This is a genomic window from Antarctobacter aquimaris (assembly GCF_900184945.1).
GTDB classification, from domain to species: Bacteria; Pseudomonadota; Alphaproteobacteria; order Rhodobacterales; family Rhodobacteraceae; genus Maliponia; species Maliponia aquimaris.
In genome coordinates this window covers 1-112,234 of record NZ_FXYF01000003.1, presented here as the reverse complement: position 1 = coordinate 112,234, position 112,234 = coordinate 1, and the positions used below count along the sequence as shown (strand labels likewise).

112 protein-coding genes and 1 tRNA gene (1 of these 113 cut by a window edge) are annotated in these 112,234 nt (G+C 65.7%); 69 read left to right on the top strand and 44 right to left on the bottom strand.

Translation table 11 applies throughout. The features are described from left to right. From MAA8898_RS06155 to MAA8898_RS06140, 4 genes are all read right to left on the bottom strand, one after another. A protein-coding gene (locus MAA8898_RS06155) for an efflux RND transporter periplasmic adaptor subunit (RefSeq protein WP_094020122.1) crosses the window boundary here: on the bottom strand, positions 1-790 show its 5' portion. Its footprint begins 674 nt before the window's first position; the window shows 790 of its 1,464 coding nt (coding positions 1-790); it begins with the start codon at positions 788-790; its stop codon lies off the left edge, out of view. 82 nt (positions 791-872) lie between these two features. Then, positions 873-1,415, bottom strand: a complete 543-nt coding sequence (moaB, locus tag MAA8898_RS06150; protein WP_094020121.1) for a molybdenum cofactor biosynthesis protein B — start codon at positions 1,413-1,415, stop codon at positions 873-875. A gap of 69 nt (positions 1,416-1,484) precedes the next feature. Beyond that, a complete protein-coding gene (locus tag MAA8898_RS06145) occupies positions 1,485-2,093 on the bottom strand; it encodes a LysE family translocator (protein WP_094020120.1) in 609 nt (202 codons plus the stop codon). Next, a complete protein-coding gene (locus MAA8898_RS06140; RefSeq protein WP_094020119.1) occupies positions 2,090-2,872 on the bottom strand; it encodes a uracil-DNA glycosylase in 783 nt (260 codons plus the stop codon). The genes MAA8898_RS06145 and MAA8898_RS06140 overlap by 4 nt, the downstream gene beginning before the upstream one ends. Before the next feature lie 157 nt (positions 2,873-3,029). Here MAA8898_RS06140 and MAA8898_RS06135 point away from each other — a divergent pair, with 157 nt between their 5' ends. From MAA8898_RS06135 to plsY, 6 genes are all read left to right on the top strand, one after another. Beyond that, positions 3,030-3,980, top strand: a complete 951-nt coding sequence (locus MAA8898_RS06135; RefSeq protein ID WP_094020118.1) for an aspartate carbamoyltransferase catalytic subunit — start codon at positions 3,030-3,032, stop codon at positions 3,978-3,980. Beyond that, positions 3,977-4,519 (top strand): aspartate carbamoyltransferase catalytic subunit, encoded by a 543-nt coding sequence (locus MAA8898_RS06130; RefSeq protein ID WP_094020117.1) that lies wholly within the window; start codon positions 3,977-3,979, stop codon positions 4,517-4,519. The genes MAA8898_RS06135 and MAA8898_RS06130 overlap by 4 nt, the downstream gene beginning before the upstream one ends. Beyond that, positions 4,516-5,061 carry a hypothetical protein gene (locus MAA8898_RS06125; protein WP_094020116.1) on the top strand — a complete coding sequence of 182 codons (546 nt, stop codon included), beginning with the start codon at positions 4,516-4,518 and terminating at the stop codon, positions 5,059-5,061. The genes MAA8898_RS06130 and MAA8898_RS06125 overlap by 4 nt, the downstream gene beginning before the upstream one ends. Continuing rightward, positions 5,058-5,438, top strand: coding sequence for a hypothetical protein (locus MAA8898_RS06120; protein WP_094020115.1), 381 nt, complete (start codon positions 5,058-5,060; stop codon positions 5,436-5,438). The genes MAA8898_RS06125 and MAA8898_RS06120 overlap by 4 nt, the downstream gene beginning before the upstream one ends. Before the next feature lie 81 nt (positions 5,439-5,519). Then, on the top strand, positions 5,520-6,830 hold the full coding sequence (pyrC, locus tag MAA8898_RS06115) for a dihydroorotase (protein ID WP_094020114.1): 1,311 nt from the start codon (positions 5,520-5,522) through the stop codon (positions 6,828-6,830). A 4-nt stretch (positions 6,831-6,834) separates the two neighbouring features. Continuing rightward, positions 6,835-7,419, top strand: coding sequence for a glycerol-3-phosphate 1-O-acyltransferase PlsY (plsY, locus tag MAA8898_RS06110; RefSeq protein WP_094020113.1), 585 nt, complete (start codon positions 6,835-6,837; stop codon positions 7,417-7,419). Positions 7,420-7,446: 27 nt separating this feature from the next. Here plsY and panC read toward each other — a convergent pair whose 3' ends face one another. Together panC and panB are read right to left on the bottom strand one after the other, a co-directional pair. After that, positions 7,447-8,289 (bottom strand): pantoate--beta-alanine ligase, encoded by an 843-nt coding sequence (gene panC, locus MAA8898_RS06105; protein ID WP_094020112.1) that lies wholly within the window; start codon positions 8,287-8,289, stop codon positions 7,447-7,449. Continuing rightward, complete coding sequence (gene panB, locus MAA8898_RS06100; RefSeq protein WP_094020111.1) at positions 8,286-9,131, bottom strand: 3-methyl-2-oxobutanoate hydroxymethyltransferase; 846 nt, start codon at positions 9,129-9,131, stop codon at positions 8,286-8,288. Before panB ends, panC begins: the two co-directional genes overlap by 4 nt. A gap of 226 nt (positions 9,132-9,357) precedes the next feature. On the opposite strand from panB, the gene MAA8898_RS06095 reads away from it, so the two are divergent. The 10 genes from MAA8898_RS06095 to MAA8898_RS06050 all read left to right on the top strand — a co-directional run bounded on the left by MAA8898_RS06095 (position 9,358) and on the right by MAA8898_RS06050 (position 20,702). Then, the gene (locus MAA8898_RS06095; RefSeq protein ID WP_094020110.1) at positions 9,358-10,827 is read left to right on the top strand and encodes an ABC transporter substrate-binding protein; all 1,470 of its coding nucleotides are present in this window, start codon (positions 9,358-9,360) and stop codon (positions 10,825-10,827) included. A 134-nt stretch (positions 10,828-10,961) separates the two neighbouring features. Then, entirely contained in the window at positions 10,962-12,368 is a 1,407-nt protein-coding gene (locus tag MAA8898_RS06090) for a hypothetical protein (RefSeq protein ID WP_094020109.1), read from the top strand. Continuing rightward, positions 12,365-13,249, top strand: coding sequence for an alpha/beta fold hydrolase (locus MAA8898_RS06085; protein WP_094020108.1), 885 nt, complete (start codon positions 12,365-12,367; stop codon positions 13,247-13,249). The genes MAA8898_RS06090 and MAA8898_RS06085 overlap by 4 nt, the downstream gene beginning before the upstream one ends. Before the next feature lie 40 nt (positions 13,250-13,289). Next, positions 13,290-14,231, top strand: a complete 942-nt coding sequence (locus MAA8898_RS06080; RefSeq protein WP_094020107.1) for an ABC transporter permease — start codon at positions 13,290-13,292, stop codon at positions 14,229-14,231. Beyond that, a complete protein-coding gene (locus MAA8898_RS06075; protein ID WP_094020106.1) occupies positions 14,228-15,043 on the top strand; it encodes an ABC transporter permease in 816 nt (271 codons plus the stop codon). The genes MAA8898_RS06080 and MAA8898_RS06075 overlap by 4 nt, the downstream gene beginning before the upstream one ends. Next, positions 15,040-16,755, top strand: a complete 1,716-nt coding sequence (locus tag MAA8898_RS06070; protein WP_094020105.1) for an ABC transporter ATP-binding protein — start codon at positions 15,040-15,042, stop codon at positions 16,753-16,755. Before MAA8898_RS06075 ends, MAA8898_RS06070 begins: the two co-directional genes overlap by 4 nt. 225 nt (positions 16,756-16,980) lie before the next feature. Continuing rightward, on the top strand, positions 16,981-17,907 hold the full coding sequence (locus MAA8898_RS06065) for an SH3 domain-containing protein (protein WP_176445081.1): 927 nt from the start codon (positions 16,981-16,983) through the stop codon (positions 17,905-17,907). A 125-nt stretch (positions 17,908-18,032) separates the two neighbouring features. After that, positions 18,033-18,764 carry an SDR family NAD(P)-dependent oxidoreductase gene (locus tag MAA8898_RS06060; RefSeq protein ID WP_094020103.1) on the top strand — a complete coding sequence of 244 codons (732 nt, stop codon included), beginning with the start codon at positions 18,033-18,035 and terminating at the stop codon, positions 18,762-18,764. A gap of 11 nt (positions 18,765-18,775) precedes the next feature. After that, a complete protein-coding gene (locus MAA8898_RS06055) occupies positions 18,776-19,516 on the top strand; it encodes a glucose 1-dehydrogenase (RefSeq protein ID WP_094020102.1) in 741 nt (246 codons plus the stop codon). Positions 19,517-19,700: 184 nt separating this feature from the next. Further along, positions 19,701-20,702 carry a P1 family peptidase gene (locus MAA8898_RS06050; RefSeq protein ID WP_094020101.1) on the top strand — a complete coding sequence of 334 codons (1,002 nt, stop codon included), beginning with the start codon at positions 19,701-19,703 and terminating at the stop codon, positions 20,700-20,702. A gap of 99 nt (positions 20,703-20,801) precedes the next feature. Here the strand turns inward: MAA8898_RS06050 and MAA8898_RS06045 are convergent, their stop codons facing one another. Then, positions 20,802-21,596, bottom strand: a complete 795-nt coding sequence (locus tag MAA8898_RS06045; RefSeq protein WP_094020100.1) for an SseB family protein — start codon at positions 21,594-21,596, stop codon at positions 20,802-20,804. Beyond that, complete coding sequence (locus MAA8898_RS06040; RefSeq protein ID WP_094020099.1) at positions 21,593-22,174, bottom strand: uracil-DNA glycosylase family protein; 582 nt, start codon at positions 22,172-22,174, stop codon at positions 21,593-21,595. Before MAA8898_RS06040 ends, MAA8898_RS06045 begins: the two co-directional genes overlap by 4 nt. 188 nt (positions 22,175-22,362) lie before the next feature. On the opposite strand from MAA8898_RS06040, the gene MAA8898_RS06035 reads away from it, so the two are divergent. The 4 genes from MAA8898_RS06035 (at position 22,363) to MAA8898_RS06020 (ending at position 26,292) form a co-directional block, all read left to right on the top strand. After that, positions 22,363-22,707, top strand: coding sequence for an ArsR/SmtB family transcription factor (locus MAA8898_RS06035; protein ID WP_094020098.1), 345 nt, complete (start codon positions 22,363-22,365; stop codon positions 22,705-22,707). Further along, positions 22,700-23,728: a permease gene (locus MAA8898_RS06030; RefSeq protein ID WP_094020097.1), complete on the top strand. Its 1,029-nt coding sequence runs from the start codon at positions 22,700-22,702 to the stop codon at positions 23,726-23,728. The genes MAA8898_RS06035 and MAA8898_RS06030 overlap by 8 nt, the downstream gene beginning before the upstream one ends. Before the next feature lie 148 nt (positions 23,729-23,876). After that, positions 23,877-24,536, top strand: a complete 660-nt coding sequence (locus MAA8898_RS06025) for an ABC transporter ATP-binding protein (RefSeq protein ID WP_094020096.1) — start codon at positions 23,877-23,879, stop codon at positions 24,534-24,536. Beyond that, positions 24,514-26,292 (top strand): KpsE/RkpR family capsule polysaccharide export protein, encoded by a 1,779-nt coding sequence (locus MAA8898_RS06020; protein ID WP_094020095.1) that lies wholly within the window; start codon positions 24,514-24,516, stop codon positions 26,290-26,292. Before MAA8898_RS06025 ends, MAA8898_RS06020 begins: the two co-directional genes overlap by 23 nt. Positions 26,293-26,361: 69 nt before the next feature. On the opposite strand, the gene MAA8898_RS06015 is transcribed toward MAA8898_RS06020, so the two are convergent. Further along, on the bottom strand, positions 26,362-27,054 hold the full coding sequence (locus MAA8898_RS06015) for a nitroreductase family protein (protein WP_094020094.1): 693 nt from the start codon (positions 27,052-27,054) through the stop codon (positions 26,362-26,364). A gap of 143 nt (positions 27,055-27,197) precedes the next feature. Here MAA8898_RS06015 and MAA8898_RS06010 point away from each other — a divergent pair. Further along, positions 27,198-27,287 (top strand) — tRNA-Ser (locus tag MAA8898_RS06010). Between the two features lie 457 nt (positions 27,288-27,744). Beyond that, complete coding sequence (locus tag MAA8898_RS06005; protein WP_094020093.1) at positions 27,745-28,683, top strand: metallophosphoesterase; 939 nt, start codon at positions 27,745-27,747, stop codon at positions 28,681-28,683. A 9-nt stretch (positions 28,684-28,692) separates the two neighbouring features. Here the strand turns inward: MAA8898_RS06005 and MAA8898_RS06000 are convergent, their stop codons facing one another. From MAA8898_RS06000 to MAA8898_RS05970, 7 genes are all read right to left on the bottom strand, one after another. Continuing rightward, complete coding sequence (locus tag MAA8898_RS06000) at positions 28,693-29,073, bottom strand: ParB/RepB/Spo0J family partition protein (protein WP_094020092.1); 381 nt, start codon at positions 29,071-29,073, stop codon at positions 28,693-28,695. Then, positions 29,073-30,395 carry a recombinase family protein gene (locus MAA8898_RS05995; RefSeq protein WP_094020091.1) on the bottom strand — a complete coding sequence of 441 codons (1,323 nt, stop codon included), beginning with the start codon at positions 30,393-30,395 and terminating at the stop codon, positions 29,073-29,075. Before MAA8898_RS05995 ends, MAA8898_RS06000 begins: the two co-directional genes overlap by 1 nt. Next, complete coding sequence (locus MAA8898_RS05990) at positions 30,392-30,892, bottom strand: DUF2924 domain-containing protein (RefSeq protein ID WP_094020090.1); 501 nt, start codon at positions 30,890-30,892, stop codon at positions 30,392-30,394. The genes MAA8898_RS05995 and MAA8898_RS05990 overlap by 4 nt, the downstream gene beginning before the upstream one ends. Beyond that, the gene (locus MAA8898_RS05985; RefSeq protein WP_094020089.1) at positions 30,889-31,107 is read right to left on the bottom strand and encodes a hypothetical protein; all 219 of its coding nucleotides are present in this window, start codon (positions 31,105-31,107) and stop codon (positions 30,889-30,891) included. The genes MAA8898_RS05990 and MAA8898_RS05985 overlap by 4 nt, the downstream gene beginning before the upstream one ends. A gap of 805 nt (positions 31,108-31,912) precedes the next feature. After that, positions 31,913-32,989 (bottom strand): DUF262 domain-containing protein, encoded by a 1,077-nt coding sequence (locus MAA8898_RS05980; protein ID WP_094020088.1) that lies wholly within the window; start codon positions 32,987-32,989, stop codon positions 31,913-31,915. 142 nt (positions 32,990-33,131) lie between these two features. Then, entirely contained in the window at positions 33,132-33,863 is a 732-nt protein-coding gene (locus MAA8898_RS05975; RefSeq protein ID WP_094020087.1) for a hypothetical protein, read from the bottom strand. A 1-nt stretch (position 33,864) separates the two neighbouring features. After that, positions 33,865-34,542: an XRE family transcriptional regulator gene (locus MAA8898_RS05970; protein WP_094020086.1), complete on the bottom strand. Its 678-nt coding sequence runs from the start codon at positions 34,540-34,542 to the stop codon at positions 33,865-33,867. Positions 34,543-34,652: 110 nt separating this feature from the next. Between MAA8898_RS05970 and MAA8898_RS05965 the strand changes: the two genes are divergently transcribed. From MAA8898_RS05965 to MAA8898_RS05895, 14 genes are all read left to right on the top strand, one after another. Next, positions 34,653-35,336 (top strand): hypothetical protein, encoded by a 684-nt coding sequence (locus tag MAA8898_RS05965; RefSeq protein WP_094020085.1) that lies wholly within the window; start codon positions 34,653-34,655, stop codon positions 35,334-35,336. 212 nt (positions 35,337-35,548) lie between these two features. Further along, positions 35,549-35,755, top strand: a complete 207-nt coding sequence (locus MAA8898_RS05960) for a helix-turn-helix transcriptional regulator (protein ID WP_007425318.1) — start codon at positions 35,549-35,551, stop codon at positions 35,753-35,755. Then, positions 35,755-36,117 carry a hypothetical protein gene (locus tag MAA8898_RS05955; protein ID WP_245853253.1) on the top strand — a complete coding sequence of 121 codons (363 nt, stop codon included), beginning with the start codon at positions 35,755-35,757 and terminating at the stop codon, positions 36,115-36,117. The genes MAA8898_RS05960 and MAA8898_RS05955 overlap by 1 nt, the downstream gene beginning before the upstream one ends. Before the next feature lie 26 nt (positions 36,118-36,143). Further along, a complete protein-coding gene (locus tag MAA8898_RS05950; protein ID WP_094020084.1) occupies positions 36,144-36,632 on the top strand; it encodes a hypothetical protein in 489 nt (162 codons plus the stop codon). Then, positions 36,629-37,519 carry an ATP-binding protein gene (locus MAA8898_RS05945; RefSeq protein ID WP_094020083.1) on the top strand — a complete coding sequence of 297 codons (891 nt, stop codon included), beginning with the start codon at positions 36,629-36,631 and terminating at the stop codon, positions 37,517-37,519. The genes MAA8898_RS05950 and MAA8898_RS05945 overlap by 4 nt, the downstream gene beginning before the upstream one ends. A gap of 14 nt (positions 37,520-37,533) precedes the next feature. Further along, a complete protein-coding gene (locus tag MAA8898_RS05940; RefSeq protein WP_094020082.1) occupies positions 37,534-38,139 on the top strand; it encodes a hypothetical protein in 606 nt (201 codons plus the stop codon). Between the two features lie 9 nt (positions 38,140-38,148). Beyond that, complete coding sequence (locus tag MAA8898_RS05935) at positions 38,149-39,816, top strand: DEAD/DEAH box helicase (RefSeq protein ID WP_094020081.1); 1,668 nt, start codon at positions 38,149-38,151, stop codon at positions 39,814-39,816. 224 nt (positions 39,817-40,040) lie between these two features. After that, positions 40,041-40,241, top strand: a complete 201-nt coding sequence (locus MAA8898_RS05930; protein WP_094020080.1) for a DUF6511 domain-containing protein — start codon at positions 40,041-40,043, stop codon at positions 40,239-40,241. Further along, positions 40,241-40,999 carry a PD-(D/E)XK nuclease family protein gene (locus tag MAA8898_RS05925; RefSeq protein ID WP_094020079.1) on the top strand — a complete coding sequence of 253 codons (759 nt, stop codon included), beginning with the start codon at positions 40,241-40,243 and terminating at the stop codon, positions 40,997-40,999. The genes MAA8898_RS05930 and MAA8898_RS05925 overlap by 1 nt, the downstream gene beginning before the upstream one ends. Further along, a complete protein-coding gene (locus tag MAA8898_RS05920) occupies positions 40,996-43,287 on the top strand; it encodes an AAA family ATPase (protein ID WP_094020436.1) in 2,292 nt (763 codons plus the stop codon). The genes MAA8898_RS05925 and MAA8898_RS05920 overlap by 4 nt, the downstream gene beginning before the upstream one ends. A gap of 465 nt (positions 43,288-43,752) precedes the next feature. Next, positions 43,753-44,289 carry a crossover junction endodeoxyribonuclease RuvC gene (locus MAA8898_RS05915; protein ID WP_094020078.1) on the top strand — a complete coding sequence of 179 codons (537 nt, stop codon included), beginning with the start codon at positions 43,753-43,755 and terminating at the stop codon, positions 44,287-44,289. 190 nt (positions 44,290-44,479) lie between these two features. After that, the gene (locus MAA8898_RS05905; RefSeq protein ID WP_036719356.1) at positions 44,480-44,908 is read left to right on the top strand and encodes a DUF6362 family protein; all 429 of its coding nucleotides are present in this window, start codon (positions 44,480-44,482) and stop codon (positions 44,906-44,908) included. 444 nt (positions 44,909-45,352) lie between these two features. Further along, positions 45,353-46,729, top strand: a complete 1,377-nt coding sequence (locus MAA8898_RS05900; RefSeq protein WP_094020435.1) for a site-specific DNA-methyltransferase — start codon at positions 45,353-45,355, stop codon at positions 46,727-46,729. Next, positions 46,726-46,950: a DUF7220 family protein gene (locus MAA8898_RS05895; protein ID WP_094020076.1), complete on the top strand. Its 225-nt coding sequence runs from the start codon at positions 46,726-46,728 to the stop codon at positions 46,948-46,950. The genes MAA8898_RS05900 and MAA8898_RS05895 overlap by 4 nt, the downstream gene beginning before the upstream one ends. 78 nt (positions 46,951-47,028) lie before the next feature. Here the strand turns inward: MAA8898_RS05895 and MAA8898_RS25740 are convergent, their stop codons facing one another. The 3 genes from MAA8898_RS25740 to MAA8898_RS05885 form a co-directional block, all read right to left on the bottom strand. Next, positions 47,029-47,703, bottom strand: a complete 675-nt coding sequence (locus tag MAA8898_RS25740) for a hypothetical protein (RefSeq protein ID WP_141194805.1) — start codon at positions 47,701-47,703, stop codon at positions 47,029-47,031. Between the two features lie 200 nt (positions 47,704-47,903). Beyond that, positions 47,904-48,476: a DUF3489 domain-containing protein gene (locus tag MAA8898_RS05890; protein ID WP_094020075.1), complete on the bottom strand. Its 573-nt coding sequence runs from the start codon at positions 48,474-48,476 to the stop codon at positions 47,904-47,906. A 90-nt stretch (positions 48,477-48,566) separates the two neighbouring features. After that, positions 48,567-48,791, bottom strand: coding sequence for a hypothetical protein (locus tag MAA8898_RS05885; protein ID WP_094020074.1), 225 nt, complete (start codon positions 48,789-48,791; stop codon positions 48,567-48,569). Between the two features lie 111 nt (positions 48,792-48,902). Between MAA8898_RS05885 and MAA8898_RS05880 the strand changes: the two genes are divergently transcribed. From MAA8898_RS05880 to MAA8898_RS27395, 13 genes are all read left to right on the top strand, one after another. Beyond that, positions 48,903-49,499: a hypothetical protein gene (locus tag MAA8898_RS05880; protein WP_094020073.1), complete on the top strand. Its 597-nt coding sequence runs from the start codon at positions 48,903-48,905 to the stop codon at positions 49,497-49,499. After that, on the top strand, positions 49,447-51,462 hold the full coding sequence (locus tag MAA8898_RS05875) for a phage terminase large subunit family protein (protein ID WP_094020072.1): 2,016 nt from the start codon (positions 49,447-49,449) through the stop codon (positions 51,460-51,462). The genes MAA8898_RS05880 and MAA8898_RS05875 overlap by 53 nt, the downstream gene beginning before the upstream one ends. 2 nt (positions 51,463-51,464) lie before the next feature. Then, positions 51,465-51,674, top strand: coding sequence for a phage head-tail joining protein (locus MAA8898_RS05870; protein ID WP_094020071.1), 210 nt, complete (start codon positions 51,465-51,467; stop codon positions 51,672-51,674). After that, on the top strand, positions 51,674-53,203 hold the full coding sequence (locus MAA8898_RS05865) for a phage portal protein (protein ID WP_094020070.1): 1,530 nt from the start codon (positions 51,674-51,676) through the stop codon (positions 53,201-53,203). Before MAA8898_RS05870 ends, MAA8898_RS05865 begins: the two co-directional genes overlap by 1 nt. Positions 53,204-53,208: 5 nt before the next feature. Then, positions 53,209-55,263, top strand: a complete 2,055-nt coding sequence (locus tag MAA8898_RS05860; RefSeq protein WP_094020069.1) for a prohead protease/major capsid protein fusion protein — start codon at positions 53,209-53,211, stop codon at positions 55,261-55,263. Between the two features lie 77 nt (positions 55,264-55,340). Next, a complete protein-coding gene (locus tag MAA8898_RS05855; RefSeq protein WP_094020068.1) occupies positions 55,341-55,676 on the top strand; it encodes a DUF2190 family protein in 336 nt (111 codons plus the stop codon). Continuing rightward, a complete protein-coding gene (locus MAA8898_RS05850) occupies positions 55,676-55,987 on the top strand; it encodes a head-tail joining protein (RefSeq protein ID WP_094020067.1) in 312 nt (103 codons plus the stop codon). The genes MAA8898_RS05855 and MAA8898_RS05850 overlap by 1 nt, the downstream gene beginning before the upstream one ends. Continuing rightward, positions 55,984-56,610, top strand: a complete 627-nt coding sequence (locus tag MAA8898_RS05845) for a DUF6441 family protein (protein WP_094020066.1) — start codon at positions 55,984-55,986, stop codon at positions 56,608-56,610. The genes MAA8898_RS05850 and MAA8898_RS05845 overlap by 4 nt, the downstream gene beginning before the upstream one ends. Positions 56,611-56,759: 149 nt before the next feature. Further along, complete coding sequence (locus MAA8898_RS25735; RefSeq protein ID WP_141194804.1) at positions 56,760-57,287, top strand: hypothetical protein; 528 nt, start codon at positions 56,760-56,762, stop codon at positions 57,285-57,287. Between the two features lie 11 nt (positions 57,288-57,298). After that, complete coding sequence (locus MAA8898_RS05840) at positions 57,299-57,718, top strand: acyl-CoA transferase (RefSeq protein ID WP_094020065.1); 420 nt, start codon at positions 57,299-57,301, stop codon at positions 57,716-57,718. Positions 57,719-57,742: 24 nt separating this feature from the next. Next, a complete protein-coding gene (locus tag MAA8898_RS05835; protein ID WP_094020064.1) occupies positions 57,743-58,684 on the top strand; it encodes a phage tail tube protein in 942 nt (313 codons plus the stop codon). A 2-nt stretch (positions 58,685-58,686) separates the two neighbouring features. Beyond that, on the top strand, positions 58,687-59,124 hold the full coding sequence (locus tag MAA8898_RS05830) for a phage-derived protein YdaY family protein (protein ID WP_094020063.1): 438 nt from the start codon (positions 58,687-58,689) through the stop codon (positions 59,122-59,124). Further along, entirely contained in the window at positions 59,121-59,366 is a 246-nt protein-coding gene (locus MAA8898_RS27395) for a DUF7697 family protein (protein WP_094020062.1), read from the top strand. The genes MAA8898_RS05830 and MAA8898_RS27395 overlap by 4 nt, the downstream gene beginning before the upstream one ends. Here the strand turns inward: MAA8898_RS27395 and MAA8898_RS05820 are convergent. Further along, on the bottom strand, positions 59,356-59,736 hold the full coding sequence (locus tag MAA8898_RS05820) for a type II toxin-antitoxin system VapC family toxin (protein WP_094020061.1): 381 nt from the start codon (positions 59,734-59,736) through the stop codon (positions 59,356-59,358). The two genes, MAA8898_RS27395 and MAA8898_RS05820, sit on opposite strands and share 11 nt — an antisense overlap. After that, positions 59,736-59,948 (bottom strand): AbrB/MazE/SpoVT family DNA-binding domain-containing protein, encoded by a 213-nt coding sequence (locus tag MAA8898_RS05815; protein ID WP_036179405.1) that lies wholly within the window; start codon positions 59,946-59,948, stop codon positions 59,736-59,738. The genes MAA8898_RS05820 and MAA8898_RS05815 overlap by 1 nt, the downstream gene beginning before the upstream one ends. Before the next feature lie 70 nt (positions 59,949-60,018). On the opposite strand from MAA8898_RS05815, the gene MAA8898_RS05810 reads away from it, so the two are divergent. From MAA8898_RS05810 to MAA8898_RS05765, 11 genes are all read left to right on the top strand, one after another. Further along, a complete protein-coding gene (locus MAA8898_RS05810) occupies positions 60,019-62,436 on the top strand; it encodes a phage tail tape measure C-terminal domain-containing protein (RefSeq protein ID WP_094020060.1) in 2,418 nt (805 codons plus the stop codon). Then, positions 62,436-63,062 carry a DUF2460 domain-containing protein gene (locus MAA8898_RS05805; protein WP_094020059.1) on the top strand — a complete coding sequence of 209 codons (627 nt, stop codon included), beginning with the start codon at positions 62,436-62,438 and terminating at the stop codon, positions 63,060-63,062. Before MAA8898_RS05810 ends, MAA8898_RS05805 begins: the two co-directional genes overlap by 1 nt. After that, positions 63,059-63,409, top strand: a complete 351-nt coding sequence (locus MAA8898_RS05800; RefSeq protein WP_028031152.1) for a hypothetical protein — start codon at positions 63,059-63,061, stop codon at positions 63,407-63,409. Before MAA8898_RS05805 ends, MAA8898_RS05800 begins: the two co-directional genes overlap by 4 nt. Before the next feature lie 128 nt (positions 63,410-63,537). Continuing rightward, positions 63,538-64,194, top strand: a complete 657-nt coding sequence (locus tag MAA8898_RS05795; RefSeq protein ID WP_094020058.1) for a lysozyme — start codon at positions 63,538-63,540, stop codon at positions 64,192-64,194. 3 nt (positions 64,195-64,197) lie between these two features. Beyond that, positions 64,198-64,428 carry a hypothetical protein gene (locus MAA8898_RS05790; RefSeq protein WP_021098626.1) on the top strand — a complete coding sequence of 77 codons (231 nt, stop codon included), beginning with the start codon at positions 64,198-64,200 and terminating at the stop codon, positions 64,426-64,428. An 86-nt stretch (positions 64,429-64,514) separates the two neighbouring features. Beyond that, positions 64,515-64,745 (top strand): hypothetical protein, encoded by a 231-nt coding sequence (locus MAA8898_RS05785; protein WP_094020057.1) that lies wholly within the window; start codon positions 64,515-64,517, stop codon positions 64,743-64,745. After that, the gene (locus tag MAA8898_RS26170; RefSeq protein WP_176445079.1) at positions 64,732-64,875 is read left to right on the top strand and encodes a hypothetical protein; all 144 of its coding nucleotides are present in this window, start codon (positions 64,732-64,734) and stop codon (positions 64,873-64,875) included. Before MAA8898_RS05785 ends, MAA8898_RS26170 begins: the two co-directional genes overlap by 14 nt. Beyond that, positions 64,872-65,756: a phage/gene transfer agent baseplate hub protein gene (locus MAA8898_RS05780; protein ID WP_094020056.1), complete on the top strand. Its 885-nt coding sequence runs from the start codon at positions 64,872-64,874 to the stop codon at positions 65,754-65,756. The genes MAA8898_RS26170 and MAA8898_RS05780 overlap by 4 nt, the downstream gene beginning before the upstream one ends. Beyond that, positions 65,753-66,199: an NlpC/P60 family protein gene (locus MAA8898_RS05775; RefSeq protein WP_094020055.1), complete on the top strand. Its 447-nt coding sequence runs from the start codon at positions 65,753-65,755 to the stop codon at positions 66,197-66,199. The genes MAA8898_RS05780 and MAA8898_RS05775 overlap by 4 nt, the downstream gene beginning before the upstream one ends. A gap of 9 nt (positions 66,200-66,208) precedes the next feature. Next, a complete protein-coding gene (locus tag MAA8898_RS05770) occupies positions 66,209-70,174 on the top strand; it encodes a baseplate multidomain protein megatron (RefSeq protein ID WP_094020054.1) in 3,966 nt (1,321 codons plus the stop codon). A gap of 10 nt (positions 70,175-70,184) precedes the next feature. Continuing rightward, on the top strand, positions 70,185-71,261 hold the full coding sequence (locus MAA8898_RS05765) for a DUF2793 domain-containing protein (RefSeq protein ID WP_094020053.1): 1,077 nt from the start codon (positions 70,185-70,187) through the stop codon (positions 71,259-71,261). Positions 71,262-71,304: 43 nt separating this feature from the next. Here MAA8898_RS05765 and MAA8898_RS05760 read toward each other — a convergent pair whose 3' ends face one another. The 10 genes from MAA8898_RS05760 to MAA8898_RS05715 all read right to left on the bottom strand — a co-directional run bounded on the left by MAA8898_RS05760 (position 71,305) and on the right by MAA8898_RS05715 (position 88,804). Further along, complete coding sequence (locus MAA8898_RS05760; RefSeq protein WP_094020052.1) at positions 71,305-74,601, bottom strand: DUF499 family protein; 3,297 nt, start codon at positions 74,599-74,601, stop codon at positions 71,305-71,307. An 11-nt stretch (positions 74,602-74,612) separates the two neighbouring features. Beyond that, positions 74,613-77,543: a DUF1156 domain-containing protein gene (locus tag MAA8898_RS05755; protein WP_094020051.1), complete on the bottom strand. Its 2,931-nt coding sequence runs from the start codon at positions 77,541-77,543 to the stop codon at positions 74,613-74,615. Positions 77,544-77,604: 61 nt separating this feature from the next. Beyond that, positions 77,605-77,928, bottom strand: a complete 324-nt coding sequence (locus MAA8898_RS05750; protein ID WP_094020050.1) for a hypothetical protein — start codon at positions 77,926-77,928, stop codon at positions 77,605-77,607. 16 nt (positions 77,929-77,944) lie between these two features. Continuing rightward, positions 77,945-81,457, bottom strand: a complete 3,513-nt coding sequence (locus MAA8898_RS05745; protein ID WP_094020049.1) for a DUF8742 domain-containing protein — start codon at positions 81,455-81,457, stop codon at positions 77,945-77,947. Between the two features lie 83 nt (positions 81,458-81,540). Then, entirely contained in the window at positions 81,541-83,469 is a 1,929-nt protein-coding gene (locus tag MAA8898_RS05740) for a GmrSD restriction endonuclease domain-containing protein (RefSeq protein ID WP_245853284.1), read from the bottom strand. A gap of 60 nt (positions 83,470-83,529) precedes the next feature. Then, positions 83,530-84,417 carry a WYL domain-containing transcriptional regulator gene (locus MAA8898_RS05735; protein ID WP_094020047.1) on the bottom strand — a complete coding sequence of 296 codons (888 nt, stop codon included), beginning with the start codon at positions 84,415-84,417 and terminating at the stop codon, positions 83,530-83,532. A 157-nt stretch (positions 84,418-84,574) separates the two neighbouring features. Continuing rightward, positions 84,575-84,790 (bottom strand): helix-turn-helix transcriptional regulator, encoded by a 216-nt coding sequence (locus MAA8898_RS05730; protein WP_245853250.1) that lies wholly within the window; start codon positions 84,788-84,790, stop codon positions 84,575-84,577. Between the two features lie 683 nt (positions 84,791-85,473). Continuing rightward, positions 85,474-86,382 (bottom strand): plasmid partitioning protein RepB C-terminal domain-containing protein, encoded by a 909-nt coding sequence (locus MAA8898_RS05725; protein WP_094020046.1) that lies wholly within the window; start codon positions 86,380-86,382, stop codon positions 85,474-85,476. Further along, positions 86,379-87,287 carry a plasmid partitioning protein RepB C-terminal domain-containing protein gene (locus MAA8898_RS05720; RefSeq protein ID WP_094020045.1) on the bottom strand — a complete coding sequence of 303 codons (909 nt, stop codon included), beginning with the start codon at positions 87,285-87,287 and terminating at the stop codon, positions 86,379-86,381. Before MAA8898_RS05720 ends, MAA8898_RS05725 begins: the two co-directional genes overlap by 4 nt. Next, the gene (locus MAA8898_RS05715) at positions 87,287-88,804 is read right to left on the bottom strand and encodes a recombinase family protein (RefSeq protein ID WP_164615048.1); all 1,518 of its coding nucleotides are present in this window, start codon (positions 88,802-88,804) and stop codon (positions 87,287-87,289) included. The genes MAA8898_RS05720 and MAA8898_RS05715 overlap by 1 nt, the downstream gene beginning before the upstream one ends. Positions 88,805-88,955: 151 nt before the next feature. Here MAA8898_RS05715 and MAA8898_RS05710 point away from each other — a divergent pair, with 151 nt between their 5' ends. Together MAA8898_RS05710 and MAA8898_RS05705 are read left to right on the top strand one after the other, a co-directional pair. Next, positions 88,956-89,342 (top strand): hypothetical protein, encoded by a 387-nt coding sequence (locus tag MAA8898_RS05710; RefSeq protein ID WP_094020043.1) that lies wholly within the window; start codon positions 88,956-88,958, stop codon positions 89,340-89,342. A gap of 784 nt (positions 89,343-90,126) precedes the next feature. Beyond that, on the top strand, positions 90,127-91,284 hold the full coding sequence (locus tag MAA8898_RS05705; protein ID WP_176445078.1) for an acyl-CoA dehydrogenase family protein: 1,158 nt from the start codon (positions 90,127-90,129) through the stop codon (positions 91,282-91,284). Positions 91,285-91,542: 258 nt separating this feature from the next. Here MAA8898_RS05705 and MAA8898_RS26555 read toward each other — a convergent pair whose 3' ends face one another. The 4 genes from MAA8898_RS26555 to MAA8898_RS05685 all read right to left on the bottom strand — a co-directional run bounded on the left by MAA8898_RS26555 (position 91,543) and on the right by MAA8898_RS05685 (position 97,076). Beyond that, positions 91,543-91,764 (bottom strand): EscU/YscU/HrcU family type III secretion system export apparatus switch protein, encoded by a 222-nt coding sequence (locus MAA8898_RS26555; protein ID WP_141194802.1) that lies wholly within the window; start codon positions 91,762-91,764, stop codon positions 91,543-91,545. Positions 91,765-91,947: 183 nt separating this feature from the next. Further along, on the bottom strand, positions 91,948-92,580 hold the full coding sequence (locus tag MAA8898_RS05695) for a tyrosine-type recombinase/integrase (RefSeq protein WP_094020041.1): 633 nt from the start codon (positions 92,578-92,580) through the stop codon (positions 91,948-91,950). A 594-nt stretch (positions 92,581-93,174) separates the two neighbouring features. Further along, entirely contained in the window at positions 93,175-95,790 is a 2,616-nt protein-coding gene (locus MAA8898_RS05690) for an MAC/perforin domain-containing protein (RefSeq protein WP_094020040.1), read from the bottom strand. Positions 95,791-95,822: 32 nt separating this feature from the next. Further along, positions 95,823-97,076 (bottom strand): hypothetical protein, encoded by a 1,254-nt coding sequence (locus tag MAA8898_RS05685; protein ID WP_094020039.1) that lies wholly within the window; start codon positions 97,074-97,076, stop codon positions 95,823-95,825. A 109-nt stretch (positions 97,077-97,185) separates the two neighbouring features. On the opposite strand from MAA8898_RS05685, the gene MAA8898_RS05680 reads away from it, so the two are divergent. The 3 genes from MAA8898_RS05680 (at position 97,186) to MAA8898_RS25720 (ending at position 100,844) form a co-directional block, all read left to right on the top strand. Then, complete coding sequence (locus tag MAA8898_RS05680) at positions 97,186-98,001, top strand: hypothetical protein (RefSeq protein WP_094020038.1); 816 nt, start codon at positions 97,186-97,188, stop codon at positions 97,999-98,001. 308 nt (positions 98,002-98,309) lie between these two features. Continuing rightward, a protein-coding gene (locus MAA8898_RS05675) for an IS3 family transposase (RefSeq protein ID WP_094020037.1) occupies positions 98,310-99,535 on the top strand; the annotation gives its coding sequence in 2 pieces (ribosomal slippage) (positions 98,310-98,652 and positions 98,652-99,535; 1,227 coding nt in all). Positions 99,536-99,791: 256 nt separating this feature from the next. After that, complete coding sequence (locus MAA8898_RS25720) at positions 99,792-100,844, top strand: GIY-YIG nuclease family protein (protein WP_141194800.1); 1,053 nt, start codon at positions 99,792-99,794, stop codon at positions 100,842-100,844. A gap of 184 nt (positions 100,845-101,028) precedes the next feature. On the opposite strand, the gene MAA8898_RS05670 is transcribed toward MAA8898_RS25720, so the two are convergent. The 8 genes from MAA8898_RS05670 to MAA8898_RS25715 all read right to left on the bottom strand — a co-directional run bounded on the left by MAA8898_RS05670 (position 101,029) and on the right by MAA8898_RS25715 (position 108,704). Beyond that, on the bottom strand, positions 101,029-101,421 hold the full coding sequence (locus MAA8898_RS05670) for a hypothetical protein (protein ID WP_094020036.1): 393 nt from the start codon (positions 101,419-101,421) through the stop codon (positions 101,029-101,031). Beyond that, a complete protein-coding gene (locus MAA8898_RS05665; protein WP_094020035.1) occupies positions 101,418-102,743 on the bottom strand; it encodes a recombinase family protein in 1,326 nt (441 codons plus the stop codon). The genes MAA8898_RS05670 and MAA8898_RS05665 overlap by 4 nt, the downstream gene beginning before the upstream one ends. Further along, positions 102,740-103,192, bottom strand: a complete 453-nt coding sequence (locus MAA8898_RS05660) for a DUF2924 domain-containing protein (RefSeq protein WP_094020034.1) — start codon at positions 103,190-103,192, stop codon at positions 102,740-102,742. The genes MAA8898_RS05665 and MAA8898_RS05660 overlap by 4 nt, the downstream gene beginning before the upstream one ends. Further along, complete coding sequence (locus MAA8898_RS05655) at positions 103,189-103,392, bottom strand: hypothetical protein (RefSeq protein WP_094020033.1); 204 nt, start codon at positions 103,390-103,392, stop codon at positions 103,189-103,191. Before MAA8898_RS05655 ends, MAA8898_RS05660 begins: the two co-directional genes overlap by 4 nt. Then, the gene (locus tag MAA8898_RS05650; RefSeq protein WP_094020032.1) at positions 103,389-105,746 is read right to left on the bottom strand and encodes a phage/plasmid primase, P4 family; all 2,358 of its coding nucleotides are present in this window, start codon (positions 105,744-105,746) and stop codon (positions 103,389-103,391) included. The genes MAA8898_RS05655 and MAA8898_RS05650 overlap by 4 nt, the downstream gene beginning before the upstream one ends. Then, positions 105,743-105,955: a helix-turn-helix transcriptional regulator gene (locus MAA8898_RS05645; RefSeq protein ID WP_094020031.1), complete on the bottom strand. Its 213-nt coding sequence runs from the start codon at positions 105,953-105,955 to the stop codon at positions 105,743-105,745. The genes MAA8898_RS05650 and MAA8898_RS05645 overlap by 4 nt, the downstream gene beginning before the upstream one ends. Before the next feature lie 189 nt (positions 105,956-106,144). Then, positions 106,145-107,866, bottom strand: a complete 1,722-nt coding sequence (locus tag MAA8898_RS05640; RefSeq protein ID WP_176445077.1) for a 7-cyano-7-deazaguanine synthase — start codon at positions 107,864-107,866, stop codon at positions 106,145-106,147. 109 nt (positions 107,867-107,975) lie between these two features. Then, on the bottom strand, positions 107,976-108,704 hold the full coding sequence (locus MAA8898_RS25715) for a hypothetical protein (protein WP_176445076.1): 729 nt from the start codon (positions 108,702-108,704) through the stop codon (positions 107,976-107,978). Positions 108,705-109,133: 429 nt separating this feature from the next. Between MAA8898_RS25715 and MAA8898_RS05630 the strand changes: the two genes are divergently transcribed. The 4 genes from MAA8898_RS05630 (at position 109,134) to MAA8898_RS05615 (ending at position 111,884) form a co-directional block, all read left to right on the top strand. Further along, the gene (locus tag MAA8898_RS05630; RefSeq protein WP_245853249.1) at positions 109,134-110,408 is read left to right on the top strand and encodes a site-specific DNA-methyltransferase; all 1,275 of its coding nucleotides are present in this window, start codon (positions 109,134-109,136) and stop codon (positions 110,406-110,408) included. Beyond that, on the top strand, positions 110,405-110,614 hold the full coding sequence (locus MAA8898_RS05625) for a DUF7220 family protein (RefSeq protein ID WP_094020027.1): 210 nt from the start codon (positions 110,405-110,407) through the stop codon (positions 110,612-110,614). The genes MAA8898_RS05630 and MAA8898_RS05625 overlap by 4 nt, the downstream gene beginning before the upstream one ends. Continuing rightward, complete coding sequence (locus tag MAA8898_RS05620; RefSeq protein ID WP_094020026.1) at positions 110,614-111,108, top strand: phage terminase small subunit P27 family; 495 nt, start codon at positions 110,614-110,616, stop codon at positions 111,106-111,108. The genes MAA8898_RS05625 and MAA8898_RS05620 overlap by 1 nt, the downstream gene beginning before the upstream one ends. Positions 111,109-111,185: 77 nt before the next feature. Beyond that, positions 111,186-111,884: a recombinase family protein gene (locus tag MAA8898_RS05615; protein WP_094020025.1), complete on the top strand. Its 699-nt coding sequence runs from the start codon at positions 111,186-111,188 to the stop codon at positions 111,882-111,884. A 68-nt stretch (positions 111,885-111,952) separates the two neighbouring features. Here MAA8898_RS05615 and MAA8898_RS26165 read toward each other — a convergent pair. Further along, positions 111,953-112,234, bottom strand: a 282-nt coding sequence (locus MAA8898_RS26165) for a hypothetical protein (RefSeq protein WP_370738613.1), incomplete at its 5' end; no start/stop codon positions are given.

The window sequence follows — 112,234 nt, the reverse complement described above, 5'->3', positions numbered from 1 at the left end:
GCGGATCGACCAGCTGCGCCAGCCGTTCGTTGGTGGACACCAGCCGCCCGGACAGCGCCGTCACGTCCGACAGCGTGCCGGCGAACTCGGCGCGGATCTCGGTATCGGCCAGCCGGCGCCTTGCCTCGTCGCGGGCGATCTCGGCCCGCCGCAGCCGCGTCGCGGCCTGGTCGATGCGCGACTCGGCGCTGGCCAGCGCCTGCCTCCGGGTCAGCACCGACTGCCGCTCCGAGGCCAGCGCCAGTTCCGCCTGCTCGACCGCCGCCGCCGTGCCCGCGTTGCGCTCCAGCAGGTCGCGCTGGCGGCGCAGCGCGGTCTCGCGCAGCGCCACCTGGGCCCCCGCGGCCGACAACTCGTCCTGTGCGATGACCAGCGCGCGGTCCGCCTCGCGGCTTTCGGCCTGCGCGTCCAGCAGGTCACTCTCGGCCAGGTCCAGCGCCGACTGCGCGTCCGCCGGGTCGATCCGCGCCAGCAATTGCCCCGCCGCCACCTGTCCGCCCTCGACAAACTGCGGCGCCACGTCCACCAGCGTCCCCGAGGCCGCCGCGCGCAGCTCCAGCGACCGGCGGCTCTGCACCTCGCCGTACGACGTCAGCACCGGCGTCACCGTCTCGAAGGCAACCGGCACCACGTTCACCGCGAACACCCGCTCGCGCGCCTGCGGGACAAAGGCCTCCTTGGCCATCCGCGCCTGCACGGCATCGTTGATCATGATCCCGGCATAAGCCAGCAGGCCCAGGGTGAGCGACATGAGGAAGAGGCCGGTCAGGCTCTTGCGTAGAAAGCGCATGTTTCAATACTCCGCGGGGCCCCTTTTCAACTAGCGGGACCGGGGGTGTTTCCAACCCTACGCGGTTATACGCAAGAGCGGATCACTTCCGTCGCAGATGTTCGTCCAGACGGGGGAAAATTTCGACGAAATTGCACGGCCGGTGGCGGAAATCGAACTGCCAGCGCAGGATCTCGTCCCAGGCGTCCTTGCAGGCCCCGGGGCTGCCCGGCAGGGCGAACAGGTAAGTGCCCCCGGAGACCCCCCCGGTGGCCCGGCTCTGCACCGCCGAGGTGCCGATTTTCTGAAAGGAAATCATGGTAAAGACCGTGCCAAAGGCCTCGATCTCCTTTTCATAGACGTCGCGGTGCGCCTCGACGGTCACGTCGCGCCCCGTGAGGCCGGTGCCGCCGGTCGAGATCACCACGTCGACTTCCGGATCGGCGACCCAGGCGCGCAGCTGCGCGGCGATGTCGGCGCGTTCGTCCTTCACGATCTTGCGATCCGCCAGGATGTGCCCCGCCTCGGTCAGCCGCTGCACCAGCGCATCGCCGGATCGGTCCTCGGCCAGGCCGCGGGTGTCTGACACGGTCAGCACGGCGATTCGCACCGGGATGAATTCCTTGGACTCGTCGATGCGGGACATTCTGACCTCCTGCGCTGCGTCTCACGCGCACTCTCGGCACCGGGCGCGGGTTGTCAAGCGGCGCCCGCCTCAGACCGCCAGCCGCAGCGCCAGGCCGCCGAACAGCGCCGCGCAGACATAGCGCAACCCGCGCTCTGTCCGGGTGCCGCCCTTGAGGTGCCGCCGCAGCCGGCCGGCAAACTGGCCGACCAGCCCGTTCACCACCAGCCCGCCGCCACCCATGATGGCGCCGAAGACCAGGAACTGCGCCAGAACGTGGCCCGCCGGGTTCACGAACTGCGGCACGAAGGCCAGCACGAAGAGGATGAATTTCGGGTTCGTCATGTTCACGACAAAGCCCTGCCGCGCCGCCCGCGCCAATGACAGCGGCGCCGCCTCCACCCCCGCCAGCGGCGTGCGCAGGGTCTTCCAGGCGATCCAGGCAAGGTAGGCCGCCCCGCCCCAGCGGATCACGTCAAAGGCCCCCGGCAGCGCCGCCACCAGCGCGCCCAGCCCCAGGCCGGCCAGCAGCACGTGCACCATGCCGCTGACGGTCACCCCGGCCGAGGCCGCCCAGCCGCAGCGCGGCCCGCCGCGCAAGCCTTGCGCCAGGCAGAACATCATGTCCGGCCCCGGCGTCACGTTCAGCGCCAGGCTCGCCGGGACAAAGGCCAGCAGCATCACCGGATCGACGATCATCCCAGCGCCCTCAGGCGTGCCTGAAGCGACAGCAGGTCGGCCCAGGCCTCGCGCTTGGCCGCCGGGGTGCGCAACAGATAGGCCGGGTGCAGCATCGGCAGCGCCGGGCGCCCGGCGGCCTCGGCCCAGGTGCCGCGCAGCCGGGTGATGCCGCGCTTGCCCAGCAGCGCCTGCGCCGAGGTGTTGCCCATGATCACCAGCAGGTCCGGATCGGCCAGCGCGATGTGGCGACGCAGAAAGGGCAGCAGCATGGCGATCTCCTCCGGCGTCGGCTCGCGGTTCTGCGGCGGCCGCCAGGGCAGCACGTTGGTGATGTAGACCGACTCGGTCCGCGACAGCCCCACGGCCCCCAGCATCCGGTCCAGCAACTGCCCGGCGCGGCCGACAAAGGGCTTGCCCTGCATGTCCTCCTCGCGCCCCGGCGCCTCGCCCACCAGCATGACCCGCGCGCCCGGCACCCCGTCGGCAAAGACCAGGCTGCGGGCGCCGCGCTTCAGTGCGCAATGCTCGAACCCCGCCAGCGCCGCCCGCAGCGCCTCCAGGTCCGCCGCCGCCTCTGCCAGCGCCTGCGCCTCGGCCACCGGGTCGGCCTCGGCCTTCACCGGCGCGGCCGCGGCACGCGCCACCGGCGCCGCGGCCCGCGCGACATGTGCCTCCTTCAGCGCCGCCTCGGCGGCAAAGCGGTCAACCGGCGCGTCGAGGATCGCCTCGTCCACGCCCATTTCCAGCTGCCACTCCAGCGCCGCCCGCGCGGCATGCCAATCGAGTCCCTGATCCATGCCCGCCACCCTACGCCCCGCCCGCGACAAAGAAAATCGCCCCGGGCTTCTTCTCTGTCAAAATACCCCAACAAGCGCGCCAATCCGCGCAACGCCCGAAGGCTTGCCCCGACGGCCCCCCGAACCTAAGAAGAACCGACGCCGCACAGGACATGACATGCGTTTCGACCACCGCCACCTCCTGGGGATCGAACCCCTGCGCCCGGACGAGATAACCACGATCCTCGATCTCTCCGACCGCTACGCCGATTTCAATCGGCGCCGCGAGAAGCCCAGCCCCGCGCTGGCCGGTCTCACCCAGATCAACATGTTCTTCGAGAACTCGACCCGCACCCAGGCCAGCTTCGAGCTGGCGGGCAAGCGGCTGGGTGCGGACGTGATGAACATGTCGATGCAGGCCTCTTCCATCAAGAAGGGCGAGACGCTGATCGACACCGCGCTGACGCTGAACGCCATGCGCCCCGACCTGCTGGTGGTCCGTCACCCGCAGTCCGGCGCGGTGGACCTGTTGTCGCAAAAGGTGAACTGCGCCGTGCTGAACGCCGGCGACGGACGGCACGAACACCCCACCCAGGCGCTGCTGGATGCGCTGACGATCCGCCGCAAGATGGGCCGCCTGCACCGGCTGAGCATCGCGATCTGCGGCGACATCGCCCACAGCCGCGTCGCGCGCAGCAACATCCTGCTGTTGCAGAAGATGGAAAACCGCATCCGCCTGATCGGCCCGCCGACCCTGATGCCCGCCGGCATCGAAGCATTCGGTGTCGAGGTCTTCGACGACATGCGCGCGGGGCTGAAGGACGTCGACGTGGTCATGATGCTGCGCCTGCAAAAGGAACGCATGGACGGCGGCTTCATCCCCTCCGAGCGCGAATATTACCACCGCTACGGGCTGGACGCGGAAAAGCTGTCGCACGCCAAGCCCGACGCCATCGTCATGCACCCCGGCCCGATGAACCGCGGCGTCGAGATCGACGGCACGCTGGCCGACGACATCAACCGCAGCGTCATCCAGGACCAGGTCGAGATGGGCGTCGCGGTGCGCATGGCGGCGATGGACCTGCTGGCGCGCAACCTGCGCGCGCGGATCGCGGAGGTCGCGACATGAGCCGGGTCGAGATCAACGGATCGGACACCACCACCCTGCGCCTGCTGCACCTCGATCTGCCGCCCGAGGCGGTGGACCGCTTCACGCAGATGGCCGGCACCGGGGAATGGCCGCTGAAATCCGCGCTGGGCGCCAGCAAGCTGCGCGAAAGCCTGGTCGATGTGGTCGCGATCAAGGACCTGGGACCGATGCGCCTGTCGCAGTACCTGGCGCAGGCGCACGAGGTCTCGGCCCGCGCGATGGGCAAGGACGCGGCGCGCATCGACGCGCTGGAGGGGCATGTGGTGATCCTGCCGCCGCGCGCCTTCGACGGTACCAGCCAGACGCTGACGATCTCTGCCCCGCTGGCACTGATCGGCAGCTATGCCGAGCTTGCCCCGGCCGGACGCGGCGCCCCGATCACCGCGCGCAGCGCCCAGGGGTCCAGCGGCGGCGGCGCCCCGGCGCAACCGGGCAAGGCCGGATCCACCGCGCTCAAGCTGATCCTGACCGCCGTGGCGCTGGTGCTGGGCGGCGTGCTCTGGGTGGCGCTGCGATGAACGTCCACGCCATCGACACCCCGCCCGGCTGGGACGGGCTGCTGGACCCGGGTGAGCGCATCCTGTGGCAGGGGCGGCCCGGCACCGCCGTCCGGCTGGGCGGCAGCGACATCTTCATCATGGCCTTCGGCACCTTCTTTGCCGGCTTTGCGTTGTTCTGGATGGTCATGGCGTCGATGGCGGGCGGGCTGTTCTGGCTGTTCGGCGCAATCCACTTCGCCGTGGGTCTGGGCATCCTCCTGTGGCCGGTGCTGGGCCGGCCCTTCGTGCGCCGTCGCACCTGGTACACGCTGACCGACCGCCGCGCCTTTATCGCGCGCGATCTGCCGCTGAAGGGCAAGAGCCTGAAAAGCTACCCGATCACCGCCGAAAACACCCTGACCTTCGAGGACCGCGAACCGGGATCGGTGATCTTCGCGTCGGAATGGCGGCGCGGCAAGAATGGCCATTACGAGACCAGGATCGGCTTTCACGACATCGCCGAGGCGCGCGCCGTCTACAGCCTGATGCGCGGCATCCAGCGCAAAGGCGGCGATACGTGACCGAGTTCCGCCCCGACCGCGCCGCCTACCTGCGCACCCATGCGATCATGGCGGCGGTGGCCATGGCGGCGGGCATGGGCCTGCTCTGGGCCATCGGCAACCCGCACGTCTGGACCGGCGCTGTCGGCGGGCTGGCCGCCGTGGCGCTGCGCGGCTGGTACCTGCTGGACGAGGAGATGGGCCATGTCTGGCGCCTGACGCCCGATGCGCTGGAGGGTCCGGGCGGCCGCCATGTCCCGCTGAGCCAGCTGGCGCAGGTGCGCAGCATCGGTTCGGCCGTGCAATTGATCACCAAGAGCGGCGACAAGCACCTGGTCAGGTTCCAATCCGACCCGCAGGCCACCATCGCCCGGATCGAGGCGGCGCGGCGTGGCTGACACGCCCATCCCGCGCCGCAGGTTCCCCCCGGGCGCGAAATACCCTAAAGCTGCCCGAAACGCAGTTCTGCCCGAGTGCCGATGACCGCCCCCATCCTGATCCACAACGCCCGCCTGATCGACCCCGAAGCCGCCGCCGTCAGCCCCGGCGCGCTGCTGATCGAGGCCGGGAAGATTACCGAAGTCCTAACGCAAACTGTTGATCTTGAAGCGATGTTTCGCGCGCGAAACATCTCGCCATCGCGCGTGGACGCCGGTGGTGCCTTTGTCGCGCCGGGGATCGTCGACATCGGCGTCAAGGTGGGCGAGCCAGGCGAGCGGCACAAGGAAAGCTACGGCACCGCCGGGCAGGCGGCAGCGGCGGGTGGCGTCACCACCATGGTCACGCGCCCCGACACCCAGCCTTGCATCGACACACCCGAGGCGCTGGAGTTCATCCGCCGCCGCGCGCAGGAGGCAGCGCCCGTCAACGTGCTGTCGATGGCCGCGCTGACCAAGGGCCGCGAAGGCCGCGAGATGACCGAGATCGGCTTTCTGATGGATGCCGGGGCCGTCGCCTTCACCGATTGCGACCGCGTGGTGACAGACACCAAGGTGCTGAGCCGCGCCATGACCTATGCCCGGTCCTTGGGCGCGCTGGTGATCGGCCACCCGCAGGAGCCGGGCCTGTCCAGGGGCGCCGTCGCAACCTCGGGCAAGTTCGCCTCGCTGCGCGGGTTGCCCGCCGTTTCCCCGATGGCCGAGCGTATGGGGCTGGACCGCGACATCGCGCTCGTCGAGATGACCGGCGCGCGCTACCATGCCGACCAGCTGACCACCGCGCGCGCCCTGCCCGCGCTGGAGCGGGCCAAGGCCAACGGCTTTGACGTGACGGCGGGCATCTCCATGCACCACCTCACGCTGAACGCGATGGACCTGGCCGACTACCGCACCTTCTTCAAGGTCAAGCCGCCGCTGCGCTCCGAGGACGACCGGCAGGCGGTGGTCGCGGCGGTGCGCGACGGGCTGATCGACATTGTCGGCAGCTTTCACACCCCGCAGGACGAAGAGTCGAAACGCCTGCCCTTCGAAGAGGCCGCCAGCGGCGCGGTGGGACTGGAAACCATGCTGCCGGTGCTCCTGCGGCTCTACCATGCCGGCGAGATGGACCTGCCGACGCTGTTCCGCGCGCTGTCGCTGAACCCGGCGCGGCGGCTGGGGCTGGACTGCGGCCGGCTGGCCAGGGGCGCGCCGGCGGACCTGGTGCTGTTCGACGCGGACAAGCCGCTGATCCTCGACCGGTTCAAGCTGCGCTCGAAATCCAAGAACACGCCCTTTGACGGCGCGCGCCTGCAAGGCCGGGTGCTGGGCACCTGGGTCGGCGGGCGGCGGGTCTACACCTACGGAGGCTGAGACGATGACGGTGATCCTCTGGGCGGTTCTGGGCTACCTGCTGGGGTCGGTGCCTTTCGGCGTGCTGATCACCAAGGCGCTGGGGCTGGGCGACCTGCGCCAGATCGGCTCGGGCAACATCGGCGCGACCAACGTGCTGCGCACCGGCAACAAGGGAGCGGCGCTGGCCACCCTGGTCCTGGACGGCGGCAAGGGCGCGGCGGCGGCGTTGCTGGCGCGGGCCTTCGGCGCGGACGACCTGGCGGTGCAGGTGGCGGGCCTCGCGGCCTTTGCCGGGCACTGCTTCCCGGTCTGGCTGAAGTTCAAGGGCGGCAAGGGGGTGGCGACCTTCCTCGGCCTGATGCTTGCGCTGTCCTGGCCGATCGGGCTGCTTTGCTGCCTGACCTGGCTGGCGGCAGCCGCTCTGTCGCGGATCTCGTCGGTCGGCGCCTTGGCGGCGGCGGCGGGGGGGCCGATCTGGATGATCCTGCTGGGGCGCACGGACATGGTGGTGACCGGCGTCCTGCTGGCGGCGCTGATCTGGTGGCGCCACTCGGCCAACCTCGCCCGGTTGCGCGCGGGGACCGAACCCAGGATCGGCAAGAAATAGGCGCTTTGGCGCAGGCGTCAGCCCGGATCACACCGCGAGGTTGTCGATCAGCCGCACGCCACCCAGTTCCGCCGCGCCAAAGACCCTTGCGGGGCGTTCCGGCCGGTCAAGCAAGGCCAGGTCGTCCTCGGCCCGCATTTCCAGATAATCGACCGTGTCGAAGCCCGCCGCCAGCAGGCCCTCGATCAGCGGTGCTTGCAGAGCGGAGGCCGCAGCACCGCCGCGCACCCCCTCGGCCATCTGGGTCAAGGCGCGAAACAGCGCCGGGGCCACCGCCCGCGCCCGCGCATCCAGCCGCGCATTGCGCGAGGACATGGCCAGCCCGTCCGCCTCGCGCAGCGTGGGACAGCCGCGGATCTCGACCGGCAGGTCCAGGTCCGAAGCCATATGCCGCACGATCTGCAACTGCTGGAAATCCTTTTCGCCGAAAAACGCCACATCGCCTCCGGTCTGGGTCAGCAGCTTGGTCACCACGGTGGCGACGCCGTCGAAATGCCCGGGCCGATGCGCGCCGCACAGCACCTCGGGCAGCCCCTGAACGGAGACCCTGGTGGCGAAGCCTTCGGGGTACATCTCGTCGACCCCCGGCGCCCAGAGCACGTCCACGTCATGGGGCGCCAGTTTTGCCACGTCCGAACCTTCGGTCCGCGGATAGGCGGCGAGGTCGGCGGGGTTGTTGAACTGGCGCGGGTTGACGAACAGCGTGACGATGACGCGGTCACAGTCCGCCTTGGCCGCGCGGACAAGGCTGAGGTGGCCGTCGTGCAGCGCGCCCATGGTCGGCACCACGCCGACCCGCGCGCCCGCCGCGCGCCAGCCCGCCACCCGTGCCCGCAGCGCCGCCTTGTGGCGCACAATCTCGATGGTCACTTGCCGGGCTCGTCGTCCGGAAACAGGTGCTCCGCCGCCGGAAAGGCGCGACTGCGCACCTCCTCGGCATAGGTCGCGATGGCGGCGCGGCCCTGCTCGCCCAAGGTCGCGTAGCGCTTGACGAACTTCGGCTTGAAAGCGGTGAACAGGCCCAGCATGTCGTCGACGACAAGGATCTGGCCGTCACAGCCCGCCGATGCGCCGATGCCGATGGTCGGTACGGCAACCTCCGCCGTGATCTTGTCGGCCAAAGTCGCCGGGATCTTTTCCAGCACCACGGCAAAGGCCCCCGCCTCGGCCACCGCGCGGGCGTCGGCGCGCAGCGCCTCGGCGGCGGCCCCCCGGCCCTGCACCTTGTAGCCGCCCAGCGTGTTGATCGCCTGCGGGGTCAGGCCGACATGCGCCATGACCGGCACGCCGCGCCGGGTGAGAAAGCGGATCGTCTCGGCCATCTCGACGCCGCCTTCCAGCTTGACAGCACCGGCCCCGGTTTCGGCCATCAGGCGGGCGGCGTTGCGGAACGCCTGGCCTGGGCCTTCCTCGTAGCTGCCGAATGGCATGTCGATCACCATCAGCGACCGCGACAGCCCGCGCGCCACAGCCTGGCCGTGCAGGATCATCATCTCCATCGTGACGCCCAGCGTCGAGGGCAGCCCGTGCAGCACCATCCCGACCGAGTCGCCCACCAGCACGAAATCGCACTGGCCGTCCATCATCTGGGCCATCGGCGTGGTGTAGGCGGTCAGGCTGACGATGGGGGTCTGGCCCTTGCGGGCGCGGATGTCTTCGGCGGTCAACTGCCGCGCACTCACCTTGGTCACGATCCGTTCCTGGGCGCTCATGAGCCGCCTCCTTGTCCTCGGGTCGCGCGGGATGCGTTCGCGGGACGCCTGCGCGACAGGCAGTGCCACGCGATTCTGCGCGCTGGCTGTGCGAAATAATATTTCCCAGACCTTCCGTAAAGGGGACGCTGCGCCGCAGCACGGCAAAGTCCGGCCCTCACTCCCCTTGAATGCCAAGGCCAAGGTGCGTCACAACGGGGGCAGGACATCGCAGAGGAGACCGCGCATGCCTTTCCGCCTCACCCTGACCGCCGCGCTGCTGTGCGGGACGGCCGCGCTGGCGCAGCAGACCGACCTGACCATCGCGCTGCAGCTGGAACCGCCGCACCTCGACCCGACCTCGGCCGCCGCAGGGGCGATCGACAGCGTGCTCTATTCCAACGTGTTCGAGGGGCTGACCAGGTTCACCGAAACCGGCGCCATCGTGCCCGGCCTCGCGCAGTCCTGGGACATCTCGGAGGACGGGCTGAGCTATACCTTCACGCTGGCCCCGGGCGTCACCTTTCACGACGGCACCAGCTTCGACGCCGAGGATGTGAAATTCTCGCTGGACCGCGCGCGGGCCGAGGACAGCACAAACGCGCAGAAGGCGCTGTACGAGGGCATCACGGAGGTCACCGTGGTCGACCCGCTGACCGTGCGGCTGACCCTGGACCTGCCGGACGGCAACCTGCTGTTCAACCTCGCCTGGGGCGACGCGGTGATCGTCTCGCCGGAAAGCATCGAGGCGATCAAGTCCGCCCCCGTCGGCACCGGGCCGTTCCGGTTCTCCGAGTGGAAGCAGGGCGACAGCATCACCCTGGTGCGCAACGAAAGCTACTGGGGCGCGGCGCCCTCCCTGACCGAGGCGACGTTCAAGTTCATCTCGGACCCGACCGCCGCCTTTGCCGCGATGATGGCGCAGGACATCGACGCCTTTGCCGGTTTTCCGGCGCCGGAAAACCTGCCGCTGTTCGACGCCGACCCGCGCTTTCAGGTGCTGCGCGGCACCTCCGAAGGCGAGACGATCCTGGCGATGAACAACAAGCAGCCGCCGTTCGACAACCCGATGGTGCGCGAGGCGGTGGGCCATGCCATCAACCGGCAGGCAATCATCGACGGCGCGATGTACGGGCTGGGCACGCCGATCGGCACGCATTTCGCACCGCACAACCCCGACTACGTCGACCTTACCGGCCTCACCCCCTATGACCCGGACCGCGCGCGGATGCTGCTGGTGGACGCGGGCTATGCCGAGGGGTTCACCACCACGCTGAAGCTGCCGCCGCCCAGCTATGCCCGCCGCGGCGGCGAAATCATCGCGGCACAACTGCGCGACGTCGGGATCCAGACCGAGATCACCAACCTGGAATGGGCGCAGTGGCTGGAAGAGGTGTTCAAGGGCAAGGATTTCGGCCTGACCATCGTCAGCCACACTGAACCCTTCGACATCGGCATCTATGCCCGGCCGGATTACTACTTTCAGTACGACAATCCGGTGTTCCAGCAGAAATGGGCGACGCTGTCCGCCACCAGCGACCCGGTCCAGCGCTCTGCCCTGCTGGCCGAGTTGCAGACGATCATCGCCAGGGACCGCGTGAACGGCTTCCTGTTCCAGCTGGCCTTCCCCACCGTGGCGGATGCCCGGCTGGAGGGGCTGTGGGTCAACGCGCCGACCCAGGCGACGGATCTGTCGGGCGTGCGCTGGACGCAGTGACCCGCCGCTCAGGCATGCGAACGGCCCCTTCCCGCGCGGGAGGGGCCGTTTTCCTTGGGCTGCTGGCTGGCTATCCCGGATGCGGAAGGGCGTGCTAGCCTGCCCCCATTGGACAACAAAGGGATCATTGCGCCATGGCCTGGACGGTTTTCACCTTTCCCCTGCCCCGGCTTCTGTCGGGCCTGCTTTACTCCTGTCTTCTCTGCGCAGGACTGGCGCTGCCCGCCACGGCCGCCAACGTCACGGCGGGAGCAGAGCCCTGCGACTTTGCCCTGGACGGCCCCATCGAGGCGGGCGATGTCGACAAACTGGCGGCGTTTCGCTCCGATCCCGACCTCTGGCGCAAGGACGGCCGCTACTGGGAGCCGACGCTCTGCCTGAACAGCCCCGGCGGCAACCTGGCCGAAGGCGGCAAGATCGCGCGGTTCGTCTACGACACCGGCCTCCAGACCCGCATCGGCGACGGCGCCATCTGCCATTCGGTCTGTGCCATCGTCTTCATGATGGGCAACCGGCATTCCGGCCCGACCACGGTCGAGCAGACCCGCACCCTGCATGTCGGCGGCGACCTGGCCTTTCAGAGCCCCTCCTTCAGCACCGACGATACGCGCCACGCCGAGGCGCCCGAACTTCGGCAGGCCTACCAGCAGGGTGTGAACGGCATCCTGACGTTTCTCCGGCTGGCCAATGCCCAGAGACCCTTCGAAACCGGCGGCATGATCCATCCCGGCCTGTTCGAGGCGATGCTGGACACGCCGCCGGACGCGCTGTTCCACATCACCACCATCGAACAGGCGCTGAGCTGGGAGATCGGACTGGAGGGTGTGCCTCAGCACCTGCCCCCCGTCGCCACGCAGCGCCAGATGGTCTGCGAAAACGGCTTGATGCGCGGGTTCCGCCGCCCGTCCGAGATTTTCGACCGGAGCGACAACAACTTCATGACGCAGGCGGTGTTCCGGCTGCGCCCGCTCAGCACGACGGCGCAGTACCGGCTGCTGCCCGAGTACGACCCCGAGGAACTGGCGCAGGGCGTGGTCTACGGCTTTCGCTACTGGGACCTGCCGGTGGAGTGCCGAGTCAGGATCGACAGCGGCGCGGTGGCGGTCTGCGGACGCGACGCCTACCACAACCATTCGGTCGGCGACTGCGAGGACGATACCCTTGTGCCCCTACCCGACCATGCCCGCTATCACCCGCTGACCGAGTTCCGCGCCCTGGAACGCAGCGGCATCGCGGCGGATGTGCTGCGCGAGGCGCGCTGCACGCTGCACGACGGATCGGGCAAGGTGCTGCGCAGCGACAGCTGCATGCAGGCGATCGACATCTTCCAGCGGGGCGACCGCAAGTTCGCGCGGCACAGCCTGCACTGGCCGGACGGCGCGCCCGGCACGATCGAGATTTCGACCCGCCCCACCTTTGGCGTCGACGAGGCGCCGGACATCTACCGCGTGGACGGGGCCGAGGCCGCGCCGAAGGGCGAGGACGGCACCTGCCTGCGGATCGCGGCGCAGGACCAGGTGATCTGCGTGACCGCCCCATGAGCATCCCCCGCAACGACATCCCCGGCTTCACCCCCGCCCGCGCCGCGCCGGACGGCATCGGCATTGCCTATGAGCACGGCGGCTCCGGTCCACCGCTGCTACTGCTGCACGGCTTTCCCCAGACCCGCGCCATGTGGGCCGAGGTCGCGCCCGAGCTTGCGCGCTATTTCACCGTGATCTGCCCGGACCTGCGCGGCTACGGCGAAAGCGCCAAGCCGAGCGGCGTTGAGAACTACAGCTTTCGCGCCATGGCGCGGGACATGCTTGCGCTGATGCAGGGCCTCGGCTTTGACCGGTTTCACCTGGCGGGGCATGACCGCGGCGCACGCACCGCGCACCGGCTGGCGCTGGACGCGCCCGAGGCGGTGCTCAGCCTGACGGTGATGGACATCGTGCCCACCCACCTCTTGCTGACCCAACTCACCTACTCGGTGGCCAGGGCCTATTACCACTGGTTCTACATGGCCCAGCCCGAGCCGTTCCCCGAACGCATGATCGCCGCCGACCCGGAGGCCTATTACACGTCCTGCCTGCTGGGCTTTGGCAAGGCCACACTGGACGATTTCAAACCCGCACAACTGGCCGCCTACCGCGCCGCCTGGGGCGACCCCGACTGTCGCCGCGCCATGTGCGACGACTACCGCGCCGCGATCGAGATCGACGTCCACCACGACGCGGAGGACCTCGCCCGCCGCGTCACCTGCCCGGCGCTGGTGCTCTACGGCGCGGTCGGCGCGATGGCGCGCGCCTACGACGTGCCCGCCACCTGGGCCGACCGGCTGTCGGACATGCGCGCCGAGGCGATCCCCGGCGGGCATTTCTTCATCGACCAGTCGCCCGGGGCCACGGTGCGCGCGCTGCGCGGCTTCCTCTCCGTCTGAGCACTGGACGCCCCCCTTCGCCCCCCATAGGCTGCGCGCCATGCTGGCCTATCTCACCCGTCGCCTGATCTCGCTGGTCGTCAGCCTCGCCGTCGCCTCGGCGGTGATCTTTGCCGTGGTCGAGATCGCCCCCGGCGACCCGGCCAGCTACATGCTGGGGATCAACGCGCAGCCCGAAACGCTGGCCGCGTTGCGCAGCGAACTGGGCCTCGACCAGCCGAAAGCGCAGCGCTACCTGTCCTGGGTCGGCGGCATGCTGACCGGCGATTTCGGCCTGTCCTACACCTACCGCACCCCGGTGGCCGGGATGGTGGCGGACCGGCTCTGGATCTCGCTGCCGCTGGCGCTCTACGCGCTGACGCTGGCCGTGCTGCTGGCACTGCCTGCGGGCATCCTCGGCGCGGCCTACCGCGGCCGCGCGCCGGACCTGGCGGTGATGAGCTTTTCGCAGCTGGGCGTGGCGATCCCGAACTTCTGGTTCGCCATGCTGCTGGTGCTGCTCTTCGCGATCACCTGGCGGGTCTTCCCCTCGGGCGGCTTTCCCGGCTGGGACGACCCCGTGCAGGCGATGCGTGCGCTGACCCTGCCCGCCATAGCCCTGGCGCTGCCGCAGGGGGCGATCCTGGCGCGCGTGCTGCGCTCCACCCTGACCGACGCCCTGACCGAGGATTACATCCGCACCGCCCGCGCCAAGGGGCTGAGCCGGGCGCAGACACTCTGGCGGCACGGGCTGCGCAACGCGCTGATCCCGGTGCTGACGATCCTCGGGCTGCAATTCTCCTTCCTGCTGGCGGGCGGCATCATCATCGAGCAGGTGTTTTACCTGCCCGGCCTCGGGCGACTGATCTTTCAGGCCATCTCGCAGCGCGACCTGATCGTGGTGGAAAGCGTGGTCATGCTGCTGGTCTTCGCGGTGATCCTGGTCAACTTCCTTACCGACCTCGCCTACGCGCTGGCCGATCCCAGGCTGCGGCACGGATGAAGCGGACACTGATCCTGGGCGGCGCGCTCACCACGCTGTTCCTGGCCGCCGCTTTGCTGTCCTTCGTCTGGACACCCGGCGAGGTGACCACGCTGAACATCCCGGCAAAGCTCCAGCCGCCCAGTGCTGCGCACCTGCTGGGCACCGACCACCTCGGCCGCGACATCCTGTCGATGCTGATGGTGGGCGCGCGCACCTCCATCGCGGTGGCGCTGATCGCCGTGGGCATCGGCCTGTGCCTCGGCGTGCCGCTGGGCCTCGCCGCCGCCGCCACCCGCGGCAGCTGGCTGGACGAGGTCATCTCGCGCAGCGCCGACCTCGTGTTCGCCTTTCCCAGCCTGGTGATCGCCATCCTGATCACCGCCGTTTTCGGCCCCGGCGCGGTCAACGCCATCCTCGCCATCGGCATCTTCAACGTGCCGGTCTTCGCCCGCCTGACGCGCGGCGCCGCCCTCAGTCTCTGGACGCGCGACTTCATCCTCGCCGCCCGCACCGCCGGCAAGACCCGCGCCCGCATCAGCGCCGAACACGTGCTGCCCAACATCGCCAACCTGCTGATCGTGCAGGGCACCATCCAGTTCTCGCTCGGTATCCTGGCCGAGGCGGGCCTCAGCTACGTCGGCCTCGGCGCGCAGCCGCCCACGCCCTCCTGGGGCCGGATGCTGGCCGATGCGCAGACCCTGGTCGGCATTGCCCCCCACGTCGCCCTCATCCCCGGCCTCACCATCGTGCTGATGGTGCTGGGCCTGAACCTGCTGGGCGACGGGCTGCGCGACCATTTCGACCCGCGCCTCAAGGTGCTGCGCGCATGACCGCCCCGCCGGGACCACCCGCAGTTTCTTCTGGCCACAAATATCCCGGGGGTCCGGGGGCAGAGCCCCCGGCCGGTCGGATCGCCGCAGGCGATCCGAAACCGCTGCTCCGGATCGACGACCTGACCGTCGAGATCTTCGGCAAGCGCCTGCTCGACGCGGTCTCGCTGAATCTCCAGCCCGGCGAGATCCTCGCCCTGACCGGCGAATCCGGCTCCGGCAAGTCGATGACCGCGCTGGCCACCATGGGCCTCCTGCCACAAGGCGCCCACGCCACCGGGCGCATCGCCCTGAACGGCACCGACCTGCTGTCCCTGTCCGAACGCCAGCTCTGCGAGATCCGCGGCCAGGACATCGGCATGGTCTTCCAGGAGCCGATGACCGCGCTCAACCCGGTGCAGACCATCGGCCGGCAGGTGATGGAAACGCTGCGCCAGCACCGCCGCCTGCCCCGCACCGAGGCCACCGCGCTTGCCCGCGCCGCGCTGCACCGTTGCGGCTACGACCTGCCGCTGACCCGCTACCCGCACGAACTGTCGGGCGGCCAGCGCCAGCGCGTCGGCATCGCCATGGCCATCGCCCTGCGCCCCCGCCTGCTGATCGCGGACGAGCCGACCACCGCGCTGGACGTCACCACGCAGGCGCGCATCCTCGACCTGCTGCGCGACCTCGCGCGGACCGAAGGCATGGCGCTGATGATGATCACCCACGACCTGGCCGTGGTGGCGGGCATGGCCGACTGCATCGCCGTCATGCAATCCGGCAAGGTCGTGGAAAGCGCCCCCACCGCCGAACTCTTGCGCACCCGCCACCACCCCTACACCCGGGCGCTGTTCGACGCCTCGCGCCACCGCCCGCACCTGCCGCCGCGCCGCGACACCGGCGCCCTGCTCGAGGCGCGCGGCGTCACCTGCACCTACCGGCTGCCGCGCCCGCACCCCTTTGCCGCCGCGCCCCGCTTTACCGCCGTCGAGGATGTCAGCCTGAGCATCGCGCGCGGCGAACGGGTCGGGCTCGTCGGCGAATCCGGCTGCGGCAAGTCCACGCTGACCCGCGCGATCCTCGGCCTGTCACCGCTCGCCGCCGGCACCATCACCGTCGGCGATGCCCCGGTCTGGACCGCCACCCACCCCAACCCGCAGGTCCGCCGCCGCATCCAGGTGGTGTTCCAGGACCCCTACGGCAGCTTCAACCCGCGCCACCGCGTCGCCCGGCTGATCACCGAGCCGTTTCACCTGCTGGCCGACCCGCCGCAGGGCCCCGCGCGCGAGGCCGCCATCGCCGAGGCGCTGACCGCCGTCGGGCTGAAGCCCGAGGACGCGCAGCGCCACATCCACGCCTTTTCCGGCGGTCAGCGGCAGCGGCTGGCCATCGCCCGCGCGCTGATCATCCGGCCGGACCTGATCGTCTTCGACGAGGCGGTCTCGGCGCTGGACGTGCGGGTGCGGGCGCAGATCCTCGACCTGATCGCCGACCTCAGCGCCGCCTATGGCCTGGCCTACCTGTTCATCAGCCATGACCTGTCGGTCGTGCGCGGGGTGACCGACCGCGTGCTGGTCATGCGCAGGGGCCGCATCGTCGAACAGGGCCCGACCGAGACGCTGTTCACCGCGCCGCAAGACCCCTACACCCGCGCGCTGCTGGAGGCCGTGCCGCGCTTGCCGGACCTTGGGCCGCCCGGTCAGGCCACACCCGACCCAGCCAACCCCTGAGCTCCGCGCCGCGTCGCGGCCCGCGACAGGCACGCGCGGCACCTTGCGCTTTGCCACAAGGATCGTACGATTACTGACAACGGGTGCGGCTCCCGGTCCTGCCGATCGGGCCACGGCCGATCCCGGTGCATCCGGGCGCCGCAGGACGTGGCAGGACAACAGACACCGCGGAGCCGGCCGATGACGGGACCGCCAGCACCGCGGGCCAATGGCGGAAGGGACACCATGCAACTGACCAAACTGCTGCTCTGCCTGGTCGCGGGCGCTCTGGCCTTCGCCACGGCCGCCTCGGCGCAATCGGCCAGCTTCATGCGCAACGATTGCGCCGACGCGGGCCGGGCCTATTTCCGCGACTTCAACGCCTCGACCGACACCAAGTACGAAGGTCAGCGCAGCGACGGAACCCACCTGGTCATCGGCCGCATCCACCTGCGCAGCCGCACCGAGGATTTCTCCTGCTCCTACGCCCGCGATGGCAAGCGGATGTCGGGCTTCTTTGCCGAGGGCCGCTGGCGGGACAATCCGCTGCCGGGCGCGGGCACGCCGCCGCCCGCGCCTGGCAAACCCTCCGGCTCCGTGCTGCAACTGGTGACCGGCGTTCCGGCAAACGATGTGCTGAACATGCGCAGCGCGCCCGGGACCCAAGCCAAGGTTGTCGGCACCCTGAAGAACGGCGACATCGTCCTCCGGTTGAAGTGCAAGACCGCCGAGGCCGCGACCTGGTGCGAGGTCCGCAACGTGTCGGACGTGCGCTCGATCGGCTGGGTCAACGCGCGCTACCTGGGCAAGATCGACGGCTCCTCCGCCGACAAGCCCAAGCCGCCAACCCCCGGCACCGGCCAGATCACGACCACCTTTGTCCGCTTTCCGCACGGGGTGAAGACCGTCGAACTCAAGGAAGAGCTGCCGTCCAGGGCGGTCCGCCGCTACGTCCTGCGGGTGCGCTCCGGGCAGGAGCTGCGGTTCCGCGTCGAGACCAAGGCGCAGCAGTTCTCGTGGCGCATCGTCAGCCCGAACGGCGGTCTCGTCGACCAGAACTCCGCCTCGCGCGAGTTTCGCGGCAAGCTGCGGCAATCCGGGGAATACGTGATCGAGGTGTCCAACGGCGGCTCCCGGTCGCATGGCTACAACGTGATGTTCCGGCTGGACTGATATGCGCGGGGGCAGACGGGCGGCCGCCCGATCTCGCTGTGCCGGATTATCGCTGACCAGCACTCTGGGCACTGGACCTTCGCGGTGCGGCGGCCCAACATGGCGCCGAAAACGGGAGGTCTTTCATGAGATTTGCGAACCGCAAGGCGGTGGTCACCGGCGGTGCCTCGGGCATCGGCGCGGCGATCACCCAACGGCTTGCCGCCGAAGGCGCCAGCGTCACCATCTGGGACCTGTCGGAGGCCAATCTTGCCGCCTTCGAGGGCGAGGAGAGCATCCGCCTGCGCCAGATCGACGTGACCGATGCCGATGCGGTCACCGCCGCCATGGCAGAGGACCAGCGCGCGATGCGGGGGCTGGACACGCTGGTCTGCTCGGCCGGGATCACCGGCCCGAACTCCACGGTGATCGACTACCCGACCGAGGCCTGGCAAAAGGTGTTCGAGTTGAACGTGCACGGGCTGTTCTACTGCAACCGGGCGGCGGCGGCGCTGATGCGACCCGCGGGCTTTGGCCGGATCGTCAACATGGCCTCTGTCGCCGGCAAGGAGGGCAACCCCAACGCCTCGGCCTATTCCGCCTCCAAGGCGGCGGTGATCGGCCTCACCAAGTCGCTGGGCAAGGAACTGGCCGACACCCGGATCACCGTCAACGCCATCGCCCCGGCGGCCGTGCACACGGCGATCTTTGACCAGATGACGCCCGAGTTCATCGCCTTCATGAAGTCCAAGATCCCGATGGGCCGTTTCGGCACGGTGGACGAGATCGCGGCGCTGGCCTGCTGGCTGGCCTCCGAGGAGGCCAGTTTCAGCACCGGATCGGTGTTCGACGCCTCCGGCGGCCGCGCCACCTACTGAGGGAGATCGCCATGAGACTGGACGGCAAACGCGCCATCGTCACCGGCGGCGGATCGGGTTTCGGCGCCGGGATCGCCGCCCGCTTTGCCGCCGAGGGCGCGCAGGTCATCGTCGCCGACATCCACATGGAAAACGCGCGCAAGGTCGCGGGCGAGATCGGCGGCCATGCGATCCATGCCGATGTCGCCGATGGCGCCAGCGTCAAGGCGCTGATCGCGCTGGCGTCCGAGCACATGGGCGGCATCGACATCCTGGTGAACAACGCCGGCATCACCCACCTGCCCGCCTTCATGGAGGAGGTCAGCGAGGACGACTTCGACCGGGTGTTCGCGGTGAACTGCAAGTCGGTCTATTTGACCGCCCGCAGCCTTGTCCCGGCGCTGAAGGCGCAGGGGACGGGGGCGATCCTCAACATCGCCTCCACCGCCGGTATCTCGCCCCGGCCGCGGTTGAACTGGTACAATGCGTCGAAGGGCTGGATGAACACGGCGACCAAGGCGATGGCGGTGGAACTCGCCCCTTTCGGCATCCGCGTCAACGCGCTCAACCCGGTGGCGGGGGAAACGCCCCTGCTGGCCAGCTTCATGGGCGAGGACACGCCCGAAATGCGCGCCAGGTTCCTGTCGACCATCCCGCTGGGCCGCTTCTCCACCCCGCGCGACCTGGCCAACGCGGCGCTGTTCCTGTGCTCGGACGAGGCCGACATGATCACCGGCGCCTGCCTCGAAGTCGATGGAGGGCGGTGTATCTAGGTTGCCCGAGCGCAGGCGAGGGCAACCGGTGGGCGAGGGTGTCTTTCGCGAAGCGAAAGATCACCAGCCCACACCGTGCCATTCCAGGTGCATCAACAGCCTGAGCGAAGGCGCAGGCGCCCGGCTTGCCTCTCCCCTTCGACAAGGCGACAGTGCGACCAACCCGACCTCACCAGAGTCCCCCATGCGCCCCGGCCCCAGAAACCTCATCACCGACGTCCCCGGCCTGCGCGTCGGCAACGCCGAGGATCACCAGATCCGCACCGGCACCACGGTGCTCACCGCCGACCGCCCGCTGACCGCCTCCGTCGCGGTCCAGGGTGGCGCGCCCGGCACGCGTGAAACAGACCTGCTCGCCCCGGACAAGAGCGTGCAGGCCGTCCACGCCCTTACTCTTTCCGGCGGCAGCGCCTTCGGTCTCGCCGCGGCGCAGGGGGTGATGGACGCGCTGCATGAACAGGGTGTCGGCTATCCGGTCTTCTCCGCCCGCGTGCCCATCGTCCCGGCGGCCATCCTCTTCGACCTGCTGAACGGCGGCGACAAGGCTTGGCGCACCAACCCCTACCCTGAACTCGGGCGGCGGGCGCTGGCCAATGCCGCCGAGACCTTCGCCATCGGCAGCCACGGCGCGGGCACCGGCGCGCAGACCGCCCGTCACAAGGGCGGGCTGGGGTCCGCCAGCCTCGTGCTCGATGACGGCACCACGGTCGGCGCGCTGGTGGCGGTCAACCCGATGGGCAGCGTGACAACCCCATCTGGCCGTCACTTCTGGGCTGCGCCGTTTGAACTCGACGCTGAATTCGGCGGCCTCGGGCCTGACCCGACCCCCTCGATCACCCTGCCGCCCAGCCGCAAGGTCGCCGCCATGGCCCAGCAGGGCAACACCACCATCGCCATCGTCGCCACCGACGCGGCGTTGACCAAGGCGCAATGCCACCGGATGGCCGTCGCCGCGCATGACGGCATCGCCCGCGCGGTGGTGCCAGCGCACAGCCCGATGGACGGCGACCTTGTCTTTGCCGCCGCCACCGGCGCGCGGCCACTCGATACCCCCGAGATTCAGGCCGCCCTGATCGGCCATGCTGCCAGCCTCTGCCTCGCCCGCGCAATCGCCCGCGCCGTCTGGGAGGCGACCGCGGCGTCCGGCGACACCCTGCCAACGGTCAGGCAGGACCTCGGCCTGTAACCGGCCGCACCCGCAGGCTTCTTCTTGGTCCAAGTACCTCCGGGGGGGTCGACCGCAGGGAGACGGGGGCAGAGCCCCCTGCAACGGCCGCCAAGCAGGTCAACGCAGGATCGGCGGCTTGTCCGGATCAGATCCCGGCGCCAGACGCTCGACCCGCGGCGCGGCCTCCGGCTCTGGCAGGTCAAAGCGCAGCGCCACCCGCGCCAGCTCGGCCGCCAGCGGATCGCTGTCGGCCAGAAAGGTCACGTCCAGCGCCCCCGCCTCCAGCCCGGAGAACACCAGCGCCTCGTTGATGGTGCCGGCCAGGGCGCGCTCGGCTCCGGCCACGGCGCCGGTCAGCGCCAGAAGGTGGCCGCGCGTGCCGTCGTCATACGTCACCTCGGCCAGCCAGGCCCGCCGCGCCAGGCCCGCCGCCCCGGCCAGCCGGGCGTCCAGTGCTGCGACCAGCGCCTCGGGCACGCGCGGCGCGCGGACGGCGACGGGCCGCGCCTCGGCCTCCTGCGGGCCGGTGCCCAGCGTTTCGACCAGCCAGCCCAGCGCCTCGGGCGGCAGCAGCGTCTGCGACGGCGCCACCTCGAGGTTCAGCGCAAGACCGATGCCCTGCCCCGCCAGCATCGTCGCCAGCGCCCGCCCGGACATCGCGGCATAGGGCACCACCCGGCCGGCGAACCCGGCCAGCCGGTCCTCGCGGTCGAAGGCCAGGACAAAGCGCGCATCGCCCAGGTCGAACAACTCGGGCGAGATCGCCTCGCCCTGCGCCTCTTCGGTCAGCATCAGGAACAGCTCGGACACCGCCAGCCGGTCATAGTAGCGCAGGCGCGCGGTGTCGTCCTCGGGCGCGGTTTCCATCGCGGCAAAGGCGCGGTCGAGCGGGGTCAGGTCCGGTTGGGTCATGCCAGCACCTCGGCGACAAGGGTTCTGAGAACGGGCAGAAGCTCGGCCTCGAACCAGGGGTTGCGGTTCAGCCACGCGGTATTGCGCCACGAGGGATGCGGCAAGGGCAACACGGCAGGCGAAAAGTCGCGCCAGCGGGCAACGGTCTCGGTCACGCCGGTTTTCACCCCCAGGTGCCAGCGCTGCGCGTGGCCGCCGACCAGCACGGTCAGACGGATCTCGGGCAGTTCGGCCATCACCCGCGCGCGCCAGGTCGCGGCGCAGAGCGCCGGCGGCGGCAGGTCCGAGCCCTTGCGATAGCCGGGAAAGCAGAAGGCCATGGGCACGATGGCGACGCGAGTTTCGTCGTAAAAGGTGTCCGGGCCGATCCCCAGCCAGTCGCGCAGCCGGTCGCCCGAGGGATCGGTGAAGGGCATCCCCGAGAGATGCACCTTCATTCCCGGGGCCTGCCCGGCGATCAGCAGGCGCGCGGTGGGCGCGGCGCGCAGCACCGGGCGCGGTTCGTGCGCCGTCTCGGTCGCGGCGAAACTGTCGGCGCAGAGGCGGCAGGCGCGGATGTCTTCGAGCAGCGTGTGCATGTGTCATATCTAGCGGGTGCAGGCGGCCAGGTCACGCCGGAGGGGGCGCTGCCCCCTTACCCCCGGGATATTTGACGCCAGAAGAATCACGGACCGCGCGCCATGGGATGCGGCCGGTGCACCGCATCATTTCGAGAAGTGTCGAAATAAAGCTTGCGGATCGAGTTCATTTCGACAACCCTAGAAACATGAAAATGAATGATTCCCCCTCCCTCACGGTCGAGACCGCCGCCTCCAAGTTTGCCGCGCTGGGCTCTGAACAACGTCTCCAGGTGCTGCACACGCTGGTGCGCGCGGGCCGCGAAGGTCTCAGCATCGGCACGCTGGGCGAGCGGAGCGGCATCACCGGGTCGACCCTGACCCACCATCTCAAGATCCTCTCTGCCGCCGGGCTTGTCACCCAGGCACGGCAGGGTCGGTCGATCATCTGCGCCGCCGCCGACTACCAGGAGGTGGAGGCGCTGTCGGATTACCTGCTGCGCCAATGCTGCGCCGATTCCCCCGTCTGCCACAAGGACCACGCCCATGGCTGAGACCACCTCTCCCCCCTCCCCCCGGCGGCTGCCGCGGATTCCGCGCGCCTGGGCGGCCAGCGCGATCCTGCTGGCGCTGACCGCGCTGCTGGACTGGCCGCAGGCGGTGCCGACCGTGGTCTTTGCCGCCGGGGCGCTGGCGCATACCGCGCCGTTCATCCTGTTCGCGGTGCTGGCGGTGGCCTACCTGAAGGCGACCGGGGCCGAGACACTGCTGGCCAAGGCCTTCGAGGGGCGCGAGACGCGGATGATCCTGTTCGCCGCGGCGCTGGGCGGGCTGGCGCCCTTCTGTTCCTGCGAGGTCATCCCCTTCATCGCCGCATTGCTGGCAGTGGGCGCGCCGCTGTCGGCGGTCATGGCCTTCTGGCTGGCCTCGCCGCTGATGGATCCGGCGATGTTCGCCATCACCGCCGGGACGCTGGGTTTCGATTTTGCGCTGGCCAAGACGGTGGCCGCCGTGGGGCTGGGCCTGCTGGGCGGTTTCGGCACCATGGTCTTTGCGCAGACCCCGGTCTTTCGCGATCCCTTGCGCGCGAAACCGCAGGTCGGCGGCTGCTGCGGCGTCAAGAAACCCTTTCGTGGCACGCCGGTCTGGCGCTTCTGGCAGGAGCCCGCGCGCATCGAGGCGTTTCGCGACACCGGGCTGGACAACCTGCTGTTCCTGCTCAAGTGGCTGACGCTGGCCTACATCATCGAGACGCTGATGATCCACTACGTGCCGGCCGAAACCATCGCCTCGGTGCTGGGCGGCACGGGGCTCATGCCGATCCTGATGGGGGCGCTGGTGGGCGCGCCGGCCTACCTCAACGGCTATGCCGCGGTGCCGCTGGTCGATGCGTTGCTGCAACAGGGCATGGCGCCCGGCGCGGCGATGAGCTTTGTTCTGGCGGGCGGTGTCAGCTGCATCCCGGCGGCGATCGCCGTCTGGGCGCTGGTCAAGCCGCGGATCTTTGCCGCCTACCTGGGCTTTGCCCTGGTGGGTTCGCTGCTGGCCGGGCTGGCCTGGGGGGCGCTGGCCTGAGGCGCATGGAAAACCTGATCACGCTCGGGCCCCAATGCGGGGCCCGAATTGTGTTTGTTTCCGTACACCGTCATAATGTGAACAAATTATCTACCTAGTTGTCCCATATACCGATTGCACGGGAACCATCCGACACCGGGGCACCCAGATGTTAGAGTTCGACATGGTCAGCAAGTCCTTCTGGACCGGGACCCAGCGCAAGGTGATCCTTGACCGGGTGTCGTTTCGCGTCGACCTGGGGGAATCGCTGGGTATCCTGGCGCCCAACGGCACCGGAAAGACCACCGTGATCAAGATGATGGCCGGCCTGGAAAAACCTGACGAGGGCGAGATCCGGCGCGGCTGCCGGGTGTCCTTTCCGCTGGGGTTCATGGGCGGCGTGGTCAGCAAGATCTCGGCCAAGGAAAACGCCCGCTTCATCGCCAAGCTCTACGGGCTGGACCCGGACTACGTCGAATCCTTCTGCCGCTGGCTGTGCGACCTGAAGGAATATTTCGACCAGCCGATCGGCACCTATTCGTCGGGGATGCGCGCGCGGTTCACCTTTGCGTTGATGCTGGCGCTGGATTTCGACATTTACCTGATCGACGAAGGCATGCCCAACTCCACCGATGCCGAGTTCAACCGCAAGGCGGGCGACATCCTGGCCGAGCGTCTGCGCACCACGACGATCATCATCGTCAGCCACCAGCCCAAGGTGCTGGAGAAATTCGCCCGCAAGGCGGCCGTCCTGGTGGATGGCAAGATGCACATGTTCGACACACTGGAAGAAGCGAAACGCCTCTATGACTACGAAACCGAAGGCTAGGAAATTCCGCATCCGGCGGTCCCCGGCCGCCGAGGCCGTGCCCGCCCCAGGTGCGGACCCCAAGAGCGTCGCAGCCCCGGCGGCCGCCGCCGCCGCCGCGCCGGACACTCCCCTGGCCGCTGCCACCCCGTCGGCAGCGCAGCGGATGCTGGCGCCGCCGCCCGAGACCGCCGCGCGCCCCGAGGCGCCGGTGTCCGGCCGGCCGCAGTTTTCCCGCCCGGCCGCACCATCGGCCCCCGCCCCCGCTCCGGCAACGGACGCGCCCGATGCCGAGACGCTCCGCAGCGGCGAGGTCGCCTCGCCCCGGCAGGTCGCCGGTGAGATCGACATGGACGCCATCCGCGAAGAGGGGCTGACCGGGCGGCAGTTGCGCATGGCCCGCCGCGTGGCGCAGAAACACGGGCTGAACCCGACCTCGGATTTCGACGCCGTGCGCCTGCTGCGCGCCCGCGGGATCGACCCTTTCCAGCGCACCAACATGCTGGAGCTCGTGCAGGGCGAACCCCGCGCCGCGCCCGCCGGCGCGCCCGAGGCGCGGGTGCAGCTGCCGCAGACCGTGCCCGTCGAGAAAAAGCAGCTGCCCTCGACCGAGACCGCCAGCCCGGCCCAGCGCCGGGCCGCCGAGATGATGCAGATCCAGCGCGACCTGGCCGCCCGCCGACGCAAGAAGATGATGCTGCTCATGGTGCGGCTCGCGGCCTTTGTGCTGCTGCCGACCCTTGTCGCGGGCTACTATTTCTACGCGGTGGCGACGCCGATGTATTCGACCAAGTCCGAATTCCTGATCCTCAAGGCCGAAAACTCGGCCGGGGCCATGGGGTCGCTGTTCTCGGGCACGCAATTCGCCACCAACCAGGATGCCATCGCCGTGCAGTCCTACCTGACCTCCAAGGACGCGATGCTGCGCCTCGACCAGGACGAGGGATTCAAGGCGCATTTCACCCAGCCCTTCATCGACCCGATCCAGCGGCTGGCCGACAACCCGTCCAACGAAGAGGCCTACAGCCTGTACAAACGCCACATCCAGATCGGCTATGACCCGACCGAGGGCGTCATCAAGATGGAGATCATGGCCGCCGACCCCGAGACCGCGGCCGAATTCTCGCGCGCGCTGATCGGCTACGCCGAGGAGCGGGTCGACAACCTCTCGCTGCGCAAGCGGTCGAACGCCGTCACAGACGCCGAGACGGGCCTGGCCGAAGCCGAAGTCGGCCGCCGCGAGGCGCAGGAGCGGCTGGTGCGCATGCAGCAGGAGGGCAACATCGTCGACCCCGAGGGCCGCATTGCCGCGCTGCGTGCCCAGATCAACACCTACGAGCTGCAATTGCAGGAAAGGCAGCTGCAACTTCAGGCGCTGCTGGACAACACGCGCCCGAACCAGGCCAAGGTCGACGGCGCGCGCGGCGATGTCCGCCGGCTTCAGGACCTGCTCGGGCGGCTCAACGCCGAGATGACCACCGCCACCACGGGCGAGGAATCGCTGGCCGAGAAGGCCGTGCAGATCAAGCTGGCCGAGGCCGATCTCGCCACCCGCGACCTGATGCTGCAAACCGCGCTGGAACGGCTGGAACAGGCGCGCCGCGACGCCGACAGCCAGGCGCGCTACCTGACCACCTCGGTGGTGCCGGTGCCCTCGGAGGATCCCAGCTATCCGCGCAAGTTCGAGAACACCATGCTGGCGTTCCTGATCTTCGGCGGCATCTACCTGATGATCTCGCTCACCGCCTCCATCCTGCGGGAACAGGTGTCCAGCTGAACGCTGGCCGCATGGCAGGTGAGCAAGGCGCGCGTCCCTGAATGGCGGCGCGCCCGCCTGCCGGGCCGGTCAGTCGAAAACCGACAGGATCTCGTCCAGCGGCTTCTTGATCTTGGCCACCGCCGGCACCGTGGCGTCCTTCGACGGGTGCCCGGTCGCGATGATCATGGTCGGCTTCTCGGCTTCGGGGCGACCCAGCAGTTCGTTCAAGAATTTCATCGGGTTCGGCGTGTGGACGAGGCAGGCCAGCCCGGCATGGTGCAGCGCGGTCAGCAGGAGGCCCGTCGCGATGCCCACGCTTTCCGGCACGTAGTAGTTCTTGAACCGGGTCCCGTCGTCGAACCGCCCGTAGCGCTGGGCAAAGACGACGATCAGCCAGGGCGCGATCTCGAGGTGCGGCTTGCTGGCGGTGGTGCCGATCGGCTCCAGCGCCTTGATCCATTCGTCCCCCGCCGCACCCGCGTAGAAACGGCGCTCCTCCTCCTCTGCGGCGGCACGGATCCGCGCCTTGATCGCCGGGCTGGAAACCGCCGCGAAATGCCAGGGCTGGTGGTTCGCCCCCGAGGGCGCCGTGCCCGCGGCAGCCACGCAGGCCTCGATCACGCCGCGTGGCACCGAACGGTCGCTGAAATCCCGTACCGTGTGCCGCCGCCGCATCCGGTCACGGAAAGCCTCGGCCTCGACCTGCATCGCCTCGTCGGCAAGGTCCGACCTGTCCGGCAGCGCCACCGGGGTGTAGACCATCTGATCACGCGAGACCATGTCATCCCTCCTCTGAGCTCCGGGAAAGTGACCCGCATTCCCCGCCCCGATGCAACCGATTTCGCCGATAGCCCCCGGAGAAGGCGTGCAAACAACCAAATCCCCCTTGCAGCCCGTCCCCTGTCCTTGCTAAACGCGTCGGCGGAGAGGTGGCCGAGTGGTCGAAGGCGCACGCCTGGAAAGTGTGTAGGCGGGGAACCGTCTCGAGGGTTCGAATCCCTTCCTCTCCGCCATCATCCCTGTTTCGAACACGAACAGGCGCCTATCGCGGCGCGGAAATATTCGTGTTTTCAAAGGGCTTTGCCTCCCCCATGCGAACCTCTGAGACAGCGCGCCAGGCCCGTTCCGGGCTCTGAACGGCGCTCCGTCTCTGTTTGGGCGAACCTCGCCAAATTCGGTTCGGTTGGAATTTTCCACGCTTTTCCAATGACCTGACTTTCAACACCGCCAAAACTTCGGGCCTTGTGTCAATCGCCTTCGAGGGGAACAGAGCCGCAACACGCGAGAGGCGCAGCCGCTGGGTGCGCTGGCCGAATGGCGCGTAGCGGTGGCGGTGTCCGCCCGTGACGAGAACCAGAAAACCCCGACGACAAAAGGACTTGAACTCGTTAGCGTTACAAGGCGCAGGGCGGTGACCAACGGCACTTGCGAACCAGCCATCACCATATGGAACGATTTTCAGGAGAGTGCATGGGAACAGTCGATATCATCCCCGACATCCACGGGCAGATCGCGAAACTACGGGGAGCGCTCGATGCCCTCGGATGGCGGCGGAACGCGGCGGGCTGGATCCATCCCGACCCGGAGCGGACCATCGTCTTTCTGGGCGACTTCATCGACCGTGGGCCGGAGAACCGGGCCGTCATTCACCTGGTGCGCGACCTGTTCGACAGCGGCAAGGCCCGCGCGATCATGGGCAACCACGAGCTCAATGCCCTTCACTTCCACACGGCCCACCCCGAGACCGGCCAGCCCCTCCGCGCTCATTCGGAGAAGAACCTCCGCCAGCACGCAAGCTTCCTGGCGGAGTTCGCCGTCGGTGCCGGCGAGACCCGCGAGGCGCTGGCGTGGATGCGCAGCCTCCCGCTGTTTCTGGAAGCTGAGGGATTCCGCGCCGTGCATGCCTGCTGGGTCGACCCTACGATCGACCGCGTGCGGGCGCTCACCGACGACGGCGTTCTGTCCGAAGAGCAGTTGATCCGCGCGGCTGATCCTGCCGACGAGCTTTTCCACCTTGCCGAGGAAATCACGAAGGGGCCCGAACACCAGCTTCCCGATGGGTTTGCATTCCGCGACAAGGACGGCACCCACCGCGATCACGTCCGACTGCAATGGTGGAATGCAGGGGCCCGGACCTGGCGTGACATCTCTATCTCGGTTCCTGTTCCGGATGATCTGCCCGATGCACCACTACCGGGAACCCTGATGTCGCAGACCTATCCCGTCCACGAACGCCCCGTCTTCTTCGGTCACTACTGGCTCAGCGGCGATCCGGTCCTGCAGGCTCCGAACGCGCTGTGCCTCGACTATTCCGCCGGCAAGGATGGGCCGCTGGTCACATACGAACTGCACCCGGGTGAGACGTTGCTCTCCCCCGACCGGGTTTGGCTTCACGCAATCCCTTACTGACCCTTCGTCTCAGTCGAACACCCGCCCCGGCTGCTCGTCCCACTGAAGGGATGCGACGAAGCACAGATCGTAGATGCTGATCGTCGAAGGCTCGCGTTGGACGACCAGCCGCTCGAGCACCTCGGGCGCCAGCCAAGCGAGGCGCATCAGGCGGCTGACGTAGCGGTCGGACAGGCCCTCGTCGGCTGCGAGGTCGGCGAGCGTGGCGACGTCGCCGCGTTCCAACCGCTGCCGCCAGCCCCATGCCCGGCCGATGGCGCGCAGCAGGTGCGGATCCTGCCCACGACCCATGGCGGCCTCGACATGCTTCGGCGGAAGGATCCGCGGGCGACCGCCGCGACGGCGGAGTTCGAGCGGGATATGGACGCGCAGGGTCTCGGGCTCGGGCATCAGGCGACCTCCTTCTTCGGCGGGGCCATCAGTGCGGCGATGGCGCCGAGGCCGTCGTGGCGCAGGTCAATGGCGAGGCCGGCCTCGCTCACCGTGATCCGCGCGACCAGAAGCTGGACGATACGCGCCTGCTCGGCTGGGATCAGCGCCTTCCAGAGATCGTCGAACTGCGCCAGAGCGGCGACGACGGTGGTCTCGTCGAGATCGGGCCGGTCCTTCCGGACCGCCCGCGCGGTGCGCGCCGCGACCTTGGGCGTGCGCAGCATCCGGCGGATTTCGCCGATGACGGCCTCCTCGACCATGGCACCCGGCAGCCGCTGCGGCCCGCGCAACTCGGCTGCAGGACGTTTCCGGATCACGTCCATCGAGGTGTAGTAGCAGTAACGCTTGCCCTTCCGCTTGGTGTGGTGCGGCGTCATGGCGGCACCGGTCTCGGTGAAAATCAGCCCGCGCAGGAGCGCAGGCTGCGCCGTGCGCGCCACCGCCGCCCGAGCCACACGGTTGTTGGCGATTACCTCGTGCACCTCGTCCCATAGCTTCTGGTCGACGATCGCCTGGTGCTCGCCCGGATAGACCTCGTCCCTGTGCACGGCGAGCCCGAGATAGACCTTGTTATGCAGGAACTTCAGCAGGTAGCCCCGGTCGAACACCGCGCCGCGCTTGGTGCGGATCCCGCGCGCATGCAGTTCCTTCAGCACCTGCGCGGTGGAACTGGAGCGGGCATAGAGGCGGAAGATCGTCCGAACCTGTTCGGCTTCGGCGGGCTCGATCACCAGCTTGCGGTCCTTGACTACATAGCCGAGCGGCACCGGACCCCCCATCCACATGCCCTTCCGGCGGGAGGCTGCGAACTTGTCGCGGATGCGCTCGCCGATCACCTCGCGTTCGAACTGGGCGAAGCTGAGCAGGATGTTCAGCGTCAGGCGGCCCATGGATGTGGTGGTGTTGAAAGACTGCGTGACCGAGACGAAGGTCACGCCGTGGCGGTCGAAGATCTCCACCAGCTTCGAGAAATCCATCAGTGCGCGGCTCAGGCGGTCGATCTTGTAGACCACGACCACGTCGATCAGCCCGGCCTCGATGTCGGCGATCAGTCGCGCCAACGCGGGCCGGTCCAGCGTCCCGCCTGAGAAACCGCCGTCGTCATAACGGTCGCGCAGCGCCACCCAGCCCTCGGCGCGCTGCGAAGCGATGTAGGCCTCGCAGGCCTCGCGCTGCGCGTCGAGGCTGTTGAACTCCATGTCGAGTCCTTCCTCGCTCGACTTCCGGGTGTAGATGGCGCAGCGCAGGCGGCGGACGGGTTCGGGCTTTGCGCGGCTCATGGGCGGGCCTCCGCGCCATGGGCCAGCCCGAAGAACTTCCACCCGTTCCAGTGACTGCCGGTGATCGCGCGCACCGCGGCCGAGAGCGACTTGAAGCGCCGCCCCTGCCATTCAAAGCCATCGGTCAGGACGGTAACGACCTGCTCCTCACCCTCCCATTCGCGCACCAGCTTGGTGCCGGGGATCGGGCGGCGGGGATCAGCGATCAGCGGGCCCGGCGCGCCCGAGGCGACCTCGGCCGCCAGCGCGGCCAGCGTTCGCCGCGTCGCGGGCTTGATCCCGCCATGGGCCAGTTCCTGGATGCGGTAGCCGATCCGCAGCTCCAGGTTCCCCCGGCTGGCGTTCGGCGCGGGCTCGCCGAACATGACCCGCCATTTGCCCTGCAGCTCGGGCACCGTCATGGCCTTCAGGGCGGCCAACTCTACCAGGACGTCGATCCCCTCCGCCTGGCGCGCGAGCGCGACCTTCGCGGTTGATTTCCTTGTATTTTTCCTCATGCGTCGTCTCCAACTCGGTTTTGCACCTGTCTCCGACGACGGCGTCTGAGGGCGAGAATGTCCAGCGAACTGTCTCCGCTGAGCGGAGAATTCTCGTTCGTTGCCCGTGGGTTGGTCCGCGCGATGGCGCTGGCGAGGATGGCGGCCAGTTCCGCCAGCCGCTCATCTGTGGAAAGCTTCTCGGCGGGCGGCGCGAAGGCGATGTCGTCTTGCATGGGGAGCGAACCTCCTGAGGCGGTTTGCTCCGTGTTCGCCGGTCGCGCCGATGGATTTCAAGTTGAAACAAGGGGTTGTCGCAGTGGCTCGAAGGTCTGAGTAGTCAGTAGTGTCCGTTACATCAAGATAACCCAATCCATATTCCCATTGCAGAAGGAGAGGTGTTCGGGAAATTATTGTGTGGCAAATGCTGCAATAATCTCCATTTCATCAATCCAACTCCGCCACACGAAGTCTTGCGTCAAAGGATCCTCCCAGAAAATGAAGTCAGATGGATGCTGCATTCTTGTTGAGTTATACCTGACTTTGGCGCGCTGCATGATTGTAATATTCTCTCCATTCAAGTGTGCGCAAGTATTCCTACACATTTGCAGGTCTTGGATCCGAGTGGATACGCCAAAGGCTGACAACAGAGCAGGCGAATTCGAGCTGCCAAGTCCCGTGATAATTGAATTCAGCTTAGCTGGATCGCCCCATGTTGGCTCAAGATAGGATCCGGAGATCTCTCTTATTGATGTCACACGCTCGCCGCGCGCAACTTTTCGTGCGACGTATGCCACCTCCTTCTCGTTGTTTCCAGAGTATGGAGAAGACGTGATGGCTCCAGAATCTGTCAGGGCGCTTCTGGCAGAAGCAATAACAACGTCACGGCAGAACGTGCACCAGGTCTGCCACAACAGAGATACAAGGCCTTCTTGGAGGGCAAACCGATGAGTGCGAAACTTGGTTGATGGTTCGACTAGATGACGATGGAATGCACCGTCAGCCGTAGAGACTCTCAATAGAAACCTGTTCTTTATCGATTTAAGTGAGGTTGCCATCTACTGCATCCGGAACGTCCAATGCCAACGCTCTCATGATCGCAGCGACCCTCGCTGTTCGCCTTGGCCTTCTGTCAGTTGTGCTTGAGCATCCCCAAACATACCTTGCGTGAGGCCCATCCGTCTCTTTACCCTCGTGCGCCGCGGCCATTTCTAGTAGCGACCTGAGACTCTCGCCAGCATCATGGCAAAAGGTTCCGCTTGGCGTGACATGCCATTCATCTGATATGGGCCTGATCCCGAAACGGTTATGAGCTAGAGCTGTGAAAAGGGAGTGCAAAGCGTAAGGCTTCATCATGTGGCTGCCGCGCAGTTCGCCAAAGTTCTCCGAGATAAAGCGTACCGTCTCTACGATAACACGATGATAGTCGGCCGACTGAACGAAGTTTTGATCGTATCGCTCGTAAAGGCTTTTCAGGTCTGAGGCATTGGTAGAAATGACACCGCGCTCATAGGCCAGAACCCAGTCAGAAATTAGAGCAGCATCACTCATTCTGGTGATTTGTTTGGTTGTAAAAACGTTGAACTCGACAAAGAATTCGTTGAGCTCGTCCGCAAGTTCATTCACGAACCACTTAAAGTCTCCGTGAAAGCTAGAATGCCTCTTTTCCGCGTCATTGAGAGGCATCGTATAAGCATTCATCCGGCGGAACATCTGGAGGATGTCAGCCTTTGTGGCATTGCGGATCACATCCACGGAAGCGCTGTATGAAAGAAACTTTTCCTGTTCCTCTTCATCAAGGTCTTGAAAGCGCTTGCCTTTGTTTGCGCCCTCCGCCTGAAGCGGAAATTCATTATTGTAGAAACCAACGATCGAACTTATTCTCTGCTGACCGTCCACAATCTCTTTCTTCATACCCCTGGCAGGGCGATCCAAATACTCATACATATAGATCTTCGGAAAAGGAAATCCTTGGAGAATGGTATCAATAAAGAAAGCGCGCGCGGATATGGGCCAGAGGCCTGATCCTCGCTGATAGTCCTTATTGACGATAAGTTCCTTCCGCTCGAGCATCTGGATGAGTTCAAGTACGCTGTAGTTATTGTTATTGATCTGCATTGTGCGCTCTTGCTCCCTTGATGGCCCTCTCTTGTGTCGGCGAGCCACATCTAAATCCGCGCCATGATGGCGCCGTGACCTTCATACTACAAGGCATCATGATTTGATTTGCGTCGTGTGTTCCCACACAAGCACCTTACAATCAGTGCCGCGTCGCCCCACGCACCACCCGATCCGTGTCCAGCCGCAACGCCGCCCGCCACAACGGCGTTTTCATGAACACCGCGTCCTCGAACCGATAGCTGGGGTGTCCGCGTTCCTGCTGCAGAAGTCCCGCCCAGCAGAGCGGGCGCAGCACTTGGATGTAGAGCTGGCCCATCACCTCGTCGTACCGCGGGAGAGGTCCCGTCTCGGGCTCGCCGAAGAACACGCGGCGGAGGTGCGCGCCGGTGGCGCCGTCCTCGGTCTCGACGTTCAGCACGTTCAGGAACACGTCCCAGTTGCCGAGGATCGGCGCATCGTCAAAGCGCGACATGCTGGCGTGGTTGATCCGGAACAGGAAGAACGGGACGACCGTGCCGAAGATCCGGCCGGGATGGCCGGCCAGCGCCTCGCCTGCCTTGGTCAGGCGGAACTCGCCCTTGTAGTGCCGGCCGAGCTTCATCGCGATCATCAGGTCGTGCAGCACCATCAGCGGCGCGAAGTCCGGCTCGTTCAGGACCTTGTTTACGGCGAAGAGGTCCGCCTCGGTGTGGCCGGGCCAGTCGAACTCGGCCGCGGCCCAGTGCACGAACACCCGCTTGAACGCCTTGGACGGCGTCAGGGGAATGCCGCCATGCGCGCCGATCCAGGCAAAGGTCTTCTCGACCCCGCGCACCATGGGCGAGAATGCCAGCGCCGGATCGGCATCGTCGATCTCACTGAACGCGATCACCTCAGATCTCCCGCGCGAACCAACGGATGCGGCCGACGATGTGGATCTCGTCGGCCGTTCGCTCGTATTCGGGGTAGTGCTTGTTGTCGGAGATGACGCGCACCGCAGGCGGGTCGCTGTTCGGGATGTGCTCGAGCCGCTTGGCGACCAGCCCCATCCCGTCATCCAGCACAAAGATTCCGGGCGGGTTGGGGGCGCGGCGGGTCATGTCGACCAGCACCGCGTCGCCGCTCAGCAGCGTCGGCGCCATGCTGTCGCCCTCCACATGCATGATGCGCAGTTGAGACGGGCTGGCCTTAAGCTTGTGGCGGATCCAAGACTGGCGGAAGTGATAGACACGGCCGGGCGTGTCGCCATCTTCGGTCACCACCGCGCCGCCGCCCATCGCGGGGCGCGGGGTGGCGTGCGCGATGGCCACGAAGGCATCGTCGGGATTGTCCACGAAGGGGGGCGTTCCCTCGACCTCGCCGATACCGTGGATCAGCCAGTCGCGGTCCACCTTCAGCACGCGGGCGACCTCCGCCAGCCGGTCGATGCCGGGGCGGGCGGAGCGGCCGCGCAGGATGTCGTAGACGAAGGAGCGGTTCACGCCGGCCATCTCGGCGACATGGGCAGGCGTCAGGCCGAGCTGATGGGCGCGGGCCCGCAGGCGGTCGGCCAGGGTATGCTGCTCGGTCATGTTTTCCCCCAGGGGTATGTGGATGAAATAGGATAAAACAGGATTGATGCGGACCCGTCAAGCGATTAGAACAAAACCTAAACAATCGCACATGGGAATCGGGGGTCCGGATGGAGATCGAGAAGTCGTATTTCACCCTGCCGGAGATCCTCGAGCGCTGGTCCATGTCCGAGGCGGACCTCGTCTACCTCGCCGAGAACGACCAGCTGCGGCTGTCGATCCGGGTGTTCAACCTCGCGGTCGAACTCGGCGACTACGAGGAGACACCGGAGGGGGAGCGATTCTCCGTGCCCTTCGAGCGGGGCCTGTTCAACGGGCTTCTGGATCTCCACGCCCATGACGTCTTCCAGCTGTTCCGGCATGGCGAGGTGAAGCTCAGCCGCTTCCGCTCGCACAAGGCCGACTATGCCTGCCTGACCGGGGAGCGAGAGCTGATCACCGTGCGGCAGCGCGATCTTTTCCTCAGGCGGGACGAGCGTGACCGCTTCGAGGCCGAGACGAGATTTGCCGGAGCGGCTGCCGGACCACGACCCGGCGCGTTCCATGCCTCAGCCGACTACCAGGATGTCCGCTGCAACGGTCAGCACTTCCGGCTGGGTGCGATCCAGGCACAGGTCGTGCGCGCGCTGCGCGAGGCTGCCGGGCGCGGCGAGCCTTGGCAGAGCGGGAAGGCGATCCTCGCCGCCGCGGGCTCGCGCAGCCTCAAGATGTCCGATGTATTCAAGTCGAAGAAGAACTGGCGCCTCCTGATCGAGTCGGATGGCCGCGGCGCCTATCGCCTGCTCGGGCTCTGATCTCGCGCCATCCCTCCCATCCGCGCGCCCTCTCGATCCCTGCGGTGGGATGTGCCGGGGGATGAGAGGGGGATGGCGATCCCCCACAAAGCCGTTCTCCCTTGGATTGAAAGGCTCCTGACAATCCCCCTCCACATCCCACTCCGATCCTGACGACATCCCCTCGCGGGATTTCGCATCGTGCTCCCGACAAACGACACCGGGAGACGACGATGCAGCAGAAGACCTGCCTCACACAGAAGGAGCTCGCGCGGCGCTGGACGATCTCGCACCGCACGCTCGAGCGCTGGCGATGGGCTGGGGAAGGCCCCGCCTACATGAAACTCGGCGGCCGGGTGGTCTACCGGCTCGAGGACATCCTGGCCTTCGAGAAGGACCAGCTCACGCATACCGCTGACAGCGCGCGGGGGGCGGCATGATGGAACGCCGTTCCGCCATCCACGGCAGCCGGGTCGTGTCGATCTTTGGCGCCGCCGGTCCCGCGCTCGACGAGGTCGGGCTTTCCGCCTGGATCGCGCAGGCCGCCCCGGGCGAGGCGCTGGTCTACCACCGCGGCTTCCTCGCTGTCGACGCCACCGGGGCCGTCTCGAACCTCACGCCCGAGCGCCAGCGCACCCTGCGCGGTGTCGCCGCCGCTGCGCTGCGCGCCGCCGAGCAGCGGCTCGTCCACCTCGTGCAGGCCCGGCTCGGCCCCGACCACTTCGCCTACATCGCCGTCGCTCGGCCCAAGCCCGGTCCCGCCAGCGCCGCCCTTTCGATGCGCCTCCTCGAGGCCGCCTGACCCTATCCCCCATCACGGAGATCCTCATGCCGTTCCCTGAGAACACCCCCTCTATCGACGAGCTGATCAACCTGCCGGCGGGCGAGATCGCCCAGCTTCCGGTCGAGCTTCTGGCCGCAATGCAGTGCGAGATCGACGCTGCCGCGAAGCAGATGAAGGCCGTCACCGCGCGCTTCTCGACTGCGCTTGAGGTCCGCTACGCCACCCGCGCCGCCGAAGCCCGCCGCGCCTCCGGCAAGGACACCGGCACGGTGCGCCTTGCCGATGGCGATTTCACCGTGGTCGCCGATCTGCCGAAGCGCGTCGAATGGGACCAGTCCCAGCTCGCCGCCATGGTCGAGCGAATCCGCGCCGCGGGCGACGACCCGTCCGAATACGTCGAGATCAGCTTCAAGGTGCCCGAGCGCGCCTATGTCGCCTGGCCCGAGGCGATCCGCCGGGGCTTCGAGCCCGCCCGCACGGTGAAGACCGGCGCGCTGAAGATCGCGATCCTGCCGTCGGAGGACCACGCGTGAGCCTCCCCATCATCACCTCCGATCAGCGACTTGCAGAGACGCGCGGCGTCAAGGGCGTGATCTTCGGCCCCTCCGGGATCGGCAAGACCAGCCTGCTTTGGACGCTGGAAGCCTCGACCACGCTGTTCTTTGACCTCGAGGCGGGCGACCTCGCCATCGAGGGAATGCTCATCGACGTGGTCCGGCCGCGGACCTGGAAGGAGTGTCGGGACTTCGCGGTCTTCATCGGCGGCCCGAACCCGGCGCTCCGACCCGAACAGCCCTACAGTCAGGCGCACTTCGACGAGGTGTGCGGCCGGTTCGGCGATCCGCGCGTCCTCGCCAAATACGACACCGTCTTCATCGACTCGATCACTGTGGCCGGGCGGCTCTGCTTCCAGTGGTGCCGCGGTCAGCCGGAGGCGCATTCGGAGAAGACCGGCAAGCCGGACATGCGCGGCGCCTACGGGCTGCACGGGCGCGAGATGATCGGCTGGCTGACCCACCTCCAGCACACGCGCGGCAAGAATGTCTGGTTCGTCGGGATCCTCGACGAGAAGCTCGACGACTTCAATCGCAAGGTCTTCGTCCCGCAGATCGACGGCTCGAAGACCGGGCTCGAGCTGCCCGGCATCGTCGATCAGGTCATCACCATGGCCAGCCTGCAGGACGAGCAGAACCGGCCTCAGCGGGCTTTCGTCTGCCAGACGCTGAACCCGTGGGGCTACCCGGCCAAGGACCGCTCCGGCCGCCTCGACCTGGTCGAAGAGCCCCATCTCGGCCGGCTGATGGAGAAGATCCGCGGCCCGCTGATACCTGCGGAACGGCGGCTGACCTATTCGCCGCCACAGCTGCCCCCGCCGCCCGGTCCGACGGCGACCGACTCCCATTCCCATCCCACCAACTGAAAGGACCCCGAGCCATGTCCGGTCTCTGGAACGACTTCAACGATGCGCAGTCCAACACGAACCTCATCCCCAAGGGCACGCTCGCCAAGGTGCGGCTGACGATCCGCCCCGGCGGTTTCGACGACCCGTCGCAGGGCTGGACCGGGGGCTATGCCACCCGCGGCTCGACCGGGGCTGTCTACCTCAATGGCGAGTTCACGGTCACCGAGGGCCAGTACGCCCGGCGCAAGATCTTCACGCTGATCGGGCTCTACAGCCCCAAGGGCCCGGACTGGGCCAACATGGGCCGCAGCCTCGTGCGCGGCATGTTGAACTCGGCGCGCGGGATTTCGGACAAGGACCAGTCCCCGCAGGCGCAGGCGGCGCGGAGGATCGGCGGTTTTGCCGATCTCGACGGGATCGAGTTCGTCGCCCGGATCGACGTCGGCAGCGACGCCATGGGCGAGGAGAAGAACGAGATCCGCGCTGCGGTCACGCCCGACCACCGCGACTATGCGCAGGTGATGGGGCTGGCGGCGCAGCACGGCTACCAGCCGCCCGCTCAGCCCGTACCGCAGCCGGCGCCGGTCCAGCAGCCCGCAGCGTCACCGATGCCGGGTCGCCCCGCCTGGGCGCAGTAAGGGCGCGCTATGCTCCTCCGTCCCCGCCAGAAACTCTTCGTGGAGCGCAGCCTCGCTGCGCTCTCGACCCGCGACAACACGCTGGGCGTGGCGCCCACCGGCGCGGGCAAGACGATCATGCTTTCGGCCGTCACCGGCAGGATGACCGGTGACGGCGCCAAGGCTTGCGTGCTCGCCCATCGCGACGAGCTGACCAGCCAGAACCGGGCGAAGTTCGCCCGGGTCAATCCCGACACGGAGACATCCGTCGTCGATGCCACGACCAAGTCCTGGAACGGACAGGTCACCTTCGCAATGGCGCCGACGCTGTCGCGGGCGTCCAATCTCGCCGCGATGCCGAAGCTCGACCTGCTGGTGATCGACGAGGCGCATCACGCGGTGGCCGAGAGTTATCGCCGCATCATCGACCGGGTGCGGGATGCCAATCCGGAGGCACGAGTCTTCGGCGTCACGGCGACGCCGAACCGGGGCGACAGGAAGGGCCTGCGCGAGGTCTTTGACAACGTCGCCGACCAGGTCCGGCTGGGCGAGCTGATCGCGTCCGGACACCTCGTGCCGCCGCGGACCTTCGTGATTGATGTCGGCGTGCAGGACCAGCTGCGCGCCGTCCGCAAGACCGCGGACGATTATGACATGGGCGCTGTTGCGGCGATCATGAACCGCGCGCCCATTACCGAGGACGTGGTCCGGCACTGGGAGGAGAAGGCCGGGAACCGTCAGACCGTCGTGTTCTGCTCGACGGTCGCGCACGCCATGAACGTGGCGACCGCCTTCAACGAGGCTGGAAACCCGGCCGCCGTCGTCCTTGGCGACATGGGCTCCACTGAGCGGAAGATGGTGCTCGAAGCCTATGCGTCCGGGGAAGTACAGGTCATCGTCAATGTCGCGGTTCTGACCGAAGGTTGGGACCACCCGCCGACCTCATGCGTCGTCCTGCTGCGCCCCAGCTCCTACAAGTCCACGATGATCCAGATGGTCGGGCGCGGCCTGCGCACCGTCGATCCGGCCGAACATCCCGGCGTGGTGAAGACCGACTGCATCGTTCTGGATTTCGGGACCTCAAGCCTGACGCACGGAACGCTGGAGCAGGACGTCGATCTAGACGGTCGCGATTCTACACCGGGCGAAGCCCCGACGAAGACCTGTCCGGACTGCGAGGCGGAGATCCCGCTCGCGTCCCGGCAGTGCCCGATCTGCGGCCACGAATTCCAAGGCGGATCCGTGACGACGCCGCTCGAGAACGTCGTCATGTCCGAGATCGACCTTCTGAAGCGGTCGAGTTTCGTATGGGAGGATCTGTTCGGCGACGATGCCGCGCTGATGGCCAGCGGCTTCAGCGCCTGGGGCGGCGTGTTCCTCCTCGAAGGCCGCTGGCATGCCGTGGGCGGCGCCAAAGGGCAGCCGACCTGCCTTCTCGGCGTGGGGGATCGGACGGTCTGCCTCGCGCAGGCCGACGATTGGCTGAACACCCACGAGAGCGACGAGAGCGCCTTCAAGTCGAAGCGCTGGCTGACGCAGACGCCGACCGAGAAGCAGCTGCAATACCTCTCGCCCGAACAGCAGCAGGATTACGGGCTCACCCGCTACCGCGCCTCGGCGCTGATCACCTTCCAGTTCAACCGGCGTGACATTCGCCGGCTTGTCATGTCGGCCGCGCCCGAGCGGAGGGCGGCGTGAACCATGTCGCGGAAATCCCATCCCCGCCCGCAGCGGCTGCGGATCGACCGTGCCGTGATCGCCTCTGGCATCCGCGCCCGGCGCTCTGCGCCGTCTGCACCGCGCGCACCCGCGGCTTCGGCTGGTTCGATCCCCATCGGCCGCGGCCTCACCGAACCCACCGCTGGTTCTGCTCCATGGGCTGCCAGTCGGCCTTCACCCGCAAAGCGAAGAAAGGATTGAGCATGGTCGATTTCACCGAAGAGGAAACTCAGGCGCTGCCCGCCGTCATGCACGCGCTCGCCCCCGAGATGGAGCGGATCGGCTGGGACCGGCCGCTGGGACAGCTGACGCAGAGCGACATGCATCGGCTGATCGTCACCGCCATCGAAGCCTTCCGCGCCGAGATGGCCGAGATCGCCAGCCAGTCGGAGATCCCGTTCTGATGCTAGACTACAACAAACGCCCCGGCATCGCCGACCGGATCAATGCGGCCGTGGACGCCGCGCTCGAGGCTGAACGTGCTGCCACGCCGCCGCGCGACTATCTCGGGGCGTCCCGGCTCGGCCATGCCTGCGAGCGCGCGCTGCAGTTCGAGTTCGCGGGTGCGCCGAAGGACGAGGGCCAGGACTTCTCCGGCCGCTCGCTCCGGATCTTCGCGATCGGTCATCAGCTCGAGGATCTTGCCATCCGCTGGCTGCGGGCGACCGGGATCGATCTGGTGACCCAGAAGCGCGACGGTGGCCAATTCGGCTTCTCCGCCGCGGGCGGACGCATCCGCGGCCATGTCGACGGGATCGTCGCCGAGGCCCCAGCGGCGCTTGGACTGCGCACCCCCGCGCTCTGGGAGTGCAAGACGATGAACGCGAAGAACTGGCGCGAGACCGTGGCCAAGGGCGTGACCGTCGCGAAGCCGGTCTATGCCGCCCAGATCGCGCTCTACCAAGCCTACATGGAAGCGACGGTGCCGGGCATCAGCGCGAACCCCGCACTCTTCACCGCGATTAACAAAGACACGGCCGAGCTACACCACGAGCTCGTGCCCTTCGATGCCGACCTCGCGCAGCGCATGTCGGACCGCGGCGTGCGGATCCTGCGGGCGACCGATGCCGGCGAGCTGCTCCCGCGCATCGCGGCCAATCGCGACTTCTTCGAATGCCGGTTCTGCCCGTGGGCCGAGCGCTGCTGGGGTCTGTCGGCATGAGCGACGACAACATCATCCACTTCAACCCCTGGCGCGATTTCAACGACGCGGCGCCCTTGGACGATCCCTTCGACGTCGAACCGGATGCAGGCCAGATCGCTCGCTTCGTCGACGTGGTCTTCGGCTATTGCGAGGGCCTGATCCCGGTCCGGGGCTTCGTCGACAAGGGTCAGGGCAAGGACGGCCGGCCGCACAACATCTGGATCGACGCGGACGCCACCGCGCCCGAGAAGCTCGCCACCTTCGCGGGCTGGGCCGCGCGCGAGGGCGCGGCAGTTTATGTCATCCCCGGCACGGTCGCGGAAACGGGTCAGGCCCGCGCCGCGGACGTCCTGCAGATGCAGAGCCTCGTGGTCGATCTCGACTCGGGCGACATCCCGGCCAAGCTCGATCACCTCGTCCACCACCTCGGGCGACCGACCCTGATCGTCGAGAGCGGCGGGCGCACGCCCGAGGGCGCGACCAAGCTGCATGTCTGGTGGAAGCTGACCGAGCCCGCGGAGAGCGCCGATCTCGGACGGCTCTGCCAGCTCCGCGGCGAGATCGCGCTGAAGGTCGGCGGCGACACGCATTTCCGCTCGGCCCACCAGCCGATCCGCGTGCCTGGCACGGTCTATCACAAGGGCGGGCTCACCCGGCTCGTGCAGATCCGCGAGGCGACCGAGCTCGAGGTCGATCTCGCCGAGATGGCCGAGCGTGTCGCCGACATGCCGCCCATGCCCGGCGTCGGCATGACCACGGCCGAGCCGCGCGAGAAACCCGCCATCGACGATGTGCTCATGACCCCGGTGCACGAGGGCGGCGCGGACGACTGGTCCCGCTTCGAGGGCGCCTCGGCCGCCATCGGCTATTTCCTGCGGCTGGTCCACGAAGGCCGGATGTCGATGGACGAGGGCTGGACGGCGATCTGCGGCTACAACGCCGCGATGCTGCGCCCCTCCTGGCCGCTCGATCGGCTGAAGCGCGAGACGAACCGCCTGTGGGAGCTGCACATCAAGCGGCACGGGCCGCCGCTGATCCGCCTCGACAGTGCCGCGTCCGCGCAAACTGACCTGCCCACCTTCACGCTGGGCGCGCTGCTCGACGACACCAGCCCGATGCCAGATGACATCATCGGCCCGCGCGTGCTGACGCCGGGCGGGCTTCTGGTGCTGGGCGGCGCGCCCAAGGTGGGCAAGAGCGACCTGCTGATCGCGTTGCTCGTGCACATGGCGGCGGGCGTGCCATTCCTTGGGTTCACCCCGCCACGGCCTTTGCGGATTTTCTACCTGCAGGCCGAGATCCAGTACCACTACCTGCGCGAGCGCATGCAGCAGATCGGCCTGCCGCCCGAGCTGATCGCCGCCGCGCGCGACAACCTGATCGTCACGCCGAAGCTGCGCATGCTGCTCGATGCCGAGGGCAGCGCCCGCGTGGCCGAGGCGATCAAGGCCGCATTCCCCGGCGAACCGCTCGACATCCTCTGCATCGACCCGATCCGGAACCTCTTCGACGGCGGGCCAGATGGTGGCGGCGAAAACGACAACGCCGCGATGATGTTCTTCCTGAAGGACCGGGTCGAGGTGCTGCGCGACCACGTCAATCCCGACTGCGGCGTCATCCTGGTCCACCACACCAAGAAGCTCTCGAAGCACCAGGTGAAGGAGGATCCGTTCCTCGCGCTCTCCGGCGCCAGCGCGCTCAGGGGCTTCTACACCACCGGCCTGATCCTGCACCGGCCGGAGGAGGATTCGACCCAGCGCCGCCTCGAGATCGAGCTGCGCAATGGCCCCGCGCTGCCCGCCAAGCTCGTGGACAAGGTCAACGGCAAATGGGCCGAACTGAACCCCATGAACGAGCGTCTCGTGCGCCCAGAGGTCGGCGCGAAGCATGACGCCGAGCGCGATCGCAAACGAGACGTGATCCTCTCGATCCTGCTCGAGGAGGCGGCCGAGGGGCGTCTCTACACCATCAACCAGTTCGCTGAGGCCTTTGAGAACAAGGGCGGTCTGGGCGGCAAGGACACGATCCGCGACCGGATCGCCGTACAGGCCACCAAGGGCGCCATCAAGTTCATCCGCGACGGCGCGCCCTACGGCCTTGGGCCTTCGCGGTCGCGCTTCGGATACCTCTGCGTCGAGGGGATGGTCATGCCCGCGGACGGCGAGGCTGTCGATCCGGCGACCGGCGAGGTCACCCCCGCCAGCATCGCAGTGCTGCCCACCCACTACAAATCGCCGCAGACCGGGGCGCTCCTCGAGGTCGAGAACCCGCATGTCTGGGTCTATCCGGAGGGGGAACGGCCATGATCGCCCCCGTAGATCGCTCCCCGCAGAATTGCGCAGGGGCCAGTTTGAACCAGATGCGGGCTTTTCCGAAACTGCCTCGCCATCGTTTCGCGGACCCCCGCAAACGTCCGATGTGGCCAGTTTCGGCCCGCTTCCGAAACTGCCCCTTCAGGATTGCGCTCGGACCGCAACGGCTACGCTGCACCCAGTTTCGGCAGGGCCAGGTACAAAAGCACTCCCAAAACTGGATTTCCCATTTCTTGTCAGTGTGTTGCTGCGGTTTTCCAGTTTCGGGGGTGAAACCACCCCCTACGGGGGTGGGGAGAACGCCGCAGGCGGGTTCTCCCACGCCCACCCCCAGGGGTTTCGCACGCGAGGCCTGCCCACGCGCCAACCTTCCGATCCGACGACGGCGGCCCCGTACCGCCAAGCACCAGACCGCCGTCGTCTTCCACCCGAGCAGCCAACCAGAAGAGGAGACCACCCATGGCTGACCTGACTCTCGCCACACACCGCCGCGAGGCAATCCCCGATCTGCCGCATGCCGTCCGGGCCAACCGCGCAATGCTGGCGCTGGATCTCGGCACCGCCACGGGCTGGGCGCTGCACGGCATCGACGGGCTGATCACCTCCGGCACAGTGTCCTTCCGCCCTGGCCGGTTTGACGGCGGTGGCATGCGGTATCTCCGCTTCACCAACTGGCTGACCGAGATCGACCGTCTGTCCGGACCCGTCGCCGCCATCTGGTTCGAGGAGGTCCGCCGCCACGCGGCCACCGACGCGGCCCATGTCTATGGCGGCCTGATGGCCACGCTGACCGCATGGGCCGAACTGCGCGGCATTCCCTACGAGGGCGTCCCGGTCGGCACGATCAAGCGGCACGCCACGGGCAAGGGCAACGCTCCCAAGGAGGCGATGATCGCCGCGGCCCGGGCGCGCGGCTTCAGCCCCGCCGACGACAACGAGGCCGACGCCATCGCGATCCTACTCTGGGCGCTGGAGACCAAGGGGGGCCTGCAATGAGGCGGTTTCCCCGTGGCTATGGCGGCGAGCGCCGCAACTCCGAACAGGTCAAGCGCGACGGCTGGAAGGAGCAACGCGTGTTCGCAGTTTCCCTTGACGACCAGAGACTTACTTGGCCTGAGCGGGAGCTGGTGCGGCAACTCGGCGAACGTCTCTACGGCGCGCGCCCAACACAACGAGAGGTGAGGAAATGACCCATTGGACACCAGCCGACGTGGAGGCACGGCTCTCCGAGGCGGGGATGATCCTGCGCCGCCTGCCCGAACCCCGACGCAACGGATACTTCAGCACATGGCCCGAGATCGTCCACGGGTTCGCGGACAAGGTTGGCCAGGAGCCGAAGCCCATGCGCGTCTCGCCTTCGCCGCGGGACATCGCGCGGATGGAGGAGACGCTGACCTGGACGAACTGCCTCGAGCCCATCGACGGCAAGATCGTCTGGATGAAGGCGCATGACGAGCGCTGGAAGAACATCTGCTGGCACGTCGGTCTCTGCCACGCCGCTGCGCACCAGCACTGGCGCTACGGGCTGTCGCTGATCGCGCTCAACCTCAACAGGCAGCCCTTCAACCGAAAACTGCCGATCCTCGAGATCATCAAGCTGGCGCGCAGCCTGTAGGAAAGTCTCGTGTAGAGGGTTTTCGCGCAGACAAAAACGCCTCTCCCGGGCTAGAAAGTGGATATACTCGGGAGAGGCGCGCGCGGCGCTTCCCCGAACGAAACCATCCTTTTGTTGGCGAGGGCCTTTGGAAAAGGAAAGGCGCTGATCCTCTCCTTCCGGGCCGCTGTCCGCCCCCGCCACCCCCCCTCAGACGACTTCGCGGTTCCTTCTGCGCGACATTCGTATGCTGGCGGGCGAAGCGCGGCGCATCGCCAGCGACAGGGCCGGATTTTTGGGAAGCCATCCGGAAACCGGATCCACCTGACCCCGCGCAAACTCAAATGAACGCTCGCCCTTGGGCTAGACATCCCGGACGCCGCTGGACCCAGCATGGAGTCCAGCGCGGCATCCAGTGTCCGGAATCCGGCCAGCATCCACCATCACATCGGAAACCACCCGACCATGACGCTGAGCTTCGCCCCCGAGCGGATCGAGATGTGGCCGCTGGCCAAGCTCCAGCCCTACGCGAAGAACGCGAAGGCGCATGGCGCGGACCAGGTCGCGAAGATCGCCGCCAGCATGGCCGAGTTCGGCTGGACCGTGCCCTGCCTCGTCGGCGAGGACGGCGAGCTGATCTCCGGGCACGGGCGCGTGCTGGCCGCGACGCAGCTCGGGCTGACCGAGGCGCCGGTCATCGTGCTCGGGCATCTGACCGAGGCGCAGCGGCGGGCCTACCGGATCGCGGACAACAAGCTGACCGAACTCGGCACCTGGGACGAGGCGCTGCTGTCGGCGGAACTGAACGACTTGCTGGCCGAGGAATTCGATCTGTCGCTGGTTGGCTTCTCCGACGCCGAGTTGGACAAGCTGCTGGCTTTCGTGCCGGAGGGGGACGGTGAAGAAGGTGGCGCCGGGGGCTCCGTGCCGCCGGTGACCATCCCCGAGCCGCCGCGCAATCCGGCCTCGCGCACCGGCGATCTGTGGATCCTCGGCGACCACCGGCTGCTCTGCGGTGACAGCACCAGCGCTGCCGATGTGCGCCGCCTGATGAACGGCGAGCGCGCGGTCCTGTTCGCGACCGACCCGCCCTATCTGGTGGACTACGACGGCTCGAACCATCCGACGCGCAACAAGGACTGGTCGGCGTCCTACGGCACGACCTGGGACGACAGTTCGCAGGGGGCCGAACTCTACGACGGCTTCATCGCTGCGGCCGTCGCCGAGGCGATCACCGAGGACGCCGCCTGGTATTGCTGGCACGCCTCGCGCCGCCAGGCGATGCTGGAAGCCTGCTGGGAGAAGGCCGGAGCCTTCGTCCATCAGCAGATCATCTGGGTGAAGGACCGGGGCGTTCTCACCCGGTCACACTACCTCTGGAAGCACGAGCCCTGCTTCATGGGCTGGCGCCGCCCCAACCGTCCGCCGAAGGTGGCCGAGGAAACCCTGCCATCGACATGGGCGCTGCCCGGCTTTGCCAAGGACGAGCGCCCGGACCACCCGACGCCGAAGCCGCTGGACGCCTTCGGCATCCCGATGCGCCAGCATGTGGCGCGCGGCGGGCTTTGCTACGAGCCGTTCTCGGGCTCCGGCTCGCAGATCATGGCGGGCGAAGCCAATGACCGGCGCGTCTTCGCGATGGAGATCAGCCCCGCCTATGTCGATGTCGCCGTGGAGCGCTGGCAGGCCGAGACCGGCCGCGACGCGATCCTCGACGGCGACGGGCGGACCTTCGCTCAGGTGAGGACCGAGCGGCTGGGCGACAGCGTCGAACCCAAGGCAGATACGCCGGACACTGACACCGCTCCCGAACCCGCGCAAAAGCGCAAGTCCGCCGCATGAAGCAGTCGCGCCTCATGTCGCTGGCCGAGTCCGTAGCCAACGTGATCGTCGGCTACGGCGTCGCGGTCGTCACGCAGATCTTGATCTTCCCGGTCTTCGGGCTGGACACGACGCTGGCGCAGAACCTGATGATGGGCGCAGTGTTCACGGTGGTGAGTATCGCCCGTTCCTTTGCCCTGCGGCGGGTGTTTGAGGCGATCAGAGTTAGCGAAACACGGTAGGACAGCACTGAGCGAGGCAGCATTTTAGTGATGGTTGAAGCGCATCTACTCAAGCAATATAACGCCGATCAAGGTTTGTCAGCGTTTCCAACGTGCTTTGATCAAGTGGCTATCAAGCCAATCAGCAAGCTTCTCCGTTTCCTCGATCGCTGCATAAAGCTGATCCCGCGACACGTGTACTGCTGGGCTCAAGAACGAGAGATTTGCGAGATCGGCATCACTAAACATCGACCGGTCTTGTTCACTCATGAAAAACAGAGAAGTATGCTTTTCTCTATCTGCCTTGGAGTGGTTGACTCGCATTGATGTTATCTCTTCTGGATGCTGATCTCTGTTCCGCGCTAGCGTGATCTGCTCAACCAAACCGAGATTTGCTGGGCAATCTCGGCGTGAAATTCGAAGCACTTGCTCATAGCAACTTATATAGCCTTCAACAAAGCCTTTCTGGAATGCCTTCTTCCGCTCGCCATTTTCCCACTTCACGCCGATTTGTTTCTCCCAGGTTCTGAAAAATAGTAGCAGTGAGGGTGAAAGCATAGACAAGCAGGTACGACCCAGTACCTCAAGGCCTTCCGATGCCTCAAGCCACTCGACTAGATACGCTGGCTCGCCATCTTCGCTGTAAGGAGGGTTATCAAATGGCGGCAGCCCGTCCTCAATGGCCTTCATGATCCCATCAAAAGGACCAGCGGCCGTATCGTAGAACTGCCTGATGAAGCGGGTGCGCTCCCTGAAAAAATGCAGTACGTCCATGCGTCGGCCAATTCCATAGAGAGGCCGCTGTATCAACGAAGTGCGGCGCATCGCGTCGGTTCTAGCTAGTGCCGTAGGTTGCCCTTACATCAGAATCTGCACAAGAGCAGATAGCCACAGCTAAATGAGCGACATCTCTCGGAAAGTACTGCCGCCGCCCCTGTGGGACGGCGGCCATCAACATGTCGGGGTCCGGTGCCTCAGGCGGAAGGAAGTTTGTACACGCGCCCCCGGTTCTCGACCTTCTCCGAGGTTACCTCGAGACCGAGTTTCTTCTTCAGCGCCCCGGCCATCGCGCCGCGCACCGTGTGCGACTGCCAGCCCGTCGCGGCCATGATCTCCTCGATGGTCGCGCCGTCCGGCGCGCGCAGCATGGCGATCAGCGTGGCCTGCTTGGTGCCCTCGCGCGTCGTCCGCGTCTTGGGCGCCGCCTTCAGTTCGGCGGGGTTGTCCGGCGCGGGCTCTGTGGTCGGCGCGTCCGTTGCGCCCACAGGCGCGAGGTTCGCGTCCTCGGGCTCGATCCCGATGGCGGCGAGGCCTGCGTCGGTGGCGATCAGTGTGACGCCGTGGCCGTCGCCGGTCTCGCGCCAGACGAGCTCGCCCTTACGCATGTCGGCGTCGACCTCCTGCAGGAAGCCCTTGGCGAGCATCGCGCCGACCACCTTGGCGGCGGCCCCACCGCGCAGGCTCTCGGGCAGCGGCAGGGCGATGTGCTCGGGCCGCTGGGCGGCGGCGCTCAGGATCAGGGCTTGGGTGTCGGAAAGCTTGGTCATCGTCGTCTCCCGTATCGGGGCGCGCGGAATGCGGGCCCTTCTACGAGGTCGAGCCCGCCAGTCGGCGGGCGGGACCGGGAGCGGGTCGTCTCACTCGGCGTGTTCGCCTTCGTGGAATGCCATGTCGGTGATCTCGCGCAGCTTGGCGCGGTAGTGGTTGAGGGTACCGACATGGCCCCAGTTGATCTCGTCGGGGCTGGTCTCGAAATGGTCGTCGCTGAGCGCCTGCAGGCGGGCGAGCATCGCGTCGATCTCCGTCTTCGCGGCGATGAAGGCGTCGAGGGCTTTCGTGTTGTCGGTCGCGCGGCGGGTCATCGGGGTGGCTCCTTGGTGAGTTGCATCGTCCTTCTGAACGGACGTTCGCTCCGGTCGCGACGCTTATCAACTCGATAAGCACATGATCTTGAATGATAATCGGAGCCGCCGATGCAGGGCATGAGCGAGCGCCAGTACGCCGTGCATGTCGGGCTGTCGCGCGGTGCGATCCAGAAGGCGAAGGCCGGCGAGCGCCTGGTTCTCTATCCGGACGGCAGCATCAACGCGGCCGCCAGCGACGCCAGACGGGCCGAGACGACGGACCCGTCGAAGACGAGGAAGGCACCAGCCCCGAAGCTGAAGCCTGTCCCCGAGGCGGCGGTGGCCGCTGTCGGCGACACGCTGCGCGAACAGGGGCTGGCAGTCCCCGCCGTCGGCGGCGGGACGACCTTCCTGCAGGCCAAGACCGCGAACGAGGTGCTGAAGGCGCAGGAGCGGCGCATCCGGCTCCAGAAGCTGAAGGGGGAGTTGATCGAGCGGGCCCGCGCGCTGGCGCTGGTGTTCCGCCTGGCGCGGGAGGAACGGGACGCGTGGGTGAACTGGCCTGCGCGCGCGGCGGCGCTGATGGCGGCCGAGCTCTCGGCCTCGTGCAGCGACGCGACGGGCCAGCAGATCACCGTGGAGCCAGCCGCGATGCAGAAGGTGCTGGAGAAACATGTACGCGTCCACCTCGACGAACTCGCCGAGGTCCGGCCCGACTTCCGATGAGCGTGGCGATGATCTTGGCGGCCTGACGGATTTCGACGGCGCGGGCGAGATCCTGCGCGCCTGGGGCAGCGCGCTGCGGCCCGATCCGGACCTGACCGTCTCGGAATGGGCGGACCGGCACCGGATGCTGTCGGGCCGCGCCTCGGCCGAGCCCGGACGATATCGCACGGTACGCACGCCCTACATGCGCGAGATCATGGACCGGCTGTCGCCGGGCGATCCCACGCAGCGGATCGTGTTCATGAAGGCGGCACAGGTCGGCGCGACCGAGGCAGGTAACAACTGGATCGGGTTCGCCATCCACCAGGCGCCGGGTCCGATGCTGGCGGTCCAGCCCACGGTGGAACTGGCCAAGCGCAACTCGCGGCAGCGGATCGACCCGCTGATCGACGAAAGCCCGGAGCTGCGGGAGCGAGTCAAACCGGCCCGGTCCCGCGATGCGGGCAACACGATGCTGTCCAAGGAGTTCGCGGGCGGCATCCTGATCATGACCGGGGCGAACTCGGCGGTCGGGCTCCGGTCCACCCCGGCGCGCTACATCTTCCTCGACGAGGTCGACGCCTATCCCGCGTCCGCTGACGAGGAAGGCGATCCGGTCACGCTGGCCGAGGCGCGGTCGCTGACCTTCGCCCACCGGCGCAAGGTCTTCCTGGTCTCGACGCCGACCATCCGGGGGCTGAGCCGGATCGAGCGGGAGTTCGAGGCCAGCGACCAGCGGCGGTTCTTTGTGCCGTGCCCGCATTGCGGCGCGATGCAGTGGCTGAAGTTCGAGCGGCTGCACTGGCAGAAGGGCCGCCCGGAGACGGCGGAATATCACTGCGAGGGCTGCGACGCGGCAATCGCGGAACATCACAAGACGGCGATGCTGGAGGGCGGCGAATGGCGCGCGACCGCCACGGCCGCCGATCCGACCACGGTCGGGTATCACCTCTCGGCGCTCTATTCGCCGATCGGCTGGCTGAGCTGGGAGCGGATCGTGCGGGCATGGGACGCAGCGCAGGGGTCGGACGAGGCGATCAAGGCGTTCCGCAACACGATCCTCGGAGAGACATGGGTCGAGACCGGGGAAGCGCCGGACTGGCAGCGGCTGGCGGACCGGCGCGAGACATGGGCCCCGGGCACGGTGCCGGCTGCTGGGCTGTTCCTGACCGCTGGGGCCGACGTGCAGAAGGACCGGATCGAGGTCGATGTATGGGCCTGGGGCCGAGGCCTGGAAAGCTGGCTCGTCGATCATCTCGTGCTCGAGGGCGGTCCCGGCGATCCGGCCTGCTGGCAGCAGCTGACGGATCTACTAGGTCGGACATGGGCGCATGCCTCGAGTCAGCGGATGACGCTGGCACGGCTCGCGATAGACACGGGCTACGAGACCAGCGCGGTCTATGCCTGGTCGCGCCAGGTGGGTTTCGCGCAGGTTGCGCCAGTGAAGGGCGTCGAGGGGTTCACCCGGACGAGCCCGGTGACCGGGCCGACCTATGTCGATGCCACCATCGCCGGCAAGCGGCTGCGGCGCGGCGCGCGGCTCTGGACCGTGGCGACCTCGACCTTCAAGGCCGAGACCTATCGCTTCCTGCGGCAGGACCGGCCGACGAGGGAAGAACAGGCGGCGGGCGCGCTTTGCCCGCCCGGCACGATCCATCTGCCGGACTGGGCGGACGGCGAATGGCTGAAACAGCTGACCGCCGAGCAGCTGGTGACCGTGCGGACGAAACGCGGCTTCGCGCGGCTCGAATGGCAGAAGCTGCGCGAGCGCAACGAAGCTCTGGACTGCCGGGTCTATGCCCGCGCGGCGGCGTGGATCGCGGGCGCGGATCGCTGGCCCGACGAGAAATGGCGCGACCTCGAGGATCAGCTCGGGGCCGCCCCCACCGACACCGATCCCGCCGGGCAGATCAATCGGCCGGGACAGGCCCCGCAGGGCAAGCGCCGCTCCGACTGGCTCGGACGGCGCGGAGGATGGTTCTGAACATGACGGACTGGACGGAAACCGAGCTCTCGGCGCTGCGCCGGGCCTATGCCAGCGGCACCACCCGCGTCAGCTATGACGGCAAGTCAGTGGACTATGGCTCGGCCGAGGATCTGCTGGCGCGCATCCGGACCATCGAGCGCGCCATCGCTGGGATCACGCGACCGTTGCCGGTGGCCGGGCTCGCGAGCTTCAGCCGCGGGGATCGCTGATGTCGGCGACCTGGTTCGACCACGCCATCGCGACGGTGGCGCCGCGCGTGGCCGCACGTCGTGTGATGGCGCGGCAGGCCTTCGAGACCCTGACGCGCGGCTATGACGGCGCGGCACGCGGGCGGCGCACAGAGGGCTGGCGGGCGCCGGGATCCTCGGCCGACACCGAGATCGGCGTGGCCGGGGCGCTCCTGCGCGACCGAATGCGGGATCTCGTCCGGAACAACCCGCATGCGGCCAAGGCCGTCGCGGTGCTGGTGAACAACATCATCGGCGCGGGCATCATGCCGCGCGCCGCCAGCGGCGACGACAAGCTCGACCGCAAGGTGGACGCACTCTTCGAGCGATGGACGGCGGAGTGCGACGCCGACGGCCAGCTGGACTTCTACGGCCTGCAGACACTGATCTGCCGCGAGATGGTCGAGGCGGGCGAGGTGCTGGTGCGCCGCCGCCTGCGGCGGGCGAGCGACGGCCTCGCCGTGCCGCTGCAGCTGCAGGTGCTGGAGGCCGACTTCCTCGACGCTACGAAGTCCGGAGCCCTCGGCGCGGGTCGCCTCGTCCAGGGGATCGAGTTCGACCCGGTCGGCAAGCGCCGGGCCTACTGGCTCCATGCCGAACATCCGGGCGATGCCTATGGTGCCTTGCAGAACGGGTTGCAGAGCCGCCCGGTCCCCGCGACCGAGATCGCCCATGTCTACGAGAAGCAGCGCACGCAGGCGCGCGGCGTTCCCTGGGGCGCACCGGTGATCCGGTCCTTGCGCGATCTCGACGATTACGAGGTGGCGGAACTGGTCCGGAAGAAGACTGAGGCCTGCGTCACCGCCATCGTCTTCGGCGACGACGAGGCGCAGCAGGGTATCGCGCCATCCGTGATCGATGCCGACGGCAACCGGGTCGAACAGTTCGAGCCGGGCCTGATTGCCTATGCGCGCGGCGGCAAGGACATCCGGTTCAACCAGCCTTCGGCCACAGGCGGCTACGGCGAATACAAGCGGGCGAGCCTGCACACGATCTCGGCCGGGTTCCGGGTGCCCTATGAGTTGCTGACCGGCGATCTGAGCCAGGTCAACTATTCCTCGATCCGGGCGGGGCTCGTCGAATTCCGCCGCCAGATCGACGCCGTACAGTGGCAGCTGTTCGTCCCGATGTTCTGTGCGCCGGTCTGGCGGTGGTTCACGGAAGCCGCATGGGCGGCGGGACAGATCCCGTCGCCGACCGTGCCGGTCGAATGGTCGCCGCCGAAGTTCGAGGCGGTCGATCCGCAGAAGGATGCGATGGCGAACCTGCTGTCGATCCGCTCCGGCACCATGACGCTGGCGGAGGTTATCGCGCGGCAGGGCCGGAACCCCGACGCAGTGCTGGAGGAGATCGCCGCGACCAACGCCAAGCTCGACGCGCTCGGGCTGGTGCTCGACAGCGATCCGCGGCGGGTGACCAAGACCGGCAGCGCGCAGACCAGCGATCCGGCGAACGACGACCCGGCCGCCGACGCGGACAATGACCCGGCGCAGGCCGACCAACAGGACTGACCTTCATGGAAACGATGATCGAACTGCCGGCCATGCGCCGGTCGGCGGAGCTTGCGCCCAATACGGCCGACGCCGACAGCCGCACCGTCGAGGTGGTCTGGTCGGCCGGGGCGCGCGTCCGTCGCGCCACATTCTTCGGCGAGCCCTATGACGAGGAACTGAGCCTCGACCCGGCGCATGTGCGGCTCGACCGGCTGAACGCGGGTGCGCCGTTCCTGAAGGTGCATGAGCTCGACACGCTTGACGCGGTGATCGGCTCGGTCGTGCCGGGCTCGGCCCGGATCGAGAACGGCCGCGGCATCGCCTTGGTGCGGATCAGCGAGCGCGCCGACGTCGAGCCGATCTGGCGCGACATCCAGGCCGGGCACATCCGCGCGGTCTCCATCGGATACCAGGTCCACCGCTTCGAGGTCTCTAAACCCGAGGCCGCCCGCGAACTCTGGCGGGCGGTGGACTGGACGCCCTTCGAGGTCTCCGCCGTTGCGGTCGGCGCCGACCCGGCAGCGGGCTTCCGCGCCCAGCATCCCCTTCACGACTGCGTCCTTCACCGCCGGGACGCCCCCACACCGCAAGGAGCATTCCCGATGACGGACAAGACCCAGACCCCGGCGAGCGACGCCGCAACCCCCGCCACCACCCAGCCGACCGCGCCGGTCGAAACCGAGGACACCCCCATGACCGAGCCGAAAGCGACTGCGCCCAACCCGAAGGTCGCCGCCAGCGAGACGCGCAGCCAGCCGAAGACGCAGGCAACGCCCGCGCCCGACACCGACGCCGTCGCGACCCGCGCCCGCGAGGCCGAGCGCGACCGCGTCTCTACCATCTACGATCTGGCCGGGCGGCTGAACCTCGAGCGCGGCTTCGCCGAGGATCTGGTGAAACGCGGCGTCAGCGTCGACGAGTCCCGCCGCCTGATCCTCGATCAGGTCGCGGCGAAGTCCGACGAAACCCGGACCTTCCCCCATGTCTCGGTCCCCCTCGGCGGCCGGGACGAGCGCATCACCCGGCGCGACGCGGTGGCCAACGCGCTCTTGCATCGCTACAGCCCGACGCTGTTCCAGCTGGAGGACGCCGCGCGCCAGTATCGCGGCATGACCCTGCTGGAACTGGCCCGCGAAAGCCTCGGCAATGCCGGGGTGAACACGCGGGGCCTGTCGCGCGACGAGGTGGCGACGCGCGCGCTGCATTCGACCTCGGACTTCCCCGAGATCCTGTCGGCGGTCACCAACAAGACCCTGCGGCAGGCCTACGAGGCCTATCCGCGCACCTTCATGCTGTTTTGCCGCCAGGTGCTCGCCACCGACTTCAAGGCGATGCACCGGGTCCAGCTTGGCGAGGCCCCGCAGCTTCTGGAGGTCGGCGAAAGCGGCGAGTTCAAGCGCGGCACGCTGGGGGAGAGCAAGGAGAGCTACAAGGTCAAGACCTATGGCCGGGTGGTCGCGATCACGCGCCAGACGCTGATCAACGACGATCTCGACGCCTTCACCCGGATCCCCGCGATGTACGGCAACTCCATCGCCCAGCTGGAGTCGGACGTGGTCTGGGGCATCATCACCGCCAACCCGGCGATGGCCGACGGCAACGCTCTGTTCCACACCACGCACAAGAACCTCGCGGGCACCGGCGCGGCGCTCGATGTCAGCAGTGTCGGCGCGGCCCGCGCCGCCATGGCCAAGCAGACCGGCCTCGACAAGAAGACGGTGCTGAACGTCCGGCCCGCCTTCCTGATCGTGCCCGCCTCGCTGGAGTTGAAGGCCGAGCAGCTGGTCGCGCAGAACCTCGTGCCCGCCGCGACGTCCAGCGTGGTGCCGCAATCGATCCGCACCCTCGCGCCGATCAGCGAGCCGCGCCTCGACGCCGCCAGCGAGACCGCCTGGTATCTGGCGGCCAGCCCGAACCAGATCGACACCATCGAGTACGCCTATCTCGAGGGCCAGCAGGGCGCCTACATCGAGACCCGCAACGGCTTCGACGTCGACGGCGTCGAGATCAAGTGCCGTCTCGACTTCGGCGCCAAGGCCATCGACTGGCGCGGTCTCTACAAGAACCCGGGCGCGTAATCCGCACCCCATGCTGAACCCTGACACACGGGCGGTCCTGACGGGCCGCCCGTCGTCTTTCCACGAGGATCACCCCCATGAAAAACTACGTCCAGCCCGGCAACACCATCACCCTGACAGCGCCCTATGCCATCGCCTCCGGCGATGGCCTGCTCGTCGGCTCCATCTTCGGCATCGCCGCAGGCGCCGCCGCTCTCGGCGATCCCGTCGAGACCGCACTCGTCGGCGTCTTCGACATCACCAAGGTCGGCTCGCAGGCCTGGACCGTCGGCGCCAAGGTCTACTGGGACGACACCAACAAGCGCTGCACGACGGTTGCTACCGACAACACCCTCATCGGCGTGGCCGTCGAGGCGGTGGCGAGCGGCGCGGGCGATACAATCGGCCGGGTCCGCCTGAACGCGACGTTCTGATGAGCGCCTTTGCCGCCGCCGTCGGTGCGCTCTTCGCCGATCCGAACATCGGCCGGGACGCGGTCTACATCGCCGATGGCGGCGCGCCGGTTCTGGTGCGCGTCGTCGCCCGGCGCGCGGATGTCATCTCCGACTTCGGCGACGCGCGACTCTGGTCCGAGACCACGCGGATCGACCTGCGCGTCACCGAGGTGGCGACCCCGCGTCCCGGCGACCGGATCGAGATCGACGGCGATGCCTTCCTCATCCAGGGCGAGCCCGTCCGCGACCGCGAGCGGCTGGTCTGGACCGTGGATCTGAGGCCTGTGTGAAACTGAAGCTCGACATCGATCCCGACATCGTCGCGATGATGGCGGCCGAGATCGCGGCGGGCGAACGCGCCGTGACGGCCGCCATGCGCGAGGCCGGGACCGGGCTGAAGTCGGCCTGGCGGTTGCAGATCACCGGCGCGGGGCTCGGCCCCCGGCTGGCCAACTCGATCCGGAGCCAGAACTTCCCGAGATCGGGCGAAAGCCTCGATGCCGCGGCGCTGGTCTGGTCGAAGGCTCCGGTGATCGTCGGCGCGCATGACTCGGGGCCGCTGATCCGCTCCAAAGACGGGTTCTGGCTGGCGATCCCGCTACCCGCCGCCGGCAAGTCCCTCCGCGGTGGCAGGATCACGCCCGGTGAATGGGAACGGCGACGCGGTCTGCGCCTGCGCTTCGTCTATCGCCGGATGGGCCCCAGCCTGCTGGTAGCGGAGGGACGGCTGAACACCAAGGGTCAGGCGGTGGTGTCGCGCTCGAAGACCGGGCGCGGCAAGGTCACCGCGCCGATCTTCCTGCTGGTGCCGCAGGTCAAGTTGCCGAAGCGGCTGGACCTTGCGCGGGATGCAGACCGGGCGTTGGATGGTGTGCCAGGGCTGATCGTGGCGAACTGGGTGGAGGGGCGCTGACAGGAGCAACGTTCCGAACATCATGTGTGGGTTTGGCGAGTTCGGTCTTGCAGAGTCTTATGCAAGGCCTTCTAATTCTGTGGAAATACTAGGAACCCACTCGCGAGGGTGCGGGCTTCGGGCTTGGTAAAAGAATTGCGGGGCGCACGTTGAGCAAAGCCAAGGTGAGATCAATGCAGCGTGGAGCGCAAAAGCGCTCCAGTGAACCGCCCATTCAAATGCAGGATATTTACAAGAAGCATCCACCGAAGATTGCCAGCGCCGACAAGCCGCATCTGGATTTCCTGAAGTATGGAAAGCCAGAGCAGGTATTGCAAATAAGAACAGTGATTGAGGCGGCCAAGAAGAACGGTATCGGTACGGCATCTGAAATCAGTCGCCTCCTAAACAAGCTCCTGATCAAAACAGCTATAGGTGAGAAATGGACTCCCAGACTTGTGTGGTTTGCAGCGGCGGCGGTCAGGGCCCACAGCAGTGAAAACCGATCCCGTTTCTCTGGTGGAGGTGTTGGAGAACGTTCGCGTGCTGAAACAAAGTTTCACGACATGGTTAATCGGGTTGTGAAGTCACGCCTAGAAGAGATCCGAACTGAATTCGAGGAATCCAAACCAAAGTTGGGCGATGCGTCGCCAGAATTAATGGAACTCAAGAGGCGTCTTGAAGAAGGCTCCGATTAACTGGATTTCAAATGCCAACCCTGCGCGAAACCATCCTCGCCGCGCTGCATGCGCGGCTCTCGGCGCTGCCCGCCACCGCCCTGCGCGGCGAGGTGCTGCCCGAGCGCATGCCAGCCGAGGGCCTGCTGATCCTGCGCGATGGCGAGCCGGGCGAGCCAGAGGTCACGCTCTCGCCGCTCGCCTACCACTACCAGCACCGAGCCGAGATCGAAGCCGTCGTGCAAGGCGCCGACCGTGACGCTGCCTTCGACACGCTGACCGCCAGCATCGGCACGGCGCTCGCCGCCGACCGCACACTGGGCGGGCTCTGCGACTGGGTCGAGGCCGAAGCCCCGCGCCCGGTCGATCTGCCTGTCGAGGGCGCGGCCAGCCTGAAGGCCGCCGTGATCCCGGTGCTGCTGCACTATTCCACGGCCGATCCGCTCGGCTGATCCCCACAACTTGAGGAGAACACCATGGCACGTGCCCAGGGGGCGCGGGCGCTGATGGCGCTTGCGTTCGAGACGACCTATGGAACGCCGCCCGCGAGCGGCTTCACCCGCATGCCCTTCGCCAGCACGTCGCTCGGCGCGGTGCAGCCGCTCCTCAACTCCGAGCTTCTCGGCTACGGACGCGACCCGCTGGCGCCGATCAAGGACGCGGTGACCGCCGACGGCGACGTCGTGGTGCCGCTCGATGCCGAGGCGTTCGGCTTCTGGCTGAAGGCGGCGTTCGGGACACCCACGACCACGGGCGCGGAAGCTCCCTACACCCACGAGTTCCAGTCTGGATCCTGGACGCTGCCCAGCATGTCGATCGAGACCGGTATGCCCGAGGTACCGCGCTATGCGATGTATTCCGGCTGCGTGCTCGACCAGATCACCTGGCAGATGCAGCGCTCAGGGCTCCTGACCGCGACGGCGCGGCTGGTGGCGCAGGGCGAGACGGTGGGCACCACCACCAGCGCCGGAACGCCCGCCGCGCTGGAGCTGAAGCGCTTCGGCCATTTCAACGGGGCGATCACCCGCAACGGCACCGCCCTCGGCAACGTGGTCTCGGCCGAGATCACCTATGCCAACAACCTCGACAGGATCGAGACCATCCGCTCGGACGGGCGCATTGACGGTGCGGACCCGTCCATCGCGGCGCTCACGGGGCGGATCGAGGTGCGCTTCGCCGACCAGACGCTGGTGACGCAGGCCATCAACGGCGAGGCCTGCGAGATGGAATTCGCCTACGTCCTGCCGTCGGGCGAGAGCTTCACCTTCACCGTGCACACCGTCTACCTGCCGCGCCCGCGCATCGAGATTTCCGGGCCGCAGGGCGTGCAGGCGACCTTCGACTGGCAGGCCGCCCGCGACAGCGTGGTCGGCCGGATGTGCACCGCCACCCTGATCAACGACATTGAGGTGTATTGAGGATGCTCACGCTCGATCTGACGAACGCGCCGCGCTGGCATGACCTCGCGCCCGGCGTCCGTGTGCAGCTGCGCCCGCTGACCACCGCCCTGATGGTGGCCACCCGCAGCGATCCCGCCGTCGAGGCAGTTCCGGAGGAGGCCAGTGACGAGGAACGCGCCGTCGCCTTCGCCAAGGCGCTCGCGCGGCGGGCGGTGCTCGCCTGGGAGGGCATCGGCGATGCGGACGGCAAGCCGATCGACCCGAGCCCCGAGGCCATCGACGCACTGCTCGACGTCTGGCCGATCTTCGAGGCGCTCCAGCTGACCTACGTCTCGAAAGGCCTGCTGCTGGAGCAGGAAAAAAACGTCTCCGCGCTCTCGCCGAATGGTCCTTCGGCGGGGGCGAGCGATACTGCCAAGCCTGCGCGCAAACCTGCCAGGACTGCCCGGCGCGGCTGAACCGTCCGGAAACGCTGGAGGGTTGGCAGGTCTGGGACCTGGTCGGCCGCCTCGGAGGCCAGCTGCGTGTCCTGCCCGGCGCCGTGATCGGCTGGGACTTGTCGGCGGCGCTGGCGCTCGGTGACGCGCTCGGCGTGCCGCCGCTCGCCATGGCCGAACTGCTGCCCGTCATCGAAGCGGTGATGGTCCGGAAGCTGAACGAGGAGCTGAGCGCGAATGGTGGCCCGGGGGTCAGGCCCTGATCTTCTCGATCAGCGTGACGCCGGGCAGTCCCTCGAAATGTGCGTCGCAGGTCAGGAGCATCGCGCCCTGTGCGCGGGCGGTTGCGAAGATGATCGCGTCGGCGGTCGCAAGCTTGTGCTCGCGGCACGACTCCGCCGCCGCCAGCGCGATCTCGGTGTCGAGCGGCACCACATGGCAGACCTGCGTGAAGGCGATGACCTGATCCGCCTTGTCCTCGCCGACCTCGCGCGTCAGCCATTTCGCCAGCTCGAGCTGGACCATTGTCGGGACCAGCCATTCGCCCTGTTCGGGCAGATGTTCGGACAGCTTCTCGCCGGTCGGCGAGCCGATGAGCCACTCGATCCACGCCGACGTGTCGACGAGGATCATCAGAACCGATCCGTCCGGTCGCGATAATCGGTGGCGGACGCGCCGCGCGCGAGCCCCTTCAGCGCCTCCCGCTTGGGCACCGGCACAAGCAGGACGCCCGTGCCTTTCGGGATGAAGGCAAAGGTCAGCCCGGCCTCCCAGTGCTGGGCGGCCCGGATCGCCTTGGGAATCGAGATCTGGAACTTCGAGGACAGGGTCGCGGTCTCGGCCATGGTCATACCTTCACTTGATCGATGGCATAAACGTAAGACGCCCATGCGGCGAAAGCAAGGAGTCTGACCGATGGCCGAGAAACGCGTCAGCGTCCGCCTCGCGGCCGTGGGCGGACGGCAGGTGCGCGCCGAGCTGGAAGGCGTGGGCGAAGCCGGGTCGCGGGGCTTCGGACGGCTGAGCCGGGAGATGGAAGCGGCGAACGCCCGGCTCGCGGCGTTCTCGCGGCGGGTGCGGGTCGCGGCGGCCGCCGCCGTGGCAGCCGCTGCCGCCGCTGGTGTGGCGATGATCCGCTCCGGGCTACAGACGGTCGATGCACAGGCGAAGCTCGCGCAGTCGCTGGGCACCACCGTCGCCTCGATCCAGACGCTGGAGCGCGCGGGCGAACTGGCGGGCGTCGCCATGTCCGGCATCGAGCAGGCGACGAAGGACCTGACGCGCCGTCTCAGTCAGGCGGCCGCCGGGACCGGCCCTGCTGCCGATGCGCTGGACCGGCTGGGGCTCTCGGCCAACGAGCTGATCGCGCTGCCGCTGGATCAGCGCGTCGGCGCCATCAACGCAGCGATCGAGAGCTTCGTGCCTGCCGCCGAGCGCGCGGCCGTCGCGGGGCAGCTCTTCGGCGAGGAAGGCTCGATCGCCATGTCGCGGATCGACACCGCGACGCTGCGCCAGGCGACGGAGGACGTGCTTGCCTTCGGGGTCGTCGTCTCGGAGCAGGATGCCGACCAGATCGAGCGGACCAACGATGCGATCTCCCGGCTGGGGCTGATCTGGCGCGGCCTCTCGAACCAGCTGGCGGTTGCCGCAGCGCCCGCGCTTGAAGCCGTTGCCGACGCCATGGCGGCAGTCGCCAGCCGCACGGGGCCGCTCGGCATCGCGATCCGCGGTCTCTTCGACAACATCGGCCGCCTGACGACCTACGCTGCCACCTTCGCCGCCTTCCTCGCGGGACGCTGGGTCGCCGGCATGGCTGCCGCGGCGCTCTCCGTCCGGGGTCTTGCCACGGCGCTGGTCGTCCTGCGCGGCGCGCTGATCCGCACCGGCATCGGTGCCCTGATCGTCGGCGCGGGCGAGCTCGTCTACCAGTTCACCCGCCTGGTCTCTGGCGCGGGTGGGTCTGGCGAGGCGATGTCGCTGCTGAAGGACCTCGCGGTCGAGGTCTGGGAGCGGATCAGGATGGGCGCCGCTGCAGCGGGTGCGGCCGCCACGGCGATGTTCTTCGACCTCAAGGCCGACGCCGCATCGGGCATGCAGAGCGCCATAGCGAGCGTCGTCAGTTTCGGGAACACCGCCGCGAACACCTTTGAGGGCGCCTTTGAGGCGATCAAGGCGATCTGGGGTCTGCTGCCCGCCGCCATCGGCGATCTCGCGTTCCAGGCGGCCAACAGCCTGGTCGACGGGGTCGAGGCGATGCTGAACGGCGTGGTCGCGCGCATCAACGGCTTCATCGGCGGCATCAACCAGGGGCTGGAAGCGCTCGGGTCTGAGCGCCGCATCTCGCTGGTAGCCGACCTCGACCTCGGCGAGATCGAGAACCGCTTCGAGGGCGCGGCGACCGCCGCGACCACCGCAGCTCAGACGGCCTTCGACCGGGCCTTCGAGGACAATCCGCTCACCGCGCCCGATCTCGGCCTGACCGAGGCGGCGAACCGCGCGCTCGAGTCCGCGAACCTCTATCGCGGGGCCGCGCGCGATCTGGCCGAGGGGGCACGTGCGCCCCTCGAAAGTTGGCAGGCGCTCCGCGACGCGGTGCGCGGCACCGACGAGGCCAGTGCCTATGCGCTGACCGAGGCCGCCGGCGCGGCCGACCGGCTGGAGACGGCGCTTGGCGATGCTGGGCGCGCCGCCACGGGTGCCGGCGCAGCGGCCGGTACTGCCGCCGCTGCGGCAGAGCCCGCGGCCGAAGCAGCTGTCACCGGCTGGCAGGCCGTCACCGCCGCGCTGTCCGACTACGCCAGCAAGGCGCGCGAGATCGGTGGCGATATCGGCCAGAGCCTCGTCGGCGCCTTCCAGTCGGCCGAGAACGCCGTGGGCCAGTTCGTGAAGACCGGCAAGCTGAACTTCCGCGACCTTGTCACCTCGCTGCTCGCCGATCTCGCCCAGCTGGCGGCGCGGCGGTTCATCCTCGGGCCGATCGCCAATGCGCTCTCCGGCGTCTTCTCCGGCGCGGGCGGGATCTTCGCCAACGTCCTGCATGCGGGCGGGATGGTGGGGTCTGCGGGGCCCTCGCGCATGGTCCCGGCCATGGCCTTCGCTGCCGCGCCACGAATGCACTCAGGCGGCATGGCCGGCCTCCGCCATGACGAGGTGCCCGCGATCCTGCAGCGCGGCGAGCGGGTGCTGTCGCGCCGCGAGGCCCAGAGCTACGGCGCGGGTGGCGGGGTCAACGTCACGATCATGGCGCGCGACGCCGAAAGCTTCCGGCAGTCGCGCACGCAGGTCGCGGCCGACATCGCCCGCGCGGTGTCGCTCGGGCGGAGAGGCATGTGATGGCGTTCCACGAGATCCGGTTTCCCGACAACATCAGTCGCGGCGCGCGCGGCGGGCCGGAACGACGTACGCAGATCGTCGAGCTCGCCTCGGGCGACGAGGAGCGCAACGCAAGCTGGGCCAACTCGCGCCGCCGCTACGATGTCGCCTACGGCATCCGCCGCGCGGACGATCTGGCGGCGGTCGTCGCCTTCTTCGAGGCGCGCAACGGTCGGCTGCACGGCTTCCGCTTCAAGGACTGGGGCGACCACAAGTCCTGTCTGCCGTCGGGCACGGCATCGCCCACCGACCAGGCGATCGGCACCGGCGACGGCGCGACGGCCGCCTTCCAGCTGGTGAAGCGCTACGCCTCCGGTGCGCAATCCTGGTGGCGCGCCATCGCCAAGCCTGTGGCGGGCAGTGTGCGCATCGCGCTCGCCGGGGTCGAGCAGCCCTCCGGCTGGTCCGTCGACACCACCACTGGCGTCGTCACCTTCAGCGTCGCGCCGGGCGCTGGCGTCGCGATCACCGCGGGCTTCGAATTCGACGTGCCCGTCCGTTTCGACACCGACGTGCTCGACGTGACGCTCGACCTCGAGCGGCTCGGCTCGATCACCTCCATCCCGCTTCTGGAGATCCGGCGATGAACGACACCGGCAGCTTCGTTGCGGCCGTGCTGCGCGAACTTGCGGCCTCGACCGCCGTGATCCTCGCCGCCTGGGGCGCACTCGGCGGCGCCACGAACGCACTGACCACGAAGATGCGGCTGCGCGATGCGCTGCGCCACATCCTGCTCGGCGGGCTGATCGCGGCCGGGATGGGCAGCCTCTCCATGGCCGTGATCACCGCCTGGCTCAGCCTGCCGCCCGAGGCGATCCCCGCAGGCGGGGCGGCGGGCTCGGCCGCCTATCTCGTCGGGGTCTTCGGCCCGGCCTTCATCGAGATGCTGCTCGCCCGCCTGCGCCGCGCCAACGAAGGCGGCGGCGATGAATGACCTTCTCCGCCTCGCGCGCTCTCTTCGCTGCGACCCTGCCGACCCTCGGCAGGCCTTCGCCCATCGCCTGCGCATCGGTCTCGTCGTCGCGGCCCTGATCCTGATCCTCTCGCTTCTGAGGTAATCCCATGCACATGACCGACCGGGGCCTGCTGGCCCTCGTCCGGCACGAAGGACTCGTGCCCGGGCCCTATCTCGATGTGAAACAGGTCTGGACCTTCGGCATCGGCCACACGGCCGCGGCCGGGCCGCCCGATCCCGCCACAATGCCGCGCGGCATGCCTGCGGACCTCGACGCCGGGATCCGCGAAGCGTTCCGGGTCTTCCGGGCGGACCTGGCTGCTTACGAGGCCGCCGTCCTGCGCGCCGTGAAGGTGCCATTGGCGCCGCACGAGTTCGATGCGCTGGTCAGCTTTCACTACAACACCGGCGGCATCGCTAAGGCCGCACTGACCCGGCACTTCAACGCCGGCAATCGCGTTGCAGCCGCCGACGCGTTTCTCAACTGGCGGCGGCCGGCATCGATCATTCCGCGCCGGGAAGCCGAGCGCGATCTGTTCCGCCACGCCCGCTATCCCGGCGGCACGACCCCTGTCTGGTCCGTGGACCGCACGGGCCGGGTAGACTTCTCGCGGCCAATCCGTCGCCTGACCGAGGACGAGGCTCTGGTCTTGGCTCGCGGGCCGTCGCCGACGCCGCCGGTCCTCGATCCTGCGCCCCACGCGCCGACCGGCTGGCTCGCCCGGCTTGCCGCCTTCTTCTCCACCCTGATCCGGAGGGCCTGACCCATGCGCTACGTTCGCCCCAATTCCATGACCTGGTGGGCGGGACTGCTCGCCATGCTCACCGGCATCGCCTCCCTCGCGCTGCCAGCCACCGGGCCGCTCGGGGAACTGTCCCGGCTCGTCGCGCTGCTCGCCGGCTCTGGCGATGCCTCGCCTGCGGGGCTGATGTTCCTCGGGCTCGGTCTGATCGGCCTGCGCGACCGGATCGAGCGCGGGTTCCGCGGCGATGCTTGAGTTCCTCGCAGGTCTGGTCGTGGGCGGCTGCCTCGGCGTCTTCGTCGTCGCCCTCTGCGTGGCCGCCGCACGCGGGGAGCGGGACGGTGGCTGAGTTCCTGATCTGGCTGGTCGCGGCTCTAGGCGCGGTCGGGGGCGTCGTCCTCGGCCGGGTCTGGGGCCGCGTGGAAGGGGAGCGCGTGGGCAAACGGGAGGCGGAACGCGATGCGATGGAAGACAAGAACAAGCGTGTCGAGAGGGGGCGCGACGCGGTTCGCGATGGCCGCGGCACCGGCGATCCTGCTGACCGGCTGCGCCGCAACGATGGGCGCTGGTGATGCCGGGTGCGCCTCCTATGCCGAGGCGCGGCTCGCCCGGCCGAATCCCAACACTGTCGCCGCCGTGCCCCAGGACTGGGCGAACTGGATCGCCGATCTCGACGACCGCATGACGGGAACCTGCCGATGAAATCCCTCTCGCCCGCGTTGCAGACCCATCTCGACGAGGGCACGACCACGCTTGCCTGGTGCTGGCGGATCGCCCGCGCCGATGGCGTGAGTTTCGGTTTCACCGACCACGACCGGACGCTTAGCTTCGATGGGACCGACTTCGAGCCCGAGAGCGGGCTGACCGCCTCAGAGGTCCGTTCCGGCTCGGACCTGTCGGTCGATGCGCAGGACGCCGAGGGCGTGCTGACCTCGGACCGGATCACCGAGACCGACATCCTCGACGGTCGCTGGGACAACGCCGAGGTCGAGGTCTGGCGCGTGAACTGGGCGGACACCGGCCAGCGCGTCCTGATGCGCCGCGGCGCCATCGGCCAGATCCGGCGCGGGCGGTTGGCCTTCGTCGCCGAGGTGCGCTCGCTCGCCCATGTCCTCGGCCAGACGGTGGGGCGGACGTTTCAGGCGACCTGTGACGCCGCGCTCGGGGACGCGCGCTGCGGCGTAGATCTGGAGGATCCAGCCTTCAAGGGCACGGGCGCGGTGATCGACATTTTGCGCGACCGGGCCTTCACCGCCTCCGGTCTCTCCGGCTTCGAGGCGGGCTGGTTCACTTTCGGCACGCTGGACTGGACGAGCGGCGCGAATGCGGGGCGGCGCACCGAGGTTTTGGGCCATGACGTCACGGATGGCATCGCCGTGCTGACCCTGCTCGAGGCGCCGGTGCGCGCGATCGCCGAGGGAGACGGCTTCACCATCCGCGCGGGCTGCGACAAGCGCATGGAGACCTGCGGGGCCAAGTTCGCGAACACCGCCAACTTCCGCGGCTTCCCGCACATCCCCGGCCAGGACGCCGTTCTCCGCTATGCCACCAAAGATGGCGGCCACGAGGGCGGCGTGCTGTGACGCAACCCCTCGCATTGGCCAACCCAGCGCGCGTCATTGCCATCGCGCGGGCCTGGCTCGGCACGCCGTACCACGATCAGGCCAGCCTTCGGGGCGTCGGCAGCGATTGCCTTGGCCTCGCGCGCGGCGTCTGGCGCGAGGTCGTCGGCCCTGAACCCTTCCCGATCCCGCCCTACAGCCGCGACTGGGGGGAGACGGGCCCGCGCGAGGTGCTGGCCGAGGGCGCCCGGGCCATGATGATCGAGGTGCCGACTTCCCAGGCCGGGCCCGGCGCGCTGGTCCTCTTCCGCGTGAAGCCACGCGCCATCGCCAAGCATGTCGGGATCCTCACCGGTCCCGACAGCTTCCTCCACGCCTATGAGCGGCTCGGCGTGATCGAGGAGGCGCTCACCCCATCCTGGCGGCGGCGCATCGCCTTCGCTTTCCTGTTCCCGCAACACTGAGTTCCGACCATGGCCACCCTCGTTCTCGGCGCGGCCGGCGCCGCCATTGGCGGCAGCATCGGCGGCGCGATCCTCGGCGTCAGCGCCGCGACCATCGGCGGCTTCATCGGCTCCACCATCGGCTCGGTCGTCGACAGCTGGATCATCTCGTCGCTGGCGCCCACCCAGCGCATCGAGGGCGCGCGGCTCGACACGCTGCGCATCACCTCTGCCACCGAGGGCGCGGTGATCCCGCGGCTCTACGGCCGGATGCGGATGGGCGGCAACATCATCTGGGCGACGGATTTCCGCGAGGAGACCAAGACCACCACGCAGGGCGGCGGCAAGGGCGGCGGGGGCGGCAAGGTCAAGACGACCGAGTATCTCTACTATGCCTCCTTCGCCGTGGCGCTCTGCGAGGGGCCGATCACCGGCATCGGGCGCATCTGGGCCGACGGCAAGCCGATGGACCTCTCCGGCGTCAACTGGCGCTGGTATCCGGGCGACGAGTCGCAGACCGCCGACCCGTTCATCGCGGCGAAGATGGGCGCGGCCAGCACGCCCGCCTGTCGCGGCACGGCCTATGTGGTCTTCGAGGAACTGGCGCTCTCGACCTACGGCAACCGCCTGCCGCAACTCTCCTTCGAGGTGTTCCGCCCACTCGCCGATCCCGACACCGCCGAGGGGCTGACCCGCGCCGTCACCATGATCCCGGCCTCGGGCGAGTTCACCTACGCGACGCAGGCGATCCGCAAGACCGATGGCGGCACGACGGTGCCCGAGAACCTGAACGCTCTGGCCGACTCCACCGACATGGTGGAGGCGCTCGACCGGCTGCAGGCCATGGCGCCTGCGGTCGAGAGCGTAAGCCTCGTCGTCGCCTGGTTCGGCGACGATCTGCGCGCGGGTTCCTGCAAGGTGCGGCCGGGCGTCGAGGTCTCGGCCAAATCCACCACGCCCGCCAGTTGGGCGGTGAATGGCGTGAGCCGCGCCGATGCCTTCCTCGTCAGTCGCGACGACCAGGACCGCCCGGTCTATGGCGGCACGCCGTCGGACTTCGCCGTGGTGCAGGCGATCCAGGAGATGAAGGCCCGCGGGCTGCGGGTCACCTTCTACCCGTTCATCCTGATGGATGTGCCGCCCGGCAACACGCTGCCGAACCCCTACAGCGACAACGCTGCGGAGACGGGCCAACCTGCCTTCCCGTGGCGGGGGCGGATCACCTGTTCTCCCGCCGCAGGCTTCGCCGGGACCGTGGACAAGACCGCCACGGCCGCAAGCCAGGTCGCGGCGCTGTTCGGCGCGGCGACGCCTGCGAACTTCAGTGTAGCTGGCCAGTCGGTTTCGTGGACTGGCCCATCCGGCGACTGGGGCCTGCGGCGTATGGTGCTGCACTACGCCCATCTCTGCGCGGCGGCGGGCGGGGTCGACGCCTTCCTGATCGGCACCGAGATGCCGGGGCTGACGACGATCCGCTCGGGCGCGGCCACCTATCCCGCCGTGCAGGCGTATCGGGACCTCCTCGCGGATGTGCGCTCGATCCTCGGGTCCGGCACCAAGATCGGTTACGCCGCCGACTGGTCGGAGTATTTCGGGCACCAGCCGGGCGGTGGTTCGGGGGACGTGTTCTTCCATCTCGACCCGCTCTGGGCCGATCCGGAGATCGATTTCGTCGGCATCGACAACTACATGCCGCTCTCCGACTGGCGCGACGGTTTCGAGCATCTCGACGCGGCCGAGGGCTGGCCCGCGATCTACGACAGGGCATACCTGCAGGGGAACATCGCGGGCGGCGAAGGCTTCGACTGGTTCTATGCCAGCGCGGCGGATCGCACCGCGCAGGTCCGGACCGCGATTACAGACGGCGCGGCGGCCAAGCCGTGGGTCTTCCGCTACAAGGACCTGCGCGCCTGGTGGTCGAACCCGCATTACGACCGCCCGGGTGGGGTGGAGAGCGGGACGCCGACGGCGTGGGTGCCGCAGTCGAAGCCGATCTGGTTCACCGAGTTGGGCTGCCCGGCCATCGACCGGGGCACCAACCAGCCCAACGTATTCTTCGACCCGAAGTCGTCCGAGAGCTTCACGCCGCATTTCTCGCGGGGCTGGCGCGACGACGCGATCCAGCGCGCCTATCTCGAGGCGACGTATCTCTGGTGGGGCGACGCGGCGAACAACCCGCTGTCCTCGGTCTACGGCGGGCCGATGGTGCATGTGCCCGAATGCGCCGCCTGGACCTGGGACGCGCGGCCCTATCCCTTCTTCCCGGCGCTGACCGACGTCTGGACGGACGGGGCGAACTGGCGGCTCGGCCACTGGCTGACGGGGCGGCTCGGCGCGGTGTCGCTTGCGGCGCTGGTCCGGCACCTCTGCCTGCGGGCCGGGATGCCCGAGTCGAGGATCGACGTCTCCGGCCTCTGGGGCGCGGTCGAGGGCTACGCCATCACCGCGCTGGAAAGCCCGCGCGCCTCGATCACCACGCTGTCGCGGCATTTCGGCTTCGACGCGGTGGAAACCGAGGGCGTGATCCGCTTCGTCATGCGCGGCCGGTCCTCTGTCGCGACCCTTGCGCCCGACGATCTGGTCGCCGGTCGTGAAGGGGACATTCTCGAGCTCACGCGCGGTCAGGAGACGGAACTGCCGCAGGCGCTGAAGTGGCAGGTCGCCCGTGCCGACGAGGATTACGACGCGGCCCTCGTCGAGGCGCGGCGCATCACCGTGGACACGACGCGCATCGCGTCCGAGTCCTTCCCGATGGCGGTGCCGCCAGAAGAGGCAGAGCGCCGCTGCCGCCGCGCGCTGATGGAGGCGTGGCTGGGGCGCGAGACCGCGGCGTTTCGATTGCCGCCCTCGCGCCTCGCCCTTGATCCGGCTGACGCGATCCGGCTCTCCCATGACGGGCGGCTGGCCGATCTGCGGCTCGTCTCCATCGCCGACGCCGAGGCGCGCGGCATCGAGGCGGTCCGCCAGGACCGAACGACCTACGACCTGCCGCCCGGCGATCCCCGCGCCGCGTCATTGACGCGGGCCGTGGTGTTCGGTGCGCCGGATGCGGTGCTGATGGACCTGCCGCAGCTTACCGAGGACCAGCCCGCGCATCGGCCGCTGGTCGCCGCGCACGCGGTTCCCTGGCCCGGCGAGATGGCGGTGTTCCGCAGCCCCTCGACCGATGGCTTCGAGCTGCTGACGACATTCGGCAGCCGCGCCCGGATCGGGACTCTGGTCTCGGACTTCTACGCTGGGCCCACATCGCGCTTCGACCTCGGCAATGCGCTGGTGGTCGATCTGCTGACCGGCACGCTGGAGAGCGTCACGGACCTGACGCTGTTCGGCGGGGCGAACGCGCTGGCCATCGAGAGCGCGCCCGGCGTCTGGGAGATCTTGCAGGCGGGCGCGGCGGAGCTGCTCGCGCCCGGCCGGTATCAGCTCACCCGGCTCTTGCGTGGCCAGCGGGGTACCGAAAGTGCGATGGGCAACCCGGCGCCCGCTGGCGCGCGGGTGGTCGTGCTCGACGACAGCCTCGCCTCGCTGCCCATCGCCGAGGCCGATCTCGGCATCCCGTGGAACTGGCGCATCGGCCCGGCGAGCCGCCCGGTCAGCGACGAGACCTATGTGGCGCAGGCCTTCACGCCCGAGGGCGTCGGACTGCGACCCTTCTCTGTCGCCCATGTCCAGCAGCCATGGCGCACGCCGCGCACCCCCGGCGATCTCACCATCCGCTGGACGCGCCGGTCCCGCGCACTTTCCGCCGACAGCTGGGGCGCTGTTGAGGTGCCGCTGGCCGAGGAACTGGAAGCCTACGAGGTCGAAATCCTCGACGGTGCAACGGTAAAGCGGCTGCTGAGCACCGCCACCCCCAGCGCCGTCTACACCGCCGCCCAGCAGACCGCCGACTGGGGCGCGCCGCTCGGGCCCGGCGACACGCTCGATATCCGCATCTCCCAGCTCTCCGCCCTTGTCGGGCGGGGCGCGCCCAAGACCGTCACGCTCCTGTTCTGAAGGCGATCCCATGTCCGACGCCACGACCCACCTCCTGTTGCCCTACATCCTCGCGGCGCAGGCCCAGAAGCACGTCACCCACAACGAGGCGCTGCGGATCCTCGACGGGCTCGTCCAGCTTTCCGTGCTCGACCGCGATCTGACAGCGCCGCCCGCCAGCCCCACTGATGGCGACCGTTACATCGTCGGCTCCGGTGCTACCGGCGACTGGACGGGCTGGGACCTGAACGTGGCGCTCTGGACGGACGGCGCCTGGCTGCGCCTGCCGCCCCGGACCGGCTGGCGGGCTTGGGTCGAGGACGAGAGCCTGCTGCTGGTCTACGATGGCGCGGGCTGGGTCGGAACCACACCGGCCGCGCTGCAGAACATCGCGCTGCTCGGCGTCGGCACCACGGCCGACGCCTCGAACCCGTTCTCGGCCAAGCTCAACGCCGCGCTCTGGACGGCGAAGACCGTGGCCGAGGGCGGGACCGGCGATCTGTTCTACACCATGAACAAGGAGGCGGCCGGCGACGATCTCGGGCTGACGCTGCAGACCGGTTTCGTGACCAAGGCGCTGGTCGGCCTCTTCGGCTCGGACCGCTTCCGCCTCGCGGTCTCGGCCGACGGCAGCACCTTCTTCGATGGGCTGAGCGTCGACAACGCCAACGGCATCGTCGATCAGCCCCGGCTGCCGCGGTTCAAGGCTTACACGAACTACGACAATTACGTCGGGGTCGGGACGTGGACGAAGATCGGGCTGAACAACACCGACTACAACGACCAGGGGGCCTTCGACGCCGCGAACAACCACTTCGTGGCGCCGGTCGACGGCACCTACCTCTTCGGCGCGACGCTCATGTACAAGGTCAATGCCAGCACCACCGCCCGCATGCGGGGGCGGCTCGTCCTGAACGGCGCGACGGAAATCCGCGGCTCCCTCGGGGAGATCTCCGCCACCCATGTCTCGCTGGCCACCGCCATCTGGCTGCAGACGATGGTCCCGCTGACTGCGGGCGATACCGTCGAACTGCAGGGGTATTTCCGGGTCGCGGACGGCTACTTCGCGGCCGATCACACGTCCTTCTGGGGCTGCAAGACCGGCTAAGATTAGTTCGTCGCTTTGTGCCTGCAAGATCGAAGATCGGGTTTCATTTCACCAACTTGTCTATGAAGCCCAGCGTCGTCGCATTCTCAACCAGCGTCCTAACCTTTGCTCGGTCAAGACCGGAGGACACCTCGGCATCGATCTCGAGCTTGATCGAAACATCGGCACCCGGCAACGTCGTCAGCTGCTCGATGATGGCTTCCACGATCTGGTGAATGTCGCGCGCAGGGCGCTCGGGCGAAATCATCACCGTCCCGTGGAAACGGGTAGGCTTTTGTTCGGTTGGGGCAGTGGCAGGCGTTCCTGGAGCAGGTTGCGTTGTCGTGTCTGGCCCATGGGTTACGGCAGGGGCCGGGCCCTCTGCGGGTGCTGCAGCTGTTTGCTTTTGCCGGTACTGTTCTGCGACAGTCGGCTTGATGATCACTGATTCAGAATCGATCACGACCTGAGCGCTCGTGGCACTGGAAATCGCCAGGCCGACATAGCTCCCCTTCGTCTCGTCCCAACGTTCTGCATAGGCGAAGGGCCCCGGCAGCATGCCGCTGACAGCCGCGTGCACAGCCTTCGAAAGAACGGCTCTATTCTTCACCCGGGGGAGATAGGTGTAGCGGTTAAGGTACTCCCACAGGTCCTTGAGATGGAGATGCGGTTTGCCATTCCAGATGTACTTCTCGAGCTGACGATTCAGGTTGTCCGGGCCAAGCTCGGGCCAGATCCCCTGGTCGCTGACAAGTTTCTTGCTGGCGCGAGCGAGTAGCCCGTCTTGCGCCGGAACCTTGGCTGACATCCACTCTACGTCGGATTGGGCGCTCTCCTGGACCGGGTAGATCAGATAGCACCAGGCTTCCTTCATCCGCGTTTTCAGCGTCTCGCTTGCCTCTTTCAGCTTGGCTTCGGCGAGAGCGCTGTCGCTCTGCGTCAGGTTGAGACGCTTGGTCTCCCGAACGATCTCAGCCCATGCCAGAGCCGCACGCTGGGCCGCCTTCAGATTGTCCAGCTGCCGCTGTTCGGCGGCAAGAAAAACCAGCATGTTGCGGTATACGCGAGGCGTGCTTCCTCGCTGCATCATGATGTCTTTGGCTTCCGCCAGAGCCTCTGATCCGTCCCGGCCGGTGTGAGGATGCGCGACGCCGAGCACCACGGCGCGGACACCACCGGGCTCGTCGGGGATATCGGCCGAGCTGCCAGGGGCGACCTGAACGGTGTCGAAGTGGCCGCGATCCGCAACGCCGTTGATGTAGCCGCCGAGCGCCTTGTCGATCTCATGAAGGACCAGCGCTTCTTCGAACTGAGCGGCGCGGTCGGCGGCCAGTCTGTTGAGGCTGGCCGACATCGAGTACCAGTATCGGCCAAGGTCGCTGTGCATGAACTTGGCCTGGTTTGCGAGGCGGCGCAGGGCGTCGCCAAAGATCGCCGGACGTTCGCCGGGTTGGACGACGCCAAGGTTGATCTGCTTGTCGTCGAGCCCCTTGTTCTCCTGACCGTGCGTTGGCGCTGTTCCCATGAAGACCGCCCGTGCAACGCGACGGGTCGCGGAGTACCGGTTCAGGTTGGGGGCTGACTGATCGATCTTGTACGGCGTCGACGTCACGCCATCGACGTCACCTGCGATGATCGATTGCCAGCTGGAGTCGAGGTAGTGCAGCAGCTCCGGCTCGACCCGCGCCGAGCTGATCGCGACACTGCCGGGCATGATCATCACCGAGGGATCGTTGCCCATCCACAGTTCGTGTATCACCTGCGCCATCAGGCGCAGCACGCCGCGCGTGCGTTGGAATTTCTCGAGCGAGCCCCAGCTGGTATAGAGCTGGTCGAACAGCTCCGGATGGATCGGATAGGCCTTCTCCAGCTTCCGCCGATAATCCTCATCGGAGCAGCCGTTCGGGAAGTCGTTCGCATTCTCCCGGTAGAGCTTGGCGAACTGCTTCAACGTGTTGTCGCGGTGATGGAACTTGTCGCCGGGGATCTCCTTGAACAGGCGGCGACGGACGATCTCGTAGCTTTCCTCCTGGCTGGCAGGGCGCCACGACGACTCCACGCGGCTGAAGGTCTGCTTGAGCCGTGCCAGCGCCTCCTGACCACCTTCGCCGCCGACCTCGATCTGAGAGGCGGGCAGCGAGGCCACCAGCAGAACGCCGGGGCTGGCCTTCACGGCCTCGGTCAGGGACTGCACGAAGGACAGGTTCGCGTCGAACGACCCCGACGGCAGCCCTTCCACCTTGTAGATCTGGCGCAGGTAGGCGACCCATTCATCGATCAGGATCAGCGCCGGCGAATACTTCTTGAACAGCGCCTCCAGCAAGTTCGATCCCGGCGCGATCCCGCGATCGTCGTTCTCGGCCAGCATCTCGAACGCCTCGGCGCCGCCCAGCTGCCACGCCAGCTCGCCCCAGGTCGTGCGGATCTTCCGGCCGCCCTCCAGCGAGATCACGTCCTGCGGCCCGCGCGAGGTGCCCACGAGCACCGCGCGGTTGATCTTGCCTGGCACCGTCAACCCGCTCCGCGACAGAAGCTGGTCGAGCCCCGGCAGATCTTCTACCAGCGTGCCGCTCACCATGTGGTAGAGCGCCAGCATCGAGTGCGTCTTGCCGCCGCCGAAGTTCGTCTGCAGCTCGACGACCGGATCGCCGCCTCCGGCGCCCAGCCGCTTGGCCGCACCGACCAGCAGCGTGCTGAGCCCCTCGGTCAGATAGGTGCGTGCGAAGAACTCGCGCGGGTTGCGGTATTCCGACGGCGCGCTGCCGTTGTGGACCTTCGCTAGGTCGGCGGCGAACTCGGCCTGCTGGAACTCTCCGGTGGCCACGTCCTGGTGCGGCTCAACCACCTCGCGCCACGGCATCAGCCCCGCTACCGTGTCGACCGAGATGTCGGAGCGTTGCGTCCTGCGCCGCTCCTCGTTCCGGGCCAGCTCGGCATATTTCGTGCGCAGGATCGTATCGCGCGACGCGCTGATCTTTTCGGCGGTCTCCTTGGCGCTGACCGATTCCAGCAGCCGCCGCATCGTGTCGAGCGCGCGCTCGGCGTCGTCATAGGTGAAGGCCTCGTTGTGCGAGAGCTTGTTGCGCACGTCGAGCAGCTCGGACACGTAGGATCGTTCCGGATGCCCCAGCACCATTGCGAAGGCCTCCTTCCAGAAGGCCATCATGACCTGCAGCAGGCCCTGCTGGTCCCAGTTCACCTGGCCGTTGCCGTTGGGCCGCAAGCCGCGGACGCGCTCGACCACCTGCACCTGCCAATGGCCCTGCAGCGAGCTTTCCAGACGCTTCTCGACGAAGGGGATCAACGCCTCGGGCAGAAGCTCCATGCCCTCGAACACATGCTGACGGGTGGATTTGGCCATCGAGGGAATCCTTACAGTTCAAATCGCGTTTGCCGGTTCCGCCCTTCAAGCGAAACCGTGGCGGCCATCTGGCTCAGCTCGGACCAGTCGGCGATCAGGGCGTTGTAGACCGTGGCCTCGGACGCCTCGCGCCGCTTGTTGGCGGCGATGTCGTAGAGGCAATAGGCCAGATCCTTCACCGCCTCTGCCTGTGGCCCGAAGCGCTTGAGCAGTGCGGCGCTGTCGTGCGACAGGCCCGTCCGCTCGTGCAGGCGCACGAGGTGCTGCAGGCATTCCCAGATGGTCAGATGCCCATCCTCCTCGGGCGCCCAATCGGGGTCGAGCTCATCGCGTTTCAGCAGCCGCACCTTGCCCGCAGCACTTTCGACGATCCCGGCATGCTTCACGCTGTCGACCGAGATGCCGCGGGCGCGGGCGAGGTTGTCGGCCACGCCATAGTCGCCCTTGCCCATGCCGTTCTGTTCGAACCAGGTGATTGCGAAACGGGTGTCGGCGTCGAACTCGCCCTGGATGCCGCCGAGATACTCGTCGAGCTCGGCATTGATCAGCTGCAGCGCAGTCTTGACAGTCATCGCGCTGTCGTCGGCCTCGAGCACGGCCTTGTAGCGTGAGAAGACGCCCATGCCGGGGCCGATAGCAGATTGTGGCATGTCCGCCGGGGCAATGTTGGCGGCCTGAAGTTCGGCGATGGCCGGAGGCAGTTCACGCTTGAGCGTGCGGATGAACTCGGCGCGGGTGATGGTTTCGGCCGTGGCGTCCTTCTTGCGGCAAACAAGGACAACCGAGTTGGCGAGGGCGTTGGTGCCAGAGGCAACGGTTCGGGCTGCTCGCTCGGTACGAACAGGCCAAGTGCCGACGATAATGTATCCAGAATTGATAACCGCTTGGAGGAATGTTGCCCATCCGGTTGAGCTGAGGCCTTCTTGTTCGACCTCGCTCTGCTTGAAGGCATAGTAGATCGTTGCGGGTAAGTCTGGCGAGGATTGGCGTGCAAGACTCGTTATTGCTTGCGTCATACCCGACAGAAAGAAATCTTCCGCTTCGATTTTGCTGCCATGGCGGTAGGCCACAGCAACAAGCTCTTCAGTCTTGGGGACAGCAAGCACGGCGGTCAACTCTGGGAATACGGACTTAGTCGCCCTGCGAAGCCAAACGTAGAAAAAATCAGAGAGGTCTGCATATGCGATATTATCATAATAAGGAGGGTCGGTTGAAATGACCGCGCCCTCCGGCAAAACTACCTGTTGAGCATCCTGTTGCCGCAGCGAACCAGTATTTCTGGGCTGAAACTCGGATATTGCCTTGAAAATCCACTCGATAGCACCTCCGAAATTCCCAGTGCTATCACTAAGAAAATTGCACTCAGCAAAGTCCCACGTCATCGGGATAGCCTGCCGCGCGAAGGTGAACCGAATGAAACCGCTGTGCGCCCAGGTCGCAATTGTACTCCCGGCGTCTGCCATCCGATCTATTGCGAAAGCCAAGTATACGCTGATTGCCTCGGCATATGCCTTTGCACCAACTCCACCGTGCTGCAGTTGCACCCCATCAGCCTGCTTGCCTGATGCAAGCGCGTCTGCTTCAATCTTCTCTCTAGCCTCGTGAACCAAATCGCTGAAAGCACTAAGCCCAAAAATCTGGCGGTCAGTAAACAGCTTGCCCCACTGGTCCAAGCCATATCCGTGGCAAGTACCGCCTGTAAGACGTTCTGGAGTCTCGCCGTAGAGGAAAGTCTCTCTGCACTCTCGTGCGACTTCAACGATTTCAGGGGCGAATGCTCGGTTTATATGTTCATCGTTGGGTTCAACGTAGATTCGTCCGCCTTTTCGTTCTGCAATAATTGCTAGGAGGGCCTGGCCCATCTTCCCTGCCTTGCCAGCGCTTTTCACATAGTCTGCCGTGATTGCAGTATCCGACATGAGGCATTTGAAATTGGCACGCTGGAGTTTTGTGCCCCCCTTGGCGGTTGCTATCTCCGCTTTTGTACCACCTTTGCGAATAACATACTTGATGGTTCGTTCAGCCTTGTTGACAACTGGTTGGACCCAAGTCTCTTCACCCGCTTTGGAGCTCAAGAGGAAGCTTGAAGCAATTGGCACCTGAACGTCACCGAAGGCCGGGTCTGGACTTGGAACCGTCCTTGACCAAATCCATGCAACTACTGTCGCTTTTCCACCTCCGAGAGATTTCGGCACGTCCACCTGTGGGTAGTAGGACTCGATGCGCTCCTTCGCTTTCTTCCGCATCCAAGCGCCGTAGTATTTCACATCCTCGGCCAGCCCTTCGGCGTTGCGGTAGAACGACCGCTCCTTGATGCCGGGGTGGATGGGGGGCATGTCCTTGAACTTGGGCGGGATCTCGATCATCGCCTTGCCGATCATCACCGCCACCGGGTTCAGGTCGGACCCATAGGCGGGCAGGCCCAGCCGCTGCGCCTCGAGCGGGATCGACCCGCCGCCCGAAAACGGGTCATAGACCGGGGGCAGCACGCCGCCGCAGCTGCGCCGGATCTCGGCCCGCGCGCGTTCCAGCACCTCTTCGTTGGTCGAGTTCTCCCACTTCACCAGGTCCTCGATGATCGCAAACAGCCGCTTGCGCTCGATCTCGACCGCCACATCCTCCAGTGTCGGCTCCGGCGCATTCGCCGCCGCCCTCTTGGCCGCTGCCTTGCTCTTCTCCCACGCCGCCACCCGCCCGGGCAGCTCCGCCTCGGCCCGCGCGCGCAGTTTCGGATCGGCCATCAGCTCATCGACGCAGGACGAGGGATCGTCCACCAGCTGCGCAAACAGCACCGCCCGACACGCCGCCAACGGCCGACGCGCCCACCAAAGGTGCAGGGTGGAGGGATGCCCATGCCGGATCGACTTCTCCCGCGCCGACGCCGCATTGATCGCTTCGAGCGGAATGGCGACTTCGATGAGTTTCTTCTTGTAGTTGGTCATAATGTGCCTTCGGGTACCGCCGCGGGAGTTCGTGAACAGCCGGGAATTTCGGTCGCAGATGCTACAGCTTCAATCCGTGGTTGGATTCGAGGTAGTCGAGCACCTTGTTCAATCCCTCGACTACATGAAGCCGGTTGGCGCCGAAAGCGTAGTGACCGGAGCTGAGTTGGATTGCATCGCTGGAATCGGCCTTGTAGCGGTACTTGGTCTTATCGCCACCTTCATCGACCACCGTCAGAGGATAGCGAAACTCTCTGCCCGACGAGTATTGAGTTCCGTTCGGGCCCCAATTCTGAATGCTTCCGTTGTAGCATTCGCTTCCGATCAAGTATTCCAGTTCTGCGAGCAATGCGGCTCGCTTGGCCGTCATCTTCTTGGTCGGCATTGGCTTCTCCCCTTGATCATGTCGGCGTTTCCGCCCGCTCAAGCAGGCTCTTGATGCTGAACTGAATGGCGTTGTGCTCGAAGGGCGGCTCGCGCGTGTCGAGCGCGCCGCGGACATAGCGCGGCGCAGTGGCGAAGCCGTTCTCGACCTGGACGACGGCCAGAATGAACTTGTCGGGTTCGTGCAGCGATGTGATGACCTCCTGCCGCGTGATCATCACAGTGTCGGCGCCGTCGATGCGGCCCTTGACCTCGATGAAGCGCAGATGGTCCGCCCTGGGGTCGTAGGAGGCGATGTCGTAGCCGACCTTCTGCGCGGAGACGTCGGTGGGTGCGTTCCCCAACCCGCGCTCGACCGCCATGACCGCGTCCATCGCCGCGATCTCGATCTTGCGCCGGGCGACCGGATCCTCGGAAAATCCGTTCGCGGTCGCCGCGAGTTCGTCTGCAGGCGCGCGGGAAATCAGGAGGCCGCGCGGAATGACGACCATGCCGCCGCGCACGCGCGGAGGCTGGGCAGAGATGAAGCGTTCCTGGTCGAGCGCTTCCAAACGGCGCTTCAGACGCTCGGCCAGCTCCTCGGCCCGTCGCTGCGCGTTCTGCCAGTTGAGGCGGGTCTTCTTGCCGGCGCGCTCCTCCTCCTTCAACTCGAAGGCGCGCGCGTCCCAGTAGTTGATTTCCTTCTTGAGCCGCGCCTTCACCTCCTGCTCGACCTTGTCGATCTCGGGGATGCGGCGCGCCTTGACCTCCGCGACGTGCTTCTGGGCGAGTTCGACGGTGGCGAAGCGGACGGCGGTCTTTTCGAGGTCCGTGCGCAGCCAGTCAGCCTGCAGCAGATCCTCGACGCGCGCGACTTCTTCGGGGCGCGCCGGGCGCAGGTTCAGGTGGGGTGCGATGCCGGCGTTGGTCGCGGCGCCGTTCCGGTCGATCGCGGCGAACTGGAGACGTTCAGAGACGATGTGGGACCTGCCAGCGGCCGTGGGTCGGCCGTCCTGAACGCTGTGCTCCAAGAGAAAAATTGCAGCGATCTCCTCGCCCGGATCCGTGTCGTCGACGAGGATGGCCCCGCGCTTCATGAGGTGATCGTATTGCTCTCGCACGAGGCTGATCACCGCATCCAACAGCGGATGGCCCGGGCAGACAAAGGCCGCGACGGGTTGCTGGTTGATCTTGTTCTTCTCGAAGCAGATCCGTTCATACTTCTTCTGGATCGGCGCGCCAGTGCCGACCTGGCGATCCCGCTCGCGGATGCTGAGCGGGACGTGGGTGATCTCCCATCGGCCTTCCTCACGACGCTTGATCTGGCCACCGAGGTGCTTGAACGCCTCGACGAAGAAGCTCTGGATGTGATGCGGCTGGAGACGCTGCGCCTCGGCCCGCTCCATCTCGATCCGCAGCTCGTGCACGCGGGCGGCGGGCATGGTGTCGTTCGTGAGCGCTCGGCGCTCCAGAAGCTGGAGGAGGTGTTGCTGATCGACAGCGCCGTCAACCGCCTGAAACAGCCTCGCCTTCACGTCCTCCTGCTCGCCGTACTGGATGGCTTCCACCAGCAGATCGCGCAGCGCCGTTCCTTCGAACAGCTCGCCCAGCACGTCGTAGACGCGGCCGCCGAGGGCTTCCCGCGCCGCCTCAAGTTTCTCGAGGAGACGAGCATAGACCTCGCCTTCACGGGTATCAGCGGCGACAAGGTTCCAGAGATGGCAGACCTCGGTCTGACCGATCCGGTGAATGCGGCCGAACCGTTGCTCGATCTTGTTCGGGTTCCAGGGCAGGTCGTAGTTGACCATCAGGTGGCCGCGCTGAAGGTTCACGCCTTCGCCAGCCGCATCGTTCGCGATCAGGACCAGCATGTCCCGATCCTGCATGAAGCGTTCGACGACCTTGCGCCTCTCCTCCCGGGTGACGCCGCCATGGATGACTTCGACGGCTCCCGGCTTTCCAAGGCGCGCGCGCACCTTTTCCAGCAGGTAGTGCAAGGTATCCTTGGGCTCGGTGAAGATGATCAGTTTGCGGCGGTTTCCGTCGCTGTCGACCATTAGCTCATCGTCGAGGATGCGATCGAGCTGGGTCCACTTGGTATCCTTGCCCGAGCGAAGGACGTCGAGCGCCATGATCTCCAGTCCCTTGAGGGTCTGGACCTCGATCTCGAGTTGCTCGACCGTTTCTGCGGTCGTTGCGCCTGTCGAGATCAGATCCTCGAGCTCATCGACCTCGTCCTGGCCATACTCGTCGATGTTCTTGAGCACTTCGTCCGGGACGCTCGGCTCGTGGAAATCGGCGCGGCCACCCTTGCGAGCCAGCCTGGCTTCGGCCAGCTCAGCTTCCAATCTCTCTCGTCTGCGCTTCAGGGACTGGTAGATTGCGGCAGGCGACGAGGCGAGACGACGCTGCAGGATCTGAAGCGCGAAGCCGACATTATTCCGTTTCTTGCCATCTTGCTCCGCGAACCTCTGCACGCGGTTCATTTCCGTCCGAACGTACTCCGTGACTGCGCTGTAGAGCGCTGCCTCTTCGGGCGAGAGGTCGTATTTCACCGTGTACGCCCGACGTTCAGGAAACAGCGGCCTGCCGTCAAATTTCAGCAGCTCTTCCTTTGTCAGGCGGCGCATCATGTCGGCACTGTCGGCGTAATGCACGCCGTCACGGAAGCGACCTTCGAAGCGGTCGCCATCCAGCAGCGCCATGAAAAGCTGGAAGTCCTCCTCCTTGCCGTTGTGCGGCGTAGCGGACATCAGTAGCAGGTGGCGACAGACCCGGCCGAGCTGCTGGCCCAGCTGGTATCGCTTGGTGTACTTGACGTCGCCGCCAAAGTAGCTTGCCGACATACGGTGAGCTTCGTCACAGATTATCAGATCCCATTCCGTGGAGGACGCGAGCTTCTGCTGGAGATCCTCGTTCCGCGCGAGAACATCGAGGCGAGCGATCAGCCGGTTGCGGTCATTGAAGACGTTGCCCGAACGCGAAGTCTCGATCATCTCGCGAGAAAGAATGTCGAACTCGAGCGAGAATTTCTCTCCCAGTTCGTCCTGCCATTGCTCGACTAGGCTGCCGGGCGCGACGACCAGACAGCGCTCGAGATCGCTGCGCGCGATCAGCTCCTTGATCAGGAGGCCCGCCATGATGGTCTTGCCGGCTCCCGGATCGTCGGCAAGCAGGAAGCGAAGCGGCTGCCGCGGCAGCATTTCGCCGTAGACGGCCGTGATCTGATGCGGAAGCGGGTCGACGAGGCTCGTGTGGATCGCCAGATACGGATCAAAGTAGTGTGCGAGCTTGATCCGGTTCGCTTCGGTGACCAGCCGCAGAAGACTCGCGTCTGCATCGAAAGACCATGCCCGGCCTGGCTGCTCGACGGCGAGACGATGCTCGTCATCGCGATAGAGCGTCGTCTCCGAAACGCTGCCACCCGGAATTCGGTACACGAGGTTGATCGCTTGATCCCCGATCCATTCGACCGAAACCGCTTCAACCGTCTGATTCGGAACGACGCCCGCAACGGAGGCACCGTTCTTGATGTCTTCCAGTCTGGTCACGGCGCGACCTCGATGAGCTTCGCCGGAGGCAAAATCCCGACCCATTGGTCGCGAACGACAGGGCGCTTGAGAATGGGGTCCATTCAGGCGGCCTCCTCTGCATCGGGATCTGGTAGGTCGAATCCCTCGTCGTCCTGCATGACATCCTCGCCTTCCTCCGGCGCGGCGTCTGCCCTTGTGATCGCATGACCGGTTGCCTTGGAGATCATTGCGAGCAGCCTCGCCTCGCGATCCGCCATGAAGCCCGCGAAATCGTCGGCGCGCAGGAGGTCGGGATCGATGGCGTGCGAGGCCAGGTATTGATCGAGCGCGTCGCGGGCGATTGGCGGGGTGTCCTTCCCGCCCGCCTCCAGTCGTTCCAGATAGACCGAGGGCGCGACGCCCCCGAGGATCCGGTTGGTCTTGTAGCTGAGCGGGCTCTTGTTGATGACAGTGTCGAAGACCTTGGGTTCGATCTTCTGCTTCTTGCACCAGTCCTGCGGGAAGATGTGGTGGATATCGACATACTCGTCAAAAAACACCGTGTCCTTGAAGTGCTGGCCGGAGCGGAGATCCCGCGCACCTTCGGCCATCAGCAGGGCGTGGATGCCCTTGTAGGCTGCCGACAGGCGGGTGCGCAGGGTACGCAGTCGCTCAGGGCGGAAGCGGCCATCGGTGATCGTGCTGGGCTCCGGCCCGCCGTCGAGCCAGGCAGGCACTTCGAGCACGTCCTTGGCGAAGCGCGACTCAATGGCCGAGCCGTAAAGCTCGCCGAAGATGCCGCACCAGAACCAGCGGGCGAGCTGGTCTTTTACGGCGGCATGGTCGAACCTTGGCCCGATGATGGCGAGGATCGCGGCAAACGGGACAAGCTGGCCCTGATAAGGCAGGTCGATGACCCGGTAGATGTGGTTCTGCCGGAGGAACTTCGCTGCGGTCTTGAACCCTTCCTCCACAGCGGCGCGGTGTTTCAGGTAGGCCTCAAGCGGCAGGTCGAGCAGTGACTGGCGCGTTGCGCGGACGGCAGACAACTCTGACTCCTTGCGCCCGGCAGCTATCTCGGCCGCGCGGTTCTCGACCCCGTGCAGTAGGGCGATGGCCTGCAGCACGTCGGTCGCCGCGACCTTCTCCAGAACGCCGAACTTCTGCTCGGCTGCGCGGCCAAATAGCTGAAGCCGGGTCTGGAGCCCCGGCTGGCCGTCGGCGCCGAGCCAGTCGTCGCGTAGGCGATGCCCGCGCGCAGCGTACATCGCCGTCACCAGTTCGAATGCGTCGAGTGGCTTGCCTCCGGTGTTCACCTTCTCAAAGACGAGACAGACGGCCTCGTGCGAGGTGTCGGGGCTAAGCGCGATCACGGGCAGCTGGTAGGATTTGAAGTTCTGAAGGACTTCATCCTTGAAAGGCTTGAACAGCTTGCGCGTCTCCGGATCGTTCTCCAACCAATACTCGTTGAACCCATCCTGCCATTCGTCCCAGTCGAACACTTGGTTCAGCGGGAACATGAGGTTCTGGTATTCGAGCTCCGGCGTGGAGAGGTCGAGGTCGATCTTCCGGTCAAAGTCCGACTTGATCCGCCGATCCTCCGGCACCGAGACGATGGCGTTTTCCCGGTCCTCGGCCGGATTCATGGCCTGTCTGATGTCGATGTAGAACCAGCGCTTCACGAGCTTGAGACGCGGTGTCACTGTCTGCACCACCTCGCGGCGCAGGCAGGTTTGGTAGAGAGAAGTCATGCGCTGCTGGCCGTCGAGTAGGAGCTGGTCAGGTGCGCTATCTCCAACTGCCGCATCCGCCCCTTGGATCGGCCGACGCGCGAACGTATCGGCCGCACCCAGCTTGACCTCGAGCGTCATCAACGCGCCGACCGGAAAGGCCTGCGAGATCGACGCGATCAGGCCTTTGATGCGCTCCTCGTCCCAGACCCAACTGCGCTGGAAGTCGGGCAGCTGGATCTTGCCGTTTCCGCACTGGCGCAAAAGCTCTTCGAGGCTGACCGGGTTGGTCTTGAATGCCGCTTGCTTACCCAATCTCACACTCCTCGAATGATCTTGCCAGCTCTCGGCCAAGGATCCGACGTTTCTGGACAGACCCTCTCATGCCGTGGCCTCCCGAGCGCCGCGTACTGGAATGCCGCTGATGATCTCATCGCGATTTATGAGGACGATCTGCTGATCCTGGGGCGCGCGCGCCTCGGGCGCGGTATCGAGTCCGAGGCGCTTGAGCGCATAATAGAGCAGCGCGCGACGAACCTTGATCTTCGCCTTGCCGCCCCGCATGGCGTAGTCGAGCGCGATGACCTTCGCCTGCGTCTCCGAGAGGTCGGGGTGGGGGCCGACCTCCAGGGTGACCTCTGAGTGCCAATCGCGGTCATTCTCGGCCGACGTTTCGCTCTCCCGCGATCCGCGGATGTCGAGGATCCGTGAGAGCAGGAAGTCCTTGAACGCTTTGTCGGTCAGGCAGAACGCCCGCGTGTGCCAACGAAATCCGTCGAACGCGATGGCGTGCGGCGCGATCCATCTCCAGCGCGGGTCCGGGCTGGACAGGGACTGGTACTTCACCTCGATCGCCTCGGAGCGACGAATGGCGCCGACCACGGAGCGGAGCGTCACCGGATTGACGCCGCGCACCGGGGTCGGGGCCGAAGCATAGGGCGGGAGATCGGCGATCCAGGAGTCCTCGCGGTCGAGGATCCCGTCCGCCACCGATCGAAGCTGCGCGAGGTAGCGGCTGGCGTCGGGCTCGAGGAACTGTGGCTTGAAGCCTGAGCCGCGGACATAGGTCCGCGCGCTCTTGTCATAGACCATGTTGTCGGGTGCGAAGCCGATGTAGCGGTTCAGGTCGGTGGACGCCTGGTTCACCGAGACCCCGAACTGGTCCATCAGGTCGCTGCGGTTCACATGTCCCTCCCAGAACAGGCGGAACTCTATGAACTCGAGGCGCTGCTCGACTCCCCAGCGAAGTTCCGACCTGTCGTTGTCCATCACGTTCTCCCGGCCCGGGCGATGCGCACGTTAACTATGCGCGCCCATTTACTGGGCCTGAGCCGAGACTAGCCGAGCCGGGAAGGTGGTGCAATCGAAATGCGTCGCAAATCAGAGCGTTGGAGTGTGACGCGCATTCGAGAGGTCGGGAATGGCGTCAGGACGCGGCGATCCGCTGGTCAGCCGTGGAGTGAATGACCTCTTGTTCGAACGCCTCGATGTCGCTGACGCGGTACACGACGCGTCCGCCGAGCTTCATGTATGCCGGGCCTTCGCCAGCCCACCGCCACCGCTCCAGGGTGCGATGCGAGATGGTCCAGCGATCGGCGAGTTCCTTTTGAGTCATGCAGTTCCGTTTCATGTCGTCCTCCATTCGCGCAACTCGGTTTGGTTGCGTTCGAACGAAGGCGTGAAAGAAAATGCGAGGCAAGTCAGTTAGTTGCGCAGTTCCGCGCATTCCGTCTGGATTAACGACGGCGCGGACCCATGCGGCGATCAGCACTCCCGTCTTGGGACGTTCCTACCGGACGTAACCGAGAGAAAACGATTAATAGTCGCTCGGAGACGAGCGTGCGCGTGCAGTTCTGCCAGCGCATGACTGCAGGGCTCTGAGCCGAGATTTTCGATGACTCAACCCCTCCGAAATGCGCAGAGACCCCAAAGGCTACGCAGACCTCACACATTCTTACGATGCACAATGGAATCAATAGCATAAAAACTCGCATGGATGAATTTCGATTCTTTTGTGCCTGTTTCGTTTTTAGATGTTCTCTTTTCGCAGAGAACCGCAACGCACTACCTCAGGACGTCGCGGATTCACCATGTTTTTCGAGTGGGCAAATGGGCGTGCCGGAGTGGCCCGGTCTCCGACACGCCCCGAATGGAACGCAGCCGCATGCGCGACCGCGCGGCCGGCGAAAACTCGAGCCGGCCTGGTGGGCTCCGAGCGGGTTCGCCGCCATCCCCACCGCCGCGCTTGATCCGGCCCACAGTCCGGCGTCTCCTGCGGTCCCCGCGCTTTTTGGGTCCGGGTCCCCGTCGTTGACCTACAGGCCGCTACTCGGCCTCGGCCGGCGTGATCTCGGTGATGGTCTGGAACTCGCCGAGGAACTCGGGATGGTTCTGCGCCAGATAGCGCACGACCCGCGCGTTCCCGAGCAACTTGCCGACATAGCCCTTGATCACGGTCAGATGCAGGTGGTCGTCGCCGTAGGTGTCCTGGATCGAGGCGATCCCCTCCTGCAGCCGGGCGAGTTCCTGCTCCATGCGCGCCATCGCCTCCGGCGTGATGCCTTTAACCTTCTTCGGCTTGGACGACTCGACCAGCTGGGCCTGCGGCGTCCCCGCGAGGATCGCGTTCACGTAGGCGACGGAATAGTTGTTCGCGTTGACCAGCAGTTCGGCCGCCTCGATTTGGCGCATGGTCTTCATCTTGCGCAGCGCGTCGAACACCGCGCCGGTCGCGGGCTTGTCTTTCAGGATCCCGACCGTTTCCTCGCAGATGCCGTCCAGAAGGCGCACCTTGCGCCGGATGCTGCTCATGTTGAGATCGAGCGCGAGCGCGATCTTCTCCTCGGGCACGCCGCGCTCGATCGCCTTTCGGATCATCTTGTGTTCCTGGATCGGCGCAAGGCGGCTGACCTGGCGGTTGTAGGTGAAGGCCTCATCGTCGGTGGAGACCAGACACTCCACTTCCTGTTCGCCAGCATCCTTTAGCGCCTCGATCCGAAGATGGCCGTCGAGCAGCAACCAAGTGGCGGACTTGTCGGGGTTCCGAACCACGACGGGCGGCTCGACGATCCCGATCTGGGCGATGGAAGCCACGATCTGCCGATACTTCCGGCTGGATTTTGCGGACTTGCCGAGGGCGCGGAGCGGCAGGATCGCATCGATGGGGAGCGTGACGCAGTCGTCCTCGAACCCGAGCGTGACGCTCTTCAGGGTGTCGCGTGCTTCGCGCTTCATGCCGGAGCCCCGTCGGTCACGGGCCGCGCAAGGTCGGCAGGCATTGTCTCGAGCCCCTCCGCCCTGAGCAGGGTCATGAAATGCTCGTCCGCGCAGAGCTTCCGGAACGCCTCGCGCACGAACATCAGCCGACTCTGGGTGAGCTCGGCCTTTTTGATAAGCAGCTTCTGGCGCGTCGCCTCCTGCTGATACGCCCGCACAAGGCCCTCGCTCGTGAGCGCCCGTTTCGGAGGCTTGCGTCCGAGTTGGTTGCTGTGGATCTGCGGGCCCCGCAGTTCGCGCTGCTGGATCAGGCGGCGCACGAGCGCCAGCTTCCGGCCTCGCAGCTTGTTCTGAGTGTAGGCGTCCATCAGTGCCTTCTGCGCGCCCTTGGCGTCCGTCTTGGAAATCTGGATGGCCAGATTCAGCGGAAGCACCCCGGTTTCCACGGCCGAGACCAAGCGCTCCTCGCCTTTCTCCAGCAGCCCGGCGATCATGTTCACATATTCGGTGGAAACGCCGATCTTCTCGCCGATCTGACGGTCGTTGTAGCCGCGCTGGCGGAGCGCGCCGATCTCGCGCATAAGGTCGATGGGGTTGTGCTGCCGCCGCGCACAGTTCTCGACGAGGCTCATCACGAGGCAATCGCTCTCGTCAGCGTCGATCACAATGGCGGGGATGTGGTCCTGCTTCAGTTCGACGAAGGCCTCGAGGCGGCCCTGACCGCAGACGAGGTCGTACTCCTGCGGATCGGTCCCGGGGCGCGGTGCCACGGTGATCGGGCGCTTCAGGCCGATGCGCGCGATGTTCTCCACCATCGCCTCGAAGGTGCGCCGATTTCGGACGCGGGGGTTGAGGACCCTAACCCTGTCGGTCGGGATCAGGGTTACCTGCTTCTGGCTCGTTGGCTCCAAGTCGTCGGGCATCACGCCACCTCCGCGATCCTCGCCCGCGAGGCGAGCGCGTAGAAGAAATCGAGCGTGTCGAACCGGTACGCATCGAGCGCGAGCCCGTTCTGCTCGGCGATTTTCAGTTTCCCGAAGGTCATGTCGATGCTGGGCAGCACGTAGTAGTCGCGCGGCGCCTCGTTCGCCTCGTCCATGCGCACGGCGATTGTGATGTCGGGCACCAGTCCGGTGTCGAGACGGATGCGCCAGCGCAGCGACCCGGCTGCCGTGGCGCTGCATCGGGCCAGCACGATGGACACGGTGAACTCGTCGTTGACGCGAACCAGATCAGTGTCGGGGTCTTGCACGGCCGACCCGCCGTGCCGGGTGACGCCAGCGATGATTTCGGCCACGACCTGCGGATGGGCCTGCCGCAAGGCGCGGTTGACCTCGATGTAGCTGTAGTCGCGGTCCGGCTCGTAGCCGATCAGCCGGTAGGCGCGCAGCAGGCTGCCGAAGCGACTGCGATAGGCGCTGGAGGACGGCAGATCATCCTCCTCGTCGATGATCAACCCCGACAGCATGCCCTGCCGCTTGAGGATCGCGCGCAGTGCGTCGAGCAGTTCCTCATCCGAGAAATGGCGGCTGCGGGCGTCCACGATCTCCCGGGCGCGCAGGAACAGCGCCTCGTCAACAATGGCAGGATAGGCGCCCTCAGCCCGGATCCACATTTCGCGCGGGTTTACCACCCGACGCTGCTTCAGCTTGAAGGACACCTTGTTGAAGACGTTGTTCCCGATGTACTTTTCGTTGGTCAGCACCTGATGGACGGTCGCCCGGGTCCACGGCCGGTCGAGATCGGTGCGGTGACCTTCGGCGTTCAGAACTTCCGCGATATCCCGCTCGGGACGCCCCTCGCGCACGAACATCTCGTACATGCGCTGGACGACCCGCTGCTCCTCCTCGGGGCCGGGGACGAGGATGACGCGGTCGGTCTGAAGGCTCTTCTGCTCGCCACGCGACAGTTCGCCCTTCGGGTTGCCGTGCTCGTCGATCAGCACCCGCCGCAGCCCGTATCCGGCCGCGCCGCCCTGACGATAGCCGAGCTCCACCAGGCGGCATTGCCCGGCAAAGACCTTCACCGAAAGCTCTCGGCTGTACTCGCCGGCCATCACGCGCTTCACGGTCTTCAGGAGGTTCGAGCCGATGCTGCCGTCGTTCTCGAACTGCTCGCCGCAGTAATGGACCCGGATCCCCGCGCGGGAGCAGACATGTTCGTGGTAGGCACCCTCGTCAGCGTCCTGAAACCGACCCCAACGGCTGACGTCATAGACGAGGATCGCCTTGAAATCGGCGTGGCCGGAACGGACCTCGGCCATGAGGTTCTGCAAGGCCTCGCGACCATCGAGCCGCAGCCCGGATCGCCCGGAGTCCTCGAACACGCGCAGGATCTGAAGGCCCCGCGCGGCGGCATAGTTCCGAATGACGTCCAGCTGGTTCTCGGTCGAGTATTTCTGGTGATCCGTCGACATCCGGACGTAGGCGACGGCGGGCACGTCCGGCTCGACCGCACCGTCGCTCTTGCCCGAATTGGTCACCAAACGACCGCTCACACATGCATCTCCTCGGTATTGCTGGCCAATCCATCCGAACCGCCTGAATCCAGGGCTGAATCCCTCTCATCCATCTATAGCGAGGGAGGCCGGAATGTCGTTTCCGAAAAAGGGCAAGTTCTTTCCGAAACAAAACGGATATGGTCGGAGTGATCCGGAGAACGGGTTCGCCGACGAAATCGCAGCTGCACTGCGCCGGTCCCATGAGGACAGCAGGGCGGGCGCCAAGATCGTTGCGTCCTGGACGGGGGCGAACGAGAAGACGGTGAAGAACTGGTTTGCCGGCCGATACGGCCCGAGTGGCGAGCATCTGGTGGCGCTGGCCCGGCATTCCGACGAGGTGCTGGGAACGTTCCTTGCGCTGGCAGGGCGTCAGGACCTGATGGTGGCGATGAAACTCGCGGCGGCCGAACAGGCGATCGAAGAGTTGCTCGCGGCGGTGCGCGAGATGCGCTCCGATGGCCAGAACCGCGAGGGGTGAGTTTCACTTATCCTATTGGTAAATAATGCAAAAATCATGTCGGCGAAGGATCTAGAATCGCCTTCGGTGTAGATGAGGCCGCCATTTGAATCCTCGGACCGAAGGCGATTCTTGGAAGCCTTCTGAGCCGAGATTCCTCGCGGTTCCGACCCTCCGCCACTTGCCCTCGCGAAAGCGTTCTCCCGATGCGGCTGCGGCCGGATTTTTCCGTGTTTTCAAAGGGGTTTGCAAGAGAGGCTGAGCACAGAAGTGTCGGCCGTTGGCCCAAAATCCGTTCTCTCGGCCGGTTATTCTCTGGACCTGATGACTGCGCGGATTTGGTGAATTTCTTGCAAGGCTCTGTAACCAAATAACTTTCCGGAGGGGCAATCTAAACACTTCGACTGGAGTCGCATTCGCTGAGATGGAACGGAAATCGAACATTCGCTGATCGTCCGGTATGTGTCGAAGCACTGAGATTTCCGCAGCGCAGCATTTTTTTGAGAAGCTCCACAAAGGGCGGTTTCCGGTCATTTGCTGCGATGACAAGATCAATGGGTGGAGAAGGTGAGAGCCGACATTCAGTTCGGCCCGCTACCGGCCAGTGCGCTGCACTGCCGCAAGACCGCAGCGAGTCCACTTTTTCTGATGCGGCGCTTCGAGGGAACGTCCGGTATGGCGAGAGATATTCCGTGACATTTCCGGCGATAACGCGTGACATGACGGTCCGGAGACGAAGCCAAGACCCTGTTGATCCTGGCCGGTGTCGACCGGACCCTGGCGAGATGAAAGCTTGGAGAAATCAATGCTGAAGCGGACAATCTTTGAAGAAGAGCACAATATCTTTCGTCAGACTGTCCGAGCCTGGGCCGAACGCGAGCTATATCCCCACAGAGAGACTTGGCGCGAAGCCGGGTGCGTTACCGAGGATGTCTGGCGTTCGGCGGGGTCCGAAGGTTTTCTTTGTATGTACGCCGATCAAAAATACGGCGGATTGGGTTTGGACGATTTCCGCTACGACATGATCCTCTGCGAGGAACTTGGCCCACGCGAACCCGGTTTTTTCATCTGGGCTCACAATCGCATCATGGGGCCATACCTTCAGCATATCGCATCAGATGCACAGCGTGACAGGTACATGCGTGGGGTCGTGTCGGGCGAGACCGTGCTCGCCATCGGCATGACTGAACCCGGAACCGGGTCCGATCTTGCCGGGATAAAGACACGTGCGGTCGAACAGGACGACCACTGGGTCCTTAACGGGTCCAAGACCTATATCTCAAACGGCGTGTTGGCCGGACTGGTGATCGTTGCGGCCAAAACCGATCCAGATGACCCGCGCGCCATCGGCCTGTTTCTTGTGGAAAGCGGGTCAGAGGGGTTCTCGCGGGGGCGCAATCTCAAGAAACTCGGTTTGCACAGCCAGGATACAGCGGAATTGTTCTTTGACGACATAAAGGTTCCGAAATCTAATGTGCTTGGCGACCCTCGCGGTGGTTTCAAGGCGATGATGAAGAACCTTGCCGAAGAGCGCCTGATAAGCGCTGTCGCCTTTGTTTCACGCGCGGAATACGCCTTTGAAAAAACGTTGGAGTACGTCACGGAAAGGCGCGCCTTTGGTCGGCCCGTTGGCACGTTCCAGAATTCCCGGTTCAAGATGGCGTCGGCAAGGACAGAACTCGACGCGGCATGGGCATTGCTTGATCATTGCGTCCGTGAACACCTTCAAGGGGCTTTGTCCGCAGAAATGGCCGCTGAGGTGAAGTTGTTCACGTCAGAGGTCGAAGCCCGCGTCGTTGATGAATGCCTGCAATTGCACGGTGGCGCTGGTTATATGGATGAATACGAGATTTCTCGCCTTTACAGCGATGCGCGGATCAGCCGGATATACGCTGGCACTTCCGAGATCATGCGTGAAATTATCGGTCGCGGGCTTGGTTTGGATGAACGCAAGCGCAATTAGCGCAATAAAATAGCGAAGCGCGAGGCTTCGATTCAATAGTTGATAGTGGGCTGCTTATTCAAAAGCGGCCATTCTTGCAGACGCGTCGAAATGCAGCTTTGTCCCGCACTCCTGTCATCCGGATGGGCGGAATGCTGCGCGATGCATGAACGGCCGGTTCAGTGAAGCCGCACTGCGGCGCAGACCTTTGCCTCGAATTGCGGCTCCGGGCCGTCAGCATCCAGCACGCACCTCTTGCTAATCGTGTTCCCAGCGGTGCTATTTGCCCAATTTTAAACTAATCTCACAAAGGACGCCGAGGACCAAGCCGAAGAACACCAGCGTTGAGCCTTGCCTAAGCCAGAGCGTCGACTGTTTCATAGAGATCCGATCAAAATCGGGGGCGAGCACATCGGGGGCGACAACAAACGACCCGATGATGGCTACGATACCAAGAACAACGGCCACAAAGCCGACGACTCGACCAAGTCTTGTGAACACCCACCACTACTCCTCGATTCAGCAAGCTACATCACCAAAAGTAGCTTTTCCCGCTTGCACGGCTTGCCATGCTAGAAATGTCGCCGCAATCACAAATGGCCGCTCTAGGGACGCTGTACCGCAGCACCGGACCGTTCGCCGAATGGCGGAAGTGGGCCGGCCGCTACCGACCGGCCCGACTTCTCAGAGCTCCACCGCCTCCGCGATGGCGAGCGCATCTTCGAGTTCGACGCCGAGGTAGCGCACCGTGCTATCCATCTTCGTATGGCCGAGCAGTAGCTGCACCGCGCGGAGGTTGCCGGTTTTGCGATATATCTGCGTAACCTTGGTCCGCCGCATGGAGTGCGTGCCGTAAGCGCTTGGCTCGAGACCGATCGAGGTCACCCAGTCCCGCACGAGGCGGGCGTATTGCCTTGTCGAAATATGCCGACGTTCGTGAAAGCGTCCCGGCCAGAGATGCTCCGACCCGACCATCAGCGGAGCCTTGAGCCAAGTCGCGATGGCTTTTCGCGTCCCCTCGGTGATCTCGAAGCTAACCGGCCTCCGGGTTTTACTCTGGACAATCGAAGCGCGGTGCTTGACCTGTCCGGCCGCATAGACGTCAGCGACCTTCAGCTTCACCAGGTCGCATCCGCGCAACTTGCTGTCGATGGCGAGGTTGAAGAGCGCCAGTTCGCGAGTCCGCTGGGCGATCTCGAGGCGGACCCGGATCGCCCATACATGTTTCGGTTGGAGCGGACGCTTCTGGCCGACGAGGCGGCCCTTGTTCCAAGCGGGACGGCGGGCGCGGATGGCTGGCAGGTTTGTAATCGGCATGGTGGTTCCTCCGATCCACCACGCCCGCCACGTCTTCAGCATCAAGCCGACGGCCGAACATACCAAATTTGCCGCGCTGCGGTGCGATCAGGGCAGGCCGAACCTGCCGCACCGCCGCGTGACTGCTTTGAGCCCAATTTGACCGATGCTGCGTGATGCGCGAATGGCGGTTTTTTTTGATGCTGGCCAAAACTTCGGCCAGCAAACGTCACTGCGTATTAGCCAACCACATTGTGGTCCGTGCCATATGGAAAGCCCGTGATATTCTCATTCCCGTCTTCGGTAATTATAAGGAGGTCGTGTTCCCTATAGACGCTATCTTTCGGTCAGCTCCGCCGATGGTTATCGCTTCCTTATTTTTGGATGGGCGCGTGAATGACGCAATGGAAACACGCCTCGCAGAGCCTCAGCAAGCGACCGGTTCGGTTGGTAGGCTTTTCGGAGCATTGGGGGTTGCGAGCTATGCAAATTAAGCACTGTTTGAATAAACTAGAGAGCGACAATCCGGGGCCAAACAACCCGCCAGTGTCGCTTGTACAATAACGCGTTTCTGAACCTTAAAACGCCGGGCCGAGGTCGCTAGGGGCCCACTTGTCAGTCGCCAGCAAGGAGATCTGACACATTCGTGCCCTTCAGACCGAATACAAGGTCAAGGCTGACGCCCTGACAGATCATGGCGTCCTCGCCGGACCATGCCATTGGTATCACTACGTCCACCGGGTTCAGATCAACAGGGGCAAACGGCTGGACGTCGGGATAGGTGCGGATTTCGGCGTTTGGAACAGGCTCGGCCTCGCGAACCGACGCAAGGATCCCCTTGCATTTTGGTATTCTCTCGGAGCCGCCTGTGTCGCCCGCCGGTTCGTAAGAGAGTCCGAACTGGACAGCGCAGATATCCTGTTTGTCGACAGCCACGAAACCCGGCCGGCATTCCCAACCTTCGAACACACCACCAAGCGAGATACCCGGGCCGCCTGATTGGGTTACATATTTTGGCGCAGCGAATGCATTGGGGCCATATTTATAGCGGCAGTAGGCTTGGGGATCTGCAGTAGACGTGCCCTCGAAGGCGCAGAGGTAGGTTTTCTTCAACTCATTGAATTTTGCAAAACGCCCTTGTCCAAACTGTTCCTCGCAAACCTTTCTCATGTCCAACTGCTTGCTGCCAGACGATATGCTGCACAAGACGTCGGGGCCCGGAGAGGATACGGTCGCCCCGTTCCCCAGCAAGTCGATGCACGCTTTGTTCAGGTCCGGCACCTCGACCTTCCTTAGACCACCAAGGATCACGTTGAGCAACGTTCCTCCAAGGCCGGTGTCACCAGGTTGGCTTGGCTGGTATTCCACAAAGACCTGGCTGATGAATTGCGCCGCGCCAGCGGTGAGGGTGCCGTCCTTGTCAGTCAGCGGGATCGGAACGGCGGGCATGGTTGTCCATGGCTCGGCATAGGTGGTGGGCAGTTCGGGATCGTCCGCGACCGGGGTTTTGAGATACCCGACAACGGGGATGCCTGACGTGCAGCAACCCGCGGGTGTGGTGGTCGCGTTCGGTGAGCCGCTGGAAATGGCCTTGTCCCCGCACAGCAGATACGGCCCCTTGCTTGGGCTGGACTGGGTTTCGGAAAACTCAACGAACTTGATGAAAGGTGTATCCAAACCGTCATGCTTGGCGAAGGCCCTCTTGTGAACCTCTTCACCAATCCGGTTTCGCAATGCCACGAACACCTCGGGATCTGCCTTGAAAAGGTCCGAAAAGAAGGGCGGTGCAATCAGATCCGACACGGGCCTCAGGTCTGCAAAGATCGGTTTGCTCGGATCTCCGGTCGGGATACCTTCATTGCAGCCGTCACCCCCGTAGCACTCGGCCTCAACAGTCATCAACTTATTGAGTTCGCTGACTTTGTTGGACGTTTCTGAATCGTCTTTGACGTTGCTACACATCTTGGCCTGTACAAGCGACCCTTTGTATCCGGCGCACAGGCCAATGGCGAGATTCAGCCCTTTTTTGCGCGTCGTCACGATCTGGGATTCGTCCAACGAATACCGCCTGAAGCCCCGTGCGCCATAAGTGATTGCGTTGGAGTAATGCGTACCCCAAGTGTCAAAAAACAGTTCGAGGCGTTGCTCGAACGTGGCGGCGTCCTCCCCCTCTTGAAGAGCCAGGAACAGATCGTTCACGTCCGACACAAAGGGGTCACTCATCTTGGCAAACTGGCGGTTGAGCACGAGGCTGAATTTCCGCTCTGTGTACTGAGCTTCGAATCGGACTGTTTGTTTGTCGGAGCGTTCTTCCAAGTATCTGCTGGTGACCTTGTCGACGTCCACAGAGGCCGAGAAACCAAAAACATTTGCACTGGCCTTTACACCAATGTCCAACTTGGTGGCCTGCTCAAGATCGCGCCCCGATTCAATGGTCCGCAGTTTCTCGTTGGCAATCGCCGCTCCGACCGGGCGATAGGTCCACCCGAACGGAATGGCCACCTTGTTTCGTATTTCGAAGGCATAGGTGTCGATATCGGGTTCAACAAAGATCTTGTCCCCACACCCAGACGTTTCTTGCAGATTGATCGGATTGAGCTCTGAGAGCGTGAAGCACTTCAGGACCTCTTGGAAGTTGTCGCTTATCATTGTGAAGTTATCGCCCCAGGTTTGCGGGCGCTCGCGCACCTTATCCGGATCGTAGGACTCCTGTGGTCGATAGCGTGCAGGTTTGCCCGCTTCGATCGGAAAAAGACCCCCTGCGGCGGGGTCGACTTTAAGCTCAAAACAGGGGTCTGCGCCGCATAACTCGGTGCCATAAAGCAATTTCGCCAGCGGCGTGCCCTTTGACCCATCGCGCAAGTCGGTCACGTCATAGGTGTCCTCGGCGTCGGCAGCAGGCGTAACGCTCGCAAACACGGCGCCAACGTCGGAATTCAGAAAGTGCTTCGTCTCGCCGTTTTCGACCACCTGGACCATCTCGAAATAGGGCAGCGACACAAAGGTCCCGTGTGGACGACCATCGGCAAAAGGAACTTCGGCGAATTTTGGTTCTTCTTTGTCATGTCGCGGCGCACGTTCGTCTCTCCATACGCCGGTCAGATCCTGCGCAAGCACCGGGGACGCGATGCACCACAGCATCACCCCAAAGACAAACAGCAGGCTGGCAAAGGCAGGCTTGGTCGTTTGAGGCGCGCGCGTGATTGAATTCGCTGAATCGCAATAAGTCATTGTCTGCCACTTCCGTGCTAATCGTTGCTGCGTTAATGCTCGTGTTCTTCTTCCTTGCCTTTACCCTTATCCCGGTCCCGATCCGGCGACTTTTCATGGCCATGCTCTTTTGAGCGTTCTTCGTGCTCTCGATAGGCGCGCTGGGAAATATTGCCACCGGTTCGCGCGGCGTTCTTTGTTCGAACCATTGCCATGAGGTCGATGTCGTTGCCGAGGATTTCGACACTATCCCTGTCGTCTGTCGGGTCCGCGCTTTGGCCGTCTGGGTCGACTGCGATCCGGTCTCCGTCGTTGACGATCCTTGTGACGAAATCGACAATGCGCTGCCGGTCCACCTCGGGCCGCTCATAGTCGCGATCAAACCCCGTGAAATTGGCCTCTGAAACGGAGCGTCCACGGGCCCTTTGGAACAGCCTTCCCGGCGAGTCCAATCCGAAGACTGAGAGGCGCGGGCGGTAGGAAACGACACTGCCATTTGCCCCCGACGGCGCGTTCGGCAACGCCAACTGATTGACGGCAACCATCGTCCCGGCATCCCCCACCCTGCGACGCTGGTTTGCATCCACGGTGGTTTGCACGCTGGCCTCGCGGTGTTGCCCACCCTGGGTGGTCAAGCGCCAGACGCGCGCACCGTCGGGACCATCCGCGAACTCGATTTTGTGGTTTTCGGCTTCTGAAATCGCGCGAATGTCGGTTTCTGTTTCCTCCAGATCCATTTGGCGCACCAGAACGGAGTCTGCCGGCAACTGGATCTCCAGACTGTTGATGCATTCGAGAAATACTTCGAGAAAACGGTCGTCCGGTTTGTTCTTGTCTTTCGGAAGCGCATCGAATGGAAACCGGAACTCGCGTCCATTCAGTCTGATATCAAACGCGCGGTCTGACCCGACGCTGATACCGTTCTGGGGGTTCCTGAATGCCTGAGAAAGCCCTTCGACCATGTTGATGAAGGCGCTTGGGATCTCAGGCGGCGCCTGCAGCATCCAATGCTCTGGCATCTCCAACGACGAGCAGATCTCTTTCGCCCGGGCTTCGTCAATCAAGGCGCCGGATTGTTGCAAAAACAAATCTTGCGCGACGCCAGCCCTGTCCGTCCAGCGAAACATCCACCCACGCTCGGCACCTCCCCCTTCGCCATCGTGTTCAGGGTTTCGCGCCCAGGATTCAACTGTGACAGCGGGGGCCAATACGGCTTGCCCGGATCTGGATTGGTCTGGCTTGCGCTCGCCGTTCGGGTTGGTCTTGGCCATGATCCAGTCAGCCAACATGCGGTCAGGAATATTCATCGGGCTCTTTCCTTTGCGCGGGTCCGTCTTTCTCGATAGCGAGCGGGCTTGCCGGATGTGAAGGTTAAACCTACGGTAGACTTACAAACACAGGGTAGGCAAGCTTGGGATGACGGAAAAAGGCGATCTGGGCGCAGGGCTCAGCCAACAGGCGCGCGATAGTCTGCAAACGATAGTTGAGGCAGGACAGGAATTGCAGGCCGCGTTAACGACGCACAAGACCGATATTGGAAAGGCGCTGAAGGCCTCAAGTCGCCTGCAGGTTTATTTCATGGTTGCCGGCAAGTCCGGCCAAGGTCTGTCGGGTCATGGCCCGTCCGTCCCTGCTGCAGACGCGGCCCGAAATGCCGACCTGTACCATATCGACGGGCTGGGGCGCGTCACATCCATGACGATGGCATCCGCCTTAGAGCGTCACATGGTTGCGGCGCAGCCCTTTGTCATCGCGGGCGCTGGCACGGGGTTTGAGGCACTTGTTCAGGCGTCGCGGTCGTGGTTGGGGACCTTTGCCACGGATGGCATGGTTGTGCAGTATGTTGGTCTGGACCCGCAGCATTGGGACCCGGACACCGCGCTCGCCTTCCTGGAAAAGAATATCGTCTGTACGGCCGCCGTACTGGTTTGCAACTCTTGCTTGAACAAGGCCGGGCACGAGGCGTCCATCGTCGCGCACGGTTTTGGATGTTGGGTTGTCAATCGAACCTTGCGGCTCTTGCCACGGGACATGACGTGGTACGCAAGCGTTATGCAGATGGACGCGCTCGGATCGGCGGCGGCGATGGATGACCTTTTGGCGGCCAAGAACGAGGGGCTGGCCGCCATCTGCCACGTTCAGTCAAGCGAGGCGCGGGCGAACTTGGCTGACAAATTTAGAATTCCCAAAGATGTCCTGTCGCAACTCCCGGTGGACATAGCAGTCGAGTGACGGTGTGTTGGCGATGGGTGGCTGCAGATTTGGGACAGAAACTGTCCAAACGTTGGGGAGTAGCTCACATCACCGCCATATGAGAATGCCAACCTGATATGAGCCGAAACGGGTACAGACCGTCTGATCGCTTCAGTCCTTAGTAAGCTTCCTTGTCTCTACATAGGCCTTAGACCAGGCACTGTGCATTTTTTCTAAACAAGCGGCCCGCCTAAACCGGACCTTGATCCATCCGCAGCGAAAGGGCACTTCTGAACTGGCCCCCTTTTCGACCGGACACTTGGGCATAACCATGGAGGCTTAGGCATATGCCTGAGCACGTGCTTATGTCTGAGATAGAGATCATCACCGATGGCGGCCGTCGGCGCCGCTGGACTGCCGCCGAGAAGCTGCGGATCGTGGAGGAGACGCTGAACGACCGGGCCAGCATTTCGGTGGTCGCGCGCCGCAATGGCGTGGCGCCCAACCTGCTGTATCGTTGGCGTCGGCTCATGCTCGAAGGGGGAAGTGTCGCCGTGTCCGAGGACGATGAGGTCACAAGCAACAAAGTCGTCCGCCAGATGGAGGACCGTATCCGCGAGCTCGAACGCCAGCTCGGGCGCAAGACGCTGGAGGCGGAGATCCTGCGCGAGGCGCTGGACAAGTCACGGTCAAAAAAACCGACCTTGCTCGCGCGGTCGCCGCTGAAGGACGATTTCCGGTGAAGGTCGTGGCTCAAACCCTGGGGGTGGCCCGCTCGAACCTGATCGACCGGCTGAACGGGAGAACGAAGCCGCGGCGGCGCTATCATAAAGCGCAAGACGCGGCGCTGGTGCCGTTGATCATGACTCTGGTGGCGGCGCGCCCGACCTACGGCTATCGACGGATCACGGCAATCCTGAACCGCCAGTTGCGCTCCGAGGGCCTGGCGCCAGTCAATCACAAGCGGGTCTACCGGATCATGCAGGCCCATAATCTGCTGCTGGCGCGGAAATACTCCGAGCGTCCCGAGCATGTTCACGACGGCAAGGTGACCGTCATGCGCTCGAACCTGCGCTGGTGCTCGGACGGGTTCGAGTTCACCTGCTGGAACGGCGACATCGTGCGCGGTGCATTCATCATCGATGCCCACGATCGCGAGATCATAGCCTGGCGGGCGGTAGTGAACGCCGGGATCAGCGGCTCCGACATCCGTGACATCATGCTCGAGGCCGTGGAACGCCGCTTTGGCGGTCACCGCGCGCCTTCGGTCATCGAGATGCTGACCGACAACGGCTCGCCCTACCTCGCTAAGGACACGCAGATCTTCGCCCGCCAACTCGGTCTGAAGTCCTGCTTCACACCGGTTCAGAGCCCGCAAAGCAACGGCATCTCAGAGGCTTTCGTGAAGACCCTGAAACGCGATTACGTCCAGGTGACGCCGTTGCCAGACGCACAGGCCGTTCTCGGATTGATCGGAGGCTGGATCGAGGACTACAACGAAAACCACCCGCACTCAGGGCTGAAAATGCGCTCGCCTCGCGAGTTCATCGCAGCCCAATCCGCAACCGCCTGAGTGTCCGGTGAAACGGGGGCAAGACCAACTTCGTCCCGCGACCTTCCCCTCGGTCATCGAAAATGCTGCACGGTGTGCCGAATGACTGTTCTGGTGAAGCCGCATCGCGGCGTTAGATGATCAAGCCAAGGGCGGCTCTGGGCCGCGAGCGACGCTGTCGAACGTGGCCCTGAGGGCTTGCGCTGCGATGCCGCATGAGGGTTACGAGCCTGGAGCAGGAATTCAAGGTTGCCTCTTCCGAAGCCTGGGTTGAGAGTTGGCGGCAATGGACGGTGAAAATAACTTCTATGTCTACCTGTTTCGCGACCCAGCAACGGGCGAGCCTGTCTATGTTGGCAAGGGGTGCGGAAACAGGGCAGTATCTCACACTTGGGCCAAAGCTAGAACAAACGACCGACTAAGTAAGCTAATTGCTTCAAGGTCGGCGCAGGGCCTTGTTGTCGAACCTGAGGTCATCGCCAAGTCGAACGAAGAGAACGCACTACTGGTTGAACAGGCTCTGATCCACTTTTTCGGACGTGCCGATCTCGGTAAGGGTCCACTTTTCAACAACACGGATGGCGGCGATGGCGTCTCTAACCCGAGCGATACAGTCCGAGAAAAGCAATCTGACGCGCAGTACAGGCGCTGGGGCGGCAAGAAGATCTACGACTTCATTAACGCGTTCACTGGGGAGGCATTCCAGGGAACGCTAGTCGATCTTTCTCGGCACATCGGAGTGAACCAGAGGGCAGTTCAAAAATTGAAAACCAGCGGCGAAGTCCATTCTGTAGCTGGTTGGACTTTCAAGGGCACTGAGCAAAAGGTCAATCGGTACAACCAAGCGTACGATTTCGCAAACGCAATGACGGGAGAAAGATTCTCAGGAACCATCTCGACATTTTGTGAGACACACGATGTTGGTATCTCGCTCGTTTCGATGCTCATCAACGGAAAGGTTCGACATGCGAGTGGTTGGGTCCTATCCGGCAATGAAGCCAACCTCAGACCTCTGGAGTACGATAGTTTAGGGCATGTACGCGAGAAACAATTCCCTTGGGAAAACGCGAAGGCGACCGAGACCAGTCTCGCTGCATGGGCGAAAGCAAGAGAAATGTATGACTTCTGGCAGAGGGAGTACTCAGCAGATCCAAAGGTCGGTGGCAAAAGAATTATGAAGGCGATGGGGATTGTTCCTGAAGGAAGCGCCTTCTTGTATGAACGTGTCTTTCAGAAAGTGCGGGATGGAGTGGTCGACGTAGTCAACAACCGCTACTACGACGAGTTCCGAAAGGATTACCTATCCAAGAACGGGTCGGACCTACTCTGATTCTGGTTGGGAAGTGTATCAGAATAGGAGTCCGGGGCGCTCCGAGCGCTGCTATCGGACGACATGAAAGTCGCGAACACCCGACCTTCACCGCCGCTGAAGTATTGCATATGGCGCGAACGTCCAGTTCTGTTGCGCTGCATCTCAGTGGGTGGCTGCGCACCGAGTTGTCGGTTCGTGCCGTTCACGTCGATCGGGTAAAAGATTGTCGCTGGTCTTCCCATTCCACCGGGAAAGGCTCCAGCACCCGCGCCAGTGTCACCTCCGGCCTCTGCTTACCGGCCAGGATCGCCTCAACGATGTCAGGCGCGAGCAGTGTGAGCCGCAGGACGCGAGTTATGTAGGACGGCGCGATGCCTTCGCGCTCGGCCAGTTCGGCGATGGTGGCGAAATCGCCGGACTCCAGCAGGCGCTTCCATCGGAAGGCGCGCGCCAGCGCCTTGACCAGCGTGTTGTCGGTCCTGCGCGGCGGGGCAGCGCCGTCTGGCAGCTGCATCTCTTTTCGCCCGCCGCGCTTCACGATGCGGAACGGGACGTGGAGCGTCACGGTGTCCGGTATCGGCGCCGCGCGAGTCATGCTGTTTCTCCAATCCCGCCGGCAAGCATCTCCCGCGCGAGGCCGCCGAGGCCGTCCACGCGCAGCCGGACTTTCAAGCCGTTCACGCCGATGTCCACGCGTTCGACCAGCAGCGCGACGATGCGGGCCTGCTCGGCAGGGAAGAGTTCTCCCCACAGCGGGTCGAGTTGCTGCAGGGCCGTGCGGGCGTCGGCCTCGGTGATGTCGTCGGCATGGGCGCGCGCCGCCTTCCAAGTGCCCGCCACGACCTCGGGCTGGCGGAACACGGCGCGCAGTTGGTTGATTACGGCGGCTTCGATCTCGCCCGCTGGCACGCGGCCGACCGGACATGATCCGGCACCATGCTTCAACACCGTCTGGCTGACATAGTAGCGGTAGAGCCTGTCGCCCTTGCGGGTGTGGCTTGGCGAAAAGGCCGCGCCATCCGGCCCGAACAGCAGCCCTTTCAGCAGTGCTGGCGTCTCGGCGCGGGTGCGAGCGGCGCGCTTGCGGGGGCTCTCCTGCAGGATGGCGTGAACCCGGTCCCATGTCTCGCGGTCGATGATGGCATCGTGCTCGCCGGGGTAGCTTTCGCCCTTGTGGACCGCCTCGCCGATGTAGGCGCGGTTCGAGAGCAGCCGGTACAGGTATTTCTTGTCGATCTGGTTGCCCCTGGGCGTCCGGATACCGTGCCGCGCGACCTCTCGCGCCAGTTCCGTGGCCGAACCGATCTCGAGGAAGCGGGCGAAGATCCAGCGCACATGCGCGGCGCTCTCGTCATCGACCAGCAGCTTCCGGTTCTCGACGCGATAGCCGTAGGGCGGCACCCCGCCCATCCACATGCCCTTCTTCCGGCTGGCAGCGACCTTGTCGCGGATGCGCTCGGCGGTCACCTCGCGCTCGAACTGGGCGAAGCTGAGCAGGATGTTCAGCGTCAGCCGCCCCATCGACGTGGTGGTGTTGAAGGACTGCGTCACGGAAACGAACGTCACGCCATTGCGGTCGAACACCTCGACCAGCTTGGCGAAGTCGGCCAGCGAGCGGCTGAGGCGGTCGATCTTGTAGACCACCACCACGTCGACCAGCCCGTCCTCGATGTCTGCCATCAGCGTCTGAAGGCCGGGCCGGTCCAGCGTGCCGCCCGAGATGCCGCCGTCGTCATACTGATCGCGAACCAGCACCCATCCCTCGGAGCGCTGGCTGGCGATGAAGGCCTCGCAGGCCTCGCTTTGGGCGTGCAGCGAATTGAACTCCTGCTCCAGCCCTTCCTCGGAGGATTTCCGGGTGTAGACGGCGCAGCGGAGTTTTCGAACTACCTTGGATTTGTCAGCCACCTTGGTCATGCCCGGCCTCCCTGCCGCTTGAGCCCAAAGAAAACGAGCCCGTTCCAGCGGGTTCCGGTGATGGCGCGTGCGATCGCCGACAGCGACTTGTAGGGCCGACCCTGCCATTCGAAGCCGTCGGCGGTGACGGTGACGACGTATTCGAGTCCCTGCCATTCCCGCAGCAGCCGCGTGCCGGTGATGGGGCGGTCGCGGTCGAGGCGCATTCCGCGCTTCTTCTTGTCTCCTCCGTCCAGTTCCTCGCCCAGCCGCTCCAGACGCCGGATGGTCTCAGGCTTCAGCCCGCCATAGGCGAGTTCCTGGATGCGGTAAGCCAGGCGGGACTCGAGGTAACGCCGATTGAACGGTGGCGGTTCGCTGTCGAACAGGTCCCGCCACTGTTGCTTCAACTCCGGGGTTGGCGTGGTTTTCAGTGCGGCCAGGCGCGCGGGGATTGTGTCGTGGGTCATGCCGTTCTCCGTTTTGCGGTGGTTGCATGACCGCTCCGGTCGGCCGAGTTGTGTAGCGGAAAGTCTCCATCAGGCGCAGACAGTTGCGCGTTCTCCCGCATCCGGAGGCGGACCAGCCCGAGGGCCAGCAGGCGGCAGAGTTCGGCGCGGCGTTCGGCGGGAGACAGGAGGTTCGGGTTCAAGGCGTTGGGCAGCTTCATGCGTCACTCCCCTGGCGGCGGCTGCGAACCGCGAGGCCGCGCCAGAACCAGCCGGCCCGTGACCGCCCGTTTTCGAACCCGCGGGACCTGAGAGCTTCGCCCAGGGTCTTCTGGGAACCGCGGTCAGTGCCGTTCGCCTCTGCCCATGCACCCCAACTGGCGAACAGTGCCTTTGCCGTTGCCGTGTGGTCCTCGCCGATATCGAGCTCTTCGTCGATCCACTGGCCAACGAGATCCTCGTCGGCGAAGTAGGACCTTGAAGCCTCGAGTATTCTTTGCGGTGCGTCGAGACCTTTCTGCTGCCATTCGTGGTATCCAGCGATCATCCACGACAGGACCCCGCCAAGTTCCGTTTCAAGACGATGCGCGAGTTGCTTGTCGCGGCGATCAGGCGGAATGGTGATGTCGAACGGCACGAGGTGCAGGCGACGGCGCATCGCTTCCCCGACGCCGGTCAACTGCGGCCGATGGTTGCCCGCGACGATCAGCTTGAATGTCGGCACGAACTCGAAGAAGTCCTGGTAGAGAAAGCGGGCCCGGATCGGATCGCCACCGGTGATCGTCTTGATCCTGCTTTCCGCCCAGGCGCGACCCGGTTCGGTTTCCGAGACGGTGACCAGGCGCTTGCCACGCAAGCCAGCAATGTCTGTTGGGTGACTTGTCCCGCGACCGATCATGAAGCTGTCCAGAGGGGCGGTGGCGGCGTAGGAGCCGAGGGTCCTGGACACGGTTTGCAGAAACACGGATTTGCCGTTGGCCCCGGCGCCGTGAAAGAAGAAGAAGACCTGCTCGCCGGTGTCGCCGGTCAGGCAGTAGCCGCAGATCCGCGCCAGGTAGGCCGCAAGCGCGGCATCGCCCCCAGTGATCTCGTCGATGAAGCGCATCCAGGTGGGACACTGTCCCCCGGGGGACGCGCCGGTCGCCTGCGTAAGCAGTAGCGAGGGATCATGTGGCAAGATCTCGCCGGTCTGGAGGTCGATCACGCCTGACGGGGTATTCAGCAGCGCATCATGGGCGTCCCAATCCGAAGGACGCGAGGCAATTCTGCGGTCGCTGGAGGCAATGCGCTCGACCGCGCGGAAAGTCCTGTTGGTCGCGAGTTTCTGCGCGTCGCGCGGCTTCAGACCGACGGTCTCCTTGCGGACCACGCCTCGGATCTGGTGGACCACGCTCTGGGTTTCGTCGGTGGACCATGTCCGACCGTCCCAGTGCAACCATTTGCCCCAGGGAGCGACGTAGCGCCATTGCGGACCGAATTCTTCAACAAAACTGCCGGCGAGCGCGTCTTCACTACCGGCAGGCGGCTCCGCCCTCGCCGCCTCTGCGCCACCTTTGTTCTCGTCACCTGTCTCTTCATCGCTCGCCTGCCGCTGGTCCCAATCCGCGCGGTGGTTCCGCTGATCAAGTCCGAGCAGGGCATCGAATTCCCTTTTGAGCCTCTCCGATGGCCACGGGGGAACGATGCAGGCCTGATTGTAATCGACCACGGCGGCCCAGGCTTCTTCGACGGAACACTGGCCGAGGCGCGCGAGGCGCACCCAATGACCGATGACCTTCGAAAGCGCCTCGTACCTCGAGAGATCGTCCTCGTATCCTGCGCGCACCCGGGATTTCTGCAACTCTTCGACCGTCGGCCCAGTACCCCAAGGCTTGCCGGTATCGATATGCGGCGGCAACCCGGGCATGCGCGGCATGCGCCGGGCGTCCTCGAGCATTTCATCCAAATCGTATTCCCAGCCGGTCGAGGTCTCGATCGCCACCCAGGTGCGGACACCGTTCTTGCCGTGGATGGACCCAGGAACACGGATCGGCTGGGTCAGTTTCTGGAACGACGCGTCGGCATCGACCGCCGCAATCATCAGTTGACGGATCTCGACAACCTTTTCCAGTTCCGCGCCGGAGCAAGCTTCGGTCAACCTCCAGTAGAGATGCAGCTTGGCCTGGCCTTCGGGCGTGCGGCCGCCCGACGTGACAACCTCGGTGGCCAGACCGAGGTGATGTTCGAGGTGCTTGCGCTTGGCTTCGACATTACCCTTGTCGAGATCGACCGGGATCGCACAGGTCTCGAAGATATCCCCGGCCTTCGCGCTGCCGGGTGCCCTGACGGTGCAGGGCACGACATAGAGACCGCGCTGGTCCCTGGCCGCCGGTCCGACAAGATCACGGAGGCTGTCATACAAACCGCTGTCAACTGGCAGGTAACGGGATTGGGGCTTTGCATCACCCGTGCCTGTTTCGCGCAGCATTCGGACGGCAACAAAGCCCTCGCAATATCCAAAGAGCATGGTCAGGTGTATCTGGAGATCCCGGAGGTGCTGGTGGTCCGGCTCGGGCCCGGTGAAGGGCGCGGTCATGACTTCACCCCCGGTACGCGCGCGGCGGCCTCGTAGGCCTCGACGTCCTCGATCTTGTAGAGGATCGAGCCGCCGATCCGGTGGTAGGCCGGCCCGCTGCCGTTGCTGCGCATGCGCTGGATCGTGCGGCGCGTCTTCTTCCAGCGCTTGGCCAGTTCCGGTTCAATCAGGAACTTGGCCGAGGCGGTATCTTCCAGATCGTTTTTCATGCCCGAGACCTCGTAGTCTTCGGCGCCCGGCGCGCCATCCGAGGTCTATTCTGGCTCTGGGGGCGAGGCCCCTCAATTACGGGAGGAGCGCACCATGTGACAGACTGACGTGAAAATATTCAATAAAATCAGCGCCGCTCCTCCTGTCATGTGACAGGCCGCGTGACACCGTGTGACAATACCCGTTGGCTACCCCACGTTTTCGGGGGTGACGACATGGATCTTCGGGTTCAGAAAGTAGCCTTTATCGGAGCGGTTTCCGATCAGCAGGTCCTTTGGTGGTGGCATATCATAAATGGCTGTCCATGAAGCCCTGAAATCGGATTTGATGCGATGAATGTCCTGGCGAATGTTGTATTCCGTCGCATTCAATTTGTCGGCCAGTGCCCGGCCTGTCAAACCACGAAACTCCCGGATCGGGCGACCCTGCTGCCGGTCTTCGATCAGGACATCCAGCAGGCAGGACAGGATTCGTGCGCGCGGACCGGAATACCCCTGGATGCCAAGCACGTCGAAACTTGACGGCCCGCGGCGGACGACCTCGACGATATTGTCCGAGGCTATAGATCGTTCCATCCTCGGCGGGGGCGCTTCGGGACCTGGTGCGATAGCCGGTGTGACGGAAACCTCGGTGCGGGCATGGCTGGCAAACATGGCGGCGATCGATCTGTCGGGAAATTCATCCATGTCAGACGATGGCAGTGTGTTGAGGACACCGACGACAGCGCGACCATGACGCTGATGCATGTCGAAGGAACGGGAAAAGGCCGCCTTGCGATCCTGAACCGGCGAAGTCACCCGGAGTAACTCATCCATGAACGTCTCATTGAACTTCTCCGGCGGCATCTCCGCGAGGTCGATCGCGTGCCGTACCCATTCGACTGCCAGGGCACGCTCCTGCTCGTTGTCACGCACTCCGAAAAGGACGTCTGTCGCGTAATCTTCCGCCCGGTCCGACGCGGCCAGGCCATTGGCAAGGATCGCAAACCGCCGATCGAGGCACTGGGAACAGGACCCGCAATGCCGCTCGGCAGCCGTGCGCTTGAAGGTATGATTGCAACTGACTGTCCGACCGATCATGTTCGTCATCTTCAGTTCGGCGATGGACTGGACCACTTCGGTTTTGGTCAGCCATTCGAATGGATTGTTCACCTCAAACGGGCGTCCACTCACTTGGGACAGGAAATCGCTCAGGAGCATGAGGGTCCTCGGGTGCGTTGTCCGTGTCGCCAGGGTCCCGACGATGGGCGGGGCCAGGGGCAGGTTCTGGCTTACGATTCCATTCTCGTAGAATTGCAAGTGGTCGACGCCCAGCATGCGGGCCACTACGCAGCCGAGCGCGGCAAACAGCAGCGACCGGCTTCGCTGGGTGCTTTCCTTCGCAGGAGACCTTCTTCTGTGAACGTGTACGGGAATCCAGAGCAGTCGATCGCGGAACCGCGTTTTCAACTGCTCGATTAGTTCGGCCTGTCGCCGGATCGTCTTCTGCGCCGAGAAATGCGTGACCAGTGCGACGCGTTTTTGCGACCCGCAGAGCACCTTGAGTGTCCCGGCCAGAGAGTCGAGACCTCCCGAAAACATGATGACATCATCGATGCGGGTCTTGTCCGATGAAGTGTTTTCAAACCTGAAATAGCTTTGAAGCGTCGGGCTGAATTCCGCGGCGACAAAAGCGCAGTCGACGCAATCGTCGGTCATGAACTCTATGGTCTCGCGCAGTGCCTGGCGCACCACCGGACGATCCCAGAAGGCGATGTCCCGCACGGCGAACCGAAAGTGCAGGTCCCTGCGCCACGCACGACCTTCTCGCGGCTGGTCGAGGGCGCCTCGCGGAAAGGTCGTGTCGGCGCAGAAAACCGTCGCCGCGATCTCCAGCAAGTCGAGAAGCCGGGGACCGATCTCGGAGGTCATCCGGTACTCTATCCGACCGGTTTCAAGGCGGAAGTTCGCGTCTGGTCCTGCAAATCGGATCGGCAGGACCTTTTCGCCTCCGGATGCCAGGGCGCATCTGACCGATGTGTCAGGCATCGTCCCCGACTCTGCGCTGCAACTCTTCGTTGATCTTCTTGAAGGCTATCGCCGCGTATGCCTTTGACCTTTCGCGCAAATCGCCCCGGTTTGAAAAAGCGTTCTTTGCGTACCAGCCCGCCGAAAACTCCTTGATGATCCGCGTGGCCTCGGCGCTGAATTGCGAAAGCGCGGCATCGAAGACGTTCCGGTCATGCGCATCTTGAAACCGACGCCCGTCGCCGATCTGCGCGCCCATGGTCCGGTCCAGCCAATAGGCCAGCGTCTCGGCGGTCATGCGCGTGAAGAATGCACGCGCCAGTTCGGAAAACCCGGCAGGGCTGGAGAACTTCCGGACCGCTTTCGGAAGGTCGGCCGGTTCCGGAAACAACCCTGGCAGCTCTTGACTGAAGCTCGTGTAGAGGGCGCCTAACAAGGCTCTTCGGGCGAGGCTACCGACATCGCTGACTTCGCCGCCCTGACGACCTGCAGCATCAAGGCGCTGACCGACCGCTTCGAGCAATCCGATCAAGTCCGGAGCGGTCTCGACCGCCACCCCGTTGCGACGCAGGCTGGAAGCGAAATCGTCGCCTTGTCCCGCTTGTGAAACGATGACCAGAAGGGCCACCGCCTCGGCATAGACCGGGTCGTCAATGGCGTTCGAAAAGGTCTTTTGGGCAGCTCGAGCGGATGCAGCGACGACCTCTTCGGACGGCGCGCCTGAGGTCACGAGGGACGCCACGTCCTTCCACGCACGCGTGGCGGGCAGCCGCGGTAGCCGATTGTGTCCCAAGGCCTCCCCCCCTTGCCCGGATTTCGCGAGTCAAGCCGCTCAACCCGGAGCTGTCAATCTTTCGAAGCGCTCCGAAATAAGTTGTGTGAATTCATGCCTGTGACGGATGTGACGGATCAAAACCAACTTTGCCCATACGCGCGCGCGTGAAAGAAGTTTGGTTTTCTTCCGTCACATCCGTCACGCATGAATGCAACCGACCCGGCTGTGCGCTACCCCGCTGGTTTCTCGCGCTGGCGATCTCGGCGCTTGGCGGTCGCGGATTTCATTTCTTGTCGCGATTTTTCGGAAACTATCGAAATAACAATGCCCTAACCCCTGTGCTACACTCGCCGCTAGGCAGGCGCCGAAAGCGCGATCAATCAGGCGGTGGGGGTCATGGCAAAGCGGACGGCAGAGGAATTCGACGGGATGGCGGCAGCTGGTGCACGGGCGATCGAGCAGCGGCCGGTGGCCGACCTGGTGCCTTACGCCCGCAATGCGCGCACCCACAGTGACGTCCAATTGGCGCAGATCGCCGGGTCGATCCGGGAGTTCGGCTTCAACAACCCGGTGCTGGTGGATGGGGCGAATGGCATCATCGCCGGGCACGGCCGGGTGCTGGCGGCGCGCAAGCTGGGGCTGGAGCGGGTGCCGGTCATCGAACTGGCGCATCTCAGCGAGGCCTCGAAACGCGCCTACATCCTCGCCGATAACCGGCTGGCCGAGAATGCGGGCTGGGACCGGGAGTTGCTGTCGCTGGAACTGGGCGATCTGTCGGAGCTTGGCATCGACCTCGGCGACCTCGGCTTTGACGGCCCTGAACTGGATGCGCTGTTCGAACACGGCGCGGGTGATCCCCGCGAGGAGGCGACGCCGGAACCGCCGACGCACCCGGTCTCACGTCCCGGCGATCTCTGGCACCTCGGTCCGCACCGGCTGCTCTGCGGCGATGCGACGGACGCGACTTCCGTGACCCGCCTGCTGAACGGCGTGTGCCCGCACCTGATGGTGACCGATCCGCCCTACGGCGTCGCCTACGACCCGGCCTGGCGCAACGCGGCCGGCGCCACCAGAACGAAGCGCACCGGCAAGGTGCTGAATGACGATAGGGCCGACTGGCGCGAGGCCTGGGCACTGTTCCCGGGGGACGTGGCCTATGTCTGGCACGGCGCGCTGCACGCCAGCACGGTGGCGGAAAGCCTTGTCGCAACCGGCTTCGAAATCCGCAGCCAGATCATCTGGGCCAAGGAACGCCTTGTCCTGAGCCGCGGGCATTTCCACTGGCAGCACGAGCCGGCCTGGTACGCCGTCCGCGGCAAGGCGCATTGGTCGGGCGACCGCAAACAATCGACCCTCTGGACGATCCCCAACCGCGACCAGGACGCGGCAACGGTGCATGGCACGCAGAAGCCGGTGGAGTGCATGCGACGGCCGATCCTCAACAACTCCAGCCCCGGCCAGGCGATCTACGAGCCGTTCGCCGGGTCGGGCACCACGCTGATCGCCGCCGAGAGCACCAAGCGGGTTTGCCTCGGGATGGAACTCGATCCGGCCTACGTCGATGTCTGCGTGATGCGCTGGCAGGCCTATTCGGGCCAGAAGGCGGTGCTGGAAGGCGGCGGCCGGACCTTCGTCGACATCGCGGCGGACCGGCTGGAGACGGCGACATGAGCCAGTCACGCGGCCTGTCTGCCCTCGAGGCCATGGCAAATGTGCTGGTCGGCTGGTGCACGGCCTTCGTCACGCAGTTGGTGGTTTTTACAGCCGTGGGTCTGCAGGCAGGGCTCGGGCAGCATGTCACCCTGAGCCTGGTCTTCACCGCCGTCTCCTTTGCCCGCAGCTACCTGCTGCGGCGGCTCTTCGTGCGGCAAAGCTGATGGCCAGGAAACACAAGCCGAAGCCGCACACGCTGGCGAAGACACGCCTCTCGGCGCTGCCGCGCTGCCCTGACCATCTCTCGGACGTGGCGCGCAAGGAGTGGCGGCGGCTGGCCACGCCGATGGTCGAGGCGGGTCTGCTGACGCTGGCGGACCGGGCAGCCCTTGCCGCCTATTGCCAGGCCTATGGGCGCTGGGTCGAAGCCGAGGAACGGCTGAAGGAGACGCCGGCCCTGCTCAAGGCCCCCAGCGGCTATGTCCAGCAATCGCCCTGGCTGACCGTGGCCAACAAGCAGCTGGAGATCATGGGCCGGTTCATGTCCGAGCTTGGCCTGACCCCGGTGGCGCGGACCAGGATCCAGCCGACTCCCGAGAGCCAGAAGGCCGAGCCGATCACCTTCGTCTGGCGCACGATCGTCAACCCGGGCGACGATCCGGCCGAAGCGCCGATCGAGCACGTCAGGCGCCTGACCCTGCCCGGGAAAGACGACTGAGCGAGGCCTCTGCCGACTACACTAACCCCCTGATCCGATGTACAAACCTGCCAAACGAAGGTTGCGCAGGTTTGTACATGGGTCTCAGCAGGATCATCGCCTACGAGCGCGTCTCGACCGCGCGGCAGGGACGCTCCGGCCTCGGCCTTGAGGCGCAGCGGACCGCCATCGACGCCTTGGCGACCTCCCGCGCGGCGCAGGTCCTGGCCCGCTTCACCGAGGTGGAGTCCGGCGGCCGCAACGACCGCCCGGAACTGGAGAAAGCCCTCAACCTCGCCCGCTTGACCGGCGCCACGCTGGTCATTGCGAAACTGGACCGCCTCAGCCGCAACGCCGCCTTCCTGCTGACCCTGCAGGGCAGCGGTGTCTCCTTCCTCGCCTGCGACATGCCCGAGGCCAACGACCTGACCGTTGGCATCATGGCCCTCGTCGCCCAGGCCGAGCGCGAGGCGATCTCGAAACGCACCAAAGAGGCGCTGGCGGCCGCCAGGGCGCGTGGCGTCAAGCTCGGCAACCCGAACGGGTCAGCCGCCCTCAGGCGGGCTGGCAAGGGCGGCACGGCGCTGCAGCAGACTGTCTGCCGCAACGCCGATCATTTCGCAGAGGACCTGCGTCCAGTCATCGAGGCGATCCGTGCCGAGGGCCACACCACCCTGCGCGCCATGGCCGATGCGCTGAACGCCCGCGGCATCCGGACCCGCCGCGGTGGAAGATGGCATGTCTCGACCGTCAGCAACCTGCTGGGACGGATCGAGCGGCTCGAACAGGCGACCTGACCCGGGAACCAAGGGTCGTCTCGCCGACGGACAGGCCGTACGCAGCGCCTTCCGGGTGTCGCCAATCCTCAGAGCACGAAATCCGTCGCCGTCAGACCGATGACATTGGCCACCCGGATCTCGGCGTCGATGGTGCCGTTTCCGTCCGCGTCAAACTGCACGATTGTCGATCCGGTCGCCGTCTCGAACAGCCGCAACTCGGGGTTGCCCGAGGGCGCGAAACCCGCCGTGCCGCGGAATTCGAACACACCCGGCGACAGGCCTGCCACCACGATGATGTCCACACCCTTCTGGAAGTCGAGGATCTGGTCGCGGCTCGCGCCCGCCACCGTCTCTGTCAGGGCCCGGAA

Excerpts from the sequence above, each read along its gene's own strand:
- MAA8898_RS06060 (WP_094020103.1), top strand. The coding sequence starts at position 18,033 with ATGAGATTTGCGAACCGCAAGGCGGTGGTCACCGGCGGTGCCTCGGGC.
- MAA8898_RS05800 (WP_028031152.1), top strand. The coding sequence starts at position 63,059 with ATGAACGACACCGGCAGCTTCGTTGCGGCCGTGCTGCGCGAACTTGCG.
- MAA8898_RS05980 (WP_094020088.1), bottom strand. The coding sequence starts at position 32,989 with ATGCAGATCAATAACAATAACTACAGCGTACTTGAACTCATCCAGATG.
- MAA8898_RS05970 (WP_094020086.1), bottom strand. The coding sequence starts at position 34,542 with ATGACCGAGCAGCATACCCTGGCCGACCGCCTGCGGGCCCGCGCCCAT.
- MAA8898_RS05885 (WP_094020074.1), bottom strand. The coding sequence starts at position 48,791 with ATGACCCGCCGCGCGACCGACAACACGAAAGCCCTCGACGCCTTCATC.
- MAA8898_RS05705 (WP_176445078.1), top strand. The coding sequence starts at position 90,127 with ATGCTGAAGCGGACAATCTTTGAAGAAGAGCACAATATCTTTCGTCAG.
- MAA8898_RS05985 (WP_094020089.1), bottom strand. The coding sequence starts at position 31,107 with ATGCAAGACGACATCGCCTTCGCGCCGCCCGCCGAGAAGCTTTCCACA.
- MAA8898_RS05630 (WP_245853249.1), top strand. The coding sequence starts at position 109,134 with ATGGCAAAGCGGACGGCAGAGGAATTCGACGGGATGGCGGCAGCTGGT.
- MAA8898_RS05780 (WP_094020056.1), top strand. The coding sequence starts at position 64,872 with ATGAAATCCCTCTCGCCCGCGTTGCAGACCCATCTCGACGAGGGCACG.
- MAA8898_RS05990 (WP_094020090.1), bottom strand. The coding sequence starts at position 30,892 with ATGAGGAAAAATACAAGGAAATCAACCGCGAAGGTCGCGCTCGCGCGC.
- MAA8898_RS05965 (WP_094020085.1), top strand. The coding sequence starts at position 34,653 with ATGGAGATCGAGAAGTCGTATTTCACCCTGCCGGAGATCCTCGAGCGC.
- MAA8898_RS05760 (WP_094020052.1), bottom strand. The coding sequence starts at position 74,601 with ATGGCCAAATCCACCCGTCAGCATGTGTTCGAGGGCATGGAGCTTCTG.
- MAA8898_RS05900 (WP_094020435.1), top strand. The coding sequence starts at position 45,353 with ATGACGCTGAGCTTCGCCCCCGAGCGGATCGAGATGTGGCCGCTGGCC.
- MAA8898_RS06125 (WP_094020116.1), top strand. The coding sequence starts at position 4,516 with ATGAACGTCCACGCCATCGACACCCCGCCCGGCTGGGACGGGCTGCTG.
- MAA8898_RS06070 (WP_094020105.1), top strand. The coding sequence starts at position 15,040 with ATGACCGCCCCGCCGGGACCACCCGCAGTTTCTTCTGGCCACAAATAT.
- MAA8898_RS05625 (WP_094020027.1), top strand. The coding sequence starts at position 110,405 with ATGAGCCAGTCACGCGGCCTGTCTGCCCTCGAGGCCATGGCAAATGTG.
- MAA8898_RS05925 (WP_094020079.1), top strand. The coding sequence starts at position 40,241 with ATGCTAGACTACAACAAACGCCCCGGCATCGCCGACCGGATCAATGCG.
- MAA8898_RS06085 (WP_094020108.1), top strand. The coding sequence starts at position 12,365 with ATGAGCATCCCCCGCAACGACATCCCCGGCTTCACCCCCGCCCGCGCC.
- MAA8898_RS06020 (WP_094020095.1), top strand. The coding sequence starts at position 24,514 with ATGACTACGAAACCGAAGGCTAGGAAATTCCGCATCCGGCGGTCCCCG.
- MAA8898_RS05680 (WP_094020038.1), top strand. The coding sequence starts at position 97,186 with ATGACGGAAAAAGGCGATCTGGGCGCAGGGCTCAGCCAACAGGCGCGC.
- MAA8898_RS05855 (WP_094020068.1), top strand. The coding sequence starts at position 55,341 with ATGAAAAACTACGTCCAGCCCGGCAACACCATCACCCTGACAGCGCCC.
- MAA8898_RS05670 (WP_094020036.1), bottom strand. The coding sequence starts at position 101,421 with ATGACTCGCGCGGCGCCGATACCGGACACCGTGACGCTCCACGTCCCG.
- MAA8898_RS05795 (WP_094020058.1), top strand. The coding sequence starts at position 63,538 with ATGCACATGACCGACCGGGGCCTGCTGGCCCTCGTCCGGCACGAAGGA.
- MAA8898_RS06000 (WP_094020092.1), bottom strand. The coding sequence starts at position 29,073 with ATGCCCGAGCCCGAGACCCTGCGCGTCCATATCCCGCTCGAACTCCGC.
- MAA8898_RS05890 (WP_094020075.1), bottom strand. The coding sequence starts at position 48,476 with ATGACCAAGCTTTCCGACACCCAAGCCCTGATCCTGAGCGCCGCCGCC.
- MAA8898_RS06050 (WP_094020101.1), top strand. The coding sequence starts at position 19,701 with ATGCGCCCCGGCCCCAGAAACCTCATCACCGACGTCCCCGGCCTGCGC.
- MAA8898_RS05720 (WP_094020045.1), bottom strand. The coding sequence starts at position 87,287 with ATGCCCGACGACTTGGAGCCAACGAGCCAGAAGCAGGTAACCCTGATC.
- MAA8898_RS05840 (WP_094020065.1), top strand. The coding sequence starts at position 57,299 with ATGCCAACCCTGCGCGAAACCATCCTCGCCGCGCTGCATGCGCGGCTC.
- MAA8898_RS06065 (WP_176445081.1), top strand. The coding sequence starts at position 16,981 with ATGCAACTGACCAAACTGCTGCTCTGCCTGGTCGCGGGCGCTCTGGCC.
- MAA8898_RS06015 (WP_094020094.1), bottom strand. The coding sequence starts at position 27,054 with ATGGTCTCGCGTGATCAGATGGTCTACACCCCGGTGGCGCTGCCGGAC.
- MAA8898_RS06140 (WP_094020119.1), bottom strand. The coding sequence starts at position 2,872 with ATGGATCAGGGACTCGATTGGCATGCCGCGCGGGCGGCGCTGGAGTGG.
- MAA8898_RS05920 (WP_094020436.1), top strand. The coding sequence starts at position 40,996 with ATGAGCGACGACAACATCATCCACTTCAACCCCTGGCGCGATTTCAAC.
- MAA8898_RS06035 (WP_094020098.1), top strand. The coding sequence starts at position 22,363 with ATGAAAATGAATGATTCCCCCTCCCTCACGGTCGAGACCGCCGCCTCC.
- MAA8898_RS05725 (WP_094020046.1), bottom strand. The coding sequence starts at position 86,382 with ATGAAGCGCGAAGCACGCGACACCCTGAAGAGCGTCACGCTCGGGTTC.
- MAA8898_RS06030 (WP_094020097.1), top strand. The coding sequence starts at position 22,700 with ATGGCTGAGACCACCTCTCCCCCCTCCCCCCGGCGGCTGCCGCGGATT.
- MAA8898_RS05650 (WP_094020032.1), bottom strand. The coding sequence starts at position 105,746 with ATGACCGCGCCCTTCACCGGGCCCGAGCCGGACCACCAGCACCTCCGG.
- MAA8898_RS05935 (WP_094020081.1), top strand. The coding sequence starts at position 38,149 with ATGCTCCTCCGTCCCCGCCAGAAACTCTTCGTGGAGCGCAGCCTCGCT.
- pyrC (WP_094020114.1), top strand. The coding sequence starts at position 5,520 with ATGACCGCCCCCATCCTGATCCACAACGCCCGCCTGATCGACCCCGAA.
- plsY (WP_094020113.1), top strand. The coding sequence starts at position 6,835 with ATGACGGTGATCCTCTGGGCGGTTCTGGGCTACCTGCTGGGGTCGGTG.
- MAA8898_RS05730 (WP_245853250.1), bottom strand. The coding sequence starts at position 84,790 with ATGGAGGACGACATGAAACGGAACTGCATGACTCAAAAGGAACTCGCC.
- MAA8898_RS05880 (WP_094020073.1), top strand. The coding sequence starts at position 48,903 with ATGCAGGGCATGAGCGAGCGCCAGTACGCCGTGCATGTCGGGCTGTCG.
- MAA8898_RS06025 (WP_094020096.1), top strand. The coding sequence starts at position 23,877 with ATGTTAGAGTTCGACATGGTCAGCAAGTCCTTCTGGACCGGGACCCAG.
- MAA8898_RS05620 (WP_094020026.1), top strand. The coding sequence starts at position 110,614 with ATGGCCAGGAAACACAAGCCGAAGCCGCACACGCTGGCGAAGACACGC.
- MAA8898_RS06040 (WP_094020099.1), bottom strand. The coding sequence starts at position 22,174 with ATGCACACGCTGCTCGAAGACATCCGCGCCTGCCGCCTCTGCGCCGAC.
- MAA8898_RS05830 (WP_094020063.1), top strand. The coding sequence starts at position 58,687 with ATGCTCACGCTCGATCTGACGAACGCGCCGCGCTGGCATGACCTCGCG.
- MAA8898_RS05895 (WP_094020076.1), top strand. The coding sequence starts at position 46,726 with ATGAAGCAGTCGCGCCTCATGTCGCTGGCCGAGTCCGTAGCCAACGTG.
- panB (WP_094020111.1), bottom strand. The coding sequence starts at position 9,131 with ATGAGCGCCCAGGAACGGATCGTGACCAAGGTGAGTGCGCGGCAGTTG.
- MAA8898_RS06045 (WP_094020100.1), bottom strand. The coding sequence starts at position 21,596 with ATGACCCAACCGGACCTGACCCCGCTCGACCGCGCCTTTGCCGCGATG.
- MAA8898_RS06005 (WP_094020093.1), top strand. The coding sequence starts at position 27,745 with ATGGGAACAGTCGATATCATCCCCGACATCCACGGGCAGATCGCGAAA.
- MAA8898_RS06135 (WP_094020118.1), top strand. The coding sequence starts at position 3,030 with ATGCGTTTCGACCACCGCCACCTCCTGGGGATCGAACCCCTGCGCCCG.
- MAA8898_RS25740 (WP_141194805.1), bottom strand. The coding sequence starts at position 47,703 with ATGGACGTACTGCATTTTTTCAGGGAGCGCACCCGCTTCATCAGGCAG.
- MAA8898_RS06055 (WP_094020102.1), top strand. The coding sequence starts at position 18,776 with ATGAGACTGGACGGCAAACGCGCCATCGTCACCGGCGGCGGATCGGGT.
- MAA8898_RS05950 (WP_094020084.1), top strand. The coding sequence starts at position 36,144 with ATGCCGTTCCCTGAGAACACCCCCTCTATCGACGAGCTGATCAACCTG.
- MAA8898_RS05750 (WP_094020050.1), bottom strand. The coding sequence starts at position 77,928 with ATGCCGACCAAGAAGATGACGGCCAAGCGAGCCGCATTGCTCGCAGAA.
- MAA8898_RS05865 (WP_094020070.1), top strand. The coding sequence starts at position 51,674 with ATGTCGGCGACCTGGTTCGACCACGCCATCGCGACGGTGGCGCCGCGC.
- MAA8898_RS06080 (WP_094020107.1), top strand. The coding sequence starts at position 13,290 with ATGCTGGCCTATCTCACCCGTCGCCTGATCTCGCTGGTCGTCAGCCTC.
- MAA8898_RS05930 (WP_094020080.1), top strand. The coding sequence starts at position 40,041 with ATGGTCGATTTCACCGAAGAGGAAACTCAGGCGCTGCCCGCCGTCATG.
- MAA8898_RS05835 (WP_094020064.1), top strand. The coding sequence starts at position 57,743 with ATGGCACGTGCCCAGGGGGCGCGGGCGCTGATGGCGCTTGCGTTCGAG.
- MAA8898_RS05685 (WP_094020039.1), bottom strand. The coding sequence starts at position 97,076 with ATGAATATTCCTGACCGCATGTTGGCTGACTGGATCATGGCCAAGACC.
- MAA8898_RS05850 (WP_094020067.1), top strand. The coding sequence starts at position 55,676 with ATGAGCGCCTTTGCCGCCGCCGTCGGTGCGCTCTTCGCCGATCCGAAC.
- MAA8898_RS05615 (WP_094020025.1), top strand. The coding sequence starts at position 111,186 with ATGGGTCTCAGCAGGATCATCGCCTACGAGCGCGTCTCGACCGCGCGG.
- MAA8898_RS05660 (WP_094020034.1), bottom strand. The coding sequence starts at position 103,192 with ATGACCCACGACACAATCCCCGCGCGCCTGGCCGCACTGAAAACCACG.
- MAA8898_RS05690 (WP_094020040.1), bottom strand. The coding sequence starts at position 95,790 with ATGACTTATTGCGATTCAGCGAATTCAATCACGCGCGCGCCTCAAACG.
- MAA8898_RS05735 (WP_094020047.1), bottom strand. The coding sequence starts at position 84,417 with ATGGACAACGACAGGTCGGAACTTCGCTGGGGAGTCGAGCAGCGCCTC.
- MAA8898_RS06095 (WP_094020110.1), top strand. The coding sequence starts at position 9,358 with ATGCCTTTCCGCCTCACCCTGACCGCCGCGCTGCTGTGCGGGACGGCC.
- MAA8898_RS05790 (WP_021098626.1), top strand. The coding sequence starts at position 64,198 with ATGCGCTACGTTCGCCCCAATTCCATGACCTGGTGGGCGGGACTGCTC.
- MAA8898_RS05665 (WP_094020035.1), bottom strand. The coding sequence starts at position 102,743 with ATGACCAAGGTGGCTGACAAATCCAAGGTAGTTCGAAAACTCCGCTGC.
- MAA8898_RS05640 (WP_176445077.1), bottom strand. The coding sequence starts at position 107,866 with ATGACCTCCGAGATCGGTCCCCGGCTTCTCGACTTGCTGGAGATCGCG.
- MAA8898_RS05875 (WP_094020072.1), top strand. The coding sequence starts at position 49,447 with ATGTACGCGTCCACCTCGACGAACTCGCCGAGGTCCGGCCCGACTTCC.
- MAA8898_RS05805 (WP_094020059.1), top strand. The coding sequence starts at position 62,436 with ATGGCGTTCCACGAGATCCGGTTTCCCGACAACATCAGTCGCGGCGCG.
- MAA8898_RS06090 (WP_094020109.1), top strand. The coding sequence starts at position 10,962 with ATGGCCTGGACGGTTTTCACCTTTCCCCTGCCCCGGCTTCTGTCGGGC.
- MAA8898_RS05915 (WP_094020078.1), top strand. The coding sequence starts at position 43,753 with ATGGCTGACCTGACTCTCGCCACACACCGCCGCGAGGCAATCCCCGAT.
- MAA8898_RS05770 (WP_094020054.1), top strand. The coding sequence starts at position 66,209 with ATGGCCACCCTCGTTCTCGGCGCGGCCGGCGCCGCCATTGGCGGCAGC.
- MAA8898_RS05815 (WP_036179405.1), bottom strand. The coding sequence starts at position 59,948 with ATGGCCGAGACCGCGACCCTGTCCTCGAAGTTCCAGATCTCGATTCCC.
- MAA8898_RS05820 (WP_094020061.1), bottom strand. The coding sequence starts at position 59,736 with ATGATCCTCGTCGACACGTCGGCGTGGATCGAGTGGCTCATCGGCTCG.
- MAA8898_RS05655 (WP_094020033.1), bottom strand. The coding sequence starts at position 103,392 with ATGAAGCTGCCCAACGCCTTGAACCCGAACCTCCTGTCTCCCGCCGAA.
- MAA8898_RS06130 (WP_094020117.1), top strand. The coding sequence starts at position 3,977 with ATGAGCCGGGTCGAGATCAACGGATCGGACACCACCACCCTGCGCCTG.
- MAA8898_RS05995 (WP_094020091.1), bottom strand. The coding sequence starts at position 30,395 with ATGAGCCGCGCAAAGCCCGAACCCGTCCGCCGCCTGCGCTGCGCCATC.
- MAA8898_RS05765 (WP_094020053.1), top strand. The coding sequence starts at position 70,185 with ATGTCCGACGCCACGACCCACCTCCTGTTGCCCTACATCCTCGCGGCG.
- MAA8898_RS05810 (WP_094020060.1), top strand. The coding sequence starts at position 60,019 with ATGGCCGAGAAACGCGTCAGCGTCCGCCTCGCGGCCGTGGGCGGACGG.
- MAA8898_RS05905 (WP_036719356.1), top strand. The coding sequence starts at position 44,480 with ATGACCCATTGGACACCAGCCGACGTGGAGGCACGGCTCTCCGAGGCG.
- MAA8898_RS05695 (WP_094020041.1), bottom strand. The coding sequence starts at position 92,580 with ATGCCGATTACAAACCTGCCAGCCATCCGCGCCCGCCGTCCCGCTTGG.
- MAA8898_RS05860 (WP_094020069.1), top strand. The coding sequence starts at position 53,209 with ATGGAAACGATGATCGAACTGCCGGCCATGCGCCGGTCGGCGGAGCTT.
- MAA8898_RS05955 (WP_245853253.1), top strand. The coding sequence starts at position 35,755 with ATGGAACGCCGTTCCGCCATCCACGGCAGCCGGGTCGTGTCGATCTTT.
- MAA8898_RS05960 (WP_007425318.1), top strand. The coding sequence starts at position 35,549 with ATGCAGCAGAAGACCTGCCTCACACAGAAGGAGCTCGCGCGGCGCTGG.
- MAA8898_RS05645 (WP_094020031.1), bottom strand. The coding sequence starts at position 105,955 with ATGAAAAACGATCTGGAAGATACCGCCTCGGCCAAGTTCCTGATTGAA.
- MAA8898_RS26170 (WP_176445079.1), top strand. The coding sequence starts at position 64,732 with ATGGGCGCTGGTGATGCCGGGTGCGCCTCCTATGCCGAGGCGCGGCTC.
- MAA8898_RS05710 (WP_094020043.1), top strand. The coding sequence starts at position 88,956 with ATGTCGTTTCCGAAAAAGGGCAAGTTCTTTCCGAAACAAAACGGATAT.
- MAA8898_RS06145 (WP_094020120.1), bottom strand. The coding sequence starts at position 2,093 with ATGATCGTCGATCCGGTGATGCTGCTGGCCTTTGTCCCGGCGAGCCTG.
- MAA8898_RS05755 (WP_094020051.1), bottom strand. The coding sequence starts at position 77,543 with ATGACCAACTACAAGAAGAAACTCATCGAAGTCGCCATTCCGCTCGAA.
- MAA8898_RS05940 (WP_094020082.1), top strand. The coding sequence starts at position 37,534 with ATGTCCGGTCTCTGGAACGACTTCAACGATGCGCAGTCCAACACGAAC.
- MAA8898_RS06075 (WP_094020106.1), top strand. The coding sequence starts at position 14,228 with ATGAAGCGGACACTGATCCTGGGCGGCGCGCTCACCACGCTGTTCCTG.
- moaB (WP_094020121.1), bottom strand. The coding sequence starts at position 1,415 with ATGTCCCGCATCGACGAGTCCAAGGAATTCATCCCGGTGCGAATCGCC.
- MAA8898_RS05870 (WP_094020071.1), top strand. The coding sequence starts at position 51,465 with ATGACGGACTGGACGGAAACCGAGCTCTCGGCGCTGCGCCGGGCCTAT.